This window comes from Fusobacterium ulcerans, assembly GCF_003019675.1.
Lineage (GTDB): Bacteria > Fusobacteriota > Fusobacteriia > Fusobacteriales > Fusobacteriaceae > Fusobacterium_A > Fusobacterium_A ulcerans.
Window position 1 is genome coordinate 1,499,460 of the sequence record NZ_CP028105.1, and the last position, 115,343, is coordinate 1,614,802.

General features: G+C 32.1%; 102 protein-coding genes, 3 tRNA genes, 3 rRNA genes, 1 pseudogene and 1 riboswitch (2 of these 110 cut by a window edge). Of the genes and pseudogenes, 98 read left to right on the forward strand and 11 right to left on the reverse strand.

The window, feature by feature from the left end; genetic code table 11:
• The 33 genes from lepB to C4N20_RS07135 all read left to right on the forward strand — a co-directional run.
• Positions 1-140, forward strand: the 3' portion of a protein-coding gene (gene lepB, locus C4N20_RS06975) for a signal peptidase I (RefSeq protein WP_005982502.1). 787 nt of this gene lie to the left of the window's left edge; only the last 140 of its 927 coding nucleotides appear in the window; its start codon lies beyond the left edge, outside the window; the stop codon is at positions 138-140.
• Between the two features lie 9 nt (positions 141-149).
• Positions 150-572, forward strand: a complete 423-nt coding sequence (gene rimI, locus C4N20_RS06980) for a ribosomal protein S18-alanine N-acetyltransferase (protein ID WP_005982505.1) — start codon at positions 150-152, stop codon at positions 570-572.
• An 82-nt stretch (positions 573-654) separates the two neighbouring features.
• The gene (gene purB, locus C4N20_RS06985) at positions 655-2,088 is read left to right on the forward strand and encodes an adenylosuccinate lyase (RefSeq protein ID WP_005982507.1); all 1,434 of its coding nucleotides are present in this window, start codon (positions 655-657) and stop codon (positions 2,086-2,088) included.
• Between the two features lie 3 nt (positions 2,089-2,091).
• Complete coding sequence (locus C4N20_RS06990; RefSeq protein WP_005982509.1) at positions 2,092-2,607, forward strand: Gx transporter family protein; 516 nt, start codon at positions 2,092-2,094, stop codon at positions 2,605-2,607.
• The gene (gene glmM / locus C4N20_RS06995) at positions 2,604-3,959 is read left to right on the forward strand and encodes a phosphoglucosamine mutase (protein ID WP_005982511.1); all 1,356 of its coding nucleotides are present in this window, start codon (positions 2,604-2,606) and stop codon (positions 3,957-3,959) included. Before C4N20_RS06990 ends, glmM begins: the two co-directional genes overlap by 4 nt.
• Positions 3,960-3,975: 16 nt before the next feature.
• Complete coding sequence (locus C4N20_RS07000; RefSeq protein ID WP_005982513.1) at positions 3,976-4,683, forward strand: class I SAM-dependent DNA methyltransferase; 708 nt, start codon at positions 3,976-3,978, stop codon at positions 4,681-4,683.
• 106 nt (positions 4,684-4,789) lie between these two features.
• Positions 4,790-4,999 (forward strand): AtpZ/AtpI family protein, encoded by a 210-nt coding sequence (locus C4N20_RS16835; RefSeq protein ID WP_039995992.1) that lies wholly within the window; start codon positions 4,790-4,792, stop codon positions 4,997-4,999.
• Between the two features lie 13 nt (positions 5,000-5,012).
• Positions 5,013-5,390, forward strand: a complete 378-nt coding sequence (locus C4N20_RS07010; protein ID WP_005982515.1) for a hypothetical protein — start codon at positions 5,013-5,015, stop codon at positions 5,388-5,390.
• Between the two features lie 25 nt (positions 5,391-5,415).
• Entirely contained in the window at positions 5,416-6,222 is an 807-nt protein-coding gene (gene atpB, locus C4N20_RS07015; RefSeq protein ID WP_005982517.1) for a F0F1 ATP synthase subunit A, read from the forward strand.
• A gap of 36 nt (positions 6,223-6,258) precedes the next feature.
• Positions 6,259-6,531, forward strand: coding sequence for an ATP synthase F0 subunit C (gene atpE, locus C4N20_RS07020; protein ID WP_005952243.1), 273 nt, complete (start codon positions 6,259-6,261; stop codon positions 6,529-6,531).
• A gap of 54 nt (positions 6,532-6,585) precedes the next feature.
• Positions 6,586-7,092, forward strand: a complete 507-nt coding sequence (gene atpF / locus C4N20_RS07025) for a F0F1 ATP synthase subunit B (protein ID WP_005982519.1) — start codon at positions 6,586-6,588, stop codon at positions 7,090-7,092.
• On the forward strand, positions 7,089-7,613 hold the full coding sequence (gene atpH / locus C4N20_RS07030) for an ATP synthase F1 subunit delta (protein WP_005982521.1): 525 nt from the start codon (positions 7,089-7,091) through the stop codon (positions 7,611-7,613). The genes atpF and atpH overlap by 4 nt, the downstream gene beginning before the upstream one ends.
• A 30-nt stretch (positions 7,614-7,643) precedes the next feature.
• Positions 7,644-9,146: a F0F1 ATP synthase subunit alpha gene (atpA, locus tag C4N20_RS07035; protein ID WP_005982523.1), complete on the forward strand. Its 1,503-nt coding sequence runs from the start codon at positions 7,644-7,646 to the stop codon at positions 9,144-9,146.
• Positions 9,147-9,160: 14 nt separating this feature from the next.
• Positions 9,161-10,012, forward strand: coding sequence for an ATP synthase F1 subunit gamma (gene atpG / locus C4N20_RS07040; protein ID WP_005982525.1), 852 nt, complete (start codon positions 9,161-9,163; stop codon positions 10,010-10,012).
• Between the two features lie 18 nt (positions 10,013-10,030).
• Positions 10,031-11,431, forward strand: a complete 1,401-nt coding sequence (atpD, locus tag C4N20_RS07045) for a F0F1 ATP synthase subunit beta (RefSeq protein WP_005982527.1) — start codon at positions 10,031-10,033, stop codon at positions 11,429-11,431.
• Between the two features lie 2 nt (positions 11,432-11,433).
• Positions 11,434-11,838, forward strand: a complete 405-nt coding sequence (gene atpC, locus C4N20_RS07050) for an ATP synthase F1 subunit epsilon (RefSeq protein WP_005982530.1) — start codon at positions 11,434-11,436, stop codon at positions 11,836-11,838.
• A 379-nt stretch (positions 11,839-12,217) separates the two neighbouring features.
• Positions 12,218-12,634 carry a hypothetical protein gene (locus C4N20_RS07055; RefSeq protein ID WP_005982532.1) on the forward strand — a complete coding sequence of 139 codons (417 nt, stop codon included), beginning with the start codon at positions 12,218-12,220 and terminating at the stop codon, positions 12,632-12,634.
• Between the two features lie 13 nt (positions 12,635-12,647).
• Positions 12,648-13,358 carry a fimbrial biogenesis chaperone gene (locus C4N20_RS07060; RefSeq protein WP_005982535.1) on the forward strand — a complete coding sequence of 237 codons (711 nt, stop codon included), beginning with the start codon at positions 12,648-12,650 and terminating at the stop codon, positions 13,356-13,358.
• Positions 13,359-13,377: 19 nt separating this feature from the next.
• Positions 13,378-13,827 carry a hypothetical protein gene (locus C4N20_RS07065; RefSeq protein WP_005982537.1) on the forward strand — a complete coding sequence of 150 codons (450 nt, stop codon included), beginning with the start codon at positions 13,378-13,380 and terminating at the stop codon, positions 13,825-13,827.
• Positions 13,828-13,884: 57 nt separating this feature from the next.
• Positions 13,885-14,283: a hypothetical protein gene (locus C4N20_RS07070; RefSeq protein WP_005982538.1), complete on the forward strand. Its 399-nt coding sequence runs from the start codon at positions 13,885-13,887 to the stop codon at positions 14,281-14,283.
• Complete coding sequence (locus C4N20_RS07075) at positions 14,280-16,862, forward strand: hypothetical protein (RefSeq protein ID WP_005982540.1); 2,583 nt, start codon at positions 14,280-14,282, stop codon at positions 16,860-16,862. The genes C4N20_RS07070 and C4N20_RS07075 overlap by 4 nt, the downstream gene beginning before the upstream one ends.
• Positions 16,849-17,283 (forward strand): hypothetical protein, encoded by a 435-nt coding sequence (locus C4N20_RS07080; protein ID WP_005982542.1) that lies wholly within the window; start codon positions 16,849-16,851, stop codon positions 17,281-17,283. The genes C4N20_RS07075 and C4N20_RS07080 overlap by 14 nt, the downstream gene beginning before the upstream one ends.
• 7 nt (positions 17,284-17,290) lie before the next feature.
• Complete coding sequence (locus C4N20_RS07085; RefSeq protein WP_005982544.1) at positions 17,291-17,686, forward strand: hypothetical protein; 396 nt, start codon at positions 17,291-17,293, stop codon at positions 17,684-17,686.
• Positions 17,687-17,809: 123 nt separating this feature from the next.
• On the forward strand, positions 17,810-18,289 hold the full coding sequence (locus C4N20_RS07090) for a GNAT family N-acetyltransferase (RefSeq protein ID WP_008699225.1): 480 nt from the start codon (positions 17,810-17,812) through the stop codon (positions 18,287-18,289).
• Positions 18,290-18,298: 9 nt separating this feature from the next.
• The gene (locus C4N20_RS07095) at positions 18,299-20,143 is read left to right on the forward strand and encodes a tetratricopeptide repeat protein (RefSeq protein WP_040490930.1); all 1,845 of its coding nucleotides are present in this window, start codon (positions 18,299-18,301) and stop codon (positions 20,141-20,143) included.
• Between the two features lie 11 nt (positions 20,144-20,154).
• Positions 20,155-20,397 (forward strand): hypothetical protein, encoded by a 243-nt coding sequence (locus C4N20_RS16840; protein WP_227372325.1) that lies wholly within the window; start codon positions 20,155-20,157, stop codon positions 20,395-20,397.
• A gap of 164 nt (positions 20,398-20,561) precedes the next feature.
• Positions 20,562-21,620, forward strand: coding sequence for an FUSC family protein (locus C4N20_RS07105; protein WP_005982546.1), 1,059 nt, complete (start codon positions 20,562-20,564; stop codon positions 21,618-21,620).
• A complete protein-coding gene (locus C4N20_RS07110) occupies positions 21,617-22,072 on the forward strand; it encodes a NanQ anomerase/TabA/YiaL family protein (protein ID WP_005982548.1) in 456 nt (151 codons plus the stop codon). The genes C4N20_RS07105 and C4N20_RS07110 overlap by 4 nt, the downstream gene beginning before the upstream one ends.
• Positions 22,073-22,300: 228 nt before the next feature.
• Positions 22,301-23,563 carry an MFS transporter gene (locus C4N20_RS07115; RefSeq protein WP_005982550.1) on the forward strand — a complete coding sequence of 421 codons (1,263 nt, stop codon included), beginning with the start codon at positions 22,301-22,303 and terminating at the stop codon, positions 23,561-23,563.
• A 25-nt stretch (positions 23,564-23,588) separates the two neighbouring features.
• The gene (locus tag C4N20_RS07120; protein WP_005982552.1) at positions 23,589-24,629 is read left to right on the forward strand and encodes a sugar phosphate isomerase/epimerase family protein; all 1,041 of its coding nucleotides are present in this window, start codon (positions 23,589-23,591) and stop codon (positions 24,627-24,629) included.
• 27 nt (positions 24,630-24,656) lie between these two features.
• Positions 24,657-25,523, forward strand: a complete 867-nt coding sequence (locus tag C4N20_RS07125; protein ID WP_005982554.1) for a YitT family protein — start codon at positions 24,657-24,659, stop codon at positions 25,521-25,523.
• 180 nt (positions 25,524-25,703) lie between these two features.
• The gene (locus C4N20_RS07130) at positions 25,704-27,074 is read left to right on the forward strand and encodes an alanine/glycine:cation symporter family protein (protein ID WP_005982556.1); all 1,371 of its coding nucleotides are present in this window, start codon (positions 25,704-25,706) and stop codon (positions 27,072-27,074) included.
• Positions 27,061-27,825: a DeoR/GlpR family DNA-binding transcription regulator gene (locus C4N20_RS07135; protein WP_005982558.1), complete on the forward strand. Its 765-nt coding sequence runs from the start codon at positions 27,061-27,063 to the stop codon at positions 27,823-27,825. The genes C4N20_RS07130 and C4N20_RS07135 overlap by 14 nt, the downstream gene beginning before the upstream one ends.
• 42 nt (positions 27,826-27,867) lie before the next feature.
• Here the strand turns inward: C4N20_RS07135 and C4N20_RS07140 are convergent, their stop codons facing one another.
• Positions 27,868-28,476 carry a copper homeostasis protein CutC gene (locus C4N20_RS07140; RefSeq protein ID WP_005982559.1) on the reverse strand — a complete coding sequence of 203 codons (609 nt, stop codon included), beginning with the start codon at positions 28,474-28,476 and terminating at the stop codon, positions 27,868-27,870.
• A gap of 185 nt (positions 28,477-28,661) precedes the next feature.
• Here C4N20_RS07140 and C4N20_RS07145 point away from each other — a divergent pair, with 185 nt between their 5' ends.
• Positions 28,662-29,564, forward strand: a complete 903-nt coding sequence (locus C4N20_RS07145; protein WP_005982561.1) for an acetamidase/formamidase family protein — start codon at positions 28,662-28,664, stop codon at positions 29,562-29,564.
• A 129-nt stretch (positions 29,565-29,693) separates the two neighbouring features.
• Positions 29,694-30,119 (forward strand): VOC family protein, encoded by a 426-nt coding sequence (locus C4N20_RS07150; RefSeq protein ID WP_005982564.1) that lies wholly within the window; start codon positions 29,694-29,696, stop codon positions 30,117-30,119.
• 93 nt (positions 30,120-30,212) lie between these two features.
• On the opposite strand, the gene C4N20_RS07155 is transcribed toward C4N20_RS07150, so the two are convergent.
• The gene (locus tag C4N20_RS07155; protein ID WP_005982566.1) at positions 30,213-30,647 is read right to left on the reverse strand and encodes a CGGC domain-containing protein; all 435 of its coding nucleotides are present in this window, start codon (positions 30,645-30,647) and stop codon (positions 30,213-30,215) included.
• 148 nt (positions 30,648-30,795) lie between these two features.
• Positions 30,796-30,897, forward strand: a riboswitch (TPP riboswitch).
• Between the two features lie 50 nt (positions 30,898-30,947).
• Here C4N20_RS07155 and C4N20_RS07160 point away from each other — a divergent pair.
• The 7 genes from C4N20_RS07160 to C4N20_RS07190 all read left to right on the forward strand — a co-directional run bounded on the left by C4N20_RS07160 (position 30,948) and on the right by C4N20_RS07190 (position 35,922).
• On the forward strand, positions 30,948-31,556 hold the full coding sequence (locus C4N20_RS07160) for a YkoF family thiamine/hydroxymethylpyrimidine-binding protein (protein WP_005982568.1): 609 nt from the start codon (positions 30,948-30,950) through the stop codon (positions 31,554-31,556).
• 16 nt (positions 31,557-31,572) lie between these two features.
• Entirely contained in the window at positions 31,573-32,166 is a 594-nt protein-coding gene (locus C4N20_RS07165; RefSeq protein WP_005982570.1) for an ECF transporter S component, read from the forward strand.
• A gap of 3 nt (positions 32,167-32,169) precedes the next feature.
• Complete coding sequence (locus C4N20_RS07170; RefSeq protein WP_005982572.1) at positions 32,170-33,612, forward strand: ABC transporter ATP-binding protein; 1,443 nt, start codon at positions 32,170-32,172, stop codon at positions 33,610-33,612.
• Entirely contained in the window at positions 33,609-34,304 is a 696-nt protein-coding gene (locus C4N20_RS07175; RefSeq protein WP_005982574.1) for an energy-coupling factor transporter transmembrane component T family protein, read from the forward strand. The genes C4N20_RS07170 and C4N20_RS07175 overlap by 4 nt, the downstream gene beginning before the upstream one ends.
• Before the next feature lie 62 nt (positions 34,305-34,366).
• Positions 34,367-35,044, forward strand: coding sequence for a DUF554 domain-containing protein (locus C4N20_RS07180; protein ID WP_005982575.1), 678 nt, complete (start codon positions 34,367-34,369; stop codon positions 35,042-35,044).
• Positions 35,045-35,160: 116 nt separating this feature from the next.
• Positions 35,161-35,319 (forward strand): hypothetical protein, encoded by a 159-nt coding sequence (locus C4N20_RS07185; RefSeq protein WP_227372303.1) that lies wholly within the window; start codon positions 35,161-35,163, stop codon positions 35,317-35,319.
• A 12-nt stretch (positions 35,320-35,331) separates the two neighbouring features.
• On the forward strand, positions 35,332-35,922 hold the full coding sequence (locus C4N20_RS07190; protein WP_005982580.1) for a Fic/DOC family protein: 591 nt from the start codon (positions 35,332-35,334) through the stop codon (positions 35,920-35,922).
• Positions 35,923-35,970: 48 nt separating this feature from the next.
• Here C4N20_RS07190 and C4N20_RS07195 read toward each other — a convergent pair whose 3' ends face one another.
• The 3 genes from C4N20_RS07195 to C4N20_RS07205 are packed head-to-tail and all read right to left on the reverse strand — an operon-like array spanning position 35,971 to position 38,935.
• Positions 35,971-37,122 carry an aminotransferase class I/II-fold pyridoxal phosphate-dependent enzyme gene (locus C4N20_RS07195; RefSeq protein ID WP_005982582.1) on the reverse strand — a complete coding sequence of 384 codons (1,152 nt, stop codon included), beginning with the start codon at positions 37,120-37,122 and terminating at the stop codon, positions 35,971-35,973.
• Between the two features lie 12 nt (positions 37,123-37,134).
• Complete coding sequence (locus C4N20_RS07200) at positions 37,135-38,196, reverse strand: iron-containing alcohol dehydrogenase family protein (protein WP_005982584.1); 1,062 nt, start codon at positions 38,194-38,196, stop codon at positions 37,135-37,137.
• A gap of 13 nt (positions 38,197-38,209) precedes the next feature.
• Entirely contained in the window at positions 38,210-38,935 is a 726-nt protein-coding gene (locus C4N20_RS07205) for a basic amino acid ABC transporter substrate-binding protein (protein ID WP_005982586.1), read from the reverse strand.
• Between the two features lie 605 nt (positions 38,936-39,540).
• On the opposite strand from C4N20_RS07205, the gene C4N20_RS07210 reads away from it, so the two are divergent.
• Genes C4N20_RS07210 through C4N20_RS07230 form a run of 5 tightly spaced genes read left to right on the forward strand, consistent with a single transcriptional unit; the run spans position 39,541 to position 44,186 of the window.
• Positions 39,541-41,034: an ABC transporter substrate-binding protein gene (locus C4N20_RS07210; protein WP_005982589.1), complete on the forward strand. Its 1,494-nt coding sequence runs from the start codon at positions 39,541-39,543 to the stop codon at positions 41,032-41,034.
• A gap of 1 nt (position 41,035) precedes the next feature.
• A complete protein-coding gene (locus C4N20_RS07215; protein ID WP_005982590.1) occupies positions 41,036-41,950 on the forward strand; it encodes an ABC transporter permease in 915 nt (304 codons plus the stop codon).
• Between the two features lies 1 nt (position 41,951).
• Positions 41,952-42,710, forward strand: a complete 759-nt coding sequence (locus tag C4N20_RS07220) for an ABC transporter permease (protein WP_005982592.1) — start codon at positions 41,952-41,954, stop codon at positions 42,708-42,710.
• Positions 42,710-43,438, forward strand: coding sequence for an ATP-binding cassette domain-containing protein (locus C4N20_RS07225; RefSeq protein WP_005982594.1), 729 nt, complete (start codon positions 42,710-42,712; stop codon positions 43,436-43,438). Before C4N20_RS07220 ends, C4N20_RS07225 begins: the two co-directional genes overlap by 1 nt.
• A gap of 1 nt (position 43,439) precedes the next feature.
• Complete coding sequence (locus C4N20_RS07230; protein WP_005982596.1) at positions 43,440-44,186, forward strand: ABC transporter ATP-binding protein; 747 nt, start codon at positions 43,440-43,442, stop codon at positions 44,184-44,186.
• Positions 44,187-44,292: 106 nt separating this feature from the next.
• Here the strand turns inward: C4N20_RS07230 and C4N20_RS07235 are convergent, their stop codons facing one another.
• A complete protein-coding gene (locus C4N20_RS07235; RefSeq protein WP_005982597.1) occupies positions 44,293-45,189 on the reverse strand; it encodes an SPL family radical SAM protein in 897 nt (298 codons plus the stop codon).
• 262 nt (positions 45,190-45,451) lie between these two features.
• Here C4N20_RS07235 and C4N20_RS07240 point away from each other — a divergent pair, with 262 nt between their 5' ends.
• The 6 genes from C4N20_RS07240 (at position 45,452) to ctlX (ending at position 50,768) form a co-directional block, all read left to right on the forward strand.
• Positions 45,452-46,144 (forward strand): aspartate/glutamate racemase family protein, encoded by a 693-nt coding sequence (locus C4N20_RS07240; protein WP_005982599.1) that lies wholly within the window; start codon positions 45,452-45,454, stop codon positions 46,142-46,144.
• 48 nt (positions 46,145-46,192) lie between these two features.
• On the forward strand, positions 46,193-47,185 hold the full coding sequence (locus tag C4N20_RS07245) for a toxin-antitoxin system YwqK family antitoxin (RefSeq protein WP_005982601.1): 993 nt from the start codon (positions 46,193-46,195) through the stop codon (positions 47,183-47,185).
• Positions 47,186-47,281: 96 nt separating this feature from the next.
• Positions 47,282-47,821 (forward strand): glutathione peroxidase, encoded by a 540-nt coding sequence (locus tag C4N20_RS07250; RefSeq protein WP_005982603.1) that lies wholly within the window; start codon positions 47,282-47,284, stop codon positions 47,819-47,821.
• Between the two features lie 204 nt (positions 47,822-48,025).
• Entirely contained in the window at positions 48,026-48,496 is a 471-nt protein-coding gene (locus tag C4N20_RS07255) for a DUF2628 domain-containing protein (RefSeq protein ID WP_005982605.1), read from the forward strand.
• Between the two features lie 37 nt (positions 48,497-48,533).
• Positions 48,534-49,664 carry a vWA domain-containing protein gene (locus C4N20_RS07260; protein WP_005982607.1) on the forward strand — a complete coding sequence of 377 codons (1,131 nt, stop codon included), beginning with the start codon at positions 48,534-48,536 and terminating at the stop codon, positions 49,662-49,664.
• A 183-nt stretch (positions 49,665-49,847) separates the two neighbouring features.
• Positions 49,848-50,768 (forward strand): citrulline utilization hydrolase CtlX, encoded by a 921-nt coding sequence (ctlX, locus tag C4N20_RS07265; RefSeq protein ID WP_005982609.1) that lies wholly within the window; start codon positions 49,848-49,850, stop codon positions 50,766-50,768.
• Between the two features lie 86 nt (positions 50,769-50,854).
• Here ctlX and C4N20_RS07270 read toward each other — a convergent pair whose 3' ends face one another.
• The gene (locus C4N20_RS07270; RefSeq protein ID WP_005982611.1) at positions 50,855-51,283 is read right to left on the reverse strand and encodes a hypothetical protein; all 429 of its coding nucleotides are present in this window, start codon (positions 51,281-51,283) and stop codon (positions 50,855-50,857) included.
• 276 nt (positions 51,284-51,559) lie between these two features.
• On the opposite strand from C4N20_RS07270, the gene hrcA reads away from it, so the two are divergent.
• From hrcA to pfkB, 17 genes are all read left to right on the forward strand, one after another.
• Entirely contained in the window at positions 51,560-52,579 is a 1,020-nt protein-coding gene (hrcA, locus tag C4N20_RS07275; RefSeq protein WP_005982613.1) for a heat-inducible transcriptional repressor HrcA, read from the forward strand.
• Complete coding sequence (gene grpE, locus C4N20_RS07280; RefSeq protein WP_005982615.1) at positions 52,569-53,204, forward strand: nucleotide exchange factor GrpE; 636 nt, start codon at positions 52,569-52,571, stop codon at positions 53,202-53,204. The genes hrcA and grpE overlap by 11 nt, the downstream gene beginning before the upstream one ends.
• A 71-nt stretch (positions 53,205-53,275) precedes the next feature.
• A complete protein-coding gene (gene dnaK / locus C4N20_RS07285; protein ID WP_005982617.1) occupies positions 53,276-55,099 on the forward strand; it encodes a molecular chaperone DnaK in 1,824 nt (607 codons plus the stop codon).
• Between the two features lie 114 nt (positions 55,100-55,213).
• The gene (locus C4N20_RS07290; protein ID WP_005982619.1) at positions 55,214-55,681 is read left to right on the forward strand and encodes a methylated-DNA--[protein]-cysteine S-methyltransferase; all 468 of its coding nucleotides are present in this window, start codon (positions 55,214-55,216) and stop codon (positions 55,679-55,681) included.
• Positions 55,682-55,683: 2 nt separating this feature from the next.
• Positions 55,684-56,556 carry an aldose 1-epimerase family protein gene (locus C4N20_RS07295; protein WP_005982621.1) on the forward strand — a complete coding sequence of 291 codons (873 nt, stop codon included), beginning with the start codon at positions 55,684-55,686 and terminating at the stop codon, positions 56,554-56,556.
• A gap of 78 nt (positions 56,557-56,634) precedes the next feature.
• Positions 56,635-57,807 carry a molecular chaperone DnaJ gene (gene dnaJ, locus C4N20_RS07300; protein ID WP_005982623.1) on the forward strand — a complete coding sequence of 391 codons (1,173 nt, stop codon included), beginning with the start codon at positions 56,635-56,637 and terminating at the stop codon, positions 57,805-57,807.
• 99 nt (positions 57,808-57,906) lie between these two features.
• Entirely contained in the window at positions 57,907-58,176 is a 270-nt protein-coding gene (gene yajC / locus C4N20_RS07305) for a preprotein translocase subunit YajC (protein ID WP_005982624.1), read from the forward strand.
• Between the two features lie 61 nt (positions 58,177-58,237).
• Complete coding sequence (locus C4N20_RS07310; RefSeq protein ID WP_005982626.1) at positions 58,238-59,257, forward strand: N-acetylmuramoyl-L-alanine amidase family protein; 1,020 nt, start codon at positions 58,238-58,240, stop codon at positions 59,255-59,257.
• A gap of 16 nt (positions 59,258-59,273) precedes the next feature.
• Complete coding sequence (locus C4N20_RS07315) at positions 59,274-59,801, forward strand: GerMN domain-containing protein (RefSeq protein ID WP_005982628.1); 528 nt, start codon at positions 59,274-59,276, stop codon at positions 59,799-59,801.
• A 303-nt stretch (positions 59,802-60,104) separates the two neighbouring features.
• On the forward strand, positions 60,105-60,827 hold the full coding sequence (locus C4N20_RS07320; protein ID WP_005982630.1) for a GntR family transcriptional regulator: 723 nt from the start codon (positions 60,105-60,107) through the stop codon (positions 60,825-60,827).
• 32 nt (positions 60,828-60,859) lie between these two features.
• Positions 60,860-62,557, forward strand: a complete 1,698-nt coding sequence (locus tag C4N20_RS07325) for a solute:sodium symporter family transporter (RefSeq protein WP_005982631.1) — start codon at positions 60,860-60,862, stop codon at positions 62,555-62,557.
• Positions 62,558-62,603: 46 nt separating this feature from the next.
• Complete coding sequence (locus C4N20_RS07330) at positions 62,604-64,058, forward strand: sulfatase family protein (RefSeq protein WP_005982633.1); 1,455 nt, start codon at positions 62,604-62,606, stop codon at positions 64,056-64,058.
• Positions 64,059-64,153: 95 nt separating this feature from the next.
• Complete coding sequence (locus tag C4N20_RS07335) at positions 64,154-64,879, forward strand: GntR family transcriptional regulator (RefSeq protein WP_005982635.1); 726 nt, start codon at positions 64,154-64,156, stop codon at positions 64,877-64,879.
• A 107-nt stretch (positions 64,880-64,986) separates the two neighbouring features.
• On the forward strand, positions 64,987-65,940 hold the full coding sequence (locus C4N20_RS07340; RefSeq protein ID WP_005982638.1) for an ROK family protein: 954 nt from the start codon (positions 64,987-64,989) through the stop codon (positions 65,938-65,940).
• A 20-nt stretch (positions 65,941-65,960) separates the two neighbouring features.
• Positions 65,961-67,103, forward strand: a complete 1,143-nt coding sequence (locus C4N20_RS07345) for an SIS domain-containing protein (protein ID WP_005982640.1) — start codon at positions 65,961-65,963, stop codon at positions 67,101-67,103.
• A gap of 20 nt (positions 67,104-67,123) precedes the next feature.
• Complete coding sequence (locus C4N20_RS07350; RefSeq protein WP_005982642.1) at positions 67,124-67,975, forward strand: tagatose-bisphosphate aldolase subunit GatY; 852 nt, start codon at positions 67,124-67,126, stop codon at positions 67,973-67,975.
• Positions 67,976-67,977: 2 nt separating this feature from the next.
• Complete coding sequence (pfkB, locus tag C4N20_RS07355; RefSeq protein WP_005982643.1) at positions 67,978-68,922, forward strand: 1-phosphofructokinase; 945 nt, start codon at positions 67,978-67,980, stop codon at positions 68,920-68,922.
• A 196-nt stretch (positions 68,923-69,118) separates the two neighbouring features.
• Here the strand turns inward: pfkB and C4N20_RS07365 are convergent, their stop codons facing one another.
• A complete protein-coding gene (locus C4N20_RS07365) occupies positions 69,119-72,814 on the reverse strand; it encodes an EAL domain-containing protein (protein ID WP_005982645.1) in 3,696 nt (1,231 codons plus the stop codon).
• Positions 72,815-73,038: 224 nt separating this feature from the next.
• On the opposite strand from C4N20_RS07365, the gene yqeK reads away from it, so the two are divergent.
• From yqeK to tnpA, 6 genes are all read left to right on the forward strand, one after another.
• Positions 73,039-73,617 carry a bis(5'-nucleosyl)-tetraphosphatase (symmetrical) YqeK gene (gene yqeK / locus C4N20_RS07370; RefSeq protein ID WP_005982647.1) on the forward strand — a complete coding sequence of 193 codons (579 nt, stop codon included), beginning with the start codon at positions 73,039-73,041 and terminating at the stop codon, positions 73,615-73,617.
• A complete protein-coding gene (rnr, locus tag C4N20_RS07375) occupies positions 73,614-75,731 on the forward strand; it encodes a ribonuclease R (RefSeq protein ID WP_005982649.1) in 2,118 nt (705 codons plus the stop codon). The genes yqeK and rnr overlap by 4 nt, the downstream gene beginning before the upstream one ends.
• Positions 75,732-75,743: 12 nt before the next feature.
• Positions 75,744-76,736, forward strand: coding sequence for an L-glyceraldehyde 3-phosphate reductase (gene mgrA, locus C4N20_RS07380; RefSeq protein WP_005982651.1), 993 nt, complete (start codon positions 75,744-75,746; stop codon positions 76,734-76,736).
• A 332-nt stretch (positions 76,737-77,068) separates the two neighbouring features.
• On the forward strand, positions 77,069-78,421 hold the full coding sequence (locus C4N20_RS07385; RefSeq protein ID WP_005982653.1) for a Na+/H+ antiporter NhaC family protein: 1,353 nt from the start codon (positions 77,069-77,071) through the stop codon (positions 78,419-78,421).
• Between the two features lie 26 nt (positions 78,422-78,447).
• A complete protein-coding gene (locus C4N20_RS07390) occupies positions 78,448-79,638 on the forward strand; it encodes a M20 metallopeptidase family protein (protein WP_005982655.1) in 1,191 nt (396 codons plus the stop codon).
• Between the two features lie 171 nt (positions 79,639-79,809).
• Positions 79,810-80,271: an IS200/IS605 family transposase gene (gene tnpA, locus C4N20_RS07395; protein WP_005981031.1), complete on the forward strand. Its 462-nt coding sequence runs from the start codon at positions 79,810-79,812 to the stop codon at positions 80,269-80,271.
• A 176-nt stretch (positions 80,272-80,447) separates the two neighbouring features.
• On the opposite strand, the gene pdxR is transcribed toward tnpA, so the two are convergent.
• Positions 80,448-81,896: a MocR-like pyridoxine biosynthesis transcription factor PdxR gene (pdxR, locus tag C4N20_RS07400; RefSeq protein ID WP_005982661.1), complete on the reverse strand. Its 1,449-nt coding sequence runs from the start codon at positions 81,894-81,896 to the stop codon at positions 80,448-80,450.
• 301 nt (positions 81,897-82,197) lie between these two features.
• Here pdxR and C4N20_RS07405 point away from each other — a divergent pair, with 301 nt between their 5' ends.
• From C4N20_RS07405 to C4N20_RS07490, 19 genes and pseudogenes are all read left to right on the forward strand, one after another.
• Positions 82,198-83,388 (forward strand): MalY/PatB family protein, encoded by a 1,191-nt coding sequence (locus C4N20_RS07405; protein WP_005982663.1) that lies wholly within the window; start codon positions 82,198-82,200, stop codon positions 83,386-83,388.
• Between the two features lie 20 nt (positions 83,389-83,408).
• Positions 83,409-84,761: a Na+/H+ antiporter NhaC family protein gene (locus C4N20_RS07410; RefSeq protein ID WP_005982664.1), complete on the forward strand. Its 1,353-nt coding sequence runs from the start codon at positions 83,409-83,411 to the stop codon at positions 84,759-84,761.
• Positions 84,762-84,814: 53 nt separating this feature from the next.
• On the forward strand, positions 84,815-86,008 hold the full coding sequence (gene megL, locus C4N20_RS07415; RefSeq protein WP_005982666.1) for a methionine gamma-lyase: 1,194 nt from the start codon (positions 84,815-84,817) through the stop codon (positions 86,006-86,008).
• Positions 86,009-86,533: 525 nt separating this feature from the next.
• On the forward strand, positions 86,534-87,754 hold the full coding sequence (gene tyrS, locus C4N20_RS07420) for a tyrosine--tRNA ligase (RefSeq protein WP_005982668.1): 1,221 nt from the start codon (positions 86,534-86,536) through the stop codon (positions 87,752-87,754).
• Positions 87,755-87,796: 42 nt separating this feature from the next.
• Positions 87,797-88,138 (forward strand): annotated as a pseudogene (locus C4N20_RS16720) (GNAT family N-acetyltransferase); the annotation flags it as partial.
• Between the two features lie 120 nt (positions 88,139-88,258).
• A complete protein-coding gene (gene nth / locus C4N20_RS16725; protein WP_035960540.1) occupies positions 88,259-88,900 on the forward strand; it encodes an endonuclease III in 642 nt (213 codons plus the stop codon).
• Between the two features lie 80 nt (positions 88,901-88,980).
• Complete coding sequence (nifS, locus tag C4N20_RS07430) at positions 88,981-90,150, forward strand: cysteine desulfurase NifS (protein WP_005982672.1); 1,170 nt, start codon at positions 88,981-88,983, stop codon at positions 90,148-90,150.
• A 22-nt stretch (positions 90,151-90,172) separates the two neighbouring features.
• On the forward strand, positions 90,173-90,559 hold the full coding sequence (gene nifU, locus C4N20_RS07435) for a Fe-S cluster assembly scaffold protein NifU (RefSeq protein WP_005982674.1): 387 nt from the start codon (positions 90,173-90,175) through the stop codon (positions 90,557-90,559).
• A gap of 97 nt (positions 90,560-90,656) precedes the next feature.
• On the forward strand, positions 90,657-91,787 hold the full coding sequence (locus tag C4N20_RS07440) for a D-alanyl-D-alanine carboxypeptidase family protein (protein WP_005982676.1): 1,131 nt from the start codon (positions 90,657-90,659) through the stop codon (positions 91,785-91,787).
• 285 nt (positions 91,788-92,072) lie between these two features.
• Positions 92,073-93,580, forward strand: a 16S ribosomal RNA gene (locus C4N20_RS07445).
• Between the two features lie 93 nt (positions 93,581-93,673).
• A tRNA-Ile gene (locus tag C4N20_RS07450) sits at positions 93,674-93,750 on the forward strand.
• An 8-nt stretch (positions 93,751-93,758) separates the two neighbouring features.
• Positions 93,759-93,834: transfer RNA gene (locus C4N20_RS07455), tRNA-Ala, on the forward strand.
• Between the two features lie 117 nt (positions 93,835-93,951).
• Positions 93,952-96,862, forward strand: a 23S ribosomal RNA gene (locus C4N20_RS07460).
• Positions 96,863-96,932: 70 nt separating this feature from the next.
• Positions 96,933-97,049: ribosomal RNA gene (gene rrf / locus C4N20_RS07465) — 5S ribosomal RNA — on the forward strand.
• Together the 16S, 23S and 5S rRNA genes with 3 tRNA genes alongside form the textbook arrangement of a ribosomal RNA operon.
• A gap of 10 nt (positions 97,050-97,059) precedes the next feature.
• Positions 97,060-97,135, forward strand: a tRNA-Asn gene (locus tag C4N20_RS07470).
• A 38-nt stretch (positions 97,136-97,173) separates the two neighbouring features.
• Positions 97,174-97,644: a Cys-tRNA(Pro) deacylase gene (ybaK, locus tag C4N20_RS07475; RefSeq protein ID WP_005978644.1), complete on the forward strand. Its 471-nt coding sequence runs from the start codon at positions 97,174-97,176 to the stop codon at positions 97,642-97,644.
• Positions 97,645-97,698: 54 nt separating this feature from the next.
• Positions 97,699-98,196, forward strand: a complete 498-nt coding sequence (locus C4N20_RS07480; RefSeq protein WP_005978646.1) for a GNAT family N-acetyltransferase — start codon at positions 97,699-97,701, stop codon at positions 98,194-98,196.
• A 62-nt stretch (positions 98,197-98,258) separates the two neighbouring features.
• The gene (locus C4N20_RS07485; RefSeq protein WP_005978648.1) at positions 98,259-99,641 is read left to right on the forward strand and encodes an MATE family efflux transporter; all 1,383 of its coding nucleotides are present in this window, start codon (positions 98,259-98,261) and stop codon (positions 99,639-99,641) included.
• Between the two features lie 774 nt (positions 99,642-100,415).
• Positions 100,416-101,939: a flotillin family protein gene (locus C4N20_RS07490; protein WP_005978650.1), complete on the forward strand. Its 1,524-nt coding sequence runs from the start codon at positions 100,416-100,418 to the stop codon at positions 101,937-101,939.
• Between the two features lie 54 nt (positions 101,940-101,993).
• Here C4N20_RS07490 and C4N20_RS07495 read toward each other — a convergent pair whose 3' ends face one another.
• Positions 101,994-102,716 carry a LytR/AlgR family response regulator transcription factor gene (locus C4N20_RS07495; protein ID WP_005978652.1) on the reverse strand — a complete coding sequence of 241 codons (723 nt, stop codon included), beginning with the start codon at positions 102,714-102,716 and terminating at the stop codon, positions 101,994-101,996.
• A 9-nt stretch (positions 102,717-102,725) separates the two neighbouring features.
• Positions 102,726-104,408: a sensor histidine kinase gene (locus C4N20_RS07500; protein WP_051006455.1), complete on the reverse strand. Its 1,683-nt coding sequence runs from the start codon at positions 104,406-104,408 to the stop codon at positions 102,726-102,728.
• Between the two features lie 185 nt (positions 104,409-104,593).
• Here C4N20_RS07500 and C4N20_RS07505 point away from each other — a divergent pair, with 185 nt between their 5' ends.
• The 3 genes from C4N20_RS07505 to C4N20_RS07515 form a co-directional block, all read left to right on the forward strand.
• Positions 104,594-106,033: a carbon starvation CstA family protein gene (locus C4N20_RS07505; protein ID WP_005978655.1), complete on the forward strand. Its 1,440-nt coding sequence runs from the start codon at positions 104,594-104,596 to the stop codon at positions 106,031-106,033.
• A gap of 496 nt (positions 106,034-106,529) precedes the next feature.
• Entirely contained in the window at positions 106,530-107,111 is a 582-nt protein-coding gene (locus C4N20_RS07510) for a hypothetical protein (RefSeq protein ID WP_005979560.1), read from the forward strand.
• 16 nt (positions 107,112-107,127) lie between these two features.
• Positions 107,128-115,343 carry the 5' portion of an autotransporter-associated N-terminal domain-containing protein gene (locus C4N20_RS07515; protein WP_106878562.1) on the forward strand. 1,441 nt of this gene lie beyond the right edge of the window, so 8,216 of the gene's 9,657 nt are visible here — the first part of the coding sequence; its start codon is at positions 107,128-107,130; its stop codon lies off the right edge, out of view.

Genomic DNA, 115,343 nt, shown 5'->3' on the forward strand with positions numbered 1-115,343 from the left:
AAGATTATTACCTTGCTCTTGGAGATAATACTAATGGAAGTTATGATTCAAGAATGTGGGGATTTGTAAGTGAAGACAGGATAAAAGGAGAAGCTTTTGTAAGATTCTGGCCGTTGAACAGAATAAAGCTTTTGAAATAGGAGTAAAAATTGATAGAAAAATTAATTGATAGAAAAAATCTTTCAGAAATAGCTGAAATGGAAAAAGAGATATTTTGTAATACAGCATTTTCAGAAAAACAACTGGAAGAGATGGAAGAAATAGATAGATATAGATTTCTTATTGTAAAAAAAGAAGAAAAAATAGCAGGTTATGTGATACTTTATGATAGTGTTGATGTGTGGGAAATAATGAAAATTGCAGTAAAAAAAGAGCATAGAAGAGAAGGTGTTGGGGAAGAACTTTTAAATTATATTTCATCTCTTGGACAGATACCTATAATGCTTGAAGTTAGAGAAAATAATACAGGAGCTATAGAATTTTACAAGAAAAATGGTTTTGAACAGATAGCTACCAGAAAAAACTATTATACTGATACAGGGGAAGCAGCTTACATAATGGTCAAAAATTGATTAATTGATGAAATAGTTTTGTATTATCAAAAATTATGAAAACAAAAACCTATAAATATATAAAAAGGATGGTAAATAAAAAATGAATATGAACATTTATTCAAACCCTTTAGCAGAAAGATATAGTTCAAAGGAGATGCTTGAGAATTTTTCACCTGACAAAAAATTCTCTACTTGGAGAAAGCTTTGGATAGCTTTAGCTGAATCTGAAAAGGAACTAGGATTGCACATAACTGATGAACAGATAGAAGAAATGAAAGCTAATATCTATAATATTGATTATGAACTTGCAGCAAAAAAAGAGTCTGAATTTAGACATGATGTAATGGCACATGTACATACATTTGGGACACAAGCTCCAAAAGCTATGCCTATAATCCACCTTGGTGCTACAAGTGCATTTGTAGGAGATAATACAGATCTTATCCAAATAAAAGATGGACTTGATATAGTTAAAACTAAACTTGTAAATGTAATATCTGAAATGTCAAAATTTGCTGTGGAGTACAAAGATCTTCCAACATTAGGATTTACTCATTTTCAAGCAGCACAATTAACTACAGTAGGAAAAAGAGCCACTCTATGGCTTCAAAGTCTTCTTCTTGACTTGGAAGAACTTGAATTCAGAGAAAAAACTTTAAGATTCAGAGGTGTTAAAGGAACTACTGGAACTCAAGCAAGTTTTAAAGAATTATTTAATGATGACTTTTCTAAAGTAAAAGCTTTAGATGAAAAGATAACAGAAAAAATGGGATTTGATAAAAGATTCCTTGTTACAGGGCAAACTTATGACAGAAAAGTTGATTCAGAAGTAATGAATCTTCTTGGAAATATAGCTCAGTCAGCTCATAAATTTACAAATGATTTAAGACTTTTACAACATTTAAAAGAAGTAGAAGAACCATTTGAAAAAAGTCAGATTGGATCATCAGCTATGGCTTATAAGAGAAATCCAATGAGAAGTGAGAGAATATCTTCTCTTGCAAAATTTGTTATAGCCCTTCAGCAAAGTACAGCTATGACAGCAGCTACTCAATGGTTCGAAAGAACTCTTGACGATTCAGCTAATAAAAGATTGTCACTTCCACAGGCCTTCTTAGCAATAGACGCTATATTGATAATCTGGAAAAATGTTTTAGATGGATTAGTAGTTTATCCAAAAATGATAGAAAAACGTATAATGTCTGAACTTCCATTTATGTCTACAGAGTACATTATAATGGAATGTGTAAAAAATGGTGGAGACAGACAGGAACTTCATGAAAGAATAAGAGTTCACTCTATGGAAGCTGGAAAAATGGTGAAAATAGAAGGAAAGGAAAATGACCTTATTGAGAGAATATTAAATGATAAATACTTTAACTTAGATAAAGATAGATTGCTGGAAATTTTATCACCTAAGAATTTTATAGGTTTTGCACCTGAGCAAACAGAAGAGTTTGTAAATGTAGAAGTAAAACCAATCTTAGAAAGATATAGTGATAAACTAGGAATGGAAGCAGCGTTAAGGGTATAAAGAATGAAAGAAAATAGACGAGAGATATATTTGACAGCATTAGTTCTACTTGCACTGTATCTTTCTCTGGCAGAAAATTTTATTCCAAAACCTTTTCCTTGGATGAAAATAGGATTATCTAATATAGCTGTTTTAATAGCTCTTGAAAAATTTGATTCTAAGCTTGCGATTGAGGTTGTACTGCTTAGAATCTTTATTCAAGCTCTTATGTTAGGAACTCTTTTCACCCCCGGTTTTATAATAAGTTTATCAGCTGGAGGAATAACTACTTTATTTATGGTTGGGCTTTATAAGTTCAGGAAATACCTTTCTCTTTTAGCAATCAGTTCTCTTTCTGCCTTTCTTCACAATATGATTCAGCTTATAGTCGTATATTTTCTGATTTTTAGAAATATCACCCTGTATTCAAAATCTATAATGATGTTTGTATGGGGCTTTTTAGCTATAGGTGTAGTGGCAGGAATAATAACAGGTTTTATTGGAGAAAAATTAAATTTAAGAAGAGGTAATGAATTATGAGAAAATATTTTGGAACAGACGGTATCAGAGGAGAAGCAAACAGAGACCTTACAGTAGATATAGCACTCAGATTAGGTTATGCACTGGGATATTATCTTAAACAGAAAAAAAATAATGGTAAAATAAAAGTCATAATGGGAAGCGACACAAGAAGATCTGGATATATGTTGAGATCAGCTCTTACAGCAGGATTAAACTCTATGGGAGTGGATATAGATTTCGTAGGAGTTATATCTACACCAGCAGTGGCACATATCACTAGAACTAAGGGAGCAGATGCAGGAATAATGATTTCAGCTTCTCACAATCCAGCTAAAGATAATGGAATTAAAGTATTTGGGTCAAATGGATATAAACTTCCAGATGAAACAGAAGCAGAAATCGAAAGATTGATGGATGATTATGCTGAAATAACTAAAGATGCCATAGCTGGAGATGAAGTAGGAAGATTTAAATATGCTGAAGATGAATATTTTCTATATAGAGATCATCTTTTGTCATGTGTAAAAGGTGATTTTACTGGAATGAAAATAATAGTTGATACAGCTAATGGATCAGCTTACAGAATAGCCAGAGATGTATTTTTAGCATTGGGAGCAGAGGTTGTAGTAATAAATGATGCACCTAATGGAAGAAATATTAACGTAAAATGTGGTTCTACACATCCAGAAATACTTGCAAAAGTAGTAGTAGGTTATGAGGCTGATTTGGGATTGGCATATGATGGAGATGCTGACAGACTTATGGCTGTTGACAGAAACGGAAATATAATAGATGGAGATAAAATAATAGCTGTTCTGGCTCTTCTTATGAAGAAAAAAGGACATTTAAAAGGAAACAAAGTAGTTACAACTGTAATGAGCAACATGGGTCTTGAAAATTATCTTAAAGAAAATGGAATAGAACTGTTAAGAGCAAATGTAGGAGATAGATATGTTCTTGAAAAAATGATAGCAAGTGAAGCTGCTATTGGAGGAGAACAATCAGGTCACATTATACTTTTGGAACATGCAACTACTGGAGATGGAATACTTACATCGCTTAAATTGGTTGAAGCATTGAGAGATGAGAAAAAATATATTGATGAAATGATAAAAGATATAAAGGACTGGCCTCAAAAACTTATTAATGTAACAGTGGACAACAAGAAGAAGAATATCTGGAATCAAAATAAAAATATAACTGACTTTATAGCTTTGAAAGAAAAAGAGATGGAAGGTCTAGGAAGAGTATTGGTAAGAACATCTGGAACTGAACCGTTGGTAAGAGTAATGGTAGAAGGAAAAGATATGTCTATGGTGGAAAAAGTAGTTAATGAAATTGCTGAAATTGTAAAAAAAGAATTAGCATAAACAGGGTGAATATAATATGTATAAATATTTTTCTAAAATCTATGATAAATTTATGGAATATTCAGATTATGGAGCATGGGAAAAGGTAGTAGAAGGTCTTATTGCAGAAGGAAAGCCTCAGGGAAAAGCGTTGCTGGACATTGGGTGCGGAACAGGAGAATTGCTTTTAAGAATGGCTAAAAATTATAAATGCCATGGTTTAGATTTATCTGAAGGAATGCTTAAAATAGCAGACAGAAAATTAAAACATAGAGAAGTTAGATTATTTCTTGGGGATATGGTAGATTTTAATACAGGATTTCAATATGATATAATGGTGGCTCTTTTTGATACAGTGAATCATATTCTTTCTACAGAGGAGCTTACAAGTCATTTTATAAGTGTAAAAAATTCTTTAAAAGATGAAGGAGTATATATTTTTGATGTAGTGGACAGAGAATTTATGGAAATGATGTTTCCAAATGATCTCTTTGTTGACAATAGAAAAGATTTAACTTGTATCTGGGAACATGAAATAGAAGAAGGAATAGACTACATAGATGCTACATATTTTGTAAAAAATTCTAAGGGAACATTTGATAAAATTACAGAAAGTTATAGCAAAATGATATTTACAGAGAAAGAAATTGAGGATTCTGTAAAAGAATCTGGACTTAAACTGATAAGAATTATAGAAAATAATGAAATTGCAGGCAAACGAAATGTTTATTTGTTAAAAAAATAATACCAAAACGGTAAGTAAATGACAATTTATTTCCAGAATAGAAATAAAACATTGACTAAAAGTGAGAAACATTATAAAATTATACAGTATAGATGGTGAATTATTCATGAAATGGATAACTAAAGAATTAATTAAGAATTTCTCATTACTAGGGTATCTTGGCTTTTTGATAGCTGGAAATATCCTTCTTTATGTATTTATTTATAAAATGATTGAGAAATATTTTTTTAAAAGCACGATATTATTTATTCTACTGCTTTTAATAGGTATAGTAAGCGGCTTTTACAGTGCATATAAGCTGATAATGAAAAAGTAGAAAAGGTGATGGAATGAATGATATAAAAAGAATTTTTAAAAGAGCAGCAGTGACAACAGTCATTATTCTTATATATGGAGTGTTAGTGAAAAGTGAATATGTCTATCTGGGAATGTTTTCAGGTAGTGTGATGTCTATTTTTGTATTCTATTTACTTTGCCTTGATATAAAATCCATAGCTGCTTCTGAAAATATTTCGAGAAAAAGGGGTTTTATAGGTTATGCAAAAAGATATGCCATTTATGGTATATATCTTGGTATAATGGCTCATTTTTTTGGGCTGCCCATGTTATTAGGTTCAGCAATAGGATTATTGAATGTAAAGGCAAATATACTTTTAATAATTCTTTCTGAAAATATATTGAAGCTTAGAGACAAATATCTAAGATGACGCAATGAAAGGAGGGTTTTAACAGATGAGATTAGGAGCAATAGAGTTCGTAACACCCCCTTTGGTGGAAGGACCAAGAATTGTATTTTTTCTCCCTCTTCCTGAATTTCTTCATAAGATGCCATTTGCAATGGAAATGGCTAATGGGGGATATGGGTTACCAGTAACTATAACAGTTGTGACCACTTGGTTTATCATTTTGGTACTGTTTATTTTATTTAAACTGGGAACTAAAAAATTGGAAATGATACCAGGAAAGGCTCAAATAATGCTTGAAAGTGTATATGACTTTTTAGATGCTATAATTGAGCAGATGCTGGGATCATGGAAGAAAAAGTATTTTTCCTACATATCAACACTTTTTTTATTTATATTCACATCTAACATAGTAACATTCTTTCCTATACCATGGTATTCAGTAGAGAATGGAGTGTTTCAGTTAGCACCGGCTTTTAGATCACCAACAGCCGATTTGAATACTACAGTAGGATTGGCACTACTTACAACGTTTGCTTTCCTAAAAGCAAATATATCAACAAATGGTTTTGGAGGATATCTGAAAGGATTTATCGAACCAATACCTGTTATGCTTCCTCTGAACATAGTTGGAGAGTTTGCTAAACCAGTTAATATTTCTGTCAGACTTTTCGGGAACATGTTCGCAGGTGGAGTTATCATGGGGCTTCTTTATATGGCAGCACCAGCAATAGTTCCAGCACCTTTGCACTTGTACTTTGATCTGTTTATGGGATTGGTACAAAGTTTTGTATTCATTATGTTGAGTATGGTATATATCCAAGGCTCTTTGGGAGATGCGGAGTATACAGACTAGATAAAAAAACAATAGAACTTTAGGAGGTAATAAAATATGAACGAAATGTTATTAGCAAAAACTATAGTATTAGCAGCATCAGCAATTGGAGCAGGTTGTGCAATGATCGCTGGATTAGGACCAGGAATTGGAGAAGGTTATGCAGCAGGTAAAGCAGTAGAAGCAGTAGCTAGACAGCCAGAAGCAAAAGGTAATATTATCTCTACAATGATACTTGGACAAGCAGTTGCAGAGTCAACTGGTATTTACTCTCTAGTTATCGCTTTGATATTATTATATGCTAACCCTTTCGTAGGAATGTTAGGATAATTTCTTTGAAATAAAAAGAGAAATTTATCATCATCTGGAAAGGAGGTAGAGAATTTGGCGACAACAATTATGCCAGCAGTATCGATAGATGTCAATATGTTCTGGCAGATAATCAACTTTTTTATACTTGTCTTTGTATTTAACAAATATTTTAAGAAACCTTTAGGAAAAATGCTTGAGACAAGAAAAGCAAAAATAACAAGCGATTTAAATGATGCTAATGTAAATAAAGAAGCAGCAATGAAACTTCAGAAAGAAGCTGAAGAACTACTGAAGAAAGCTAAATTTCAAGCAAATGAAATTCTGAAAACAGCTGAACATAAAGCTGATGAAAGAAGAGAATACATTTTGAGCGAAGCTAAAGATCAAAGAGATAAGATCATAAAAAATGCTGAACTTGAAGCTGTTAAAATGAAATCAGATGTAAGAAAAGAACTTCAGGATGAGGTAAAAGATTTGGCTGTAAGATTAGCTGAAAAGCTGATTGAAGAAAAAATAAACCCTAAACTTGAGTCTACCTTAATAGATGAGTTTATAGAAGAGGTAGGGGAAGAAAGATGATTGATAATCAAGTAGGAAGAAGATATGCAGAAGCAATCTACGAAATCGCTGAATCTACTGACAAAGTAAAACCCATTTATGAAAAGCTAAATGCTCTCATGGAATTATATAAAAATGATAATGAATTTAAAACTTTTATCACACATCCTCTTATTGAAGAAGATGAAAAGAAAAAAGTTTTAAGCTCTATCTTTAAAGATTCTGATGAGGGTACTTTAAATATAATGTTTTATATTCTTGATAAAAAAAGAATGGAAAACATAAGAAATATTGTGGCAGAATATCTGAAAATATACTATGAAAAAAATCAGATACTTGATGTTGAGGCAACCTTTGCTGTTGAACCAAGTGAGCTACAAAAACAAAAATTAATAGAAAAATTAATGAAAAAAACAGGGAAAAAAATCAATCTTGAAGTTAAAATTGATAAAGCCATCATAGGTGGAGGTATCATTAAAATAGGAGATCAGGTAACTGATGGATCTATACGTAAAGAGTTGAATTCCCTAAGAAAAAAATAGAAAGGCTTGGAAAGCAGGAGGTGTAATCAGTTGAAAATTAGGCCAGAAGAAGTAAGCAGCATAATCAAAAATGAGATTGAGAACTATAAAAAAAGTCTTGATATAAAAACTTCAGGTTCTGTTTTAGAAGTAGGAGACGGTATAGCCAGAGTCTATGGATTGAGCAGTGCAATGTCAGGAGAGCTATTGGAATTTCCACATGGTGTTATGGGAATGGCATTGAACCTTGAAGAGGATAATGTAGGAGCAGTTATACTTGGAGACTTCTCTCTGATAAAAGAGGGAGATGAAGTAAGAGCAACTGGAAGAGTTGTGTCTGTTCCAGCTGGAGAATCTTTACTAGGAAGAGTTGTAAATGCTCTTGGAGAACCAATTGATGGAAAAGGTGAAATTAAAGCTGAAAAATATATGGAGATAGAGAGAAAAGCATCAGGAATCATCTCTAGAAAACCAGTATTTGAACCATTACAAACAGGAATCAAATCTATTGATGGGATGGTACCTATTGGTAGAGGACAAAGAGAGCTTATAATTGGAGACAGACAAACAGGAAAAACGGCTATTGCTATTGATGCTATCCTTAACCAAAAGGGAACAGGAGTAAAATGTATCTATGTTGCAATTGGACAAAAAAGATCTACTGTTGCTCAAATATATAAAAAATTGGAAGATGCAGGAGCTATGGAATATACAACTATAGTTGCAGCTACAGCATCTGAGGCAGCTCCATTACAATATATGGCTCCATATTCAGGAGTATCTATGGGAGAATATTTCCTAGATAAAGGGGAACATGTACTTATAGTATATGATGACCTATCAAAACATGCAGTAGCATATAGAGAAATGTCACTATTGCTTAAAAGACCACCTGGAAGAGAAGCTTACCCAGGAGACGTATTCTATCTGCACTCAAGATTACTTGAAAGAGCAGCTAAATTATCTGATAAATTAGGTGGAGGATCTATAACGGCTCTTCCAATAATAGAAACACAAGCAGGAGACGTATCAGCATACATTCCTACAAACGTTATTTCTATAACTGATGGACAGATATTCCTAGACTCTCAATTGTTCAACTCTGGATTCAGACCTGCTATAAATGCTGGTATATCTGTATCAAGGGTTGGAGGTTCTGCACAAATAAAAGCTATGAAACAGGTTGCTTCTAAAGTTAAACTTGAACTAGCTCAATATACAGAACTATTGACATTTGCACAATTCGGATCAGACCTTGATAAATCTACAAAGGCTCAATTGGAAAGAGGTAACAGAATTATGGAAGTTTTAAAACAGCCACAATACAGACCTTTCCCAGTTGAAGAACAAGTAGTTGCATTCTTTGCTGTTATCAATGGATATCTTGATTCTGTAGATGTGGATAAAGTAAGAAGATTTGAAGATGAACTTCTAACAGAACTTAGAAATACTACAGATATCTTAGCTGAAATAAAAGATAAAAAAGCTTTAAGTAAAGAGATGGAAACAAAATTGGGAGAAGCTATCAACGCTTTCAAAAAGAATTTTAACTAGAAAGAGGTGGGATAATGGCTGGAGCTAAAGAGATAAAAAGCAGAATTAAAAGTGTTCAGTCTACTCACCAAATCACTAAAGCCATGGAAATTGTTTCTACTACAAAATTCAAAAGATTTTCAGCATTAGTAGCTAAATCAAGACCTTATGCTGAAAGCATCCATAACATCCTGTCTAACATAGCAGCAGGAGTTAAGAGTGAAAAACATCCTCTTTTTGATGGGAGAGAAGAAGTCAAGAAGATAGGTGTAATAGTTATGACATCTGACAGAGGACTCTGTGGAGGATTCAATAACAATGCTCTTAGAGAAATGGAAAAAATCATGAGAAATAATAGTGGAAAAGAGGTTTCAGTGATTGCTATAGGAAGAAAAGGAAGAGAATACTGCTCTAAGAGAAAGTATGATCTGAAAGCAAGCTATATCCAACTTATTCCCGAGACAATGGGAGATAAGGCAAAAGAGATAAGTGAAAATATAGTTGAATATTACTATAATGGAATCTTTGATGAAGTGTATATGATCTATAATAAGTTTGTATCAGCTTTGAGAAGCGACCTTTTAGTAAGAAAACTTATTCCTATAGAAAGAGTAGAAGCTACAGAAAACACAGCATATATTTTTGAACCAGATGCAGAGACTATATTGTCTGCACTTCTTCCTAAATATTTAAATGTTGAGATATATCAGGCTCTTTTGAATAATACTGCCAGTGAACATTCAGCAAGAAAAAATTCAATGAAGAGTGCCACAGATAATGCAGAAGAGATGATAAAAGAGCTTAATCTGAAATATAATAGAGAGAGACAATCAGCTATTACTCAAGAAATAACTGAAATAGTTGGTGGAGCAGCAGCTCTAAATTAAAGATAAGGAGGCAATAGCGTGGAGAACAAAGGAACTATAACACAGATTATCAGTGCCGTTGTAGACGTGTCTTTTAAAGACCAGCTGCCTAGTATATATAATGCATTGAAAGTAAAAGTAGGAGATAAGGAACTTGTACTTGAAGTTCAACAGCATCTAGGTAACAATGTAATAAGAGCAGTAGCAATGGATTCTACTGATGGTCTGCAAAGAGGTATGGAAGTAATAGATACTGGTTCCCCTATAAAAGTACCAGTAGGGAAAGCAGTTCTTGGAAGAATATTAAACGTTCTAGGACAGCCAGTTGATGATGGTGGACCTATTGAAACTGAAGAATATCTTCCTATACATAGAGATGCCCCAAGTTTTGAAGAGCAGGAAACAGAAACTGAAATCTTTGAAACAGGAATAAAAGTAATCGACTTATTAGCACCATATATAAAAGGTGGAAAAATTGGACTATTCGGAGGAGCTGGAGTTGGAAAAACAGTTCTTATCATGGAACTTATCAATAACATTGCTAAGGGACATGGAGGACTTTCAGTTTTTGCGGGAGTTGGAGAAAGAACAAGAGAAGGTAGAGACCTTTATGATGAAATGACTGAATCAGGAGTTTTATCTAAGACATCTCTAGTTTATGGACAGATGAATGAACCACCTGGAGCAAGACTTAGAGTAGGACTTACAGGGCTTACTGTAGCAGAAAATTTTAGAGATAAAGAGGGACAAGACGTTCTTCTATTCATAGACAATATATTCAGATTTACTCAAGCAGGTTCTGAAGTATCAGCATTATTAGGAAGAATGCCATCAGCAGTTGGATATCAGCCTAACCTTGCTACAGAAATGGGAACTTTGCAGGAGAGAATCACTTCAACTAAATCAGGATCAATAACATCTGTACAAGCAGTATATGTACCAGCAGATGACCTTACTGACCCTGCACCAGCAACTACATTCTCACACTTGGATGCAACTACAGTTTTATCAAGAAATATAGCTTCTCTAGGTATCTACCCAGCAGTTGACCCTCTTGATTCTACATCAAAAGCTCTATCAGCTGAAGTAGTAGGAAAAGAGCACTATGAGGTAGCCAGGGAAGTACAAGAAGTTCTTCAAAGATATAAAGAGCTTCAAGATATTATTGCAATTCTAGGTATGGATGAATTATCTGATGAAGATAAACTTACAGTATCAAGAGCTAGAAAAATTCAAAGATTCTTCTCTCAACCATTCTCTGTTGCTGAACAGTTTACAGGTATGGAAGGAAAATATGTTACTGTAAAAGATACTATCAGAGGATTCAAAGAAATCCTTGAAGGTAAACATGATGATATCCCTGAACAAGCTTTCCTATTTGTAGGAACTATAGAGGAGGCAGTAGCTAAAGGAAGAGACCTTATGAAAGGGGATGAATAATTATGGCAACTTTTAAGGTTAAGGTTGTAAATTATCAAGAAAAAGTTTTGGAACAAGACGCAGAGTTTCTTTTAGTAAGAACTACTGAAGGAGAAATGGGAATTCTTCCTAATCACTCACCTTTTGTTGCAGGACTTGCTATTGGTGAAATGAAAATCAGACTCAATGGTGAAGAAAAATGTTACTTTGTTTCAGGAGGGTTTCTAGAGATATCTAATAATAATGTAACTGTGCTAGCTGATGAAGCTATGCCATGTGAAATGATAGACTTGGAAAGAGCTAGAAAAGAAGCTGAAGAGGCTAAGGCCAAATTAGATAAATTGAAAGAGGATAAAGATATTCTTCTGACTGAAAAAAATCTAAATGAAGCTTTAGTAAAAGTACGTTTAGCAGAAAGATTATTATAAATATTTAAAATAAGAAAACAGGCATATTTTAAGCCTGTTTTTTGTTTTTGAGGGACTAATTGTGATTTCATAACATTCTATAAATCTATTTTATTTATATATAAAATAGATTTTTTTTATGTTGTTTATTTCAATTAAAATTTAGTTTGTTTACACTTTAACTTTGGAAATTCAAATAAAAGAAGTTTATTAATTGAAATTTAGAACCTTAACGAAAAAAGCATATTAGTATATATAATTAGTTATTTTATCTTAAAATGAGGAATAAAGATATTTATTGAACTTCTGTATTTTATATGCTATAATCCGATTAAAGACATAATTATTCAAAAAAATACCAAATAGAGGAAAAAATAAACAAAACAGGGATGATCAGCTTATGATAAAAAAAATTTTTTGTTTTTTGTTAATAAGTTTAAACTTGTATTCAGGGGAGTTTCAACAAGTTTCTGCTGTAATAAAAATAACAGGGAAAGTTGTTGCCAATGCTTCATTAGTTGTAAAAGTAGATGGAGTGGAAACAAATGAAATAGTTATGGAAAACTATATCAAAGGATCTAACAATAAAAATACAAAAACATTAACATTTGGCCTAAAAGAAGAATATACAAATGGAGCTATAAATCTTAAAGATGTAGATTATAGCGGTAATGAAAAAAATCTCTATAAGATAGAAAAAGTATCTGAAGGAGAAGAGAAAAAATTTAAGATATCATATAATACAGAAACATTAAATAAAATGAATCATGGGGATGAAGCAGAGGATACAATAGTTTTTACTGCTACCTATGATTAAGTGAGGAGCGTATATGAAAAAAATAATAAGTATTGCATTCATGTTTTTAATGGTAACAGTGAGCAGTTTTGCATTTTTTAGAACTTCAGTAGCCCCAGGGATATTTGAAATGAATCTGGATAGATCAGCTACAGAGGAGATAATACTTGTAAATAATTCAAATGAACCTATCAGAGTAAAAATATATCCGGGAAAAGATGAAAATATAAAAGATGAAGAATATCTTGGAGAATGGCTGAGAATATATCCAAGAACTATGACATTAGAAGGAAATTCAGAAAGAAGAATAAAATTTTCTATAAGAGCTCCTAAAGATAAACCTGATGGAGAATATAGAGGACTGATATATATAGAGGAACTTCCAGAGGTGGTAGAGGGACAAAGTACATTGACTTTAGCTGGAAGACATGGGCTTACAGTGTATGGAACTAAAGGAAAAGTAGAATATGATATAGCTGTTTCAAATATAAAAGTTGTAAATAATGAACTTACAATGAATATCAAAAATAATGGAAAATATAGTTTAAGACCTGAAATAAAAGTAAATTATCTCTCTGCTAAGGGTAAAAAGCTGGGAGAAATGGAGGAAAAAACTGGAAGAATCTTAAAAGACAGAACAGCAGTAGTAAAGGTAGAGCTTAAAGATTTGAAAGGTGAAGCAGTAGAAGTAAATGTATCTGGAAAAAGCAAAATACTTTATAGCGAAACTGTAAAGTTAAAATAAAATAAGGAGATGACGTATCATGAAAAAAACATTTTTTATGGTAGGACTATTAGCAGCATTATCTATGACAGCATTTGGGGCAGAGGTTGGAAAGGTAGAAAAAGCAATTGGTATTACTGGAACAGCAGTAAAAGGAATTACAATAACATCAACAGAAGAGACAATAGAATTTGGAAGAGTATTAGTTAATAGTGAAGCAGTTTCACAAGAAATAGGATTGACTTTAACAGGAGAATCAGGACAAAATGTTGTTTTGAATTCAACTATGGTAGGAGATGGGAGAGCTGATTTAAGTTTTGATGACGCAGCTAAAATAGTAGATGGAGAAAAACTGCTATTAACAACTGGAACTGCAACCAAAAAATTTAAATTGAAATATAAACCAACTACTGCTGGAGCTTTAAATGTAACTTTAACAGTAACAGCTTCATATGATGACACAGATGCTGCATGGGTAGCAACAAATTAATAAATATAAACAATTAAATCAGGAGGAGGAATCCTCCTTTTTTATAAAGGAGAAAATATGAACTTCAAATTATTATGTATTTTCTTAATATTAACAGTAATAAGTCTTTCCCAGGACTTAAAACCATTGATAATAACTGAAAAACAAGGGTTTAATTTTGGTACTATCATAAAAAATTCCTCTTCTAAAAAAGTTCCTCCACTTAGAAACCTTATACTTAATATAAAAGGAACGCCTTTTGAAGAGATAAAAGTAGAAATGGATACCCATTTTGAATTGGAAGATGGAGTATATATAACTGATCCTGTTATTTTAAATGATGATGCTCTTATACTTGATAAAAATGGAGAGTTGGATTTAGAAATAAAAGGAAACATATATATCAATCATAAAGTAAAGCCTAAATCTTCCAGAGAAAAAATTGGAAATCCAATATATGTGGAGTATAAAAATTGAGAAAATTAATTGTATTATATACTTTTTTTCTGATAGCTGTATTTAGTTATTCAATAGATATGGAAAATATTACTGATGGAAATATGGATTTACAGGTAAATAGAATAAAAGAAGAATTTTTTCCTCTCTATATAGATGAGTTGAAGGGGATTGGATATCTTCCTATGAAAGAGTTTCTTTATACTATAGAATTGAATGAGATAGAAGTGGATTTTCAAAATAAGATGATAAAGGGAATACTTCCAGATAAAAGGAAAATTCAGTGGAAATTTGATTCAGACATATCGTTTATAGATAACGAAGAACTATATTTAGAGATTGAGCAGCTGAATAAAATTTTTCCAGTAAAAAATGTAAAATTCGATCTGGCTATGTTGAATATAAATATACAGTTTGATCTTAAAATTCCAGCTGACATACGATATGAGCAGGAACAAAAAAGAAGAGGTATGTCAAAAGGAGATAAAACAGGAAAAAAACATGAATATATAGATAATAAGAGTTTTTTTTCTCCAGGAGTTATTCAAGTAGAATATGAAAAAAATGATTTGGAGAAGAGCAGAGGAAGTTCATTGTCAGTGAATTACTCTACTCAGTTATTGTATGGTGAATTAGATGGGGAATTTAGTATTTTTGATGACAGCAGAAAAAATAGAAAAAAATTTGAAGTAGAATCTTTATCATTAAATTATGAAGATGTAATGGATAAAAAAGATGTGATATTGGGAAGTTTTTATATGAGAGTCCCATCTTTTTATGATGTGGAAACAGATATTAATGGAATAAGCATCTTAGATTCATCTTCAAGATATGATGTAACAGAAAAAAATGGAAATACATTTGAAGGATATGCTCCTTCAGGTTCAGTTGTAGAATTATATAGAAATGGAATATTGATAGATTATCAAAATGCAGATAATCAAAGATATATTTTCAGAGATATAAATACTCAATCTCTTACTGATAAATATTATATAAGAATATATAAAGATGATGGAACATACATACAGCAGGATATCTCCCTATGGCTTAATAACAAGACTCTTAATAAAAACCAATGGAGTTACAACATACAGAGCGGGAAGGTAGATAAAAAAGGCGATAATAACTTCTGGGGAACATTGAGATATGGAGTTAATGATTTTGTTACAGTGGAAGCAGGATATTATGATTTAAAAGGAAAATCAGAAGAAAGATATAGATATAAAGAAAGAGCCTATGGAATATATCTCAGCTCTCCACCTATAAAATTTCCATTTTGGACAAATATCAACTGGTATGAAGATACAGAAAAGAATGATGGAACTCTTATCTGGGAATACAAGCAGAATTTTTATGATTTCATTTTAGAGGGAAAAGGAGAAAAGTACAGCAAAAGAATAAGTCTGGAAGAAAATAAAGAGGAAAAATACAGAGCCAATATCAGAAAAAGTTTTGGAAGATTGAATGTTGGTGCTGGTTATGAAGTAGAGGTATCTAAAGGCAAATATTACAGAGACTACATAGCAAGTGTTGGATATAATAGGAGATATGTAAGTAATAATATAGAATATCGTTTTCAGGAATATGAAGAGGATGAAAATAGAAACAAGCATTCTACAAGATTTCAGACAGGGATATCATATTTTGACAACTGGAATATAACAGCAGAGATAGATATAAAGTACAATAATAAATGGGAAATGGATACTGATAAATATTCAGTGAAATTTATAAGACGTAATAATAATTACTACAGTAAAAAATATTTTGATCTCTCTTTAGGATTTACATATTCAGAAAAAGATGAAGATCATTTTAGAACAGAGGTATATGCAACAATTTATCTGGAAGATTTTGGACTGCCATTTTTTAATACTGAAGTTTCTTTTGAAGCTAATGACAGAAGAAGTGAGGATAGAAAAGTAGGAACAAAAATTAAAAAGATAATTGTGCTTGAAGATCTACAACGCAACAGTAAACTAAAAAATATTTCTAACTCATGGATAAGTGGAAAAGTTTATATAGATAATAATTCTAACTCAATATATGATGAGGGAGATGAACCTTTATCAGAGATAAAAGTAACTGTTTTAGGTAAGAGTGTAGAAACTGATGAAGATGGAAATTATCTGGTTGAAGATATTTCATCTAATAGTGAATTCAATGTCAAAGTAGATAGAACATATATTGATCCTCTTTTATATTATAATGAGGAGAAATACTATAAAATGATGCCATCTACAGGAATGCATATAGATATTCCTTTCCAGAATACTATATCTTTAAGTGGAAATATAAAATTAGAAGGGGCAGATATTCCAGAGGATAAACTTCCATACATATATAATAAAATGAGAATAACTATAAAAAAAGATGGAAAAGAGATAAAAACTTTAAAACCTGAATTTGATGGTTTTTTCATATTAGATGGTTTGATAGAGGGAGAATATGTTATGGAACTTTCTTCTAAAGATGAGCAATATAAACCTTTAAAAGATAAGATGGAACTGTCAATAAAACCAGAAGAAGCAGCAAATGGTGTTTTTGAAGTCGGTGATTTGATCTTTATTAAGGAGGATCAAAATGAAAATATTTAAATATTTTTTCTTGTTCTGTTTATTATTTAAATTTTCATACGGGGTATATCAAAATACTAATTCAGAGAAAATGAAGGCGGAATCAGAAGTTGCATTAAAAGGTCTGATAATAGAGATGAAAGGAATAGAAGAAGAGGTTCCTACCAAGATTGAATTGACTTTTTCACAGGAAGGTACAGATGTCGAACTTGTATTTAATCATGACAATGTAGAACTGTCAAGTGATGGTAATAGTTTAGTAAATATAGGTATTTCAAAAGGTGGAGGAGAAAATTCTAAATCAGTATTCAATATCACTTTTAAAAGCAAAAAATTGAAAGATAGTGAAATTGAACTTTTAAAAAGCGGAAAATCTATATTAGAAGATACTCCAAATAATGAGGAAATGAAAATAATAAGACTGACAGCAATATACAGATAGGAGGAAAATGAAAAAAATAATTTTGCCATTTATTATATTTCTTACAATTACAATTTATTCAAGTGAAAGAGCAAGTTTCAGAGCAACAGCTGTATATGAAGTAAAATCTCCTATCACAATAATTTCTAACAGAAGTGATATTAATTTTGGAATCCTTCTGGATGGACAGAAAGGAATAGTATCAGGACATACATTAACGCTTGAAGGGACAGGAGATATGAATTTGAAATACACTCTGAATGTTTCTCAAAGTGATATAGGGCTTGAAATTGTAGAAAAAAACAAAACAACTAAAAGTGAGGGCATAGTCTATGAGTATGAATATACATGGGATACTCAAAAGAGTAAGATAAAAAATTTAAAAGGAACAGTAATAACATTTACAGCCTCATATACAGAATAAAATATTTTTTAATATAACTCACTCTAGCGGAAAAACTATTATAATGTTAAAATAAAGAGGAAGGCTCAAAGGCTGACCTCTTTTTATTTTTTGAAAGAGAAGTACTTAATATAAGGGGGAAAAATGGATATAATAATAAGAACAGTAAAATTGGAAGATATAGAAAGCATAAATGCTTTGTACAAAGAAGTTGATGAACTTCATTTGAAAAAATATCCAGAACTTTTTAAGAAAGCAGAAGAGGAAGGAAGACCTGTTGAGTATATAAAGAGTATTATTGCAACTCCATATAGGGAAATATTTGTAGCTGAACGTGGGGGAGAGATAGCAGGGATAGCAGAAGTAATGGTAACTAAAAACCAGCCTTTTCCAGTAAAAGTGGATATGCAATGGGTAGCATTGGATAATCTTGTAGTAAGTGAAAAATTTAAAGGAAGAGGAATAGGAAGTATGTTGGTAGATTGTGTAATAGACTGGGCAAGAGATTGGAATATAAATAGAGTAGAGCTTAAAGTTTATGAGCAAAATTTTGAAGCTTTATCTTTTTATGAGGCCAAAGGATTTGAAACACTTAATAGAACAATGTTTTTAAATATAGAATAAGGAGGAAAAATGGAAGATTTAAAAAGCAGAGTAGATGAACTTTTAGAAAATCAGGAATATGATAAGGCTCTTGAGCTCCTTACAGAAAATGAAATAAATGGGGAAGCAGATATATGGACTAATTCAACAACAGGGTGGATACTTGGAAAATTAGGAAGAAGAGAGGAAGCTCTTGAATACTTGAGAAAAGTAGAGGGAGAAGAGGAAGAGAATCCATGGTTGTGTTGTGAAATAGGTTGGAATCTAGGAGCTTTAGGAAAGAGCAAAGAAGCATTATATTATCTAAATAGAGCTAAAGAATTGGGAAGAGATGATGTATGGATCAATAGTGAATTAGGTTGGAATATGGGGAGATTAGATAGAAATGAAGAGGCAGTGTATTATCTAAACAGAGCCAAAGAACTGGGAAGAGATGATAACTGGATATTTGAAGAGTTAGGTTGGAATCTAGGTATACTGAAAAAATATGAAGAGGCTCTTGAGAATCTTATTATATCAGAGAAAATGAGAGAACCCGATGCATGGACTAATTCACAAATAGGTTGGAATTTAGGAAAAATGGGAAGAGATGAAGAAGCTGTTGCTTATTTACAAAAAGCAGTTGATCAAGGAAGAGATGATGCATGGGTTTACTCTACTCTTGCATGGAATCTAGGTAAGTTGGAAAAAAATAAAGAAGCTCTTGAATATCTTTTAAAAGCTAAAGACTTAGGAAGAGATGATGAATGGCTTAATAGTGAAATAGGATGGAATTATGACAGAATAGATCAGTATGAAAAAGCTTATGAATATTTGAAAAAAGTAGAAGATATGGGTAGGAGTGATGCCTGGTTCTTTAGAGAATATGGATGGTGTATAGGTAGGCTGGAAGGAGACAGGGAGGAAGAAGCTCTGAAATATCTAATGAAGGCTGAAGAACTTGAGGAAGCTGACTCGTGGCTGAATACAGAAATAGGTTGGAATCTAGGAAAATTAGGTAAAAATGAAGAAGCTATTGAGAGATTGAAAAAAGCAGAGAAACAAGGAGATACAAGCAGATGGTTGTATAGAGAGATTGCATGGAACCTTGGAAGAGCTAAAAAACCAAAAGAAGCTTTGGAGTACCTAAGAAAAGCAGAAGATAAAGATAATTTAACTCCTTGGATTTGTACAGAATTTGCATGGAACTTAGGAAAATTAGGGGAAGTGGAAGAGGCTATATTCTATTTGAGAAAGGCTAAAGAATTAGGAAGAGACGATGCTTGGGTTAATAGAGAATTAGGATGGAATTTAGGAAAACAAGATAAATACAAAGAAGCTCTAGAGTGTTTGAGAAAGGCTGAAAAAATAGAGGAAGATCCAGACGCATGGCTGTATAGAGAAATAGGCTGGAATCTTGGTATGCTTGATGAGTTTAAAGAAGCTTTGGAATATTTGAGAAAAGCAGAAGAAATGGAAGAAGCAGATGATTGGTTAAATTCACAAATAGGTTGGAATCTTGGAGAACAGGATAAATATGTGGAAGCTATGGTGTATATAGAAAGAGCTATGAAACAAGGAAGAGATGATGCTTGGATAAATGGAGAGTATGGATGGCTTTTATCTAAACTGAATAAATATGAGGAAGCTTTGGAGTACTTTAAGAAAGCAGAAGCGGAAAAAGAACCATCTGACTGGCTTTTAGGACAACTTGGAGATGTACATAAAGAGCTTGGAAAATATGAATTAGCTTTAGAATACTACAAAAAACTTGAAGAGGCAGACCCAGAAGATTCAAATAATCTTTCAAATATAGCTGATGTACTTACAAAACTTGAAAGAAGTGAAGAGGCTGTGGAATACTATAAAAAGAGTGAAAAAAAAACGGCAGAATAGAAAATTACAGTCTGGCTGCCAATTATGAAAAAACAGGCGATTATGAAAATGCAGCAAAGTACTATCATAAGGTAATTACAGAAGAAAATAGAAGAGATACATGGATATATAAAAAAGCAGGAGCAGCTTTTAAAAAAACAAGAAGATATGCAGAAGCTTTAGATTGCTATAAAAAAGCTAAAGAATTTAATGGAAAGAGCAGCTCTAAAGAAATAGATGCTGAAATAGCATGGCTTGAAAGAAAAATAAAATAAAAATGATTTTATATGTATAAAAATATTGTAAAAATGCTCCAAAAAAGATAAAATAGTTTAGAATATATTTAAGATATATTTATTATTAAAAAAAGAAAAGGCAAAACAAATTCATGTCTTGGGGAGAGCTGACATGATTTTGGCTGAGTAATCTGAGGAGAACTATGGTAGAAAAAAATGTCAGGATACTGAAAAGAGCATTTTTAGTATCTATAGCAGTTGCGATATCCATATGGGTATGCAATTATTTTAACCTTTCTCACTTCTATGCTGGGATAGGAGCTTTAAATGTATCAGATCTGAATGATTCGAAAACTAGAAGACAGGCTTATGAAAGAGTTATGACTACTTTATTTGGAGGAGCTATAGCAGTTGCTATATGTTATATGGGATTTCAAGAAAATCTTGTTATGTATATTCTTGGATTATGTATAGTGTGCTGTTTCAATGAAATAGTGATGAGAGTTCCGTCATCTGTAGGATGTATAGCTTTTACATATATCATGCTCAATGTAGATCCAGAACGAACTCCAATTGGATATCTTATGGAGAGAGTAATTGGAACTTTTGCTGGGGTAGCAGCTATATCAATTGTTATTACACTCTATAATGTATTTTTTAATAAGGAAGAACTTAAAAACAAGGTGCCTCCAATGCCTAAGGCAGATTTGAAAAAACAAATAATGAGAGGATTGGAACCTGGGATGGCTGTTATTTTAGGACTGGCATCTATAAAATTTATCAATCACTTTTTTGATCCAATATACATAACTAACTATACTCTTTATTATTGTGCTCTTGCTATTGTAGTTCCTTTCAGGCTTGAATGGGATGAATTACTTTTAAGGACGAAAGAAAGATTTTTGAGTACTGTGTTTGGAGGATTTGTTGCTTTTGCATTTTATTTCTCTGGCTTCCGAGGAACCTTTTGGTGTTCTATAGGGATAATAGTGGTGGTGGTAATAACAGAAATAATAGTGAAAGTACCAGCTTCTCTAGGTGGAATAGTATTTATGTTTATCATGGTAAATATGAAAAAACCTGGGATGACTCCTATGCTTTATTATACTAATAGAGTGTATGGAACAGCTGTTGGAGTAATAACTATCATTTTATTCTCATATATTTTTAATAAGGTTGTGGAAAAATATAAAAAACCTAAAAAGAATAATGAAAAAATGAATGATGGAAACAATGAAGTGTTTAAAGGAGATGTAGAATGATATTTGATACTTTAAAAAATCTAAAAGACTATAAAGGAATGTCTGCTAATTTTGACAGAGCTGTAGAAAGTATTTTAGCTGGAGATTATCTGGAAGCTTCAGAAGGAAGACATGATATAGATGGAGATAATGTATATTTCAATGTACAAGAAAATTTACTAACTAGAGAAGTAAATGAAACTTGTTTTGAGAGTCACCAAAAATATATAGATATTCAATTAATAGTTGATGGAGAAGAAAATTTTGGTTATTCGGCAAGAGAAACATTGAAAGAGAGAAATAACTATGATTCAGAAAAAGATTATGATCATTTAGATGGAGAAATAGAAGTGATGTGTAAAATGTCAAAAGATAGATTTATTCTTTTTCTTCCACTGGAACCTCATATGCCATGTTTAAAAGTTGGAGAGAAGAAAAAAATAAAAAAAGCTGTGTATAAAATAAAAGTTTAATTGATAAAAAACCGAAACTGCTTGAATAAAATCAGGCAGTTTTTTTTATTGCCTCAAATTCCTTTCTTTTTTCTTTAAATGAATTATTTTCATATTATTTGTTTTTAAATATTATCAAAAAACAACAAAAAACAACAAAAATACAAAAAATAACTTGAAAAAACATTTTTCTTGTGATATATTTACAAATATAAAGAAAATAAAATTATTTAAGGAGAAAGATGAAAAATGACAAAAAGTGCAAATTTTAAAAAATGGTTTACATTTGTAGTCTTGGTAATTGGAGGAGGAACAATATTTAAACTTTCTTCATTGAAAGACGCTTTCTATGTACCTATGCAGGAATTTATGGGATTGACACATACACAGATCGGAGCTGCTCTTTCAGTATATGGGCTGGTTCAAACAATAGGAAACTTTGCATCTATTTATATCTCAGATAGATTTTCAAAGAGAATAATGATATCTGTTTCTCTTGTAGGTGTTGGATTAATCGGGATATATATATCAACTTTCCCTGGATATGGCGGAATTTTACTAGCATGGGGACTTCTTTCATTCTTTGGAGAGGTTGTATACTGGCCAGTTCTTTTAAAAGCTATAAGACTTCTTGGAGATGAAACAGAACAAGGAAGACTATTTGGATTCTTAGAGGCAGGAAGAGGAGTTGTAGATACAATCGTTGCATTCTCAGCATTGGGAGTATTTGCTTTATTAGGAAAAGGATCAATAGCCTTAAGAGGATCAATACTTTTCTACTCAGGAGCAGTAATATTAACTGGAATAATATCTTATTTTCTTGTAGAAGATGATAAAATAGGAGCAGGAAAAAATGTAAATAAAAATAAATTAGCTTGGGACGGAGTTATACAGGCAGTAAAAACTCCTGAAATATGGGTAGTATCACTAACAATAGCTTCTATATATTCAGTTTACTGTGGGCTTACATACTTTATTCCTTTCTTAAAAGATATTTATGGAATACCAGTGACACTGATTGGAGCTTATGGAATAATAAATCAATATGGACTAAAAATGGTTGGAGGTCCTGTTGGAGGGCTGCTTGTTGATAAAAAATTCAAATCAGCAACTAAGTTTTTAAGAGTAGCGTTAATAGTAGCAGCAATAGCTATGTTTGGATTTATACTTTTACCACATGAAACAATGAATGTATATGTAGGTATGGCTTGTACTTTAGGATTTGGAGCTATCATTTTCTCTATGAGAGCAGTATTCTTTGCTCCTATTGATGAAATAAAAGTTCCTAGACATATAAGTGGAGCAGCAATGTCAATAGCTTGTATTTTTGGATATGCTCCACAAATGTTTGCTTTTGCTCTTTATGGAAATATGCTTGATAGAAATCCGGGAATGGCAGGTTATAGAATGGTATTTATGACAATGATAGGATTTGCAATATTGGGAGTAGTCATTACAACAATCTTATTAGGGATGATAAAAAAGAAAAAAGATCAGGAAATAGCAGATTAATAAAAAGATATTCAGGAGGAAAGAAATGTTGAAGTTAGGATTGGAAACAGAAAGTCTTCATTTGTGGTTACAGCATAAGAGAATGGATATATTCGGATTTATAGAAAAAGCTCATGAGTTTGGATTAGACGGAGTTCAGATAAATGTTATAAAAGATTATAACCTTGATGAAAACTGGGGAGCTTTAGAAAGCAACTCTGATGAACATTTAAGAAAAATAAAAGAGTTGTTGAATAAATATGGAATGTATGTGGAATTAGATATGAGAAATCTCGATTATGATCGTCTTGTAGAAGTTTTGGAAGTGGCTAATAAACTTGGGGCAGAAGTAATCAGATCATATATTCCAATCAAACCTCTTGAAAAGAAAGAAAATGCTTCTGGAGCAGAGGGAGCCTATGACTTTGCTAAAGTGCGTTATGATTTTGATATGAAATCATATGATGAAGGAATTGAGAAAGTAAGAAAAATCATTCCATTATTGGAAAAATATAGAGTGAAACTTGCATTGGAAAATCATGAGTATGAAACTTCAGAAGAATTAGTAAATGTGATAAAAAAGATTGATTCTAAATGGGTAGGATTCCTGTTTGATTTTGGAAACTCTATGATGGCTTGGGAAGAGCCAGTGAAAGCAGCAGAAAATATGGCACCATATACTTATACAACTCATTTTAAAGATCATATAATAATAGAAGAACCAGAAGATAAATATGGATATGTAGTTTGTGGAGTTCCAGCTGGAAGAGGAAATATTGATTTAGAAAAATGTTTTAATATTTTGATGGAAAAATCACCTCTTACTAGAATAAATGTAGAAAGCTGTCATCCATATTGTGCTCAGTTTAAAAGAACACCAGGAACTGGGGGAGTAGAAAAAGTAGGAGAAGGAACTTTTAAAGTTGAAAAACATCCTTATGACTATAATATTATAAAGCCAGCACAATATTATTATCCTCATGAAGTATCAGAAGAAATGCTGGAAAAGTTATTAGAGGATCAGTTAAATGGATTGGTTGAAACTGTAAATTATTTAAAAAAATTAAGAGACAACTATTCTAAATAATGCCACAGGATGTAGGAGATGTATTCAATGAATAAAAAAATAACTGATTATATTATTGTGTATATAGGCTGCATAATACAGGCGTTTTCAATTGTTTGCATTTTAAAACCTAATAATCTAGTCACTGGAGGAATAACAGGGTTATCTCTTACTATTGGAAAAGTAATAAATATGAATTATACATATATTTATTATGGAATATGTATTTTAATATTGATAAGTGCAAAAATAATATTAGGAATCAAAGAAGTAAAAAAAATAATATTATTATCTACAACATATCCATTGATACTTATATTGATGAATAATATAAAATTTAATTTTTTACAGGATACCTCTGACAAGATATTGATATGCATCTATTATGGTATATTTATGGGAATAGGAACAGGACTGGTTCTGAAAAAAGGATTTTCTCAAGGAAGTTCTGATACTGTAGCAAAAATCCTCCACAAAAAACTGCTTTCCTTTATGGGGATCAGTCAGGTCCTACTCTGTATAGATATAACTATTCTTATAATATCAGGATTTGTATTTGGAAAAAAAGCAGTTCTTTATGCAATTATAATGCAGATGGTGTACAGCAAAACTATCAGTGTAGTACTATTTGGTTTTGGTTCATCTCTGGTTAAGGTAGTAGTAATAAGCGACCAGCTGGAAAAAATATCTGATTTTATGAAGAATACAATAAATAGAGGATATAGTATAGGTTATGTTTATGGTGGATATAATCATATTAAAAGAGAAAAAATAATATCTGTATGTTCATTGAGAGAGGCTATGCTGATAAAAGATTTTATAACAAAAATTGATGAAAATGCTTTTATAAATATTGTGCCAACAATATCAGCATGGGGAAAAGAAGATGGATTGCAGAATCTTAAAGAAAATTAGAAAGTAAAATAAATTACCCATAAAATTGCAGGACAAAACCTTTAGTTTTATGGGTTTTATTTTAATCAGGAATGAAAACAACAAAAAACAATAAAAAAACATAAAAATATTTATAAAATCACAAAAATATGATAAGATTTATTTAAACAACTAGGAGTTTTGGCTAGGAGGAAATGGCATATGAAAGAAATTGAAATAATATTAGAAGAACTATCAGGAATAATATGGGGGAACTATCTTATAATAACCCTTATAGGCGTAGGGCTTTTCTTTACTATTATAACTGGAGGAATACAGATAAAAGGATTTCCTCTGGCAATCAAAGAACTTGTAAATTCACTGAGAGGAAAGAATGAAATAAAGGGTGAAGGAACTTTATCAGCATTTCAAGCTCTTTGTACAGCATTGAGCAGCTGTGTTGGAAATGGAAATATTGTAGGAGTAGCAACAGCTATTGCCAGTGGAGGGCCAGGAGCAGTATTCTGGATGTGGTTTGCTGGAATAGTGGGAATGGCAACAAAATATGCAGAGATAGTTTTGGGGATAATATACAGAGAAAAATCTGATGATGGAACATATGTGGGAGGACCAATGTACTATCTTTCAAAAGGATTGGGATGGAAAAAAATAGCAACACTTTTTTCTATATTAATGTTTTTGCAGATAAGTGGAGGAGCTCTTATTCAGTCTAATGCTGTTGCAATTGTTATAAAAGATATGTTTAAAATAAAGCCGATTTTTTCTGGAATAATGATGGCAGGAGTAATTACAGCAGTTGTTATTGGAGGAGTAAGAAGATTAGGAAAAGTAGCAGAAAGAATAATTCCTGTTATGACTATTACATATTTTATTGGTGGTTTGATAATAATAATTTCTAACTTTAATCATATAAGTTATGCTATAATAAATATAATAACTTGTGCCTTTAATACAGAGGCAGTAGGTGGCGGAGTTTTAGGTTATACAATTAAAGAAGCAATGAGATTTGGAGTAGCAAGAGGATTGTATTCCAATGAAGCAGGAGAGGGAAGTGCTCCAGTGCTTCATTCAGCTGCAATTACAGATCACCCAGCAAGACAGGGACTGTATGGTATACTTGAAGTATTTATTGATACAGTAGTTATCTGTTCCCTGACAGCTTTTATAGTTTTAACTTCAGGAGTAATGGAAATGAATGTATCTCCAGCAGTTTATGTGATTACAGCTTTTGGAACTATACATCCTATGTTTAGATATGTGGTAGGAATAAGTATGGTATTATTTGCATTTTCTACTATATTGTCTCAATGGTATTTTGGAAATGTAACTCTTACTTATATTTTTAATTCTAAGGTAGCTTCATATTTTAAATATGTGTTTGTATGTCTTGCAATAATGGGTTCTCTGAGCAGTTTAAAAATAGTGTGGCTGATACAGGACATTGTATTGGGATTGATGATAATACCAAATCTTATAGGGCTCCTTCTTTTAAATGGAAAAGTCAAAGATGCAACAAAGGATTTTTGGAATATGATAAACAGAGGGGAGATAAAAAAATATGTTAGCAAGTGATAGACAAGATAGAATATTAGAGCTGTTAGAAAGAGATGGAAGTGTAAAAACTTCTAATCTTGTTACCATTATGGATGTTTCACTTGAAACTATTCGTAGAGATCTGGATTTTTTAGAAAAACAAGGGTATCTTCAAAAAGTGTATGGAGGAGCTATTCTTAAGAATAAAGAGGGAAAAAATCTTACTTACTCTTTGAGAGAATCAAAGAATATAGAGGAAAAGAGAGAGGTAGCACTTTTAGCTTTAAAATATATAAATGAGGGAGATACAATAGCTCTCAATGGAAGTACAACAAATATTGAGATAGCAAGATTGATAAAGGATAAATATTCTTCTTTGACAGTTGTTACAAATTCTCTGCTTATAGCAAATGAATTAGCAGATGTAAAAGGAATAAATCTTATTCTGGCAGCGGGGATATATAACAAGACTGAGTTTGCTTTTTTAGGAGAGATAACTGAGCATTTCCTGCATAATTTTTCAGTTGATAAATCATTTATCTGTGTAGGGGGAATATCTCTAAAAAGAGGAGTAACTGATTTCCTTATTGAAGAGGTACTGGTAGAGAGAAAAATGGCTGAAATAGCTGAAGAAGTATTTATTCTGGCAGATTCAACAAAGATAGAGAATAATTCTCTTATAAAAATATGCGATATAGAAAATTTAGATTTGATTATAACAGACTCAAGATTAGATGAGGATATTTTAAAAAAATATCTTGAAAATGGAGTGAAAATTATAAATAAATAAACTAAGAAAAGAGGACAACTGGTTGGTTGTCCTCTTTTTAAGTTATATTATTTTTTTCCCATGATATTCAGGAGAAGGAATAGCAGCGACTACTTCATCAAGATTATCATTTGTAACTTTTCCAGCTATAAGGATAGTTATTCTTCCAGCAGCTTTCTTTATCATTGCATTAAGGATATCTTTTCCTTCCAGAGCAGTTTCTTTTGTACCAGAAGAAAGAATTCTCTTTACTCCAATCTCTACAAACTTATCTATCACTTCAACAGGATCTTTCAATTCATCTACAGCTTTGTGAAAAGTTACTTCCATAGGAGAGGCAAGATCAACAAGTTCTTTTAAAGTTTCAAAATCAACTTTATTATCAGCAGTGAGAACTCCAAGAACAACACCTTTTGCTCCTAATGATTTACATATTTTTATATCTTCTTTCATGATTTCTATCTCTTCTTTTGAGTAATAGAAATCCCCTCCTCTAGGTCTGATTATAGGGAAAGCTGGAATAGAAAGTTTTTCCATAGCCATTTTGATAGTACCATAAGATGGAGTAGTTCCACCAAGATACAGATTATCACATAATTCTATTCTGTCAGCTCCTCTTTTTTCAGCTGCAAGAGCTTCAGAAAATGATTCTACACATACTTCTTTTATCATAAGATTCTCCTTATTTTATAAATTTTTAATTTGTATTTTCAACTTGTTATATATTTTTTATTTCATTTTTTATATTATATCCTATATTTTGTCTTTATGCCAGAGGGAGAGATTTAAAATTTTAATATATAGTCATTTTTTCAGTGAAATGTTAAAATAGAGAAAAGGTAATAAAGGGGGAGAAAATGATATATATAAGCAAAGATTATGTGAATGACACACTTAAATGGGATAATAAAGCAGCAGCTCACTGCAAAGATGGAGAGATAGTAGTATTTGAAACAAGAGATTGTTATGACAATTCTATAACTAGTTCAGAAAGACCTCTAGGAGATAGAAGTGATGCTTTATCTAATCCTGTAACTGGAGCACTATATGTAGATGGAGCTGAAAAGGGAGATATATTAAAAGTTGAGATAAGAGATATAAAGCTTCGTCCATGGGGAGTAATGCGTTCTTCAAATATTGGAGGAGTTTTTCATGAGAAATATGATAAAAGAGAAGCTGTAATTTATTCTATCAGAAATAATAAAATATTATTTGATGATGTATTGGAATTAGATGTAAATCCTATGATAGGAGTTATTGGGACAGCTCCAGAAGGAGAAGAGGGAATTCCAACAATCACACCAGGAAAACATGGTGGAAATATGGACTGTAAAAAAATAACAACAGGTTCTACAATTTATCTTCCTGTAAATGTAGATGGAGGACTTCTCTCTATGGGAGATATCCATGCTTTAATGGGAGATGGAGAAGTTTTTATCTGTGGTTTGGAAACAGCTGGTGAGATAACTGTAAAGGTAAGTGTATTAAAAAATATAAAGCTTCCAGTACCATTTTTATACTCTGGAGAAAAGGTTATGACTATACAGTCTGCTGAAACTTTAGATAAAGCAGGAGATATGGCAGCAAAAGAGATGTTTGAGTTTGTAAAAAATGCTTCTGGGCAGAGCGATTTGAGAACAGGAATGCTTATGTCTTTAATTTCTGATATGGCAGTATGTCAAGTAGTGGATCCACTTCTTACAATGAGAGTTGAATTTCCTTTGGAAGTTCTTGAAAAGTATGGATATAAGCTTCCATAGGATAAATTAAAAACAGATAAATAATATAAGAATATTTATAGATATGGACAGATTATTTTTATAAAAATAAAGCTTTATTTATGGACGAAACATAATAAATCTAAAAAATATTTTAGGAGGTTTTGCATAATGAATGATGAATTGAAAATCAAGATGTACTCATTTACAATAGACTGTCTAGAGCCTTACAAATTAGCAAAATTTTATGCTGATTTGCTCAAATGGGAAATAGCTTTTTATGATAAAGATTATGCCTGTATTTGTCCTCCAGGAACATATCAAGGGGCATATCCTGGGATAACATTTCAGCGTAATCCTGATTATGTACCTCCTGTGTGGCCAGAAAAATCTGAAACTCAACAGCAAATGGCACATTTAGACTTTGCTGTTAATAATTTAGAGGAAGCAGTTCAGTATGCAATTCAATGTGGAGCAACAATGGCAGAGAAACAATTTTCTGATAGTTGGAGAGTTATGATAGACCCTGCTGGACACCCTTTTTGCTTGTGCTATATGAAGCCTGTTTTCAAGAGTCCTCATTTTGCATTGCTATGAAATACTGTAAATAATTTTATAATAAAAAAATAATTAAAAAAAATCCCAGTAATCTAGGTTGATTAAATCATTCTAATTACTGGGGTGTTATTCTTATTTATTTAAGGCAATATAATCCTTGTATACTCCCTCTTCTCTTCTTCTTGTAGCAGTTTTAGAAAGATAGCTTCCTTCAACAATATTTTCATATCCCATTTTGTTTATTATTTTTTTCATAGCATTGATAAATGGACATCTGTCAGAATGATGATTATCAAAAGCTACACATGAAGCAAAATGTATAGCAACTTCATCTTTAGTGATAAGATTTTCTTTAGCAATTAGTTTGTTGACATTTCCTAAAAGACTGTTGATACCTTTTCCATGACATCCCCCACATTGAAAGGTAAGAAATCTAAGTTCTTCACTTTTAGGGTAATCTTTAAATATTCCTGTTCTAGTAAAAAATGAATTCATACAATGAAAACCACTGCATCTTCTTTTGGCAATTTCACATTGAATAGTGATGATAAGTTTTATATTTTCCATTTCTCCCTCCTATGTTTCCTGTATAAAAATATAATAACATAAAACAAAGATTGAAGATATGATTTATATAAATAAAATTCATATTTTAAAATCCAGATTTTTTTAAGAAATGCTAGACATTCATAAGGAATAGTGATATTATAATTTAGTTGAATTACTGGGGTGCCCAAAAGGCTGAGATAGGAAAGTTCCTGAACCCACATAACTTGATTCGGATAATACCGGCGAAAGGAGTAATGTGTGAATTATTTATTTAAGTAATCAAACCTCCTTTTGCAGAGATAAAAGGAGGTTTTTTTAATGGGATTAAAAGATTGTTTATGGTGTATAGGTGGAGCAAGTAAGGGAGTATCTGGTTGTAGATTTTCTCTTTATCCAATGGCTGATAATTTTGTAGATATTATTCTTGGGGGACTTGAAAAAACAGACACATCAAAAGTGTGGAAGCAAACTGATAAATTAAGCACTTGTGTGAGAGGAAAAAGCACTCATGTATTTGATGTGGTTAAGGGTCTTTTTGTAAATGCTTATAAAGAAAATGTACATATGGCTCTTGAAGCTACTTTTTCTAAAGGGTGTCCAGGGGATACTGATGCAGATTCATTTATGGAAGTGGATGATGAAAAAGTAAATGAAAAGAATATTAAAGATAAAAAATTTAATGTTGTAAGTAAAATATCTTTCTACCCAATGGGAGAAGAGGACTATATGGAACATATAGCTAAAGCAGTAATGACAGCAAAAGACAAGGGAGTTTTTGCTAAAAGTTCTCACTATATATCTATTCTAGAGGGAGATGTTCATGATGTATTTGGTGTATTGGAAGAGATATTCCAATATGGAGAGGCAAATCTGTCACACTATATTTTACAGGTTACTATTTCAGTAAATAGTCCAACAAAAGACTAGGATATCAGGAGGAAAAATGTTTAACTGGAAACTAAAAGATGTAATAATGGTATCAATTTTTTCTGTAATATTTTCATTTATATATTTAGGAGCTGTATATTTTGCTAATTTTCTTGCAACAATACTTGCTCCTTTTGGATTGGCACCTTTTGCCTATGAGATACTTTTTGGGGTGTGGTTTATGGCTTCTACTTTTGTACCATATATCGTACAGAGATCAGGAGTAGCAGTAGTATCAGAAGTACTTTCTGCTCTGATAGAGGTTATCATGGGAAATATGTTTGGACCAATAGTTATTCTTTCTGGAATAATTCAAGGAATGGGGCCGGAGCTTGTATTTGCTAAGAATAAATATAGAAACTTTTCTATGATGAATATGTGCCTTGCAGCAGCAGCAGCTTGTGTAGCAAGTTTTATATGGGGATTTATTAGAGGGGGATTTGTAAAATATTCTCCAATGATGCTTTTATGGATGTTTATAGTAAGGCTTATCAGTTCAGTGGTATTTTCAGGAATCATCTGTAAAATTGCTGCTGATAAATTAGCTGGAACAGGGGCATTGAGTGGATATGTTCTTGGACAGAATAATGATCCTGAAATGGAAGATTAATCTATGGAAGAAGTTTTAAAATGTCAGGATATCATTTTCAAATATAGAGAGACATCAAAAGAAAATATAGTAGATGGATTTACATATTCTTTTAATAAAGGAAAAATATATCTGATAACAGGGTTTTCTGGCTGTGGGAAAAGTACTCTTGCCAATGTGGCAGCAGGACTTTATCCAAGCAGCAAAGGAATACTTTCCAAAGGAGAAGTAGTGCTCTTTGGAAAAGATATAAATGAGTATACTCCAGAAAAAAGAGCAGAATATATTATGATGATGTTTCAAAATGCTGATACTCAATTTTGTATGGATATAGTAAAAGATGAGATAATATTCTGTCTGGAGAACATTGCTTTTCCTGTGGAAAAAATGGATGAAGTAGTAGACAGAGTTTTAAATGAAACTGGGATAGAATATCTGAGAGCCAGAAAAATATCATCACTTTCAGGTGGAGAAAAGCAAAAACTTTCACTGGCATGTGTATTGGCAGTAGAGCCCAAAATTATAGTGTTAGATGAACCTTTTGCCAATGTTGATTATGAAAGCAGTCAGGAAATTGTAAATATACTGAAAAATATAAATCGAGATAAAGAAGTGACTATAATAGCTGTAGACCACAGAATATCTCTTTGGAAAGATATAGATTACACTCTTCTCCATTTAGGAAAAGGGTGTAGTTTTGTTGATAAAAATATTGATAAATATCTTGTTGATATAATAGATGAAGAGGAATATAAAAAAAATTATCTGAAAAAATGTGAAAAATTTAAAGATAGAGCAGATTCCATAGAGATAGAAAAATTAAAAATAGCATATGAAAAGGAATCGTTATTGGAAGATATTAATATTAAGATAAAAGAGGGAAGTATTACTTCAATAATTGGAAAAAGTGGAGCTGGGAAAACCTCTCTTCTTAAAGCAATAGCAGGAATCTCTAAAATATTGTCTGGAAATATAAAAATATTTGGAACAGATATCAAAAAAATCAAAGAGAAGATATTTATAAATACTATAGGAATAGTTTTTCAAAATCCCCAAAATCAATTTATTACATATAAAGTGATAGAAGAGATAATGTTTACTCTGAAAAAAAGATATCCTAAAGAGAATGAAAAAATTCTTTTAGAGAAAGCAGAAAATTTATTAAAAGAATTTGAACTTTACAGATACAGAAATTTTTCTCCGTTTTCACTTAGTCAAGGGCAGCAGAGAAAACTTGCTGTTTTATCTATGTTGGGAGCTGGACAGAAAATAATCCTTTGTGATGAGCCTACTTATGGGCAGGATAATAAGACAAGCATAGAGATAATGGAGTTTCTTAAAAGAAAAGCTGAAGAAGATGGAATCACTGTGGTAATGGTATCTCATGACAGAAATCTTGTATTCAAATATTCAGACTTTATCTATGAAACAACAGATGATAAAAATATAAGGAGAGTGGAAGTATGATAAAACTCAATCCAGGCTATAAAGGACTGACTATATTTCTAGTTTCTCTACTCCTTTCTTTTGAATATAATTATTGTTTAAACTTTTCAGTATTCTGTATATGTATTATGCTTATGGTCATTAATAAAGTTCCAGTGAAAAAGATTCTTCTTGCATTTCTCCCAGTACTCCTTCTGGCAGGGGGAGTATTTTTTACAGGAATGCTCTACAGCAATTCAGGAACAGCTGAAGATGTAACCAGCCTTACCAAGACAGTTGTAATTATTGGAAATGTAGAAAATGGATTGCAGCTTTCAGTAAGAATACTTGCCTATGCAGGTCTTGGACTTCTTTTTGTATTTACTACTGATCCGAGACTTTTTATAATCAGCCTTATGCAGCAGTTTCATCTTCCAGGAAATTTTGCATATGGAATACTTGCAGCTTATGGATTTATTCCAGTGATAAGACAAGAATATGAGAACATGAGATATGCCTATAGAGCCAGAGGAGTAAAAAGAAATATATTTATGCTCCCAATGCTTGTAACAGCTGTACGATCTTCTGAGAGTATTGCAATGGCTATGGAATCAAAAGGATTCAATGCTAAAAGTAAAAGAACAGAATATATAAAACTAAAGGTTACAAAATGGGATTATATAGTTTTGATAGGAAGTACAGGGATAACACTTCTTGCAATGTTTCTATTTTAACTTTCTATTTTTTTCATGCTGCTGTATAATATGATAAAATATTTGAGCAGGGGGAAATTATCATGATAGGAACAATTGTCAATACAATCACTATTATACTGGGAAGTTTGCTAGGAAGTTTATTTAAAAAAGGAATAAAACAGGAATATCAGGGAGCTATGCTTACAGCTATGGGGCTTGCAGCGACAGCACTTGGAGCCAATGCAGTAGTAAGCAATATGCCTAAAAGTGCCTTTCCAGTGTTATTTATTGTCAGTCTGGCTATAGGAAGTCTTGTAGGAACAGTTATAAATATAGATAAAAGATTTCAAAACTTAATGGGAAAATATTCAAAATCAGGTTTGGGGCAGGGACTTTCTACAGCTATACTTTTTTTCTGCATAGGAACTCTTTCTATATTAGGGCCAATAGAAGCAGCTTTGAATAAAAACTATACTTATCTTTTTACAAATGCAACTCTTGATTTTGTAACTTCTATGGTACTTGCATCAACTTATGGGGTAGGAATAGCTATTGCAGCAGCAGTTCTTTTCTGCTGGCAGGGGGCTATATATTTGTTTGCTGGATTTCTTTCAGCATTTTTATCACCAGCCCTTCTTACAGAGATATCTATTATTGGAGGAATACTTATAGCAAGTTCAGGAATATCTATATTGGGAATAAAAGACTGCAAAACTATGAACATGCTTCCTTCACTTCTTGTTCCCATAATATGGTTTTTGATAAGATCTTTTTTCTAGGAGAAAATCTTTGTAAAACCTTTATTTATAAGGGATAAAGAGAGTTCTTTTTAATGGTAATGAATAGAAAAATATGGTATAATATATCATCAGATAAATTATATTCAGGAGGATCCATGACTAGAGATGAAGCTGTAAAAGCTGTTGATTATATAGTAAAAACAAATGAGCTAGAGGGAGCAGTTTATACAGAGGCAGAGAAAGCTGATTTTATGGCAGCGGCAGAGGGAAGAATTTCAGTGGAGGAACTTATAGAAAAAATCATAAATGACTAAAGAGGTGTTTCTATGGGAGATAAATATGTTTATCCAGGAACAAAGATTTTAGTAAATAAGTTGGGAATAAAAGACAGAAAACTTCTTGAGAAAAAGGAGAAAAATTTGTCTGGAGCCAGACTTCTAGAGCTCAGGCTTAGAAATGATATAAAGAAAACTTTTGATTTTAATTACCTGAAAAGACTTCACAAACATATTTTTCAGGATGTATACTCATGGGCTGGAACTGTAAGAGATGTGAATATAGCTAAAGGGAAGTCTCTATTCTGCCTTGTAGAACATATAGAAGCTTATGGAGAAACAGTCTTTAAAAAAATAAAAAATGCCAATTACTTTAAAGATATAACTGATAAATCAGAGCTGGCTTTAAGGCTGGCAGAAACAATGCTTGATATAAATGCTCTTCATCCTTTCAGAGATGGAAACGGAAGAACTCAAAGGGAATTTATAAGACAGCTGGCAGAGGAAAGAGGATATGAACTTGTATTTGATCATATTACTCAAAGAGGGATAGTTGAATTATCTGATTTAACTCGTGATCCAGATATTCTGGCATTAAAATTTGAAAAGGGAATGACATTAATAAATAAAGAGGAAGGCTAAAAGTTGAACTATATTTCAACTTAAAGGTCTTCCTCTTCTTTGATTTTTTTATAGAGATATCATATTTTCCATTCTGTCAAAAGCCTCTCCCAATTTTGATATTTCAAGAGTACAAGCTATTCTTACAAAACCTTTTACTCCAAAAGGAGTACCATTAACAACTATTATATTACATTTTTCTAAAAGAAAATCTGTAAACTCTTCAGAAGTCATTCCAGTTTTTTCAATATTCAGGAATAAATATATTCCCCCCTGTGCTTTGAAACAATCTAGGAAAGGTATTTTTTTAACTCTGTCATAGCAGTAGTCGACTCTTTCTTTAAATACAGGAACAAGTTTTTCTTTCTGTTTCTCAAATTCTTTAAGAGCGTAAAGAGCACATCTTTGAGATACAGCAGGTGCACTGTAAATGATAGCTTCATTTATATAGTTGATACAACTTATAAGTTCAGGAACCTGAGATATAACATACCCAATTCTCCAACCAGTCATAGCAAAATTTTTAGAAAAACTGCATACAGATATAGTTCTTTCCTTCATTCCATCTAAAGTAATGATAGGAGTAAAAGATTCCTCATATGAATAGAAATCGTAGACATCATCTGCTATTACTAAAAGATCGTATTTTTCAGCAATCTCCTTGATAATATTCATACTTTTCATATTGTAGCATACTCCAGTTGGATTAGATGGTGAATTTATCACTATACATTTTGTTTTTGATGTTACAGCTTTTTCTAAATCTTCTTTTATTATCTGGAAATTATTTTCGAGTTTTGTTTCTACAATTACAGGAACTCCATCAGATAATTTTATCTGGTCAGCATATACTGGGAAAAAAGGTGCAAGAAGTATTGCCTCTTCTCCTTTGTTGAGAATGCTTTTAAATACAAGATAAAGAGCATGGCAGGCTCCAGTAGTTATCATGACATCTTTAGGAGTGAACTCATAATTTTTAAAATTCTCCTTGTGGTATTTGCAAATCTCTTCTCTCAATTCAAGATAACCATATGAGTCAGTATAATGAGTATGTCCTTTTTTAGCATCAGCCATAGCCAGTTCAATCAGATGCTCATCAGTATGAATATCCAGATCTCCTATTCCTAGATTGATAAGAGGAAGAGAACAAGTTTCTGATCCTTTTTTATTTCCCATAGAGTAATTTCTTTTCTTAAATTTATCTGCAATAAAGTTTCTCATTTATATTTCCCCCTACAACGCAAAAAGTGTTTCTTTTAAATTTTCTTTGTTTATATTAAATTCCATATCTATTATATCAGGCCCTGCAAGAATAGCCCAAAGTATTTTATCTTCCATCTCTTCAAATTCCTCTTTTTTTACTACCTCTGATAACTTTGTTGGAAAAGCCAGCTTTTTATAAAAAGGAAGAAGCTGTATATATTCTTCTTTTTTACCTTCAAGAATCAACTGTACAAGGATACCAAAGGCTACTACTTCCCCATGGAGATGTTCTTTTTCCAGAGAAGGAAGAAGAGTCAGCCCATAGAATACAGAATGTGCAATAGCTCCATTGAGAAAATCATCTACCAGATTGGAAACCATTCCAGTATTTACTACAATGGAAAGAACAACTTTCTTGAATTCATCATTGATATCTTTAGAGAAATAAGCAGAAACTCCATTTTCAAGTATTACAGAACCGCAGAGGTGGCTTATCTCTTTTCCAAGAGAATTTGGATAACTCATAGTTCCATTATTTTTTTCAGAAACATATTCATATTTCATTCTCACTTCATAAAATTTAGCAAGGGTATCTCCCATACCTGCCCAGATATATTTAGCAGGAGCAGATTTAATAGTTTCTAAATCTATGAAAGTTTTTTTAGGTGGAGCAGGAAAATTAAAAAATTCCTTAAAGCTGCCATCATTATTATATACAACAGATAAAGCAGATGCAGCTGAACAGGTAGAAGCAATAGTAGGGATAGAAAAAATTTCTATCCCCAATTTAAATGCTGCAATTTTAGCTGTATCTATGGCTTTTCCGCCTCCAATTCCAAGGACGAGATCAAATTTTTTATTCAATGTATTATTTAATATTTCTTCAATATTTTCATATGAACACTCTCCATGATACTTTTCAAGAGAATATTCTTTATCTGAAAGTATAGGAAGAATTTTATCTTTTATACTGTCAAAAGATTTTTCTCCTACAATAATAAGTATATTATTGTAGGGGATAATCTCCTTTTTCAGATATTCCCATATGTTTTTGTCTATAAAGTAAGAAGTGAATGAAAAATTTTCAAACATAGATATGCCTCCATTATACACCATATTTTTCTCTTAATTTTTGAATAGTACCATCATCTATGAGTTCTTGAAGAGCTTTATTGAATTTTTCCATAAGCTCTGTATCATCCTTATTGAATGCAATAGCTTTAGGTTCTCCTTCAAGGGCTCCTACAAGCATAAGCTCAGGATTGTTTTCTACAAATTTTACAGCAACACTTTCATCAAGTACAATACCATCTATTTTACCGCTTTTTAAAGCAACGAGAGCACCTGTATTAGATGAAAAAGGAGTTACAGTTGCACCTTTTATTTTTCTCGCAGCAGCTTCTTTTGTAGTTCCAAGTTCTGCTCCATAGTTTTTATTTTCCAAATCTTCTATCCCATTAATAGGTTTGCTTTTATTAGCTATAAAAGCTACATTAGAAGAAAGATAAGGAATTGAAAAATTAACAGCTTTTGCTCTCTCTGGAGTTATACTCATTCCAGCTATTACAGCATCCATTTTCTTTGTTTGAAGTGCTGGGATAAGTCCATCAAAGTTTGTATTTGACCATTTATACTGAATATTTAATTTTTGAGCTATGGCAGCTATTATATCAGCATCAAGTCCACAAACTTTACCATCTTCCAGATATTCAAAAGGTGGATATTCAGCATTAGTTCCTATTACATAAACTTTTTCAGTTTTTGAAGCTCCACAAGCAGCAGTCAGTACAATTAATAAAGATAGCATAAATAATTTAAAAAGTTTTTTCATGATTTTCCCTCCATGTTTTATTAATATTTAAAATTAAAAAAAGCACTGATCCTTAAAAAGAATCAGTGCTTTAATAAACGAACCCATAAAATATACTCTGGGAAAACTTCTCCCATCTTTACAAAATATATTATATTATGAATAATGCCATATTAAAGAATCCTTTTATATAGGAATATGTTAAAAATATTTAATTGTGGCATACTCCTTAGATTCTTAAATAACATTTTTTTCTCCTCTTGATAATTTTATTTATTGAAGTGATTATATAACTTGAAAAGAATATTGTCAATATATTTTTTAAAAAATATTTTTCATAAAAAAATAAATAAAAAAAATTTTTGATAATAAGAATAAAATCTCATATGGAGTTTTTATGATCAATTATGTATTATTTTTATTCTTAAATTCGATGGAAGAGATAAAGTTCTTGTAAAAAAATAAAAAATAACGTAGTATAAGTATATCAAACAAATATATGATAGAGAGAAACTTAAAATTAATATATTCATTGAAATAAATGAGAAAATGTGATACGATAAATCAGCTTTAATATTATTATTGATGTATTCTGAAACACATTTTTAATGGACTAGGGAGGAAAAATGCATTTGAAAGGTAGAAATAAAAAGCTGATAGTAATGTCACTATTGGGACTGGCTCTTTTAGGATGTGGAAAGGAGGAAAAAGCTCCTGAAAAAAAAGTGGTAAGAACTATCACTAGTATGGATATAGACAGTTTGAACCCATATAAGCTTGTATCAAGCGGTTCAGAAGAAATAATGATGAATGTTTTTGAAGGACTTGTAATGCCTACAGTTGATGGAGGACTTGCTCCAGCAGTAGCCAAAGAATACAAAATATCAGATGATGGATTGACATATACTTTTGAAATAAGAGAGGGAATTAAATTTCACAATGGAAATCCTTTAGATGTAAAAGATGTAGAATTTTCTTTGAGAAAAATGTCAGGGAGAGAAGGAGATACTCCAGCTCAAGCTATGTTCTCAAATATAGATGATATAAAAATAACTGGAGATAATGAAATAACAATTACTCTTAAAGTTCCAGATTCAGCTTTTATTTATTACATGACTGAAGGGATAGTTCCAGATGAGAATAGAGATTCTTTGGATAAAGAGGCAATAGGAACAGGACCTTTCAAAGTGTCAGGATATGACAGAGAGCAGAAAATAACTCTTACAAAGAATGATGATTATTGGGGAGAAAAGGCTAAGATAGATGAAGTTGATATATTTGTAACTCCAAATGCAGAAACAGCTTTTCTTAAACTTTTATCAGGAGAGATAGATATACTTCCTCGTGTTGATTCAAAGAGATTAAATGAACTTAAAAACTTTAAGACAATATCAGGAGCCCAAAATACAGTACAGCTTTTTGCTCTTAATAATAAATTTGAACCATTCAGCCATAAGGAAGTTAGAGAAGCTATCAATCTGGCAGTGGATAAAGATGCTGTAATAAAAAATGTTATGGGTGGGTACGGAATAAAACTTGAAACAAATATGAGCCCAGTAATGAAAAAATATTGTATAGATAATATTGGTGAAAAAAGAGATGTTGAAAAGGCAAAAGAACTTTTGAAAAAAGCAGGCTATGAAAATCTTAAATTTACTGTAAAAGTTCCAAGCAACTATGCTATGCATGTATCAACGGCTCAGGTAATAGCTGAACAACTTAAAGAAGTTGGGATTACTATGAATATAGAGACTGTAGAATGGGCAACATGGCTGTCAGAAGTTTACAGTGGAAGAAAATATGAAGCAACTATAGTAGGACTTACAGGAAAACTTGATCCAGACTCAATATTAAAGAGATATGTTTCAGATTATCCTAGAAATTTCTTCAACTATGAAAATCCAAAATATGATAAACTTATTGCAGATGCAAAAATAACATCTGATGAAAATAAAAGGATTGAGTATTATAAAGAAGCTCAAAAAATATTAAGAGATGAAAATGTAGCAGTTTTCATAATGGATCCAGAACTTATTACAGCTGTGAATAAAAACATAAATGGATATGTGTTCTATCCACTCTCATTTACGAACTTCGCAAAAATTAGTATTGGAGATTAAAATGTTCTATATAAAAAAACTGGCAAAAATGATTTTTTCTATATTTCTCATAGGAACACTTTCATTTTTGCTCTTAGAAATGATCCCGGGAGATCCAGCATCAGCAATACTTGGTGTTGAGAGCACTCCAGAGGACATTGAATTATTAAGAGAAGCACTTGGTTTGAATAAGAGTTTGATAGTGAGATATCTCACTTGGGGGAAAGGAGTACTTGCAGGGGATTTTGGAAATTCCTTCAAGTATTCTGAACCTGTAGTTGATCTTATTCTTAAAAGACTTCCTCTTACATTAGAAATAGCTCTGATTTCGATAGGGATAGTATTTTTAGTATCTGTACCCCTATCTTTTTTGCTATATAAAATAAAAAATAAACATGTAAAAAAAATTGGAGACTTTATGATAGGAGTCTTTATATCTGTTCCATCATTCTGGCTGGGAATAATTTTCATGTTCGTTTTTGGTGTAATATTGAGATGGTTTTCTGTAGGGTATAACAATACTTTTGCTTCCTTGATTCTCCCATGTGTAGTTATAGCTATTCCAAATATCGGAATAATTACAAGCTATATCAAGAGTAATCTGGAATATGAGATGAGAGAAGAGTATATAAAATACCTCTATGTAAATGGACTTAAAATGAAGTGGCTGAATCTGTATATATTGAAAAACTCTATTCTTCCAGTGGTTCCTTTAATAGGAATTATGATAATAGATCTTATTACAGGAATTGTAATAATAGAACAGATATTTTCTATTCCGGGAATAGGAAGGCTGTTGATAACCTCAGTAGTAACAAGAGATATACCTCTGATACAGGGATTAATTTTTTATACATCTGTAGTCCTTGTACTTATAAATTTCATTATAGATATCCTCTATTCAATTATTGATCCTAGAATAAGAGGAGGGGAGTAAAATGAAAAAGAAATATATTTTATTTGTACTCCTTTTGATTGTGGTAGTATATTTTTATCAAAACCCATATGCTATGAATAATGATATGATACTTGCAAGACCAAGCTTAGAAAATTTATTAGGATGCGACAATTTAGGAAGAGATATTTTCAGCAGACTTGTATTGGGTTCTTTTTATACTCTGCTTATAGCATTTGTTTCTGTAGCACTTTCAGTAATGGCAGGAACAATGATAGGAAGTATAGCAGGTTATTATGGAAAAGCTTTAGATTCTGTGATTACATCTTTTATAGAGGTAATTATAGCTATTCCATCAATATTGATAGCTCTTGGAGTAATAATAATTTTGAAAACAGGATTTATTTCAATGATAGTAGCAATTTTTATCATTTATCTTCCAAGATGTGTAAATATGGTAAGAGGACTTGTGAAAAAAGAGAGAAATATGGAATATGTAGTAGCAGCTAAAACATATGGAGTATCAGATTTAAGAATAATTTTTTACCACATACTGCCAAATATAATGAAACCTGTACTTATCAGTTTTACAACTGGATTTGCTGGGGCAATACTTACAGAAGCAGGGCTGGGATATCTGGGACTGGGAATACAGCCGCCATATCCTACATGGGGAAATATTTTGAATCAGTCACAGTCATACTTTTTATCAGCTCCATGGTTTACTATAGCTCCAGGACTTGCCATAATATTCACAGTTTATCAGATGAATAAACTTGAAAAGAGAGGAAAAAGATTTTAATGATAATAAATATAGAGAAATTAAATTTGGAAATTGATGGACAGGTACTTTTAAAAGATGTAAATTTTCATATGGAAAAAGGAGAGGTAGTTGCTCTTGTAGGAGAGTCTGGAAGTGGAAAGACATTGACTACAAAATTTATACTTGGAATACTTCCAGAGAGAAGTATAATACATTGTGAAAAATTTGAAAAGAACTGTAAAATAGGAGCAGTTTTCCAAAATGCTTTTATATCATTAAATCCAACAATAAAGATAGGAAGTCAGTTGAGAAGACTTTATGAATCACATTATGGAAGCAATGGAAACTGGAAAGAGGAAATAACAGCTCTTTTAGAAAAAGTTGGAATAAAGGAAACTGATAAATTTTTAAAGAAATATCCCCATGAAACAAGTGGAGGAGAGAGACAAAGGGTAGTTATAGCAGGTGCATTAATAGGAAAACCAGAAGTATTAATTGCAGATGAAGTAACTACTGCACTGGATATGAGAACCAAAAAAGAAGTAATAACTTTATTTAAAAATATAAAGAAAGAACTGGGAATATCTATACTTTTTATCTCCCATGATCTGGACTCTATAAAAAACTTTGCAGATAGAGCATGTGTGATGTATAAAGGAAGTATTGTAGAAGAAAACAGTTGTGAGGGAATATTTGAACATCAGGAACACCCTTATGTAAAAAAACTCATAGGTTTTTCAAAAACTCTGTGGACAAGAGGAGAATAAGATGTTTTTAGAAGTAAGAGATCTAAATAAATACTATAATTCAAGAAATCTTTTTTCCAAAGAGAAAAAGCAGATACTGAAAGATGTAACTTTTGATGTGAAAGAGGGAGAAATATTCTCGATTATTGGACAGTCAGGAGCAGGAAAATCTACTATTGGAAAGATACTTTTAGGAATAGAAAAAGAAAGCAGTGGAGATATAATGCTTATGGGACGCCCTCTTAAAGAAATGGTAAAAAGAGAGGTACAAATGGTATTTCAAGACCCATACAGTTCTTTAAATCCTGCTATGAAAATAGGAAAAATATTGGAAGAACCATTGAAAGTAAATGGTGTGAAAGATAAAAAAGAAAGAGAAGAAAGAGTGAAATCTATGCTTAAAGAAATAGGCTTAGAAGAAACTTGTGGAGTAAAATATCCATCAGAATTAAGTGGAGGACAAAGACAGAGAGTAGTTATTGGAGCTGCTATGATATTGAAACCAAAACTTGTAGTGTGTGATGAGCCAGTGGCATCTCTTGATCTTTCTATACAGAATCAGATATTGAATCTTATTAAGAAATTTAATAAAGAGTATAATACTACTTTTATTTTTATTTCTCATGATCTGGGAGTGGTATATAATATTTCTCATAGAGTTCTTCTTTTATATAAAGGAGAAGTTCAAGAGATAAGAGAAACTGTTGAATTTTTTAAAAATCCTGAAAGCGAGTATGGAAAATATTTTCTTGAGGGAATAAAAGTTTAGAAATGAATTTTTGAATATTAAGATAATTAAATTATAAAATATATAGATGAGAGTACCTAAAAAGTTAGATTGGATTTCTAACTGTAAGTACTCTCATCTTTTTTCTTTAAAATAAACTTAATTGAGAAGAAAAATTTTTTTCATCAAAAGTATTGAGATATTCAAAGATTTCGTTATTATTATGTAAAATTCCATTTTGAGAGCATTTTTTATAAAATAATTCCATTAACCTTTTATTATTTGGACTGACTATTTCATATCTATTTCCAAAAGTGCGAATATATCTTTCTTTCATATGAGGAAATAATTTATCTAATTGCTGATAAAAATATTCTCTGCTTCCTTCTCGAAGCGTCATACCAATTCCAAAGCATATAATTCCATGAACTTTAGCTTCAATACAGTAATCTAAAAGTCCATTGATATTTTCAGCAGTATCATTAATGAAAGGAAGAATAGGACAGAGCCATACAACTGTTGGGATTCCTGCATCTCTTAATTTTTTTAACACTTCAAAGCGTTTTTTGGTAGTACACACATTAGGCTCAATTTTTCTGCATAAATTTTCATCATAAGTTGTTAAAGTAATTTGAACTACACATTTTGTTTTTTCATTTATTTTTTTCAATAAATCCAAATCTCTCAATATCATATCTGACTTTGTTATAAGAGTAAATCCAAAACCATATTTATACACTAATTCCAATGTTTTTCTGAGATTTTTGATTTTTAATTCAAGAGGAATATACGGATCAGTCATTGAACCAGTACCGATCATACATTTCTTTCGTCTGCGTTTCAGAGTTTCTTCCAATAGTTCAATGGCATTTTCTTTGACTTCAATATCTTCAAAGTCATGTAGCATTCTATAACAGCTGCTTCTTGAATCACAATAAATACATCCATGAGAGCAACCACGATAGAGGTTCATTCCATTTTTAGGTGATAGGATTCCTTTTACTTTTACATAGTGCATGTTATCTTTTTTAAAAATCGGGTCCACAATTCCTCCTTGATTTATAATGAAATAAAACATAAATATTTATATCTATATTATATCATAGATAGTTTTGAAAAGATAAAAATTTAAAATATCTGAAATCTTTATAAAATATTTTTATAAACAAAAATCAGAATAGGTTATATTTTAAATATTGTTGCAAAATAAAAAATCAAGTTAGTTTTCAAATAGCTTTTTATATACAAATCTTTTTTATAATTATATAATATATAAAGAAAGCATTGAAAAAACAGGGAGGAATGCAATGAAAACAATAGGTTTGATTGGTGGGATGAGCTGGGAAAGTACAGTAACTTATTATGAAATAATCAATAGAATAATAAAAGAAAAACTTGGAGGGCTTCATTCAGGGAAATTGGTTCTTTTCAGTGTAGATTTTCAGGAGATAGAAGAGTGCCAAGCAAAAGGTGAATGGGATAAAAGTGCAAAAATTTTGACAGAAGCAGCACAAAGTCTGGAAAAAGCAGGGGCAGATTTTATAGTTATCTGTACAAATACAATGCATAAAATAGCTCCAGACATTCAAAAAAATATTAATATTCCTATACTTCATATAGCAGAGGCGACAGCTGATGAACTAGATAAAAAAGAAATAAAAAAAGTTGCTTTGTTGGGAACAAAATATACAATGGAGCAGGATTTTTATAAGAATAAATTAATAGATAGAGGAATAGAAGTAGTGATTCCTGATGATGAAGATAGAGCAGAGGTAAATAGAGTAATTTATGAAGAATTATGTCTTGGAAAGATATTGCCAGCATCTAAAAAAAGATTTCTTGATATTATGGATAAATTAGCAAAAAATGGAGCACAGGGAGTTATACTTGGATGTACAGAAATTGGGCTTTTGGTGCAGCAGAAAGATACAGAAATTTCTTTGTTTGATACAGCAGCAATACATGCTGAAAGTGCAGCTTTGAAATCCATAGAGAAATAATTTTAAGGATTTACAGTTGAGGAATACTTATATAAAAAAGGGGAAAGAATGATAAAAAAACTATTGAGTTTATGCAGTATATTGATATTCTTGTTATTCACAGGATGTTTTCAAAAAACAGTAGATAGTTCAAAGTTAGAAAAAAGAAACGGAACTGTCTATCAAGTAGGAGAAAAAAAGCCTTTTACAGGAGTAATGAAAAACTTTTATTCAAATGGGCAGCTAGCAGTGATGGAAAAATTTAAAAAAGGAAAAAACCATGGAAAGGGTGAAAAGTACTATACTAATGGAAAGCTGTGGATAGAGTATTCATATAAAGGTGGAAACCTTCATGGAAAATATATGGAGTATTTTGAAGATGGAAAACCTCAGAAAGAGATAAATTTTAAAGATGGAGAAAAGCATGGAATAGTAAGATGTTATTGTGGAGAAGATGGAAAATTACATCAAGATTCCATATATGATGAAGGAAAACTTACAGGGAAAAGAACTACTTATTATCCAGATGGAAATCTTTTAGAAATAACAGAATGGAAAGATGATGAACTTTCAGGAATATTTGAACAGTACTATATGAATGGACAGTTAAAAGTAAAAGGCAACTTTATAGATGGAAAAGCTGATGGAAAGGCAAATGAATATTATGAAGATGGTTCTCTTATGGGGGAAACATATTATATTGCTGGAAAAGCAGAAGGTTATTCTGTAGAGTATTATTCTGATGGAAAAATAGCGAAAGAACTTAATTACACAGATGGATTTGAAGATGGAGATAGCATAAGTTATCATTCAAATGGGCAGATACAGGAAAAAGGAAAATATATTCAAGGAAAAAAAGAAGGAATATGGGAAACATATCATTCAAGCGGAAAGATTATAAACAGGATAACTTACAAAGAAGATGATTCTAAATATGGAGAAGAGTATAATTATGATAACGAAGGAAGTTTAGAATTGAAAGTTACATGGAATGCTCTAAATGATAAATTTATATATGAGCATTACAAAGATGGAAAAGTCATAAATAAAATAATACAGTAAATAATGAATATTAAAATCATAAAGAAAAAAAGAATTTTACAAATACCACGAATAATATAATATAGAACATAAAAAATTCAAAGGGGTGGTACTAAAATGACTATTTATGATTTTAAAGTTAAAAATGTAGATGGAACAGAAGAAACATTAGAAAAATATAGAGGAAAAGTATTACTTATAGTAAATACAGCTACAAGATGTGGACTTACATCTCAATATGAAGGACTTGAAAAACTTTATGAAAAATATCGTGATAAAGGATTTGAAATATTAGATTTCCCAAGCAATCAATTTTTAAAACAGGCACCAGAAAGCAGTGAGGAAATAGCTGAATTCTGTCAATTGAGATATGGAACTAAATTTAAAACTTTTGCTAAGATAGATGTAAATGGAAAAGATGCAGATCCATTATATATATATTTGAAAGATAAAGCAAGTGAAGAGATAAAAAATAGAGAAACAGACTCATTTAAAGATAAACTTGAAAAATTAGGACAGACATTATTAGGAAAAGAGATAAAATGGAACTTTACTAAATTCCTAATAGGAAAAGATGGAGAGATAATAGGAAGATTTTCTCCTACTGTGACACCTGATGAAATAGATGCAGAAGTTGCAAGAGCAATATTAAAATAATAAAAAGAAAATATTTATCAAAAGCAGATCTTTTATGGTCTGCTTTTTTGTTGGAATATGCAGTTAGAAAAATAGGTTTGATGAAATAAAAAGAACATTAAAGCAACTGTAATTAGCATTTTTCAATGAAAAAGCAACCATTAATATGTAGAGATATTCTCAGGTCTATGTTACAATTTAATTAAAAAAGATGGGGTGAGATCTATGTCATGGAAATTAAAAGAAGAAGAACTTCAATTCATAGATGAAAATGAGGAACAAATAAGAGAATATGTAGGAAAAAAGGGAGAGGACTATATAAATATCTGGAGAGAAGGAAAGAAATTCAATCCAGCAGCTCTTTTTCTAGGAATGATATGGCTTGGCTACAGAGGAATGTATAAAATTATAATGTATCTTATCATAGCTTTTATTCTTACAGATATTTTCATGATTTTTTTAGGGATAGATTTGACAAGAATATCTGGAATAGTTGCTGGAGTAATTTTAGGAACATATGGAAGTTACTGGTATTTCTTACAAGTTAAAAAAGATATACTTGCTGGAAAGGAAAAATGTATAGATGGCGGAGTAGGTGTAGTACTGTCTTTAGTAATGCTTGCAGGATATGTACTCTTCTCAGTTTATGTAGTTGATACATTTCTCTATTATATACTTTATGGATATTATTATTAAACTTTATGTACTAAAATATATTACTGAGGAGGAGTTTATGAAGAGAATTTTATCACTAGCAACAGTTTTTGTTTTTTCTGCTTTAACAGTATTTGCAACAGGACAAAAACCAGAAAACACAGCTGTTGAACAGACAAGAGCAATAGAAAAGGATGTTGAGATTGTTTTTGTTCTGGATACTACTGGATCTATGGGAGGACTTATTCAAGGAGCTAAGACTAAGATATGGAGTATAGTGAATGAAGTAATGCAGAACCATAAGGATTCAAAAGTAAAAATTGGACTGGTAGCTTATCGTGATCGTGGAGATGTTTATGTGACTAAAGTTACACAGCTTAATGAAAATCTAGATGAAATATATAGTGTATTGATGGATTATAAAGCTCAAGGTGGAGGAGATGATCCTGAAGATGTAAGAAAAGCTCTTCATGAAAGTTTAGAAATAATTCAATGGTCAGCACCTAGAGAAAATTTATCACAGATAATATTTTTGGTAGGAGATGCGCCTCCTCATGATGATTATAATGATTCACCAGATACTGTAGTTACTGCTAAAAAAGCTAAAAGTAAAGGAATTATTATAAATACTATTCAATGTGGAAATATGCCAAGTACAGATCGTTACTGGAAAGCAATAGCACAATTTGGTGGAGGAGAATATTTCCATATCTCTAGAGATGGAGGAGTAAAAGTTGTAACAACTCCTTATGATGATAAGCTTTATGAACTAAACAAAAGAATAGATAAAACATATATAACATATGGAAGTACAGAAGTAAGAACTGAAGCAGTGAAGAAATTTGATTCAGAAAAACATTCAGTAGATGCTGCACCAGTAGAGGCAAAAGCATCACGAGCAATAAATAAAGCAATAAACAAATATAGCTATTCTAAGGAAGACTTGGTACAAGCAGTAGAAAATAAGGAAGTTTCTTTGAAAGATATTAAAGATAATGAACTTCCTGAAAATATGCAGAGAATGTCTTTAAAAGCTAGAGAAGGATATATTCAAAGTATTATGGATACTCGTAAAGAAATAAGAGAGGAAATAATAAAAGTATCAAAAGAAAGAGAGGAATATATATTAGAACAAAAGAGAAAAGGAACAGCAGGTAAGAGTGAATTTGATTCTGCTGTATCAGAAGTTCTAAAAAAACAAATAAAATAGTATAAAAATAGAGAAAGATGTAAAAAACTAATAAAATTTTAAAATATCAGAAATTTTAGAACTTTATTTTAGTTTATGAACATCTTTCTTTTTTAATTGAAATAATAAAGTGGAAATAATTAGGTAAACAATGTTAGAATGTATTTGCTTGGTTATAAAATTATTATATAAGGAGGAAAAAAATTGAAAGATTTTTTAACTAATAGAGTTTTAATGATAAGACCAATAGCATTTACTTATAATGCAGAAACAGCTAAAGATAATCTTTATCAAAAAAATGATCACAAAGATGGAAAAGAATTACAGGCTAAAGCAGTAGCAGAATTTGATGCTTTAGTAGAAAAATTGAGAGAGGCAACTATAGAGGTGCTGATTGTACAGGATACCAAAGAACCTCATACACCTGATAGTATTTTTCCAAATAACTGGTTCAGTACACATGAAGATGGGACTTTAGTTTTATACCCTATGTATGCAGAAAACAGAAGATTAGAGAGAACTCCTAAAATTTTAGATTTTGTAAAAGATAGGGAGGATCTAAAAATAATAGATCTTACTAAAAATGAAAAAGAAGGTAAAGTATTAGAAGGAACTGGAAGTATGTGCCTAGATAGAAAAAATAGAATAGCATATGCAAGTTTGTCTAAGAGAACAAATAAGGATCTTTTTGAAGAGTTCTGTAAAATGATGGATTATAAACCTGTAAGTTTTTCTGGAAAGCAGACTATAGATGGAAAACAGTCTCCAATATATCATACAAATGTTTTGATGGCTATTGGGGAAGAATATGTTCTTATATTCTTAGACTCAATAGTGGATGAAAAGGAAAAAGAAATGGTAAGAAAATCTATATTGGATTCAGGAAAAGAACTTATAGAGATAACAGAAGAGCAGACAAATCATTTCTTAGGAAATGCTCTGGAACTTAGAAAAAAAGATGGAAATAAGGTATTGGTAATGTCTAAGTCAGCTAATGATATATTAAGAGAGGATCAAAGAAAAATAATAGAAAAATCAGCAGAGATAATATATTCAGATATTCCTACTATTGAAAGATATGGTGGAGGATCAGTCAGGTGTATGTTGGCAGAATTTTTCTTATAATATAGAGAAAAAAATATGAGGGATCAAAAGCTAGATTAAATTTCTGCTTATGAATCCCTCTTTTTATTTTTAGTTATTTTAATTAATTATTTATTAACCACATAGACCGGTTTTGAACTAAATATAAGAATTATGCTCCCTATAACATAGATAATGAATAAAGGGATTCCTATATATGTCATTAAGATAAGAAGAAAAATATGAATTACAGCTGCCAGTGTTCCAAATATTATATTAGTTTTTCTGTAAGATGAAATAAGTACTCCAATGGTTATTATTCCACCTAATACCAATAATACAATTCCATTTAATGTATCTCCCTTAGATTTTAGAGCTTCCTGATACCAAAGCAATCCCGCAAATAAGCAGATTGCAGCAATAAAAGTAGCACTAGCACTACCTTTTGAAAATAATGGTACCTGAAATTTTTCTATACACTTTTGATTTAAAATATCAACTACAGATATTATTCCAATTATAATAGCAATAACTCCCAAAATTTTTAATACTAACATTAGTCTTCCCTTAGATGTAATCTTTTTGTAATAAAAATTATACTATTTAATTTTACATTTTTCAAATATTAAAATTATTTTAAATATATGTATGGCTAATTTTTAAAAAATCATAATAACTTTAAAGATAGAAATAAAGGAAAAACTAAAAAAACAATAAAATAAATTATTAAAAAAAATTCAAAAAAGTATTGACAAATATATAAAATTGATGTATCTTTTTAATTGAGAATTAGCACTCGACTTTGATGAGTGCTAACAAAAAGGTGATGAAAGATGTCTATTTCAGAAAGAGAAAAGTTAGTATTAAATGCAATAGTAAATTATTATTTAACTTTTGGAGATACTATCGGTTCAAGAACTTTGGTAAAAAAATATGGGATTGATCTTTCATCAGCAACTATTAGAAATGTAATGGCTGATTTGGAAGATATGGGATATATATCAAAAACTCATACATCTTCAGGGAGAATCCCTACTGATAAAGGCTATAAATATTATCTTGATGAACTGCTGAAAGTTGAAAAACTTACAAAAGAGGAAAAGAACAATATAGAACTTGAGTACGAGCACAGAGTTAATGAGCTGGATCTGCTTTTACAAAAGACTTCTTCTCTTCTTTCAAAGATGACTACTTATGCAGGAATAGCAATAGAGCCAAGTACTATAATAGAAAGAATAAAAAAAATAGAACTGGTACATATAGATGAGTTCTTAGTTTTAGCTGTTATAGTTACTGAAAACAGAGCTGTAAAAACTAAAAAGATAATGCTTGATCAGTCTATTTCTAAAGAAGAACTTGAGGTAATATCAAGAGAGTTAAATACAAAAGTAGCAAATCATGAAATAAATTTTGGGAATATAGAGAAATTTATTTTAGGAAAAAAATTATTAACAGATGATATAGAACAATATGAAGATGACAGTAAATTCTTTATAAATAATGTTCCGAGTATCTTTAAAGATAAGAATGTTAATGAGGTTTCAGAAGTCTTAGAACTTTTCCATCATAGAAAAGATATAAAACTTTTATTTGAACAACTTGTAAAAAATAGAGATAGTTCCTATGGAAAAGTAAATGTAGTATTTGGAGAAGAATTAGGAATAAAAGGATTGGAAGACTATAGCTTTGTATATTCATTATATAAAGCAGGATCATCTCAAGGAATACTTGGAGTAATAGGTCCTAAAAGGATGGCGTATTCAAAAACTATGGGACTGATAAAATATGTAACTCAAGAAGTAAATAAAATATTAAATAAAATAGAGAGAAAGGACGAAACAAATGATAAATGATAAAGAAAAAGAATTAGAAAAAGAATTGGATAAGGAAATGAAAAAGGAAGTTGAAACTTTCGAAGAAGATATAATAAAAGAGGAAGAAGAAAAAGAAGAATGTGGATGCGGATGTAAAGGTCATGGAGAAGAAAAAGGATCTTGCTGTTGCGAAAAGGAAGAAAAAGATACAGAAGAAGAAATTGGAAAATTAAAAGCTGAAGTAGAGGATTGGAAACAATCTTATCTTAGAAAACAAGCTGATTTTCAAAATTTTACAAAAAGAAAAGAAAAAGAAGTTGAAGAGTTAAGAAAATTTGCTTCTGAAAAAATAATTACAAAATTATTAGATGGACTGGACAATTTAGAAAGAGCTATCTCAGCATCAGAAGCAACAAAAGACTTTGATGGACTTGTAAAAGGTGTAGATATGATACTTGGACAATTAAAAGGTATCATGGAAACTGAAGGAGTAGAACCAATAAAAGCTGAGGGTAAATATGATCCAATGTATCATCATGCTGTAATGGTAGAAGATAATCCAGAATTTGAAGATGATACTATCATTCTTGAACTTCAAAAAGGTTATACAATGAAAGGTAAAGTAATAAGACCATCAATGGTAAAAGTATGTAAGAGAGGTTAATAAAAAACCTTAATATAAAAAAGTTAAAAATAAAATTTAAATATAGACGACATTTTAGGAGGTAATTAATAATGAGTAAAATAATTGGAATTGACTTAGGAACAACAAACTCTTGTGTAGCAATAATGGAGGGAGGAAGTGTTACAATAATCCCTAACTCAGAAGGAGCAAGAACAACTCCATCAGTTGTAAACATTAAAGAAAATGGAGAAATTATAGTTGGAGAAATTGCAAAAAGACAAGCAATAACTAATCCATTATCAACTGTAAGTTCAATCAAAACTCATATGGGTTCTGACTACAAAGTAGAAATTTTTGGAAAAAAATATACTCCACAAGAAATTTCAGCAATGACACTTAAAAAATTGAAAAAAGATGCTGAAGCTTACTTAGGAGAACCTGTAACTGAAGCAGTTATCACTGTACCAGCTTACTTTACTGACTCACAAAGACAAGCAACAAAAGATGCTGGAGTTATTGCAGGATTAGATGTAAAAAGAATAATCAATGAACCAACAGCAGCAGCACTTGCTTATGGACTTGAAAAGAAAAAAGAAGAAAAAGTTTTAGTATTCGACTTAGGAGGAGGAACATTTGACGTATCTGTATTGGAAATAGCTGATGGAGTTATTGAAGTTATATCTACAGCAGGTAACAACCACCTAGGAGGAGACGACTTTGACGCTGAAGTTATCAATTGGTTAACAACTGAATTCAAAAAAGAAAGTGGAATTGATCTTTCAAATGATAAAATGGCATACCAAAGACTTAAAGATGCAGCTGAAAAAGCTAAAAAAGAACTTTCTACAATGATGGAAACTTCTATATCTTTACCATTCATCACTATGGATGCTACAGGACCTAAACACTTAGAAATGAAATTAACAAGAGCTAAATTTAATGATTTAACTAAACATTTAGTAGAAGCAACTCAAGGGCCTACAAAAACTGCTTTAAAAGATGCTGGATTAAATCCATCAGAAATCAATGAAGTATTACTAGTAGGAGGATCTACAAGAATACCAGCAGTTCAAGAGTGGGTAGAATCATTCTTTGGTAAAAAACCTAATAAAGGAATCAACCCTGATGAAGTTGTTGCAGCAGGAGCAGCTATTCAAGGTGGAGTATTGATGGGAGACGTTAAAGATGTTTTATTGCTAGATGTAACTCCATTATCATTAGGAATTGAAACTTTAGGTGGAGTATTTACTAAAATGATTGAGAAAAATACTACTATCCCAGTTAAAAAATCACAAGTTTACTCAACAGCTGTAGATAATCAGCCAGCAGTAACAATTAATGTATTACAAGGTGAAAGAGCAAAAGCTTCTGATAACCATAAATTAGGAGAATTCAATCTTGAAGGAATCCCAGCAGCTCCAAGAGGTGTACCTCAAATCGAAGTAACTTTTGATATAGATGCTAATGGAATCGTTCACGTATCAGCTAAAGACTTAGGAACTGGAAAAGAAAATACAGTAACTATTTCTGGATCAACTAACTTATCTAAAGAAGATATTGAAAGAATGACTAAAGAAGCTGAAGCTAATGAAGCTGAAGATAAAAAATTCAAAGAATTAGTAGAAACTAGAAACAAAGCAGATATGCTTATTGCTTCTACAGAAAAATCTCTAAAAGATTATGGAGATAAAGCTACTGAGCAAGAGAAAAAAGATATCGAAGCAGCTATTGAAGAACTTAAAAAAGTAAAAGACGGAGAAGATAAAGATGCTATAGAAAAAGCTATGGAAAACTTATCTCAAGTAGCTCATAAATTTGCTGAAGAAATCTACAAAGAAGCTCAAGCTAAAGCACAAGCTGAACAAGGAGCAGGTGCTCAAGGTGGAGACGCTAAAGCTGACGATGATGTAGCAGATGCAGAAGTTGTTGACTAATAATTAATTGAATAATTCCTGAAAAGGAAAACCAATAGAGGGAATAGGGTACTTTACTCTATTCCCTTTCTGGTAATTGAACTTGACTATCTTTGACAGCATGAAGGAGGGGGAATGAAAGGAAGAGGATATTTAGAAATAAAAGATTTAGGAATGATCGAGGTATGTGAAGAAAAAGATGGAATCAGTGGTGTAAATTTCAGAGATATCAAATTAGAAGAAATTTATTCAAAAGAAGTAGAGAAATGTATAAAAGAACTTCAAGAATATTTTGCAGGAAAAAGAAAAACATTTGATGTAAAACTTGATATAAGTCAAGGAACTGAATTTCAACAGGAAGCATGGAAAGCCCTATTGGCAATACCATATGGGGAAACAAGATCATATCAGGGTCAGGCAATAGCTATGAAAAATCCTAAAGCTGTGAGAGCTGTTGGGGGAGCTAATCATAATAATCCTATTTCAATCATAATTCCTTGTCATAGAGTCATAGGTAAAAATGGAAAATTAACAGGATATGGAGGAGGTCTTTTCAGAAAAGAATATCTGTTGGACCTAGAAAAAGCTGAATATAGGAGATAGAAATGGAATATAGTTTAAAAATTAGTTTAATGGAAATAAGAGTGGAGAGTCTAGGAGCAGAGCTCACAGGGATGAAAGATCTGAAGACAGGGAAAGAATATATCTGGCAGAAAGATCCTAAATTTTGGGCAAAGAGCTCTCCAATACTATTTCCTTTTGTTGGAGCTTTAAAAGATAACAGATATTTTTATGAGGGAAAAGAATACAATCTTACTTCAAAACATGGATTTGCAAGAGATTATGAATTTCAGATGAGTGATCAGGGAGATGACTATCTGGAATTTCTTTTTGCTTCAAGTGATGAAACAAAAAAAGTCTATCCTTTTGATTTTAAACTTTATATAAAATATGTAATAAAAGATAAAAAATTAAGAATAGAATATAAAATAGAAAATCTGGGAGAGAAAGAGATGTATTTCTCATTAGGAGCACATCCAGCATTTAATACTCCTGTAGAAAATGGAATAGGAATTTCAGATTATTATCTGGAGTTTGAAAAAGAGGAAACAGGAGAAGTAAAAACTTTTAATGGAACATTGATATCTTCTCAAAAGAAAATAAAAGCTTTTGAAGGAAAAATAATTAATTTAGATATAAATACTTTTGAAAATGATGCCCTCATCATAGAAAATCCTAATTCTGATACTGTTTATTTAAAAAATAGAAAAAATAGCAGAGGAATAAAATTTGTATATAAAGGTTTCAAATATATAGCTTTCTGGAATAAGCCAGGAGCAGAGTATGTGTGTCTGGAGCCTTGGAATGGAATATCAGATTTTGATAATGCTTCAGGAAACCTTAAAGAAAAAGCAGGAATAGAAAAACTTGAAAAAGCTGAAGTATATTATAGGGCATTAGATATAACTATTTTATAGTTTATATAAAAATGTATCATGTTATATTGAAAATTGTGATATAATACTTTAGATATTAGAAATGGAGGAAAATATTAAATGGCAAAAAGAGATTATTATGAAGTATTAGGAGTAGCAAAAGATGCTTCTGAAGCTGATATTAAGAAAGCATACAGAAAAGCTGCCATGAAATATCATCCTGATAAATTCAGTAACGCCAGCGAAAAAGAGAAAAAAGAAGCTGAAGAAAAATTTAAAGAGGTAAATGAAGCATATCAGGTGATATCGGACAAAGAAAAAAGAGCTCAATATGATAGATTCGGTCATGCAGCCTTTGAACAAGGTGGTCCAGGAGCAGGTGGATTCGGAGGAGGATTCAGCAGTGAAGGATTCGAAGATATATTCAGTTCATTCTTCGGAGGAGGATCTGGTGGATTTGGAGGATTCAGTGGTTTTGGTGGAGGAAGTTCTAGAAGAAACTACGTGGAACCAGGATCTGACTTGAGATATCAAGTAGAAATTACTCTTGAAGAAGCAGCAAAAGGTGTAGAAAAGACAATAAAATATAAGAGAAATGGAAAATGCGGTACTTGTAATGGAAATGGAGCTGAACCAGGAAGTACAATGAAAAAATGTACTAAATGTAGTGGTTCTGGAAGAGTTAAAACAGTTCAAAGAACTATACTTGGAAACTTTGAAAGCTTTGTTGAATGTGATGAGTGTCATGGTAAAGGAGAAATTCCTGAGAAAAAATGTAAAACTTGTCATGGAACAGGTATTGTAAAAGAAACAGTAGAAAAGAAAATAAAAATACCAGCAGGAATAGATGATGGTCAAAAATTAAGACTTGATGGAATGGGAGAGGCTAGCGAAAGCGGTGGACCTAATGGAGATCTTTATGTAATAATAAGGGTAAAGGAACATGAGTTATTCCAAAGAAGAGGAGACGATATACTTTGTGAAGTACCTATTACATTCACAGCTGCTGCTCTTGGAGGAGAAGTCGAAATTCCTACTTTAAATGGTAAAAAGAATATAAAAATACCAGCTGGAACACAAACAGGAAAACTTTTCAAATTAAGAGGAGAGGGAATTAAGTCTTTGAGAAGTTCTATGATAGGAGATCAATTAGTACAGGTAGTAGTAGAAACACCTACTGATCTTAATGATAAACAGAAAGAATTACTGAAAGCCTTTGATGACAGTTTGAAAGATAAAAACTATAAAAAACATAAAACTTTAAAAGATAAAATAAAAGCTTTTTTTAAATAAAATACTCAAAAAAAGCTATATAAATCATAGAAAAAATTGAAAAAAAACTTGCAATATGTTATACTTGTAACAAAGCTTTTCTGATGAGGGGGATTAACAATGGAACAATTATTAGGTAAATATGGTGGAATGGGACTAACTTTTGTAGTATGGATAGCTGTATTCTACTTCTTATTAATATTACCAAACAAGAAAAAACAAAAGAAACAAAAAGAAATGATGGATTCATTAAAAGAAGGATCTGAAGTGGTTACAGTTGGTGGAGTAAAAGGTACTATAGTTTCTGTAAGTGAAGATTATGTAGAAGTAAGAGTTGACAAAGGTGTAAAAATAACTTTCACTAAAGGAGCTATTTCTAGAGTATTATAGTAATTGAAATAAAACGACAATGAACATTGTCGTTTTTTCTTTAATAAAGCGGGGACATAAGATGAAGAGGATACTTACAATTTTTTTATTTTTGTTTTTGACAGTGATTTCGTTTGCTGGAACTATTAGATCAGTAAAACTGAATGGAGCTGTTCTTACTATGGATTTTGCAGGATCGGAAAAACCAAAGTATACAATGAATTATGACGAGTACAACAAATTGATTTTTTTAGAATTCCCAGGGAGCACTCTCATTGGAAAAATAAATAGTAAAAACTTCGCAGGAAAATATATAGAAAGCCTTGAAGTTGTAGATTACAGTGGATCAGTTGGATTTTTTATCAAACTGAGAAAAAATATCAGTTATACTGGAAGAATCGCTCCTAAAGGAAATGATTTTCTCCTTACGTTCAATGATAAATCTCAAAAGAAACAATTTACTATAGCTATAGATGCTGGACATGGTGGAAAAGATCCAGGAGCAATAGGATTTAAAAAATACTATGAAAAAACAATAACTCTAGCAGTGAGTAAATATTTGAGAGATGAATTGAAAAAAGATTTTAATGTTGTCATGACAAGAGAGACAGATGTTTTTGTGTCTTTATCACAACGTCCTAAAATAGCTAATAAAGCAAAAGCGAATATGTTTATCAGTATACATGCCAATGCAGCAGTATCAAGTAAAATGAATGGAGTAGAAGTTTTCTATTTCTCTAAAAAATCTTCGCCATATGCTGAAAGAATAGCTTCTTTTGAAAATAGTTTTGGAGACAAGTATGGTGAAAATAGTAGTGATATAGCTCAAATAATGGGGGAACTGGCATATAAAAAGAATCAGGAAAGTTCAATTGGATTTGCAAGAAAGACAAATAATTCTTTAGCTGATGCTATAGGATTAAATAATAGAGGAATACATGGAGCTAACTTTGCTGTACTAAGAGGATTTAATGGGCCAAGTGTGTTAGTAGAGGTAGGATTCATAAGCAACAAGAGCGATCTTCAAAAAATAACAAATCCAGTATATCAAAAAAAGATGGCAAAAGAGATAGCTGAGATGGTAAGAGGATATTTTTATTAATCAGTGAGGTGAAGCAGTGAGTAAAAAATGGATAGGAGTATTGGTAGGAATATGGATAATTGCTGCAATATGTGGAACGACATATTTTAATCTTGTAAAAAAAGATAAAGGCATAAGGACTATTGCTGCTAATGGACTGACTAAAGAAGAAAAGCCTAAAGAAAAAGTAGTAGTATATATCCCTGGAGCTGATGGAAAATCACTTATTAAAAAAGATGGGGAGATAGAACAGAGTCAAAGCAGAAAAGATAAATCTGTTAAAGTAGTTGCTAAGACTATCGAAATTCTTCAAAATGAAGGGTTTATTGAAAGTAAGGATATTACTGTATTGAATTTATATTTTTCTGGAGATACAGCATACATTGATTTAAGTTCTCAAGCAAAGGAAATGGATGACAACAGTCGTAAGAATCTTTTGAATATTTACTCAATAGTAAATAGTTTAACAGAACTTGGAAATATAAGCAGAGTAAAAATACTGGTGAACGGAAAAGATGGAAGCAAGAATTTAGATAAATTTTATAATAGGAATACAAGTATATAACTGAATAAAAAGTTGAGAGAGTGCCTTGAAAGAAAATAAGGTACTCTCTTTTTTTATTTATTAATAAAATAAGACTAAAAAAGATTGATATGAAAAAATAAAATACATATTGTTTTAATAAAGTGTAAGAAAAAAATAAAAAAAATTTTTAGATACAAGTTGATATGAAGTGATTAATATAGTGGTTTAGGTGTATGATACAAGTTAAAACCTAGTAAAAATCAGTATTGACAACAGTTAAAGGTTGAATTATACTTATCGTAACAGAAAAGATAATATTATTAAAACCCATGGGAGAAAATTATGTTTGAGATTAATAAGAAAAGCGAGGTTCCTTTATATCAGCAATTAGTACATAGTATAAAAAAACATATTGAAGAAGGTACATTAAAAGAAAATGACAAAATACCTGCTGAATCAGAATTTTGTACTGTATATGATCTTAGCAGAACAACTGTAAGACAGGCTTTAAGAGCTTTGGAAAAAGAAGGATATATTTATAAGCTTCAAGGAAAGGGGAGTTATGTATCATCTCCTAAAATTTATCAAGATCGGTCAGGTTTTAGTAAATTTTATGATGATATGATGAGTCTGGGAAAAATTCCTATTTCTAAAATATTATCACTGAAAATTAAAAAGCCAAATACTCTTGTTAAAGAGAGAATGAATCTTTCTGATGATGAACTTATATGTAAACTTGTATGGATAAGATATGGAAATGATGAAGCTTTAATCTATGAAACTATTTATCTGAACTACTCTTTAGTAGAAGGAATTGAAAATATCGATCTCAAATCAAAAAAATTATATGATGTTTTAGCAAATGAATTTGGAATAAAAATGACTCATGGAAAAGAGTTGTTTTATCCATGTAAATTGGATGCTTCTGAGGCTAAATTTCTGGGACTAAATGAAGGAGATTTAGGAATGAAAGTAGAAAGAACAGTTTTCCAAGGAAGTAAGGTTTTAGAATACACGAAATCTACAGTGAGAGGAGATAGGTTTGTTTATACAACGAATTTTTAAAAATCTCCATTGAAATAAATTAGGAGGGAAAAATGACTTTTTTTACATTTGTTTTAATAACAGCATTAATTGCTTTTGTTTCATGGTTAAAAACTAAAGGTGAAGACAACAGTGCACAGGGATATTTTCTGGCAGGGAGAGGTTTAAGTGCCACTGTTATTGGATTTTCAATGGTGTTGACAAGTCTTTCAACAGAACAATTAGTAGGGGTAAATGCCTCTTCATATATAAGCAACTTTTCAATAATAGCATGGACTGTACAATCTGTAGTTCCTTTATGTGTACTTGCATTATTTCTTTTACCGAGATATTTAAAAGGTGGATTTACAACTATACCTGAATTTTTCGAGGAAAGATATGACAAACAGACAAGACAGATAATGTCATTGCTTTTCCTAGTTGCATATACTTTTGTAATGATACCAGGGGCGCTTTATTCAGGAGCTATTGCTTTTACACAAATATTTGATATAACAGGAATGTTTGGAGTAAGTTTTAATACAGCTCTTTGGGGAGTGGTATGGCTGATTGGAATTATTGGAGGAATCTATGCAATATTCGGTGGACTGAAAGCAGTTGCAGTATCAGATACACTAAATGGATTTGCTTTGATAATAGGTGGAACAATGATACCTTTCTTTGCTCTGAAATTTTTAGGAGATGGAAGCTTATCAAAGGGAGTGGATATAGTTACATCATCTCATATAGAAAAATTGACAGCTTGGGGAGCAGCAGGGGATCCAGTACCTTGGACAACAATATTTACTGGTATATTAATAGTAAACTTTTTCTACTGGACAACAAATCAGGCAATAATCCAAAGATCTCTTGCAGCTAAAAGTTTAGCAGAAGGGCAAAAAGGAATTTTATATGCAGGAATATTTCTATTATTCCTTCCTGTATTATTAAATGTTCCTGGACTTATTTCTTTTCATATCTTTGGAAATTCATTGGGAAATATAGATTTAGCCTATCCAACACTTGTATCAAAAGTTTTGCCAAAACCTTTATTGGGATTTTTCACAGCATGTTTGTTTGGAGCAATATTGAGTACATTCAATTCATTTATAAACAGTGCTGCAACATTATTCTGCTATGATATTTATAAGCCGATATTTAATAAAAATATATCAGATGAAGATTTAATAAAAGTGGCTAAGATAGCTGGAACTATAATAGCAATAGTATCTATGATAATAGCACCATTACTTCAGTATGGAACAGGGGGATTATTTCTGCTTTTAAAAAGATTTGCAGGATTCTTCAATATACCTATAGTTGCTCTTGTAGCAGTAGGATTCTTGAATAAGACAGTATCTGGAAAAGCAGCAAGAATAACAGTACTTCTCCATGTAATATTATATTTTTCATTAGTATGGATATTTAAAGTAAAACTAAACTTTGTTCATGTAATGGGAGGGCTGTTTGTATTTGACATAATAGCAATGTTTACTCTAGGAAGTGTTTTCAAAAGAGAAAAACCATATGTTCCATCAGTTAAAAATAAATCAGATGTAGATTTAACAAATTGGAAATATGCAAAGGAAACATCAACTCTGCTTGTATTGGGATTATGTTATCTATATTGTGTTCTTTCTCCAATAGGACTGGCAGGAGGAAATAGTCTGACAAAGATAACAATGGTATTTGCAGTAATTGCTCTGGTATTGATGGGAGCTTTAAATATAAAAAAGAAAAAAGTAACTAAATCACTATGTGAAGAATATTAAAGAAAATTGGAAACAAGGTAGCTGGAAGTTTAAGGAGGAAAAATAGATGAATAATAATATAGCTTTTATATTATTAGATCAAGTAAGAGTTGATATGTTGGGAACATATGGACATAAAATAGTAAAAACACCAAATATGGATGCAATAGCAGCAGATGGAGTCAAATTTAATAATGCATTTACTCCAGCTTCTGTATGCAGTCCAGCAAGAACTTCATTATTTACAGGACAGATGCCAAGCAATCATGGGCTTATGAGAAATAGTGAAAAGGGAGGATTGGGAGATCCTTCATTATCAAATCCTAATATAATAACAGAGATGCAGGATTATATGAATTATTTAATTGGGAAATGGCATGTTGGGAAAACAGTTCTTCCTAGAGATTTTGGATTTAAGGGTCATAACTTTGATGGATATGGATATCCAGGAAGCGGAGTATATAAAAATCTTGTATTTGCACAAGGGCCAGAGCAGGAAACTAGGTATAAAGACTGGCTGGAGGAAAAAGGTTTTGAAATACCAGAAGTTTCTAAAAGCTACTTTGGAGAAAATGCTCATCTTAGAGTTCAAGAGCTTTGTGGACTTTTAAGTGGAACAAGAGAGGCTACTCTTCCTTTCTTTGTAATAGATGAAGCAAAAAAAGCTGTACTTGAAGCAAAAAAAGAAAATAAGCCATTCTTTATATGGATGAATTTCTGGGGACCACATACTCCTTGTGTGATTCCAGAGCCTTATTATTCAATGTATAAATCTGAAGATGTAATCTTAGATGAAAGCTTCTATAACCCAATGGCAGGAAAACCAAATCACTATAGAGATATAGCTAAAATGTGGGGAGTATGGGATGCTTCTGAAGAAAGATGGAAAGAAGTTATTGCTAAATTCTGGGGCTATATAACTTTAATAGATGATGCAATAGGAGAATTTGTAAAGTTTTTAAAAGAAGAAGGTCTTTATGAAAGTTTATTTATGGCAATAACAGCTGACCATGGAGATGCAATGGGAGCTCACAGACTTATAGAAAAAGGGGAATTTATGTTTGATACAACATACAGAATTCCTATGATAATCAAAGATCCTGGGTCAAATAGAAAAAATGAAGAAGACAATAATTTTGTATATCTTCATGATTTAACACCAACTTGTAATGATGTTGCAGGAAAAAATATTTCTGATTTCTTTGATGGAGAATCTCTTCTTCCTATTTTAAGAGATGGAAAAAGTAATGGAAGAAAAGGTGTTCTTGGACAGCTGGCTGGACACTTTGTGTATTTTGAACAGAGAATGTGGAGAAGAGAAGACTATAAGATAATTTTTAATGCTTCAGATGTTGGAGAGCTTTATGATATGAAAAATGATAAAGAAGAAATGAATAATCTATTCTATGATGAAAGATATAAAGATGTAAAAAAAGAGATGTTGGAAGAGTTATATAGTGAAATGGTAAAATTAAAAGATCCATTGGCAGGATGGCTTTACAGAATAATATATGAAATCTAAAGAATGATTGTGAAGTTGAAAGTAGTAAATCTCTTGTAAAATAATTGGACAGATGATATTATTTAATCAATAATAAAATATTTATGGAGGACAGGATGCTGTTAAATAAATCTAAAAGTCCACTTTACTACCAATTAGCAGAGATCATCATAGAAGAAATAAAAACTAAAAATTTAAAAGAAGATGATAAAATTCTTACTGAAAGAGAATATTGTGAAAAATATAATTTAAGCAGAGCTACAGTGAGACAGGGAATAGCCTATTTAGAAAAAAAAGGATATCTATATAAAATTCAAGGATGCGGAACTTTTGTTTCATCAAGAGTATTAAAGCAGAAACTTTTAAAATTCTATAGCTTTACAGAGGAAATGAAAAAGCAGGGAAAAACTCCAGAATCAAAAATACTTTCATTTAAAGAAAAAATAGCTGGAGAAAAAATAGCTCAGGAATTAAATCTGGATAAAGAGGAAAAGATATTTGAGCTTGTAAGATTAAGACTGGCTGATGAAGAGATATATATGTATGAAAAAACTTACCTTCCAGTTAAAAAACTTTTGAATTTTTCTAAAAAGGATATTTTAAATACACCTTTGTATGATGTTTTGCAGAAGAAATATAATATAATTTTCAGCAAAGCAACTGAAAGATTTTCAGTTCTCAGTGCAGATAAAAAAATTTCTGAAGCGTTGGAAATAGATGAGAAGAGTCCTATTATAAAACTTCAGAGATGGACATATACAGGAATAGAAAAAATAGAGTATACAGTAAGTTTTCTTCGTGGAGATAAATTTGAATTTGAAGTAGATTTGGAAGATAACTAAAAATCAGACTCATGGGAGTCTGATTTTTAAAAGCTAAAAATTGGTACGGACAACATGACAAATAATAAAAATATTTCAAAGGTATAAAATAAGAGAAAGGGGATAAAATGGCTTATTTTGCTGGAATAGATATAGGCGGGACAAATGTTGAAATTGGAATTTTAGATGAAAAAGCTGAAATATTAAAGAAGACAAGTATAAAGACAAATTCTCAAAATGGCAGTGAAGAAACCTTTATAAAAATATGGAATACAGTGAAACAATTAGCAGAAGAATTAAAAATTTCAGAGAGGGAAATTGAAGCTGTTGGGATGGGAATTCCTGGACCAGTAGTAAATAATTCAGTTGTAAAAATAGCGGCAAATTTTTCATGGGGAAATGATTTTCCTGCAAAGGAACTTATGGAAAGGATTTCAGGAAAATCTGTGAAAGTAGGAAATGATGTAAAAGTTATTGCTTTAGGGGAAGCACTTTTTGGAGCAGCAAAAGAATATAAAAACAGCATAACTATTCCTATTGGAACTGGAATTGCAGCAGGAATAATAATAAACGGACAGATAGTAGAGGGTTCTGGAGGAGCAGCTGGAGAGCTGGGACATATAGTGGTAAATAAAAATGGGTATAAATGCGGGTGCGGTCTTACAGGATGCCTTGAAACATATTGCTCTGCCACTGGAATCGTAAGAGAAGGAATAAAAAGATTAGAGAAAGATAAAAATAATGAACTATATAAAAAAATAAATGGAGATTTGAGCAGATTAGAAGCAAAGGATATATTTGATCTGGCTAAATCTGGAGATAAGTTTTCAATAGGGATAGTAGATTTTTTTTGTGAGTATATGGCAGAAGGTCTTGGGATGCTTTTGAATATAGTGAACCCTGAAATAATTATTTTCACTGGAGGAGTTGCAAGAGCAGGAGATGTTCTATTAGATGGAATAAAAAAGTATTTGTCAAAATATGCTCTTGGAATGACTATGGAAAATCTTAAAATTTCTTTTGGAGAATTAAATGAAGAAGCTGGAATAAAAGGGGCAGCAGCATTAGTAATAAAAAAATAAATTATATAAAGGAGAGAAAAATGGAATTTAAAAATTGTGTAACATGGAAAGAAATAATTCAGCAGCCATCTATTTGGAGAGAAGAAGTGGAAATAATAAAGGAAAAACTTCCAGAAATAAGCAGATTTTTAGATGGAATAAAAGAAAATAAAATCAAAGTAATATTTACAGGTGCAGGGTCATCAGAATTTGTAGGAAATACAATAAGCTCATATATAAACAGTAAAGTGGATATAGAAGTAGTTTCTATTCCTACTACAGATATAGTATCTATGCCAGAACAATACTTGAACAAAGATACAGCAACAATACTGATATCTTGTGCAAGATCAGGAAATTCTCCTGAGAGTGTAGCAACAGTAGCGTTAGCAGATAAATTAGTAGGAAATATATATCACATATTTGTAACTTGCAATCCAGAAGGAAAGCTGGCAAAAATATCAGAAAATCAAGACAATAAATTTTTACTGTTAATGCCTGAGAAAACAAATGATAAAGGATTTGCCATGACAGGAAGTTTTTCATCTATGTTAGTTGCTGGAGTACTTGTTTTATTGAGAGAGAAATTTGAATATTATGCAGAAAAGATACTTTATATATCAAAAATTGTAGAGAAAAATTTAGAAAATATTTTAGCAGATGCAGATGTTATTTCAGATCTGGATATAGAAAGAATAGTATATTTAGGAGATGGAACTTTAAAAGGACTAGCAGAGGAAGTATCTTTAAAGGTTTTAGAACTTACTGGGGGGAAAATAGCTTCTTTCTATAATACTTTTTTAGGATTCAGACATGGGCCTAAATCAATAGTAAATGATAAAACAACTATTGTATGTATGATGTCAAATAATAAGCATACAAGAGTTTATGAACTTGACCTGCTAAAAGAATTTAAAAGTGAAAAGGGAGAAAAGAAAATAGTGGTGTTGGATACTATTTTTGATAAAGAGGTAAAAGAAAACTCTGATTTTTATTTTTCTTTTGGAGATGAAAAAATGGGAGAGATGGAAGAGGTAGTTGCTGGACTTGGATATCTTGTATATGGACAATTGATTTCTCTTTTAAAATCATCAAAGCTTGGAATAAATCCAGATAACCCTTGTCCTACAGGGGAAGTAAACAGAGTGGTTAAAGGTGTAATTATCCATAACTATGAGAAATAAAATTCTAGGAGGAATGTAAAATGTTAGTTTCAACAAGACAATTATTGTTAGATGCTCAAAAGAGAAAATATGCTGTTCCAGCTTTTAATGTTCACAATATGGAGACAATTCAAACTGTAATAGAAGCAGCTTCTGAATTAAAATCACCAATTATTGTAGCTGCAACCCCAGGAACAATGAAATATGCAGGAGCAGAATTTTTTATAAAGTTAGTGGAAATATGTTCAGAAAAATATGATATCCCTATAGCAATGCACTTAGATCATCATGAAGATTATAACGAAATAGTGAATGCCATTGACATAGGAACAAAGTCAGTAATGATTGATGCTTCTCATTTAGATTTTGAAGAGAATATAAAAAAAGTACAAATGGTGGTAGACTATGTTCATAAATTTGATGTTACAGTTGAAGGGGAGTTAGGAATACTTGGAGGGCAGGAAGATGATCTGGTAAGAGATGATAAAGACAGCAAATATACAAATCCTGCTCAGGCAAAAGAATATGTAGAAAGAACGGGAATAGATTCTCTTGCAGTAGCAATAGGAACAGCCCATGGAGTGTATAAAGAAGAACCAAAACTGGATTTTGAAAGACTTGCAGAAATAAGAGCAGTGGTAGATATTCCTTTGGTTTTACATGGGGCTTCAGGAGTTCCAGCGGATCAGGTAAAAAGAGCAATAGATTTAGGTATAACAAAAGTAAATATTGCAACAGAATTAAAAATGCCTTTTGCTGAAACTTTAAGAGAAGTATTGGTGAATAACCCTAATGAAAGCGATCCAAGAAAATATTTTGGACCTGCTAAAGAATCAATGAAAAAAGTGGCCATTGAAAAAATATTAATGTGTGGAAGTAATGGAAAGGCATAGTTATGAATAAGATTTTAACAGTTACACTTAATCCTGCAATAGATGTAAGGTACAATATTGAAAAAATTGAGATGGGAAATATAAACAGAACTACAGCTGTTGAAAAAAATGCTGGAGGAAAGGGAATAAATGTAAGCAGAGTAATAAAGCAACTGGGAGGAGATATTCTTGCTACTGGAATTGTAGGAGGATATACAGGGAAACTATTTTTATCAAAATTAGATAAAGACAGCATAGAGAATAGTTTTTTGGAAACTGATTTTGAAACGAGAACCTGTATAGCTGCAATTGATAAGAACACAGGAAAAATAACTGAATTTCTTGAATCAGCTGAGGGAAAGGAAAAAGATTTTGAGAAATTTTTAGAAAAATATATCTCGATTTTAGAAAAAGGAATAAAGTTAGTATGTGGTTCTGGAAGTCTTTTAAAAGGAATAAAAAAAGATTCCTACAATATTCTTATAAATGAGGCTTCTAAAAGAGGGATAAAATTTATTCTTGATACAAGTGGAGACACTCTTGCAAAAGGGATTGAAGCTGCTCCTTTTCTTATAAAACCTAATCAAGATGAGCTGGAAGATATGTTTAAGAAAAAATTTGCTACTTTAAATGAAATAGTTGAAGGAGCAAGGGAGATTATAAAAAAAGGCGTGGAAAATGTGATGGTAACTCTTGGGGGAAATGGAGCAGTGCTCATAACTAAAAATGAAGTCTACAGAGCAACTTTTCCAAAAGTTCAAATAAAAAATACTGTAGGGTCAGGAGATTCAACAATTGGAGGATTTGCCTATGGAATTGCTGAAGGAAAAAGTTTAGAAGAAAGTTTTAAACTGGGAGTGGCCTGTGGAACTACAAATGCAATGCTTGATACAACAGGGAGTATTGATTTAGAAATTCTGGATACTGTATTGAAAAGTATAAAAATAGAAAAAATATTAAATAACTAAAATAAAAAAATATAAAAATAGGGTGATCCAAAAGCTGAAATTTAATCTAGCTTCTGACCACCCTTTTTAAATAAATTAAAAATTTTATTAAAAGTATTTTTTTCAAACTCAGGGATAGGAATAGGTCTGCTGTACAGATACCCTTGAGCATGATCACAATTTAGAGAAGCAAGGAGAGAATTGACTTCTTCTGTTTCTATTCCTTCCCTACAGTTCTTACATTCATTTCTTTACACATATTAATAACACTTCTGACAATTATTTTTTTCTCTGAGCTTACCTGTAATTTTTCAACAAGGCTCCTATCCAATTTTAAAGTGTCAAACTCCAATGTTGTAAATAAGCTGATATTACTGTATTTACTTCCAAAATCATCAAGAGCAATAGTAAAACCAGCATTTTTTATCTCTTTGCTTATATTTGAAATTATTTTTGTATCTATCTCGCCAATTGTTTCAGTGATTTCTATTTCTATAAGACTTCTTAAAACATTGTATTTTGCTGCTATTATTTTTAAAGTCTTTACAAAATCAGATTCAAGAAGTGTATTTCTTGAAAAATTAAGAGATATTGGAACTAATTTTTTCCCTTCTGATTTCCATCTATGAAGAGTTTTACAAACTTCTTCAAATACAAAGAAATCTATATAACGAATAAGACGTTCTTTTTCAAGCAGAGGAATAAATTTGATAGGAGGAGTGATCACTCCATCTGAATTAATATGTCTTATTAAAGCTTCTGTTCCAGATAATTTTTTTGTTTTAAGATCTATCATAGGCTGTAAAAATACATGATATTCATTATTTTTAATTTCAGCCAATAACTTTTGAAGTAATGCTGGACGATAATGTTTGCTTGTAAAATTTGTGTTTTGGTAATATTTCTGTTTATCAATATACATCAATTCTTCAGCATTTTTATGAAGAACATCAAAATCAATTTCATCATCAGCCCATGAATACCCAATTGACAGTCCTCTATTTTCAAAATTTGAAAATTCTAATTTTATATTATCTATATTTCTTATGAAAGTTTCATTGTCTATATTTTCACAAACAACTAGAAATTCATCACCACTAAGTCTAAAAAGTTTTTCCTCAGGAAAATATTTTTTAAAAATATGTGCAGTTTTGATAATCATTTCATCTCCAAAAAGAGGGCCATATTTATCATTGAGCTGTTTCAAACCATTGATGTCAGAAGTTATCAGGCCAAGAGAAGCATAATTATGAAAACTTCTATTCCATTTATATTCTACAAAACTTTTATGATTAGACAATCCAGTGAGCATATCATGGTAATCTAAAAAAGAGAATTTATTTTTTAAGATTTCATCTTTTATTTTACTTTCAATAACATAACTTACTAATTCAAAAAATCCTATATTCACAGAAGGGCTTTCCAGATTATCTAATATTAAATAGAGAGAATCTTGATGAAAAGCTTCAATAGTAACTGAAAAATATGATTGAATATCAAGTTTAACAAAATTGAGATAATTAACGATATCATTATTCTTTAATACTTCAATGTCATTAATTTTTATAATTTTTTTATCTTTGTGAAGAATTTCCCAATCTGATCCTTTTCTTATTTTTAAATCATTCCAGTGTTTTTTATTAGATGATTTTCCAGGCTGACAATATTCAAAAGCACATATATATTGATGAAGAGATTCATCATATTTCATAATAGAAACATGAGCTGCTTTATAATATTTTCCAAGAATGTTAGTCAGGTATTGAAATAAATCATCATTTACAGGTGAATTTTCAGTTGTTCTTTTAAAATCAATTAAAATGTTTTCAAGATTATTAAATTTTGCTTCGCTTCTTAAAGTTTCCATGTCTATAATATAATCATTTTTAAGATTTGTTTGAGCAATAGAAGGAACATAAGAACATTTTAAGCTTTTATAAATATCTATATTTTTAGTATAAACAATAGCTTCTCTATTGCCACTTATAGGGTTATTAATAATTTTCATATTAATAAGGCACCATATTATTTCTTTATTTTCTTTGATAGCACGAAATTCTACTGATTCTTCAAGTTTTCCCATTGCTATATTTTTTATTACATTTTCTTTTGAAAAAGCATGTTTTATTTTTTCTTTATCTTCAGGATGCACAAGAGTAAGCATTTTTTTGAAAAAATATGTATATGTATATTCCAAATCTTTATCAAGATATTTTTGCCAAGTACCAGAAATATTACTTACTTTATCCTCAGAAAGATCTATGTAGGCATATCCCATAGAATCTTCCAATAGGGCTTTCTTTAAAGTTGAGTTGAAAAGATTTAAAAATTGAAATTCTTGATGTTCAGTGATATCCTCAACTATTCCGATTACTTTTCTAGTTGGAATACCATTAATGATAATATTGTTTAGTTTTATTTTTGTCCATTTATATTTTGTATTTTTTAATCTGGTCTTTATTGTACCACAGCTTCTTGGATTTCCATCAAGAACAGAATTATAAAGCTCACGATAAGTTTCTATATGATCTGGATGAATTTCATTATTTTTTATACGGCTTTCAGGAACATTGTATATAATTCCTGGAATTTCATTTCCAGGTGGGATTCTTAAATGAGTTAAAGTTTTTGAATCTAAATCATATTCAAAAATAATGCACTTAGTAGAGTTCATTGCAAGTTTAAGTTTTGCCTGATTGAATTTAAGTTTATCTTCAATTGCTTTACGATCACTGATGTCAATAACAATGGAGTTGATAATATACTCATCTCCTTCTTTGACAAAAACTCCCTTTGTTAAAAGAGATCTGACTTCACCGTTTTTAGTAGTTATTCTTTTTTCAAATTCAAAATTTTTAAGTTTATTTTCAAAGGCATTTTTTAAAATTGCTTTTACCTTTGAAATATCTTCTGGGAATGTAACAGCAATAAGCTTATTTCCAAGAAGTATCTTCATTTCTTCAGGAGTGTATCCATAGAGTTTATAAAAGCCGTCATTACCATAGATCACAGTAAAGTCTTCATCAAATTTCAGCTTATATACTCCTCCAGGAATATTATCAGTAATAGTTTTTATATTTTGCTGTAATTGTACTTTCTCAGTAATATCAAAACAAATACTTACAATAACAGGGCCATTTTCTGTTTGTACAAGACGTCCTCTATCTAATACCCATATATATGAGCCATTACTTTTTTTCATTCTGTATTCTACTTCATATTCTTCTTTTAATTTTAATGAAGCTTCAACTACTTTACAAACATGATCTCTGTCTTCAGGATGAATACCGTTTATTACAAGACCACCTGTATCTTCTATAAATTCTTCCTGTGATTTATATCCTAATTTTTTTAATAGCTGGTCATTAACAAAATATAGAGGGAAGTTTTCTTTGTAATATCCTCCAATCATTCCACCAGGGACAGAGGAATTTAAAAGATCAAGTGCAGTGTGCTGAGCATTGAGATGAATATTTCCAATCTTCTTATTAAGATCAAGAAAAATGTTTGAAGCATGAATAGGAACTGAAACATGGATTGCAGAAAACTTATATCCTTTTTCAGTTTCTTTTATAATTATACTCGCTCTAAAATTTGCAGGGGGTTCATTAGAGTCAGGACACTCTTTTTTTATATTACTGATACAGATAAGTAAAAAAAGATTTTTTGCTATTGTAAAGATTTTTAAATACTCAAAATCATAAGAATAAGAAGAAGGATTATTTTCGATTTCTTTAGTAATCATAGTTTTCATTTCTTCAAAATTATGAACAATATCCGTCTCAGTTATTCCGAAAGCAAAAATATCCTTGTCTAAAAAAGACAAAGTTTTTTGGATATCTCTTTCTTTAAAATAAACAGTATTGAATTGTGTAAAAAAATCTTTGATTTCTTCATGTTTATCAGTATTCATAATTCCCCCTGAACTACTTTAATTTGAGTTATAAATTCACTTATCCAATATAATTTTACTATATATTCTCATTAAAAACAACCAAAGATTTCTTTGAATGTAAAAAATTTGTTTGAGCTTTAAAAAAATTTTGAAAAGAGAGAATAAAATGATACACTTAAATTGACGGGAAATAAAAAATATGAAAATTTGTGAAATATATTTGTTTTGGCGGAGGCAATATTATGCTGGAAGAATTAAGAGACAGAGTCAGAAAAAGAATGAGAGAGAAAAGATATATACATACCTTAGGTGTGGAGGAAAAAGCAGTTGAATTAGCAGAAAAATATGGAGCTGATATAGAGAAATGCAGAATAGCGGCGATACTGCATGATGTAGCTAAAGAGATGCAAATAGATAAAATGAAAGATATATGTCAAAAAAATTTTTCTGAAGAACTTTCAAAAGAAGACATGGAGATAAATGAAATACTTCATGGTTTTGCTGGATGTATAATAGCGAGAGATGAATTTGGGATAACAGATGAAGATATTTTAAATGGAATAAAGTATCATACTGTTGGAAAAAGAGGACTCAGCCTTTTAGGCAGAATAATATATATTGCAGATGGTATTGAAAAAAACAGAGATTATCCTGCTGTTGATGAAATAAGAAGAGAAGTTGAAAAAGACTTGGACAAAGGGATAATATTAGAAATTGATAGGAAAGTAGAATATCTCACAGAAAGAAAAGGAAAAATACATAAAAATACTGTAGAGATGAGAGAGTGGCTGAAGAAGAAACAGCCTAAGGAGGAAAAATGAATTTAGATAAAGAATTAGAAAGATTGAAACAGCTTATGGATAAAGGAAAAGGATTGAAGCTGGATGAAATAACAAAACTTTTAGGATGGTCTCTTAAAAATAAAAAAGAAAATAGAGAGATCCTTGATAAATGGATAGAAGATGGAGACCTCATGAGAAATAACAGAGGCAAATATAATATTCCTGAAAATCTTGGATTTGTAAAAGGAACTTTCAGCATAATAAAAGACAGATTTGCTTTTGTAGATACTGCTGATGAAGGGATATTTATTCCTAAACCTCATTTTAATTCTGCATTAGATGGAGATACTGTATTGGTAAAAATAACAGCAGGGCTCAATGGAGATAAGAAAAAAGAGGGAGAAGTAGTAAAAGTAATAAGCAGAGAAAGGGATACAATAGTTGGAATACTCCAAAGAAATGAAAATTTTGGATTTGTAACACCAACTCATTCATTTGGAAAGGATATATATATCCCATACAGAATGATGAAAGATGCTAAAAATCAGCAGCTTGTTGTAGTAAAAATAACTTCATGGGGAACTAATGAGAAAAAACCTGAGGGAGAAATAATAGAAGTAATTGGAGATCCGTATAATACTAATAATATGATTGAGGCTCTTATTGTAAGAGAAGGAATGTCAGAAACTTTTTCTAAACCTGTATTGATAGAGGCAAGAAATATACCAGTGACTATATCTAAAGAGGAAATTGCAAAGAGAAAAGACTTGAGAGATCTTCCTATAATAACAATAGATGGAGATGATGCAAAAGACTTAGATGATGCTGTATATGTAAAAAAACTTCCAAATGGAAACTATAAATTAATAGTAAGTATAGCAGACGTTTCTCACTATATACCAGAGGGATCTATGCTAGATCAGGAAGCTTTCAAAAGAGGAAACTCAGTGTATCTAGTAGACAGAGTACTTCCTATGTTTCCTAAAGAAATATCTAATGGAATATGTTCGCTGAACCCTGATGAAGACAAACTTACATTTACATGTGAGATGGAGATAGATCAGAATGGTAAGGTAGTAGATTCTGAGACATATAAATCTGTAATAAAAAGTGTAAGAAGAATGACATATACAAATGTCAATAGGATGATAGCTGGAGAAGAGGAAGCTTTAAAAGAGTATTCAGATATCAAAGATATGGTAATGGAAATGCTTGAGCTTTCTAAAATAATAAGACAGGTAAAATATAACAGAGGAAGCATAGACTTTGACCTTCCAGAGATAAAACTGATACTTGATGAAGATGGAAAAGTAAAATATATCAAGAATAGAGAAAGAGGAGAATCTGAAAGAATAATAGAAGATTTTATGATAGCTGCTAATGAAACTGTAGCTGAAAAGCTTTTCTGGATGGAGATTCCATCAGTGTATAGAACACATGAGAAACCAGATCCTGAAAGAATAAAAAATCTGAATGAAACATTGAGTAAATTTAAATATAGAATACATTCTTTAGATGAAATACACCCTAAAAAATTCCAAAAAATAATAGAAGATTCAAAGGAAAGAGGAATAAATCTTCTTGTGCATAAGCTTATTCTTATGGCATTGAAACAAGCAAGATATACAGTGGATAATTTAGGGCACTTTGGACTGGCTTCTGGATATTATACACATTTTACTTCACCAATCAGAAGATATGCAGATTTAACTGTTCATAGAATATTGAATTCTGTACTTCATGGATATCCAAGCAAAAAAGTAATAGCTAAAAATGCTGAAGAGCTTCCACAAATATGTACTCATATATCTAAAACTGAAAGATCAGCTATGAAGATAGAAGATGAAAGTATAAAAATTAAACTTGTAGAATATATGATAGATAAAGTTGGAGAAGAGTATGATGCTACAATTGTAGGATTCAGCAATAAAAGAGTATTCTTTGAAACTGAAGAGCATGTGGAGTGTTTCTGGGATGTAGTAGCAGCTAAGCATTACTATGAATTTGATGATAGAGAATATGTAATGAAAGATATGGATGGTGGAAAAGTATACAGCATCGGAGATAAATATAAGGTTATTCTGGTGAGAGCAAGTCTTGCAGAACTTGAGATAGAAGTAGTGCCTCAAGTGGCAATGGAAGAGGGACTATAAGGAGAAAAGTATATGAGATATACAGCTGATGAAAAACGATATAATGATATGAAATATAGAAAATGCGGAAACAGTGGACTTTATCTTCCAGTTGTATCTTTAGGACTATGGCAGAATTTTGGTGAAGAAACACCTTTAGATATTCAAAAGAAAAAATTGTTCAAAGCTTTTGATCTGGGCATAACTCATTTTGACTTGGCCAATAATTATGGAAGACCAGCAGATGGTTCAGCAGAAGAAAATCTTGGAAGAATATTGAAATCTGATTTGAACAGTTATAGAGATGAACTGATAATATCTACAAAAGCTGGGTATGATATGTGGCCAGGACCTTATGGAAATGGAGGATCAAGAAAATATATTATGGCGAGCTTAGACCAAAGTCTGAAAAGAATGGGATTAGAGTATGTAGATATATTCTACCATCATAGACCTGATCCAGATACTCCTTTAGAGGAGTCTATGACAGCCCTTGCTGATATAGTAAAACAGGGAAAAGCCTTATATGTGGGAATATCTAATTACAAAGCAGAGGAAGCAGAAAAGGCTGTAAAAATACTTAATGATTTAAAAGTTCCCTGTCTTATAAATCAAATCAGATATAATATGTTTGAAAGATGGGCAGAGGAAAAACTATTTGAAATATTGGAAAATTCTGGAACTGGGTGTATGTGCTATAGTCCTTTGGCACAGGGAGCTTTGACTAACAGATATATCAATGATGTACCTTCTGATTCGAGAGCAGCAAGAACTGGAACTACTATAGCAGAACGTTATCTTGATGAAGAAAAGCTATTAAGAGTAAGAGAGCTGAATAAAATAGCAGAAGAAAGAAATCAAAGCATGGCACAAATGGCTCTTGCATGGGTATTGAGAAGAAAAGAAATAACAAGTGTATTAATAGGAGCAAGCAGACCAGAGCAGATAGAGGACAATGTAAAAACTATTCAAAATTTAGAGTTTTCAGAAGATGAAATAGTAAGAATAGAAAATATATTGAAATAGAATGGAGAAGAGAATCAGAAATGATTCTCTTCTTTTGTCTTGGAGGGCAAAAAATATTTGGATTATTAAAGAAGAAAAAAGTGTTGTATAACAGTAGTTTTTTTATTATATTTTATTTCAAAATTAATCTCAAAGTGTGACAAAAAGATAAAATAATATGGAAATTAAACTGTTGTATATCACTTTAAATAATTAAGCCTCTTGACGAATAGCAGATGACAGATTATATTCTATATTAGAATAAATGATGGAAAAGAAAATATGTATATATTTAAAATATAATTGAAGGAAAGGATGCAAGTAAGTATTTTTTATAATAAGGGGGAAAAGTTATGAATGAAAAAACAGGAACAGAAAAGAAAAATTATGGAGGCTGGGCATTTATTCCACTGGTTGTATTTTTGGTAATATATCTAGGCGGGGGAATGTTTTTTTCAGCTAGAGGAGTGGCCAGTCCATTTAATCAGCTTCCAAGACATGCAGCATTGCTGATAGGGGTTATCATAGCATTTGCGATGAACAGAAAAATGAAGCTGGATGATAAAATCAATATATTTACAACAACTTCAGGAGAAAGCGGAGTTATGATGATGGCTCTTATCTTTCTTTTAGCAGGAGCTTTTGCAGGGGTGGCAAAAGGAATGGGTGGAGTAGATTCTGTTGTAAACCTTGGCCTTACTTTTGTACCAAAACAGTTTTTAGTTCCAGGTCTATTTGTAATATCAGCATTTATATCTACTGCAATGGGAACTTCAACAGGAACATTAGTAGCAGTTGCTCCGATAGCATTGGGAATATCGGAAAAAGTGGGATTAAATCCAGCAATAACATTGGCAGCAGTTCTGGGAGGAGCTATGTTTGGAGATAATCTGTCAGTTATATCAGATACAACAATTGCAGCTACTAGAGGAGTAGGATGCGAAATGAAAGATAAATTCAGAATGAACTTTTTAATTGCTATACCAGCAGCCATTGCAACAATCATAGCCTTTACAATATTAGGGGGAGCTGGGCAGATCGAGGGAGAATTAAGTTACAATTTAATAAAAGTGATTCCATATTTAGCAGTACTTATAGCAGCAGTTGCAGGAGTAAATGTATTTACAGTTCTTATTGGAGGAATCCTATTTGCAGGATTAGTAGGATTTGTAACTGGAAGTATGACATTTGTAACATTCTTCCAATCAGTAGCAAAAGGTATGGATGGAATGATGAATGTAACTATTATGGCTATTCTTATTAGAGGACTTATTGGATTGATAAAAGAATATGGTGGAATAGAATGGCTTGTACAAAAACTTACTGGGAATATCAAAACTCGTAAAGGAGCTGAATACAGTATAGCAGTTTTGGTATCTGTATTGGTTTTCTGTCTTGTAAATAATACTATTGCTATAATAATTGCTTCTCCAATAGCTAAACAGGTAGGAGAAAAATTTAAGATAGCTCCAAAAAGAACAGCAAGTTTATTAGATATATTCAGTTGTGTAATTTTATGTTTAGCTCCACATGCAGGAGGAATGCTTCTTATAACATCTATGGCATCAGTTTCTCCAATAGAAATAATAAGTTTCTCTTTCTATCAGGTATTTTTAGGAATCTGTACTATAATAACTATTCAATTTGGACTTATGAAAACTAAAGAAGAAAAAGAAGCAGACTTACTGGAAAAACAAACTGCTTAGTTGAGAAAAATGAGACAGGAGGAAAAATGGACAGAATAATAGAATTAGCAGAGAAATATTCTAATGAAATGATTGCAAATCGTAGAAAAATACATAGAAATCCAGAATTAGGAGGGCAGGAAGTAGATACTTCAAACTTCATAGTTGAAGAACTGGAGAAGTTAGGAATAGAAGTAAAAAGAGGATTTGCCAAAACGGGGATACAAGGAATGATTTATGGTAAAAATCCTAATGGAAAAACAATAATGATAAGAGCGGATATAGATGCTCTTCCCATGAGTGAAGAAAATGATCTTGAATATAAATCTCAGGTAGATGGAAAAATGCACGCTTGTGGGCATGATGTACATACGGCTGCTTTATTAGGAGTAGCAAAGATATTGTCTCAATTAAAAGATGAACTTGATGGAAATGTTAAATTATGCTTTCAACCAGCAGAAGAAACAGTAGGAGGAGCTGATTTAATGGTAGAGGATGGAATATTGGAAAACCCCAAAGTGGATTATGTAATCGGGATGCATGTAGAGCCTAATGAAAAAATAGGAACAGCATCTATAGAACCTGGACCAGTGAGTTCATATCCTGATTTCTTTGAGATAAAGTTTATTGGAAGAGGGGGACATGGCTCATTTCCTTCTAAAAGTATAGACCCTATACTTCCAGCAGTAGAGACATATAATCTCTTAAATCTCATATCTAAAAAAGTGTCACCATTAGAGCCGTGTGTGGTACAGATATGCAGATTCAATGCTGGAACATATGATGCTATTATTCCAAATGAAGCAGTAATTGCAGGAACAGTAAGGACTTTGCATAAACACAATCGTGAATTTGTAAAAGAACAAATGGACAAAATAATAAAAAATATAAGCGAAATATATGGAGTGGAATATAAATTTTCTTATAGAGGAAAAACATTCCCTGTATATAATACACCAGAGATAATAGGAGCAGTAAGAGAAAGCGTAAAGGATGTTTTTAACAAAGGCTTTGTTGTAAATCAAAGTTTTAAAATAGGAGGAGATGATTTCTGCTTCTTTAGTGAAAATACTCCAGCTACATATTTAATAGTAGGAAGTGCAAATGAAGATAAGGCTACACAATATCCTCTTCATAACCCTAAATTTAATGTAGATGAAGAGGTAATAAAAACTGGAGCAGCGGCATTCTCTAAAATAGCATACGATTATTTAAATGGAAAATATAAAGGAATATAGGCAAAATAAAAAACTGACCTGGTTACAGGTCAGTTTTTTCATTGTATAAAAAAACCACTTGCTAAGCGAGTGGTACAAAAAAGCCGGAAGGCTATGCTTAGAAAATAAAAGCTCCTTTGATATAATTAATTAGGTTTGCCGGCCGATTAACTAATCAAAGGAGGTCATAAAATGTATGACAATAATAGTCTATCACATACAACATGGAATTGTAAATATCATATCATATTCGCACCAAAATATAGAAGGCAGGTAATATATGGAAAAATCAAAGGAGATATAGGGCAGATATTAAGAAAACTCTGCGAATTTAAAGGAGTAGAAATAATAGAGGCTAATGCCTGTAAAGACCATATACATATGTTGGTAAGTATACCTCCGAAAATAAGCATATCAAGTTTTATGGGATATTTGAAAGGGAAAAGTTCATTGATGATATTTGATAAACATGCAAATTTAAAATATAAATATGGGAATAGACATTTTTGGTGTAGAGGATATTATGTTGATACAGTAGGAAGAAATAAAGAAAGGATCGCAAAATATATAAGAGAACAGTTGCAAGAAGATATAGCGAATGATCAATTGACATTGAAAGAGTATATAGATCCTTTCGGAGAAAAAACAAACTAAAGCACACCAGCTACTTAAGTAGCTGAATGAAGAATTACGCGGTTGGCAAACCATTCAGTAAGGCTTAAGCCTAAGCTAGTACCATACCCTTATAGGGTGGAGCAAACCACCACTTGAAGTGGTGGTTTGTGATTAATAATAAAATTTATTTGATTTATACTAATCACTATAAAATTTTATCTTAGAAGAAGAGAAATAAAATCTTCTTTGAATAAGAAATCTTTTTTTTGTGAAAATTCCTCCAAAGATTTTTTTATTATTTGAATACCTCTAATTATTTCATCTTTTGATACAGCAGCAAAACTTAAACGGATATGATCATTTTCCTGTTCATCATTTATATGAAATACAGAGTCAGGAAGAATAGAGACATGTCTTTCTTTCAATACATTATAAAATACATTGGAATTTAACCCTTTGGGTAGTTTAATCCATATGTAAAACCCTCCATTAGGAATATATGGAAGTTCTATTTCTTTTATTTCTCCCAAAAGAGAAAGTGTAAGTTCATATTTCTCCTTAAATGCTGCCCTTAATTTTTCGATATGAGGTTCAAAGTATCCTCTTTTGAGAAAAAGGTGAAGAGCCAGTTGAATAAGACCAGCTGATGATATATCAGCAGAAAATTTTGCAGCAATAATATCAGAAATCAAATTACTAGGAACAATCATATACCCAAGTCTCAAACCAGGCATTATAAGTTTTGAAAAAGAATTTATGTATATAACTTTATTTTTTCTGTCCATAGCCTTTAATGGTGTAGCAACATTATTATAATAGTAAAGATGAGAATGACAGTCATCTTCTATAATTGTAAAATTATATTTTTCTGAAAGTTCCAATATTTTCTTCTTTTTTTCTGTTGACCATGAAATTCCAGTAGGGCTTTCAAAATTTATCATAGTATAGATAAAATCTACTTTATTTTTTTGTAAAATTTTCTCTAATTCCTCTATATTTATTCCATCTTCTTCCAAAGAGACACTTATCATTTTTGCTATTTCAGAAAAGGTATTGATAGCTCCATAATATGTAGGGTTAGCCGCTACCATTGTGGTAGTTTTTCTTTTTAGAATAATTTTTTTTATAAGATCCAATGCTTGTTGAGATCCAGAAACTATTTGAATATTATTAGGCGAAGTATAAATATTATTATTTTTAAGTTTTTCTGCAATTGTTTCTCTGAGCTCTAAAAGCCCCTGAGTATTGAAATAGTTGAAAGCTTTTTCTCCATAATTATTAAATATATCATTTATCAATTCCTGAAATATACCAACAGGATAAAGATCAGCAGCAGGGGTAGCACTTGCAAAATTTATATCTTTATTTATTATTGCAAAATTATTTATAACAGGTTTTTGAGTATTGGAAATAAGTTTATTCTTTTCTTTTACAAAGCATCCCTTTCCAGAGAGCTTATAGATATAATTGTTTTTTTCAAGAAGATCATATGCCTTCAAAACAGTGAGAGTATTTATATCGAATTTGATGGCAACCTGTCTTATAGAAGGAAGCTTTTCATTAGGAAGAGCTTCACCAGTTTCTATCATATTTTTTATAGAATCATATAGCTGCAAGTAAATTTTATGAGGTGAATCTTTGTAGATTAAGAAATTAAGTTTCATAAAAATCTTCTCCTTTTTGCTACAACTGTTTTATATTGTTGAAAATTGTTTGATATAGTTAAAATATAAAAAGCGTTATACAACAGATATTAAAACAGTTTTTATTATTTTAAAACAGAGCTTAAATTACGAAAAATAGACAACTGTATCAAAATTACAAACTGTTATACATCGGTTTCCACAGTTATATATCTTGACTAAAAGACTATAACGGTTTATAGTTGTATTATAATATATGAATCAGAAAATTGCTATGTATTTAAAAAATTTATGAGTATTGTTTCTGCAAAAGGAGGAAAAAATGAAGTATTCTTTTAATGAAAAAATTGACAGAACAGGAAATCATGCGGCTAAGTGGGAGGAAATGGGGAAAAAATTTATATCAGATGATTTATGGCCAATGTGGATAGCAGATATGGATCTTAAAACAGCTCCTGAAATAATAGAGGCTATGAGAGAAAAAGTAGAACAAGGAATATTTGGTTATGTATATAGACCAGATTCTTATTATCAAGCAGCAGCAGATTGGTTAGAAAGAAGATTTGGATACAAAATTGATCCAGCTACTCTTATAAATAGTCCTGGAGTTGTGCCTACACTCTCTTTATTGGTAAGAAGTATGACAAAACCAGGAGAAAAAATACTTATTCAAAGTCCAGTATATTATCCTTTTGCTGCTACTATAAGAGATAATGGAAGAGAAGTAGTAGAAAATAAACTTGTAAAAGATGATGAAGGATATTATACAATAGATTTTGAAGATTTTGAGAAAAAAGTTTCAGATGAAAGTATCAGTTTATTTATTATGTGCAGTCCTCACAACCCTGTGGGAAGAGTGTGGAAAAGAGAAGAACTTCAAAAGATGTCTGATCTTTGTTTAAAATATAAAGTAAGAGTTATATCAGATGAAATTTGGAGAGATATAGTAATGCCAGGGCATAAACATATCCCAACAGCTTCTCTTGGAAAAGAGATCGAAAATAATACTATCACTTGTTTCTCACCAACTAAAACATTTAATATAGCGGGACTTCAAGCTTCATTTGTAACATTTCCAAGAAGAGAAGAATGGGAAAAATTTGATAATGAATTAGGAATACTGGATATTAAGAGAAACAGTCCGTTTAGTCTGGTAGCTTTTGAAACTGGATATACAAAATGTGATGAATGGGTAAATCAATTAGTTGAACATTTAAATGGAAATATGGATTATGTAATTAATTTTATAAGAGAAAAAATTCCAGAAATAAAAGTTAAAAAACCTGAGGGAACTTATTTGATGTGGCTGGATTTTTCAGCATTAGGTTTATGTAAAGAAGATACATCTAAATTTATGCAGGAAAAATGTAAAATAGCATTAGATGATGGATTTTGGTTTGGGGAAAATGGAATAGGGTTTGAAAGAATGAATATAGCTTGTCCTAGATATATGGTAGAAGAAGGAATGAATAGAATAGAAAAAGCTGTGAAAGAATGGAGAGAAGGCAAATAAAATCTTAGGGAGGTTTAATAATGAATGAAAAAACTGGAGAAAGAAAATATGGCGCGATGGCGTTTTTACCTTTATTAGTATTTTTGGCATTATACATAGGAAGTGGGCTTCTATTTACATTTATGGGAGTTGACGGAGCATTTAAAAAGTTCCCAAGACATGTAGCTCTTCTTATAGGTATAGCAGTAGCCATGATTATGAATAAATCAATGAAACTTGATAAAAAAATTGATATATTTACTGAAAATGCAGGAAATTCAGGAGTTATGCTGATAGGTTTAATTTACTTATTAGCTGGAGGATTTCAAGGTGCAGCAAAATCAATGGGTGGAGTTGAGTCGGTAGTTAATTTAGGACTTACATTTATTCCAGGTGCAGCTCTTGTTCCAGGAGTGTTCCTTATATCATGTTTTATTTCAACAGCAATAGGAACATCAATGGGAACAGTTGCAGCTATGGCTCCAATAGCAATAGGTGTGGCTCAGGCAGCAGGGCTTAATCTTCCTCTAACATGTGCAGCAGTTATAGGGGGAGCGTATTTTGGAGATAACCTTTCAATGATATCAGATACTACTATATCAGCAGCCAAAGGTGTAGGATCAGAGATGAAGGATAAATTTAAAATGAACTTCTTTATTGCTTTGCCAGCAGCTATAATTGCAATCATAGGATACTGGGCATTTGGAGGGGCTGGAGAAATATCTGGAGATCACCCATATCATTTGCTTCGTGTAATTCCATATATAGTAGTATTGATAGCAGCTTTAAAAGGATTTAATGTAGCAGGAGTTCTGTTGGTTGGAATAGGAATGACAGGAGTCATAGGACTTGCTGAAGGAACTGTAAGTTTCTTAGACTGGGTAGGTGCAATAGGTGGAGGAATGGAAGATATGTTCAGTATCACTATTGTAGCTATATTGATTTCAGGGCTTATAGGATTAATTAAATATTATGGTGGAGTAGACTGGCTTGTAAATGGTATTGTTTCTAGAATTAAGGAACGTAAGGGTGCAGAGTATGGAATTGGACTTCTTTCAGGACTTTTATCAGCAGCTCTTGTAAATAATACAATAGCTATTATCATATCAGCTCCTATAGCTAAAGAAATAGGAAAAAATTATGGAATAGCACCAAAACGTCTTGCCAGCCTTATAGATATATTTGCCTGTGCGTTTATATCATTGACACCTTATGATGGAGGTATGCTGATAGTTACTGGGCTTTCAGATGTATCACCTATGGCAGTATTGAAATATATGTTCTATATGTTTGCTTTGATAATAACAACTTGTATCACTATCCAATTTGGACTGCTACGTACAAAAGAAGAGATCGAATTTATTGAAAAAAATCCTAATGGAATAAGAGAATAATATTTAAATAAAAAAGTATAGAGATAATAATATAAAATCACGGAGGAAGAGCAATGAACGATTTAAAAAATAAGGGAATGGGAACAATAGCAATTCATGCAGGACAAGGAAAAAATCCATTTGGAGCTTTATCAACTCCAATATATCAAACATCAACATTTGTGTTTGATTCTACAGAACAGGGAGGAGCAAGATTTGCTGGAAAAGAAGAAGGGTATATTTACTCAAGATTAGGAAATCCTACAACAACAGTAGCAGAAGAAAAAATAGCAGCATTAGAGTGTGGAGAGGCAGCAGCAGCTACATCTTCTGGAATGGGAGCTATATCATCTGCACTTTGGACACTTTTAAGAGCAGGAGACCATGTGATAGCAGATAAAATATTGTATGGGTGTACATTTGCATTGTTATGTCATGGAATGACAAGATATGGGGTAGAAGTAGAATTCTTAGATACTTCTGACTTAGAAGCAGTAAAAAAAGCAATGAAGAAAAATACAAGAGTAGTATATCTTGAAACACCAGCAAACCCAAATCTAAAAATATCAGATATAGAAGAAATAGCAAAGATAGCTCATACAAATGAATATACAAAAGTAGTAGTAGATAATACATTTGCTTCTCCATATTTACAAAAACCTTTGCTGTTAGGTGCGGATTTAGTAGTTCACTCAGCAACTAAATATCTCAATGGACATGGAGATGTAATCGCAGGTTTTGTAGTTGGAAACAAAAAACTTATAACAGAAGTAAAATTATTTGGAATAAAAGATATGACAGGATCAGTATTAGGACCAACAGAAGCCCACCTTATAATCAGAGGATTAAAAACTTTTGAAATAAGAATGCAAAGACATTGTGAAAATGCAATGAAAGTTGCTGAATATTTAAATGCTCATCCTAAAGTATCGAAAGTATATTATCCGGGACTTAAAGATCATGAGGGATATGAGATAGCTAAAAAACAAATGACAGGATTTGGAGGAATGATGTCATTTGAACTTGAAGGTGGATTTGAAGCAGGAAAAACATTATTAAATAATTTAGAAATGTGTGCTCTTGCAGTAAGTTTGGGGGACACAGAAACATTGGTACAGCATCCAGCATCAATGACACACTCAGCTTATACAAAAGAAGAATTAAAAGAAGCAGGAATCCCTGAAGGATTAGTAAGATTATCAGTGGGATTAGAAAATATAGAAGACATAATAGCTGATTTAGATAAAGCATTCGAAAAAATAAAATAGGATAAAAAATAATTAAGGAGCAGGGAGAAATTTCTGTTCCTTTTTTAATTGAGAATAAAAACTACCCCTTGAAAAAGACGAATCTACTAATAATACTAATTAAATAAGACCAATAAATTACTACTAATAAAATTATTATTGGTCTAAAAAATAGTAGTAGACTTTTTTGAAAATAGTATAAAAAATTTACAATATTTTTTTAAAAATTGAATGGTTAACAGAAAGAAAGGATGTATTAACAATTAAGAATTGAAAAAATAAGAAAAACATGATAGAATTTAAAGAAATAAAAATACACAGAGGTCTAAAATGTTTAGTAAAAATAATGTATTTATAACATCTTCATACTATTACTGCTATTAGGATTTAGGAAACTAAATCCCTTTTGTTATGCAGTTTGATAGTAAAGGGAGATGTATTGATAGATAGATAAGCCTATTGATACAAATCAATAGGCTTTTATTTTTTCTTTAAAAATAAAGGGCTTTGTGTTAAAATAATATAGAAAAAATAAGGGAGGACGAGATGGAAAACGTATTTGATGTGTTAGTAGGACGTGGATACTTAAAACAATTCACTCACGAAGAAGAAATGAGAGAAATATTAGGGAAAGAGAAAGTTACTTTCTATATAGGGTTTGATCCAACAGCAGATAGCTTACATGTTGGGCACTTTATTGCTATGATGTTTATGTCTCATATGCAAAAACATGGTCACAGACCAATAGCTCTTCTTGGTGGAGGAACTGCCATGATAGGAGACCCAAGCGGAAGAACTGATATGAGAACAATGATGTCAAAAGAAACTATTGCTCATAATGTGGCATCTATAAAAAAACAAATGGAAAAATTTATAGACTTTTCTGATGGAAAAGCTATACTTGAAAATAATGCAGATTGGTTATTAGGACTTAATTATGTAGATTTTATAAGAGATATAGGGGCACATTTTTCTGTAAATAGAATGCTTGCAGCAGAATGTTTTAAATCAAGAATGGAAGCAGGACTTTCTTTCCTTGAATTTAACTACATGCTTATGCAAGGATATGACTTCCTTGTATTAAATCAAAAACATGGATGTACTATGCAGTTAGGTGGAGACGACCAATGGTCTAATATGATAGCTGGAGTAGAGCTAATTAGAAAAAAAGAACAAAAACAAGCTTTTGCAATGACTTGTACTCTTCTTACTAACAGTGAAGGTAAGAAAATGGGTAAAACTGCTAAAGGAGCTTTATGGCTAGACCCAGAAAAAACATCTCCATATGAGTTCTACCAATACTGGAGAAATGTTGATGATGCAGATGTTGAAAAATGTCTTTCATTATTGACATTTATTCCTATGGATGAAGTAAAAAGATTAAGTGCATTGGAAGGTGCAGAAATAAACGAAGCTAAAAAGATACTTGCTTTTGAAATTACAAAAATGATCCATGGAGAAGAGGAAGCTCTTAAAGCTAAAACGGCAGCAGAAGCTCTATTTGGCGGAGGACAGGATATGAGTAATGTTCCTTCGGTAGAAATAGAAGAGTCAGCTTTAGGAACTGGACTTGTAGACTTCTTAGTGGAAAAAGGGATATTAAAAACTAAAAGTGAAGGAAGAAGATTAGTTCAGCAAAATGGACTAAATGTAGGGGACAGCAAAGTTACAGATTTTGCTATGCCTATAACAAAAGAACTTTTCACTGATGGAGAATTTCTTGTTAAAATAGGAAAGAAAAAATATCATAAAGTAGTTTTAAAATAGTCAAAGGTGAGTTTATTGATTGAGATAATATTGAGAAAAATGATGGACAAGGATATACCTGATATTTACAGGTATATCCATCTGAATTATGTGAAAAAATACTATCCTGATAATGAAAAAGAGCAGTGGGAAGCTCATAGAAGATGGTACAGTTTTGTTGTCAATTCTCCCTCATATCTTTTCTATACTATAGAAAGTTTGAGCAGGGAGTTTTTAGGAACTGTAAAATTTGAATTAGATGAGGAGGAAGCTGCCATAAGTGTGTATCTTGTAGAAGATATACGAGGAAAGGGATATTCAGAAACAGTTATTCTCAACAGCATCAATGAACTTTGCTTTGAAAAGCCACATATAAAAAAAATATCAGCGTATATATTGGAAGAAAATGAGATCTCACAAAAAGTATTTTGTAAGATTGGATTTAAGAGAAAAAAAATAGAAGAGTATAATGGAACTGAACATATTTTATTTGAGAAGAGAATGAAATCTTCAGAGGGAAAAACTATGACTAAGAAAGAAAAAGTAAAAAAAATACTTGAAAAACTTCATGAAAAATTTGGAGATCCTAAGTGCGCCTTGGATTATAAAACACCTTTTGAACTTCTTGTAGCTGTTATTCTTTCAGCTCAATGTACAGATGTGAGAGTAAATATTGTTACAAAAGAGATGTATAAGAAGGTAAATACTCCAGAAGGTTTTGCAGCTCTTCCAGTAGAAAAAATAGAAGAAATGATAAAAAGTACAGGGTTCTTTAGAAATAAAGCGAAAAATATAAAATTATGCAGTCAACAGCTTCTTTCAAAATATAATGGAGAAATACCAAAAGATATGGATAAATTAATAGAGTTGGCAGGGGTAGGAAGAAAAACAGCCAATGTAGTAAGAGGAGAAGTTTGGGGGCTTGCAGATGGAATAACTGTAGATACTCATGTGAAAAGATTAACTAACTTAATTGGGTTGGTTAAAAATGATGACCCTGTAAAAATAGAACAGGAGCTTATGAAAATAGTTCCTAAAAAAGACTGGATAGATTTTTCACACTACCTTATCTTACAAGGAAGAGACAAGTGTATAGCTAGAAGACCAAAGTGCAGTGAATGTGAAATAAGAGAGTTTTGCAACCATGGAAAAAATCTGGATAAATAATCATTTTAATTCTTGACAAAATAAATAAGGAATGGTATAACATAATAGTAATTAGAATGTATTTCAAGGAGACGGTAAATATGAGAGTTTATCTAGACAATAATGCAACAACAAAGATGGATAATGAAGTATTTGAAGCAATGGTGCCTTATTTAACAGAATATTATGGAAACGCTTCAAGCTTGCATCTTTTTGGTAAAGAAACAAATAAAGCTATGAATGAATCAAGAGAAACTATCGCAAAATATCTTGGTGCAGATCCTAGTGAAATTATATTCACAGCATCAGGAAGTGAATCTGACAACCTTGCAATCAGAGGAATAGCTAGAGCATATAAAAATAGAGGAAAACATATAATAGCAAGTCCAATAGAACATCCAGCAATTAAAAATACATTAAAAGATCTAGAAGATGAAGGATATGAAATAACAATTCTTCATGTTGATAAAAATGGAATGTTAGATGTAGAGGAACTTAAAAATGCAATAAAAGATGAAACTATCTTAATAACTGTAATGCATGCTAATAATGAAGTTGGAACTTTCCAACCAATAGAAGAAATAGGAAAAATAGCAAAAGAAAATAAAATTATATTCCATGTGGACGCAGTTCAGACAATGGGAAAAGTAGATATAAAGCCAAAAGAAATGGGAATAGATCTTCTTTCTTTCTCTGCACATAAATTTTATGGACCTAAAGGAGTAGCGGCTCTTTATTGGAGAAATGGAGTAAGATTTGGTAAAGTTCTTACTGGTGGAGGTCAAGAAGGAAAAAGAAGACCAGGAACTTCAAATGTTCCAGGAATGGTCGGAATGGCAAAAGCTTTAGAATTAGCTTATAGAGATATGGCAGAAGAATTTAAAAAAGAAGAAGAATTAAGAGATTACTTTGAGAGTGAAGTATTAAAAAGAATACCTGAAGTTGTAATAAATGCTAAAGAAGCAAAAAGACTTCCAGGAACTTCAAGCATCACATTTAAATATCTTGAAGGAGAATCAATTCTTTTAAGTTTAAGTTATAAGGGAATAGCTGTAAGTTCTGGATCTGCTTGTTCATCTGATGATTTACAAGCTTCACATGTATTGCTGGCAATGGGAATTGCACCTGAATTTGCACATGGAACTATTAGATTTGGTCTAGGAAAATATAATACAAAAGAAGAAATAGATTATACATTGGATGTTCTGGTAGAAGTGATTGAAAAGTTAAGATCAATCTCTCCTCTTTGGAATGAATTTAAAAATAAATAATAGTAAATAAGGAGTATGAAAAATGCAATATACAGAAAAAGTAATGGAACATTTTATGAATCCGCATAATGTTGGAGTTATAGAAAATCCATCTGGATATGGAAAAGTAGGAAACCCTTCATGTGGAGATATCATGGAAATATTTATTAAAGTAGAAGATAATATAATAACTGATGTTAAGTTCAGAACTTTTGGATGTGCTTCTGCAATAGCTAGTTCTTCAGTATCTACAGAACTTATCATGGGAAAAACTGTTGATGAGGCTTTAGCTCTTACAAATAAAAAAGTAGTAGAAGCATTAGGTGGACTTCCACCAGTAAAAATGCACTGTTCTGTTCTTGCAGAAGAGGCTATAAAATTAGCTATAGAAGATTATCTTTCTAAAAAAGATAAAAAAGAAGAAAAATAGAAAATAACTCATTAAAAAATTAATTTTTAATATAAGCTTCTGTAAATTTGTGATATAATTTTACAGAAGCTTATTTTTATACAACAGGAGATGCGTAATGAAGAAAACTATAAATGTATTATTATTGGCTATTGTACTTATAAGTTCCACAGTTTTTGCCAAAGACTCTGAAACTCTCATGAAAGAGGAAACTCCTTCATATAAAGCAATACTTTTAGGGGATGATAAAGGTAAAATATATTATTCTGAAAATATTGATGAGAAGTATCCCTTAGCTTCTCTTACAAAGATGATGACTTTGATGGTGACTTTTGATCAGTTGGAAAAAGGGAATATAAAGATGAAAGATAAGATCAAGGTCAGTAAGAAATCAGCTCAAACTGGTGGAAGCAGAATTTTCATGAAAGAGGGAGATGTGTTTACTCTTGAAGATTTGATTAAAGCAACAGCTATATATTCAGCTAATAATGCAGCTTATGCAATAGCAGAATATATAGGGAAGGGTGATGTGGATAAGTTTGTAAAAATGATGAATAAAAAATCTGCTGATCTGGGATTAGAAAAAGAATTGGAATTTTATACACCAGCTGGACTGCCAAGTGACATGACTAAAAAAGGAATGGATGCAGGAACAACAAGAGGAATATACAAATTATCTCTGGCAGCTGCGAAATATAATAAATATATGGAAATTGCCTCTATTAAAGAAACTACTATCCATAATGGAAAATTAAAAATAAAAAATAGAAATCTTCTGTTGGGAGAAGAGGGAATATATGGAATTAAAACAGGACATCATTCTAAAGTGGGTTATAATATTTCTGTATTAAGTGATAAAGATAATATGAAAATATTTACAGTAGTTGTAGGGGGGCCTACATATCAAAAAAGAGATGAAAGTGTTTTAAATCAAATGGAAGAATTTTATGAGGAATACCAATTTAGAAAACTTACTGATAAAAATGTTTCTATAGCTAAGGTTCCAGTTTTTAGTGGAGATAAAGAGTATGCAGATTTGTATCCAGATAAAAACTTTACAGATATTTTAAAGAAAAACAGTGATATAAAAATATCTATTAAAAGAAATAAAGGAGTAATTGCTCCAGTAGAAGCAGGGAAAGCTTTAGGAGAATATAAAGTAGTAGTAGACGGAAATGTTGTTGAAACTGGAAAACTTATAACAAAAGAAGATGTGAAATTAAGTATATCTTTAAAAAATATATTCTAAAAAATGAGAGAAATCTTGGGGAAAAGATTTAGTATTAAAAAAAGAAAAGTTAGTAATATAAAAGAAAAATCAAAGGCTTTAATAAATAAATAAAAAATTTTTAAAAAAAGTAAAAAAGATATTGACGGAATCTAAAAACTATGATATTATAATCAATGTACCGCAGGAAAGCGGGACAAGAAAAGGTAATAAAAAAGGACATTAGCAACAGAATAGAGAGAGATGAAAAAATCAACAAACAATAAATAGGTGTAAACAATCAGTTATATAACTGAGTAAATAGATTGAACGAAGAGTTTGATCCTGGCTCAGGATGAACGCTGACAGAATGCTTAACACATGCAAGTCTACTTGATCCTTCGGGTGAAGGTGGCGGACGGGTGAGTAACGCGTAAAGAACTTGCCTTACAGACTGGGACAACATTTGGAAACGAATGCTAATACCGGATATTATGATTGGGTCGCATGATCTGGTTATGAAAGCTATATGCGCTGTGAGAGAGCTTTGCGTCCCATTAGTTAGTTGGTGAGGTAACGGCTCACCAAGACGATGATGGGTAGCCGGCCTGAGAGGGTGAACGGCCACAAGGGGACTGAGACACGGCCCTTACTCCTACGGGAGGCAGCAGTGGGGAATATTGGACAATGGACCAAAAGTCTGATCCAGCAATTCTGTGTGCACGATGAAGTTTTTCGGAATGTAAAGTGCTTTCAGTTGGGAAGAAGTCAGTGACGGTACCAACAGAAGAAGCGACGGCTAAATACGTGCCAGCAGCCGCGGTAATACGTATGTCGCAAGCGTTATCCGGATTTATTGGGCGTAAAGCGCGTCTAGGCGGCTTAGTAAGTCTGATGTGAAAATGCGGGGCTCAACCCCGTATTGCGTTGGAAACTGCTAAACTAGAGTACTGGAGAGGTAGGCGGAACTACAAGTGTAGAGGTGAAATTCGTAGATATTTGTAGGAATGCCGATGGGGAAGCCAGCCTACTGGACAGATACTGACGCTAAAGCGCGAAAGCGTGGGTAGCAAACAGGATTAGATACCCTGGTAGTCCACGCCGTAAACGATGATTACTAGGTGTTGGGGGTCGAACCTCAGCGCCCAAGCTAACGCGATAAGTAATCCGCCTGGGGAGTACGTACGCAAGTATGAAACTCAAAGGAATTGACGGGGACCCGCACAAGCGGTGGAGCATGTGGTTTAATTCGACGCAACGCGAGGAACCTTACCAGCGTTTGACATCCCAAGAAGTTAACAGAGATGTTTTCGTGCCTCTTCGGAGGAACTTGGTGACAGGTGGTGCATGGCTGTCGTCAGCTCGTGTCGTGAGATGTTGGGTTAAGTCCCGCAACGAGCGCAACCCCTTTCGTATGTTACCATCATTAAGTTGGGGACTCATGCGAGACTGCCTGCGATGAGCAGGAGGAAGGTGGGGATGACGTCAAGTCATCATGCCCCTTATACGCTGGGCTACACACGTGCTACAATGGGTAGTACAGAGAGCTGCAAACCTGCGAGGGTAAGCTAATCTCATAAAACTATTCTTAGTTCGGATTGTACTCTGCAACTCGAGTACATGAAGTTGGAATCGCTAGTAATCGCAAATCAGCTATGTTGCGGTGAATACGTTCTCGGGTCTTGTACACACCGCCCGTCACACCACGAGAGTTGGTTGCACCTGAAGTAACAGGCCTAACCGTAAGGAGGGATGTTCCGAGGGTGTGATTAGCGATTGGGGTGAAGTCGTAACAAGGTATCCGTACGGGAACGTGCGGATGGATCACCTCCTTTCTAAGGAGATCATTTCTCTTTCTCTATTCTATTGATGGTGTTCTTGTGATAACGGCAGTTATCATCTTAAAATAGAACAGTATCTTTATGAATGCGTTTGTAGCTCAGCTGGTTAGAGCACACGCCTGATAAGCGTGAGGTCGGTGGTTCGAGTCCACTCAAACGCACCATATGGTATGGGGATATAGCTCAGTTGGGAGAGCGACGCACTTGCACTGCGTAGGTCAGCGGTTCGATCCCGCTTATCTCCACCAAATTTTTTTTCGATTTTTTTATGGACATTGGAAACTATATAGTAGATTAAATACAATTTTAACTCTTGTTTATATAAACAGAGTTAGCTGTCAATCAAATTAAACAAAAACAAAATAGGTTAAAATAATTAAGGGCACACAGGGAATGCCTAGGTAGTAAGAGCCGATGAAGGACGTGGTAAGCTGCGATAAGCTTGGGTTAGCTGCAAACGAGCGCCAACCCCAAGATTTCCGAATGGAGCAATCTGCTAAGATGGAGTCTTAGCACGAAAGAGGGTACCGAGTGAACTGAAACATCTAAGTAACTCGAGGAAAAGAAAGTAAAAACGATTCCCCAAGTAGCGGCGAGCGAACGGGGATGAGCCTAAACCATATAAGTGTCAAGGATACAGCCGTTGCTTATATGGGGTTGTGGGAAGAACGTTTGAAGAACTGTAAGATATTCAACATATCTAATGACCGAACTGGAACTAGTTGGAAAGCTAGATCGTAGAAGGTGATAATCCTGTACAGGTAAACTCATTAGAATGTATGTTCTCTCCCAAGTAACATGGAACACGAGGAATTCTGTGTGAATCTGCGAGGACCATATCTCGTAAGGCTAAATACTCTTACTAACCGATAGCGTATAGTACCGTGAGGGAAAGGTGAAAAGAACCCCGGGAGGGGAGTGAAATAGAACCTGAAACTGTGTGCTTACAAGCGGTCAGAGCTCTTCGGAGTGATGGCGTGCCTTTTGGAGAATGATCCTGCGAGTTACGTTCAGTGGCGAGGTTAAGTATAACGGAGCCGAAGGGAAACCGAGTCTGAACAGGGCGACATAGTCGCTGGGCGTAGACGCGAAACCTGGTGATCTAAGCCTGTCCAGGGTGAAGCTGTGGTAAGACACAGTGGAGGCCCGAACTCACCGCCGTTGAAAAGTTGGGAGATGAGGTAGGTTTAGGGGTGAAAAGCCAATCGAACTAGGAGATAGCTCGTTCTCTCCGAAATGCATTTAGGTGCAGCCTTGAGTGTTTAATTATGGGGGTAGAGCACTGAATGAACTAGGGGGCATATTGCTTACTGAATTCAATCAAACTCCGAATACCATAATTCAAAGCTCAGGAGTGAGACTATGGGAATTAACTTCCATTGTCAAAAGGGAAACAACCCAGACCACCAGCTAAGGTCCCTAATTATAACTAAGTGGGAAAGGAGGTGGAGATTCACAAACAACCAGGAGGTTGGCTTAGAAGCAGCCATACCTTTAAAGAGTGCGTAATAGCTCACTGGTCGAGAGTCTCTGCGCCGACAATGTAACGGGGCTAAGTTATAAACCGAAGCTGTGGAATTGCGTAAGCAATTGGTAGGAGAGCGTTCTGTAGGCCGTTGAAGGAGAAGCGTAAGCAACTCTGGAGGTATCAGAAGTGAGAATGCAGGAATAAGTAGCGAGAAAGGGGGCGAGAATCCCCCTCGCCGGAAGACCAAGGTTTTCAGGGTAAAGCTTGTCTTCCCTGAGTAAGCCGGGACCTAAGCCGAGGCTAAAATGCGTAGGCGAATGGAAAACAGATTAATATTTCTGTGCCAGTTATATTTTGTGATGGAGGGACGCAGAAGGGTATGTGCGCGGGAGAACGGAAGTTCCCGTAAAAGCATGTAGAGTGGTCTAGTAGGAAAATCCGCTAGATTAGACTTGAGGTGTGATATATAGTCGTAAGATGAATGCACAAATCCCACGCTGCCGAGAAAAGCTTCTAACGTTAAGGTATAACTGCCCGTACCCGAAACCGACACAGGTGGTCAGGATGAGAAATCTAAGGCGGACAGGCTAACTCTCGTTAAGGAACTCTGCAAAATTGCCCCGTAACTTTGGGAGAAGGGGTGCCCCTGGATGTTAACAGCTACGCGCTGTAAAGCATTTGGGGGTCGCAGTGAAGAGGCTCAAGCAACTGTTTAACAAAAACACAGGTCTATGCTAAGCTGTAAGGCGATGTATATGGGCTGACACCTGCCCAGTGCCGGAAGGTTAAGAGGAGGAGTGAGAGCTCCGAATTGAAGCCCCGGTGAACGGCGGCCGTAACTATAACGGTCCTAAGGTAGCGAAATTCCTTGTCGGGTAAGTTCCGACCTGCACGAATGGTGTAATGATTTGAGCGCTGTCTTGACGGGAGGCCTGGTGAAATTGTACTACCGGTGAAGATACCGGTTACCTACAGTAGGACGGAAAGACCCCATGGAGCTTTACTGTAGCTTGGTATTGGGTTTTGGCATTGCATGTATAGGATAGTTGGGAAACTATGAAGATATGGCGCTAGCTGTATTGGAGTTGTCGGTGGAATACCAACCATTCAATGTCGAAATTCTAATCTGTGGTTTGTAGCCACGGAAACAGTGCTAGGTGGGCAGTTTGACTGGGGCGGTCGCCTCCGAAAGAGTAACGGAGGCGTTCAAAGGTTCTCTCAGGTTGGATGGAAATCAACCGCAGAGTGCAATGGCATAAGAGAGCTTAACTGCGAGACTGACGGGTCGAGCAGGTGCGAAAGCAGGACATAGTGATCCGGCGATTCCGAATGGAAGGGTCGTCGCTCAACGGATAAAAGCTACCCTGGGGATAACAGGCTGATTTTGCCCGAGAGTCCATATCGACGGCAAAGTTTGGCACCTCGATGTCGGCTCATCGCATCCTGGGGCTGGAGAAGGTCCCAAGGGTTGGGCTGTTCGCCCATTAAAGCGGTACGTGAGCTGGGTTCAGAACGTCGTGAGACAGTTCGGTCCCTATCCACTGTAGGCGTTAGAATATTGAGAAGATCTGTCCTTAGTACGAGAGGACCGGGATGGACAAACCTCTGATGTACCAGTTGTCACGCCAGTGGCACAGCTGGGTAGTCACGTTTGGAACGGATAACCGCTGAAAGCATCTAAGCGGGAAACCAGCTTCAAGATAAGTATTCTTTAAGACTCCTTCGAGACTAGAAGGTTGATAGGTTGGGGGTGTAAGAGCTGCGAGGCTTTTAGCTGACCAATACTAATAAGTCAAAGTTTTAACCTAAAGATTGAAAGCGCGAAAGCGTATGCTACTATATAGTTTCAAGTGTCTATTAGAAATAATACACACACAGCTTGGTAAGAATAGCTGCGGGGGTACACCTGGTCCCATTCCGAACCCAGAAGTTAAGCCCGTAAACGCTGAAAGTACTTGGAGGGAAGCCTCCTGGGAGGATAGGAACTTGCCAAGCACAAATGTGTGCTTCCTTAGCTCAGTCGGTAGAGCATGCGGCTGTTAACCGCAGTGTCAATGGTTCAAGTCCATTAGGAAGCGCCATTTTTTTATTTTTTGGAAAATTTTTTCAGGAGGTCATTATGAAGAAAACTAATGCAATGAGAGAGCTGGATAAAAATAAAATAAAATATGATTTTGTAGAATATGAAGTAGATGAAAATGATCTAAGTGCAATATCAGTATCAATAAAAACAGGACAAGATATAACAAAAATATTTAAAACTTTGATACTTTTAAATGAAAAAAGAGAGATGTTAGTAGCTTGTATTCCTGGAAGTGATAATATAGATCTAAAAAAATTGGCAAAACTTTCTGGAGATAAAAAAGTAGAAATGCTTGAAATGAAAGAACTTTTTAATATGACTGGATATATTAGGGGAGGATGTTCTCCTGTTGGTATAAAAAAGAGGCATAAGGCATTTATGCACCAATCAGCTTTAACTAAAGATACAATATTTGTAAGCGGAGGAATGAGAGGCATTCAGATTATAATATCTCCAACAGACTTAATAAAATATTTAAATATGACAGTAGGAGACATAATAGTTTAGAAATTTTTTCTTTTATATGGTAAAATTCTATTATAAAGCTCAAGGGGTGGTTATATGGAATATTTTATCAGAGATATGAAAGATGGAGATTGGAAAGATGTAGCAAGAATATATGAACAGGGAATAGAATCAGGAATAGCTACTTTCAGAAAAGATTTGCCTGATCAAGAGTCATGGAAAAAAGCACATTTAGAAATATGCAGATTTACATTATGTAATAAAGATGGTAAAATAGTTGGATGGACAGCACTAAGTCCAACATCAAGCAGGATAGATTATTGTGGGGTAACCGAAGTAAGTATATATATTGATAAAGCTCATCAAGGAAAAAAACTTGGTGAATTTCTTTTAAATAAGGTAAAAGAAGAAGCTGAAAAAAATGGAGTATGGACTTTACAGTCTTCCATATTTCAAGTGAATAAAGCAAGTGTGAAACTTCATAAAAAATGTGGATTTCGTGAAGTAGGCTACAGAGAGAAGATAGCAAAAGATAGAAATAATGTTTGGCAGAATACAGTTTTGATGGAATATAGAAGTCGAACTATATATTAAACTATATGTATATGGATAAAAATAAAATATAGTAATAAAATTTTGTAATAGTGGGGGACATTATGGCACAAAATGATTTATATATAAAGATGACAGAAACAAAAATATCAAAACTGATACCAAAACTAGCAATACCTACAATAATAAGCATATTGGTAACTTCTGTTTATAATATGGCAGATACATTCTTTGTAAGCCAGATAGGAACATCTGCATCAGCAGCAGTTGGAATAAATTTTTCCGTAATGGCAATGATACAGGCTATTGGATTTACTTTGGGAATGGGAAGTGGAAATTATATATCAAGAAGTCTAGGAAGGCATGACAGAGAAGGTGCTCACGAAGCAGCAGCTACAGCATTTTTTACAGCATTGATATTAGGAGCCCTTTTAGCGATTCTAGGTCTGATGTTTTTAGATAAGTTTGTAAGAATGCTTGGAGCTACAGAAACAATTGCTCCCTATGCAAAAGATTATGCTAAATATATTCTTATAGCTACACCATATATGTGCTGTTCTTTTGTTTTGAATAATATAATTCGTTCTCAAGGAAATGCTTTTTATTCAATGATAGGAATAGGAACTGGTGGAATACTTAACATGGTTCTTGATCCACTATTTATATTTAAATTTAATTTAGGGATATCAGGAGCAGCTTTGGCAACTATAGTGAGCCAGTTTATAAGTTTCTTAATATTAATGTATATGTGTAATAGAAATAAGGAACATGTAACAATAAAATTAAGTAGTTTTAAATTCAGACTTACCATGTATAAAGAAATACTACGTGCAGGACTTCCTACACTTTCAAGGCAGGGGCTTGCCAGTATGGCAGCTGTTGCATTAAATGTATGTGCTTCTCCTTTTGGAGATGCAGCTATTGCAGCAATGTCAATAGTATCAAGAATAATGATGTTTATAAACTCAAGTCTGATGGGATTTGGGCAAGGATTTCAACCAGTATGTGGTTTTAATTATGGAGCTAAAAGATATGATAGAGTATTGGAAGCTTACCATTTTTGCTTAAAAGTGGCAGTAATTCTTTTAACAACTTTGGGAATTATATGCTTCATATTTGCTCCAGATATTTTAGCTTTGTTTAGGAAAACAGATCTTGAAGTTATAGAGATAGGAGCTCTTGCGTTGAGATTTCAGTGTATGACTCTTCCAATACAGGCGTGTATAATAATGGCAAATATGCTTACTCAATCTATTGGCTATGGATTTATGGCTACTCTTGTGGCAATGGGAAGACAGGGAATATTTCTTATTCCAGTACTGTTCATATTTCCAAAAGTTGGAGGAATAAAAGGATTACAGCTATGCCAGCCTTTTGCTGATGTATGTACTTTTATACTTGGAACTATAATAGCATTTAAAGTAGTGAAAGATTTAAAACTTCGTATGCTTAAACAGGAAGAAAAGAGTGAAGAGAAATATCAATAAATAATAATGAAAAAAGAATAATAGCAAATAATGAATGGAAATTCACATGCTGGCTTTATAGTAGAGAGACAATGATCTATTATGAAGGCAGCATTTTTTTATGGAAATTTATATTTCTTTTTTCTATTTTTATATATTTAAGAATATAGATTTTAATATAAAAGTAAAAAGTTCTTTAATTATATAAAAATTATAATATATTGTTTGCTGTTTTTTTAAAAGAAGAGACTTGTTAGTGGAATTATATTAAATATTTTTATATAAAAAAAGAGGAAGTATTTATACTTCCTCTTAATAATCGCAGTAAAATTATATTTGTATGCCATTGATTATAAAATAATTATACACTATAAAACAAAATATATCAACTATTTTTTTAAATATTTTATAAATATTTTTGTATGTAAAATTAAATTTAATTAAAATGTGAAATTAAGATATAAATTAAAATTTAATAAATATGAAAAAATATTAAATTATACTAAAAAAAATATAAAAATTAAAATATAAACTTTTTTTTAAAAATATTTTTATTTTTGATGTTTTTGTGTTTTTATTGTGAATAAAAAATATTTTTTTATTTTAATTTGAATATTATCTTTTGAACTGCTGTTAATAGTATTTATAAAAGAAAAAAAGTATAAATTTATATATAAAATTAATAAAAAATATAAAATATAGACTTTAATAACTAAATAGTGTATATTAAAATAGAAATATATTTTATTTTTATTTAAAGTAAAATAGAAAAATATAAACTATGGGGAGGAATTTATGTTTTTAGGCTTAGGAGTTTCTTTAATTATTTTTTTAGGAGTTATATTGATAGGTGGAGCAGTTCTTATATATCGGAAATGTCCCAATGATGTTATTCTTGTAAAGTATGGACTTGGTGGAAATAAGATAATAACATCCAATGGTACATTTATACTGCCAATAGTTCAGGGATGTAAAAAACTAAATTTAAAACCTATGAATATAGATATAGATTTGAGAGAAGACTCAAATGTAGTATCTAATGATAAAATTAGAGTGGTAGTAGAAGCAGATGCAACTTTTGCTATATCAAGTTCACCAGAAGAAAGAATTATAGCTTCACATAGACTATTAAGTTTCAACGATAATGAAATATGTGCATTAGCTAAAGAAATACTTACTGGACAGACAAGAACAATTATATCAGAAATGGAATTTGAAGATTTGCTACAGGATAGAGTTCTATTGATGACAAAAGTTAGTGAAAATGCTGAAAAAGAGTTGAGTAAATTAGGACTTGATTTGATTAACTATAATATTAAGATGATAAAAGATATGGATGGAATTACAGAAATGCTTGGTAAAAAAGCATCAGCTCTTGCAACTTCAGATGCACAAATAGCTGTGGCAGAACAACAGAGAAAATCTGATGTAGGGGTAGCAGAAGCTAATGCTCAAAGAGATATAGCTGTAACTGAACAGGATAAAATAAGACAGATACAGGTATCGAAAACTAAAGCAGTGATAACAGAAGAAACAATCAAAGCTGAACTTATCCAAACAAATGCTACTCAAAATAAAATGGCTGAAGAAAAAAGAATGGAGTCTGAATCTCAAAAAGCTCAAAATCTTTATAGAATAGAAACTGAAAAATCGATTAATTTAAAAGAATTGGATAAAGAAAAAGAGATTAAGCTTCAAGAGGAAAGTTTAAAGCAGGAGATAGCAGATAAATCTAAAGAAACTGTTAAGAAACAGGCAGAAGTTGCACTAGAAACTCAGAGAGCAAAAGAAATAGTTGAAACAAAAGTATATAATGAAAAACTTGAAATAGAAAAAATTACAGAACTTAAATTAAAAAAACTTGAAGCAGATAATCAATTGGAAATAGCTAAAATAAAAGCAGATGCAATATTAATAGAAGCAAGGGCGGAAGCAGACAAATTAAAAGCATTAGCAGAAGCAGATGCAATCAAAGTAGCATTACCTATTGAGAAAAAAGCTGAAGCGGAGAAAAAACTTTTAGAAGTATATGGACAATCTGGAATTATGGGGCTTAAACTTATTGAAATACTTCCACAACTGGCTAAAGCACAGGCAGATGCAGTGGCTAATATAGATATCAACAGCTTGAATATAATAGCTGGTGATGGGGGATCAGGGTCAACAGATGGAAGTAATGGAGCAGGAAATCAAATAGCAGGAATAGTAACAGATATAACAAGAGCTATACCAGCTTTCAAAATGGCAAATGATATAGCGAAATCTATAAATATGCCAGAACTTTCAATAACTGGAGATAATTCAAAAAAAGAAAAATAATAAAATTGGAGGATGAGGATTCATTCTCCAATTTTATTATTTTTTATAAAACTTTTATTTTATAACTAATATTTCTTTAAATTCTTTTATGTTATTTCTGCTGACAGGAACTTTAAATTTTAAATCCTGTATTTTTAAGACATAAGTTCCATTAAACCAAGGTTCAACCTCTGTTATTTTATCAAGATTTATCATATATGATCTGTGGGTTCTATAAAATTTGTTTTTAGGTAACATTTCTTCCCATTTTGAAATTTTTATTTTTGAAGAATAAGAATTATCTTTGGTATAAATCATACTTTCTTTTTCTCCTGCTTCAATGTAATAAATGTCATCAATAGAAATAACATACATTTTTTCATCAGAAGTAACTGTTACTTTATTGATTTTATTAGTATCTTTTATATGCTCTATTTCTTTTTCTTTTGTAAGATTATCTAAAAGCTCATTTATTCTTTTTTCAGAATAAGGTTTTAGAAGATAGTCAAAAGCTTTAATTTCAAAGGCTTCAGCAGCATATTCTTTATAGGCTGTAATAAATACTATTTTTAAATTTTCATTTAGCTTAGAAAGAATTTTTCCAAGACTCATACCATCAAGCTCAGGCATATTTATATCAAGAAAAACTATATCTGTCTTGTTTCCTTGAAGGTATTTAAGAGCATCTAAAGGGCTGTCAAATTCTTTTTCAAGTTCTATTCCACCATGTTTTTCTATAAAGAATTTCAACTCTTCTCTAGCTGGAAACTCATCTTCTATAATTACACATTTAAACATTATTTCCCCCTATTCTATATAAAAGGATATTCTAGTTCCTTTTTCTAAACTTTCAATAACTAGTCCTTTTCCATACATTAATTTTATTCTGTTGTGAACATTTTTAAGTCCAATACTTTTTTCCATTCTTCCATCTAATTCTTCTATTATTTTTGGATCAATTCCTATTCCATCATCTTCAATAGTCACAATACATCCCTTATCTTTTTTCTTGGCAGTGATATATACATGTCCTCCACCTCTTTGTCTCAGGAGACCATGTTTGATACTGTTTTCAACTAGAGGCTGAATAGTAAGACTAGGTATTTTTATATTTTCCAATCCTTCTTCTACATCGTATTCTACTGAAATTTTATCCCCAAAACGAGCTTTTTCTATGTTAACATAAGCTTTTACCTGAGTGAGCTCCATATCAAGTGATACTACTTTTGAAGCATTTTCCAAATTGTAACGAAGATATGTAGATAAGTCGATTATTACTTCTTTTGCTTTTGCTGGGTCCATTCTTACAAAAAATGCAGTAGTATGAAGTGCATTAAAGAGAAAATGAGGATTAATCTGTGTTTGTAAAGCTTTTAGTTCCGCATCCCTTGCCATAGCTTTGAAGTTTTCGACAGTACTTATTTCTAATTGAGTAGATATGAGCAGCGAAAGTCCTTCAGCAAGGTATTGATTTCGGGCAGTTACATTTTCAGCTTTATCAAAATATATTTTAAGAGTCCCAGATACTATTCTTTCTCCCTGAAAAAGAGGTGATATTATACATGACTTTATTTTGCCTGTGATACAATGAAAATCTTTGATACCATTTTCTTCTCCTAAAACTAAAATTTTTCCAGTTTTCAATACCTGCTTTGTTGCTTCACTTCTTATATCAGTATGATCAATTTTAAACTCATCAGATATAGCATAGCTAGCAATTATATATTTATCATTGGTAATGACGACTGCCTTAGCATCCAGAGAATTTAAAATTATTTTACAAACTTCATTTAAAGACTCCCCTTTTCTAAAATAAGGAAGAGTTTTATTTGCTATTTCAAGAGCTAGTTTCGCCTGTTTTCCAGCTATAATCTCTTTTTCAGAAATTATATCTTGAATAATGAGAATGACTATTGAAACTCCAATAGCATTAGCCAGTATCATTGGAAAATAAATTTTGGAAACTATATCTTTTGCAAGTTCAAAATCTGATCCCAATAGAAGTATCAGCACCATACTGAGATTTTCTACAATGAATCCTCCAAGAAACCCATATAGGTAGCAGTTTTTTTCATTAGTTTTTTTGTAGAGATGAGCAGTGATAAAACCACCTGCCATAGTAGCAATAGCACATGGAACAGTAGTTATAGAACTTGCATCCACAAAAAGTCTATGAATACCAGCGATAAGTCCCACTAAAATTCCAACTTCTGGACCAGCAAGGATACCTCCTACTACAACCCCGATATTTCTTACATTTACTATTGCACCACGATAATCTACCCCTGTATATGTACCAATTATAGCAAGACCTGAAAAGAATGCTGAAAGGAGAAGAATGTCCTTTTGACTGTATTTATTTCTTGTAAATATATTTTTAGCACTTTTAAACTTTGTGAAAAAGAAAGCTATAGCAATAATATATCCTAAATTGTTTAACAAATGACTGGTTAATTTTAACAATTTATATCCCCTCCCAATAATAGACATAAAAATTATACCATAAAGAATAGAATATAAAAAGTGATATTAAAGGATTTATTTTTGCATTTTAAGTATCAATTTTAACCTTTTAAAGAACAAAGCATTCTTTTTATAGGCTTTAGGTGTATTATCTAAGATGTAGAAAATTATATTATTATATCTAAATAAAATATAAATGGGAGGCAGGTTGTATGTATAGTTTTATTATTTCAATAATTGCTCTAATAGTTGGTTATATTGTTTATGGTAAGATAGTTGAAAAAATATTTGGTATTGAACCAAGCAGACTTACACCATCAAAAAAATTAAGTGACGGTGTAGACTATGTAGAGATGGGATGGAAAAAAGCATTCCTTATTCAGTTCTTGAATATAGCAGGAACAGGACCTATATTTGGAGCAGTAGCAGGAGCAATGTGGGGTCCAGCAGCATTCTTATGGATCGTATTTGGATGTATATTCGCAGGAGCTGTTCATGACTTCTTAATTGGAATGATGTCTTTAAGAAAAGATGGAGCAAGTGTTGCAGAACTAGTTGGGGAAAACCTTGGTAATGGAGCAAGAAAACTTATGGTAGTTTTCTCAATAATTCTTCTAGTATTGGTTGGAGTTGTATTTATAACAAGTCCAGCAGCTATTTTGAATGACCTTACAGGTATAGATAAAATGGTGCTTATTGCTATTATCATAGTATATTACTTAGCAGCAACTGTATTACCAATAGATAAAATAATTGGAAGAATTTATCCTATATTTGGTATTGCATTATTAGTTATGGCAATTGGAATTGGAATCGGAATTGTTGTTGAAGGATATCATATTCCAGAGATAGCTTTTGAAAATTATCATCCAGCACATCAATCAGTATTCCCTTATTTGTTTATCACAATAGCTTGTGGAGCAATCAGTGGATTCCATGCTACTCAATCTCCAATGATGGCTAGATGTCTTCAAAATGAAGTTGAAGGAAGAAAAGTGTTCTATGGTGCAATGATTTCTGAAGGAGTTGTAGCTCTAGTATGGGCAGCAGCAGCAATGAGTTTCTTTGGTGGAACTCCAGGGCTTGGAGAAGCATTGAGTCATGGTGGAGCAGCAGTTGTAGTAAATAGAATTTCTACTTCAGTATTAGGAAAAGTTGGAGGAGCTTTGGCTCTATTAGGAGTAGTTGCTTGTCCAATAACATCAGGAGATACAGCTTTTAGAAGTGCAAGACTTACAATAGCAGATGCAATTGGATATAAACAAGGTCCAATAGCAAATAGATTTTTAATTGCTATACCTTTATTTGTAGTTGGTATTGCATTATGCTTCATAGATTTCAATATTTTATGGAGATATTTCAGCTGGTCAAATCAAACATTAGCTACAATAGCTCTTTGGGCAGCAGCTAAGTACTTGAACAACCATGGTAAAAATTATTTTATTGCTCTTCTTCCAGCAATGTTTATGACTGTAGTTGTTACTGACTATATAGTTATAGCACCAGAAGGATTTGTAAGATTCTTCCATGGAACTCCAGTAGCTACGATAGAAATGGTTGGATTAGTTTGTGGATTGATATTATCAGCAGTATGTACTTTAGGATTCTTTAAAACTTTGAAAAAAGAAAAAATTTCTGAAGCACATGCATAATTTGTAAGAAAATAATTTAAAGATAAATTAAATAAAAAAAATTTTTATGACTGAATTTAGAGTTATTCTAGATTCAGTCTTTTTTTGTCATATTTTTTCTTTTTCCTTAACTTAAAAATCTTTTCTAAACAGCCATTCATATTTTTAGAAGTTATTATTTCTATTTTTTGTTTATTATATATTCAAAAATTATGTACATTCTTTTATAAAAAAATAAGTGACAGTTGTTGCCTATAAAAGCAAAGAGTATAAAAAACATGTAAAAATAAAAGATTTATAATATGCTTTTATTTGTACGCGAAATAATAATATGTTATAATTTAGTTAATAAGATTGTTATGTAAACGTTTTTAATTTATAAAAATGATAAAAAATGTTCTAAAAAATTAAAATTCAGAATATTTGTTTGGCATAAAAAAGAGGGGGGATTTATTTTATTGTTTTTAATTAAACTACAACATCTTGAAAGCAATTTAATTTTAAGGAGGAAAGAGATATGAAAAAAGTAGTTACTATGTTTCTTTTTCTATCTTGTTTGACAACAGCACTTTATTCACAGGAAGTAAGTGAAAAAGAGGGGAGAAAAGTTCTTGAACAGATAAGAAGAGAAATTCAGGCTGAAGAAAAAGCAAAACTGAAAGCTATTGAAGATGCTGAAAAAGCAAAAGCTGAAGAGGAAAAAGCCAGAATAGCAGCTGAAAAGGCAGAGGAAAAAAAGGGAAAAAAAATACTTGAGGATATTAGAAGAGATATGAATGAATCTCTTGAAGAAAAAGTATTTAGAAGTGACAATAACCCTGAAGCTAGAATAGCAGCAGCTGGAGCAGCTTTTGAAATTGGAAAGGAAAGAATGGCATTTCTGAAAATGGAAGAAGAAGAGATTGTGAAACTTGAAGAAGTTTTGGGGATGGAACCTAATGAAAACAGAGTATTTTTAAGTCAGAAATTTGATGAAGTATATGATCAGTTTAATTCAAATAATAATGAAATTGAATTACTTTTATTAGAAAATGAGAAACTTAATGAATACTTGAGTAGATTAGATAGAATGGAACAGAAAGTAAGAGCAGGAAATTAAATAGGGGGAAGATTTTATGAGAAAAGGTGACATTGAAAAATCTCTAAAGAGATTTTTAAAAAGAAAAGTCAGTTATTCTCTTTCGCTTTTGATAGCCTTCATGATAACAGGAGGAATATCTTTAGGTGCAGGAATAACAGCAGAGGAAATACAGGAAACTAAAAGCGATCTTTTAACTAGGATTCAAACAGAACGAGAAGAAATAAAAAGGAAAATAGCAGAAAATGAAAGGCTGATAAAAGAATATAATGCAGACTTTGTTGAACTTGTAAGAAAGGGAGATTTTTATTCAAAGCCTTTATTCAATAGTACACAAATATTTTTTACTTATCAGTATTTAGATAACGGAAAAATGAAGGACAGAACAGATAAGGAATTTTCTGAAACTATAGATGCAATCAACAAGCATTATGGAACAAAGAGCGGAAGAAGTCTTCTTAGATCAACTGGAAATATTGGAAAAGACAAAATAATGTCTGGAAATGGAGTAGCTGTTGATAACGAGGTATTTAGGGAAACAATAGAAGTGGGAGCAAATATTGTTCCTGTTGAACCAATGCTTCCTGAAATAAATAAAACAATCAACATAACAGTGGGAGTTCCAACGATTGGTGGGATACCAAGTCTGACAGCACCAACAATAACAGCACCAACAGCACCAGCAACAATTACTCTTCCAACAATTAGTGTAATAACACCAGGAGCAATAGCTTCAATAAATGTAACAGCTCCAAGTGTACCTACACCAACAGTACCAGGAGATAAGACAATTCTTAAGCCAACTGTAGCAATTCCAAATGCAGTAGATCCAACAATGGTAAGTGCTCCTGAAAAGCCAACAGCACCTGAGATTATTATTCCTGAGATACCTAATGTTGCTTTTAGCTCACGTTCAATAGGGAATGGAAATAAATATTATGTTGATAATGTTACAGGGGAAAATGGATTTATTGCTAATATAGCAGTATTAAATGGAGATTTCCTTGTTGATAGAGAAACTGGAAAGCCAAATGCTACAACTACATATGGTGGATTTGCTTATACATATAAAGATTATGTAGCTTATACATATTTAGGAGCAACATCAGGAGGATTAACAGTTGCAAATAATACAATAAACACAATGGCTGATGTTACAACAGATAAAAACTTTAAAAACAGTAATGGCGGAAGTTATTATAGTCAAGGAACAGGGGTACAGGCAGTAACTACAACATATGTAGGGTTATATAATAATGGAAACTTTATATATACTGGAAAAAATGAGGAGAGTACACTAAACTTAAGAGAATTTGTTCATATGGATAATCATGGAGCAGCCAATACTTTTCTTGCTATAAAAAATGCTTTACTAAAAGCAACAGATCAAAGTAATGCAACAATAGCACAATATGTAAGTGCAGCTAAAGCTGCTAATGTAATTAATGCATGGGATGATGCAGAAGCTGTATCAACTTCTGTTGGAGCGGGATATGCTGCTGGTCATGGAACTTCATATGTTGCAAAAGGGATGATGTGGCTCAATAGTGGAAAAATAGTATTAGAAGGTGGAAACTTATCTCTGACAAATCAATATAAACATGTAGCAACAGTAAGTACAACTTTTGCAATTAATACTGATGAGATAATAATTAGACCATATAATGATGGTGGTACAATATATGGTGCATATAATTCAGGATTTTTAGTTTCTAACGATAGTGCTAGTGTCAATCAACAAGTATTATATAATTCTGGAAGTATGAAAATATATACTAGAGATAGTGGAGCTTATACTATAAATAATGGACTTACAAGTACTTCAAATTATGGAAAAGTATTGAATACAGTGATTGTAAATAGAGGAATTATAGAAATGTCTGGAAAAGGATCATTAGGAGTGTATGCAAAAAATGCATATGCAGCAGATGGGACTCTATACATGGACTTTACAGATGGGGCAGGAATTAGAAAGCCTGTTGTTCTATATGGTGATGAAAGTATTGGTCTATATGTGACTAATTCTTTTGCTCCTTCTGGAAATAATATTTATGGAAATTTTCATGCAGATATAGGAGATACATCAGGAACTGCTAATAAAGTTCTAAATGTTGCAGCAGCAGATACAAATGGTGGTCAAGCTATTAGTAATTATTATGGAGATAATAGTAACACTGGTAAAATAGAAGGAACAGTAGGAATATTATCATATAAGAGTATAAATCTTGATTCACATGGAATTAAAATTTATTCTAATACAGAGAATTCTATTGGAGTTGTGCCTATAACAACTACAACAGGAACTTCTCCAACATTGACTTTAGGAACAGGTTCTGTAGAAGTGTTAGGTGGAGAAAGCAACATAGGTATGATAGCTATGGATATTTATAATAGCAGCAATGTTCTGCAAAATAAAGGTGGAAACATAGCTTCATCAAGTGCAGTAGTTTTAGATGGAGGAAAAAATAATGTTGGTGCTGTAGCTAAAAATGGATACAGTATTTCAATAAAAGATATAAAAGGAAATGGAAATACTTCTGTAAATGGAATAGGACTCTATGCTGATGGAACAGGAACTTCTATAACAACAACTGGAGGTATATCAAACCTTAAATTATCTGTAGATTCTCCAACAAGTTCTGACAGTATAAATGCACTAGGAGCCTTTGCTGCTAATGGTGCTACCATAACAGTTAATAAAGCTACTCTTAGTTCTACACCTGATATAAAAATTCAAGGAGCCGAAGTATCTGGTAGTGCTGGGTCATACAGAGGAATTGGATTGATGGTTGACGGCGGAACTATTAATGCTCAGTATACTAATATAAAAGTTACAGATGGTGCTGCTGGAGTAGCTTCTATAGGAACAAATGGAAATATTGACTTAAGTAATGGAAAAATAGAAGTAAACAATGGATATGCAGCATATACTGATGGAATTGGAAAAATTAATTTGACAAATACTGAAATAATTCTTGGAGGAACAGCTACAGCTTTTGATATTGATAAAGGAGGAGTATCTCCACTTACTCTTACAGGAACAAAAGTTCATGTAAAATCAAATGATGTAATAGTATTTAATATAAAGAATATGCCTGCAACTACTATAAGCACGCTGCAAGGGGATGTAACTTCTGGAGTCGCAGTTACAAGTGATGCAGGAATAACAGAATATTTAGAAGCTGCTTTAGAAAGAACTACAATAACTGTAGATCAGACAATGGAAAAATCATCTAAATCTGGAGCAGATTTCTACTATTTCAATAGAGTTGTTGCTCAAAATAGTATTTTGAATGTAAATAATTCTGTTACTGCAAACTTAGCTTCTGTATCAACAGGAAGTGCATTAGGGGCAGATGCATATAAAGGACAGGTTATTGGACTAGAAATGAACTCTAGTAAAAATGCAACTTCTAATGCAACTTCAAAAATTAATATAGCTTCATCAGCAACAGTAAAAGCAGGAAGAACAGATGCAGGAGCTGGAGCAGTAGGGGCATTTATTAACTATGGAGAAATTAACAATGATGGAACTATTGAAGTACAAAAAGTAAATATTTCTGTAAAAGGTGGAACAGGTATATTTGCAACAAATGGATCAAAAGTTGATAATAAGGCAACAGGAAAAATTGATGTTTATGGAGATGAAGCATTGGGTATCTATGCAACAGCATGGAGAAAAACTTCACTGGGAACTTTAGCAGGAGAGGAATTTGGATCAAGTGCTTTAAATCAAGGAGAAACTTCAGTAATAAATAGTGGAAATATAGTAACTAATGGGGAGAAATCAGTAGGTATATATCTTGAAAATAATAGTAGAGATGCTAGTTTAGCCATTGGAATGAATAGAGAAATATCAGCTGTCAATGCAGGAAATATAACTGTTGGAAAAGACTCAATAGGAATATATGCCAGTGGAACTGGAACAGGATATGAATCTGAAACAAAAATAGGAAATACAGGAACATTGAAAGTAGGAGAAAATTCTACAGGAATGTATGGAGAAAACGCAGTTACAATAACAAATATTGGAAACCTTGAATTAGGAAAAGGCGCTACTGGTATTGCTTTAAGTCCAGATTCAAAATTGGATTCATCAGCAGTTTTGGGAACAATAACAACAACAGGAGGAGTTAGTGACAGAGTTTTACTAGCAATTCATGGGGATACAAGTTCTCCAGCAGCAACTTCAATAGCAACTCCTGGAGGAATAATAGATACAGGTTCAATAAGCAATATGACTTCATTATATGTTCAGGGAGCAACAGGAGCTTCTACTGGTTCTAGTACTACATTGAAAATTGGAGCAAGTGGAGTAGGAGTATATGTAAACAGTGGAAGTGCAACTAATGCTGGAAAAATAGAGATGGCTTCTGGAAAAACAAATGCAGTAGGAATGTATACTAAAAAAGGAACAGTTACTAATACAGGAACTATTGAAGTGGGAGATTCTACTCAATTAGGAATGGTAGGAGTAAGTTCTGATGCCAATTTAGTAAATACAGGAATTATTGATTTAAAAGGAACAGGAGCAGCAGGAATAGTTGTTCAAAATGGCGCAACAATTACAGACAGTGGAGCTTCAAATTTAACTTTCAGTTCAACAAAATCTTTTGGTATAGCAGCAGATAATGCAAAGGTTGTACTAAATGGAGGAACTGTATCAATTGCCAACTCAGGAGAAAATATATATGTTTATGCTAAAAACAATTCAAATGTAACAATAAGTAATGCAACAACAATAAATGGAGCTGTTGTTGATCCTATAAAAAAATCTGTTGGAATTTATTTAGATGGAACTAATGTTTTAACTAATAATTCAACTTTAACAGCAACAAATGGAGCAATAGGAGTATATGCAAATGGAGCTAATTCTCTGACAAATGGAATATATATTTCTACTGGAGACAGTACAGTAGGTATTTATTTTACTAATGGAGGAACTTTAGCTAATACAGTTGTAAATTCTGGTTCATCAAGTGGAAATTCAGTTGGAGTATATGCTTCTGGAGGGCAGGTAAATGTAACTGGCGGACTTGCTTTAAATATAGGAACTGGTGGTAGTACAGGTACAGGAATGTATCTTGCTGATGGAGCTGGAGTAACTGGAGGAACAATCACTGTTACAAACAACTCATCAACTGCAAATATAGGGGTATACTACACAGGAGCAAATACAAAAACAGCAGCTCATGGAGCAGAAATTATTCTTGCTGGAACTAATCAGGAAGTAGGTATTTATGCTAATGGGGGAATAAAAGTAACTAACAGCAAAAATATAACTGATAATACAGCGACTGGTTCAGTAGGAGCTTTAGTAAGCGGTGGTTCAACATATACTGCAACAGGAAACTTTAACAGAACAACAGCTGGAGCAGCAGTTGGATATTATGCAGATAATGGAACAGCAGATAATAAAGGAACAATAAGTCTGACAGGAGCTGGTTCAACAGCAGCAGGAATGGTAGCAGAAGGAACAGCTTCAGCAACAGCTGTTGTAAAAAACAGCTTAACAATAACAGCTGATAATTCAGTTGGTATGGCTGTACTGAGCGGAACAGGAACAAGTACAGGAATAAATGCTGGAACTATAAATGCAACAACAGGAACTGGAGTATATGTAAAAGGTGCAAATACAGGATTTAATGGAGCTGGTGGAACAATAAATCTGACAGGTGCAGGAACTGGTATTGTACTTGATAATACAGGAGCTGGAAAAATAACAAATGCAGGAACTATAACTCTTGCAGCTAATTCAGTAGGGGTATATGGAGATAATGCTAAAATAGATTTCCCTGTTACTATTAATGGAACATCAGGAACTGGTATATATGCAGAAAATGGTTCAGTAGTATCTGGAACTGTAAATGCTGGAAATTCAAAAGATACAGTTGCAGTTTACCTTGCAGATAATACAGCAAGTGTAAATGGAGCAGTAATAACAGCAGGAGGAGTTACAAGTACATCATCTATCGGACTATATCTTGGTGGAACAGGACTTACTCACACAGTAGGAAATTCTACAATAAATGCTCCTACTTTAGGAACTATTGGTATCCTTACAGATAATGGAAATACAATAAACTATTCAGCAACTACAAATGTAGGAAATGGCGCAATAGGAATGTATTTAAAAGGAACAGGAACTCTTCTTAATGCCAATGCGGGAACTATAAATATAACAGGAACTGGAATAGGAGTATTGGTAGATACAGGAGCTACAGCTAATCTAGGAACATCAGGAACACTTACAGTAAACTTTAATGGCGGAGGAGGAATACTTTCATTTAACAATGGAGGTACAGTAAATCTTGGAGCTAATATAGTTATTGGAAGTGGAACAGGAACACTAGCAGCTACAAAAGATGGAAATCTTTCTAACTCAGGAACTATCACAATAGGAGATGGTTCAGCTGGACTTCTTGGAGTATACAGCGCTGGAGGACCATTTACTGTATCAAATACTGCAACAGGTGTTATAAATGTACAGGCAGGAGGACTTGGACTGGTAGCTACAGGAACAGGGGCTCTGGTAACTGTTAAAAATGATAATCTGATAAATGTAACAGGAAAAGATGCAGTAGGTATGTATGCTGATGTTGGAAATATTGATAATGCGCTGGGAACAATAAATGTAACTAATAATGGTATAGGAATGTATCTGGTAGGAGCAGGAAGTATTTTAGACTTTGGAACATTAAATGTAACAAAGGGTGTAGGATATGTAGTAAATGGAGCAACATTGGGAGCAGCAACTGGAACAGTGACTCTTCATGCAGGAGATAAAGATAATTACTCTATTGGAGGATATTATTTGAATACTTCAGGAACTATAAATCTTCCAGCAATAGCAGATGCAGACTATTCAATCAAGGCAGCTATCAGTGGTGGAGTAAATACAGTAACTGGAGCAATAACAACAACTGGCGGACAAAACAAAATAGGGATATTTGCTTCAGGTTCTGATACAGGACTGGGAACAGTAACTGTAGGAGGAAAAGGAAACATAGGAGTATATGGAAAAGACAGCAAATTAACTGTAAGCGGAATAACTGTAGCTGATTCAACTCTAACTAATACAGAGGATATACCTGTTGGAGTAGTGTTGAATGGTGGAAGCTATATTGGAAGTGGAAATGTTTCTGTAGGAAATAACGGAATAGGATTATATGCAACAGGTATTCAAAATAATATACAGCATAATGGAGGAACTCTTGGTGTAGGAAATTCATCACTTGGATTCTATGGTGAAGGAACAGGAACTAACAGCTTAACTGTAAATACTACAGGAATAACACTTGGAGATAACAATTCTATAGGAGTGTATGCTAAAAATATAAACTCATCTGTAACAGGTGATATGTATGTTGGAACAAATACAAGTATAGGAATAGTAAGTGAAGGAAATGGAAATGTAACATATTCAGGGGATCTGACAATAGAAGATAAAGGAACTGGAGTAAATGATACTGGTTCAGTAGGTATCTATAAACTAGATGGAACAGGAACTGTAAATGTATTAGCAGGTAACTGGAATGTAGGAAATAATGGATATGGAATTTTCTTGAAACAGGCAGCAGAACAATCAGCAACAATTAACAATAATGCTGATATGACTTTAGAAACAGCAGCTGTAGGAATATTCTCAAGTGGAAAAAATATAGTAAATAACATTGGAGATATAACTGTAGGAAAAACAGATGTAAATGGAGAGCATGATAAAACTGATAAGCATTTAAATTCTATAGGAATGTATCTAACAGGAGGAACTGTAGCAACAAGTTCTGGAACGATAACTGTAAACCATGATCATTCAGTAGGAGTATATGGAGAAGGAACAGAAACAAGATTCACAAATACAGGAACTATCAATGTAGATAATGGTGGAGTAGGAATTCTTGTAAGAAATGGTGCAGTAGCTGTAAATGCTGTAGGAGGTGACATTAATTTAGGAGGAACACTAGCATCATGCGGAGCTGTAACAATAGGTATGGCATCATATGGAGCAGGAGCTACTATCATTAATAATGGAACTATTACAGTAAATCAAGGGGCAGGAATGCTTGTTGGTACAGGAACAATATTTGAGAATAATGGAACTATTGTAGTAAACAATGGGGTGGGAATAGAAGGTATTGGAAGTACAATAAACGCTGGACATATAGTAGTAAATGGCGGATCAGCTATAGGAAATGGTGGATTAGCAACTGCTGAAATAGGATCTGTTACAATCACACCAGATGGAACTATTAA

What these genes read in the sequence shown, in the direction of transcription:
- purB (WP_005982507.1), top strand. Translation starts at nt 655, where the DNA reads ATGAATATGAACATTTATTCAAACCCTTTAGCAGAAAGATATAGTTCA.
- C4N20_RS06990 (WP_005982509.1), top strand. Translation starts at nt 2,092, where the DNA reads ATGAAAGAAAATAGACGAGAGATATATTTGACAGCATTAGTTCTACTT.
- glmM (WP_005982511.1), top strand. Translation starts at nt 2,604, where the DNA reads ATGAGAAAATATTTTGGAACAGACGGTATCAGAGGAGAAGCAAACAGA.
- C4N20_RS07000 (WP_005982513.1), top strand. Translation starts at nt 3,976, where the DNA reads ATGTATAAATATTTTTCTAAAATCTATGATAAATTTATGGAATATTCA.
- C4N20_RS16835 (WP_039995992.1), top strand. Translation starts at nt 4,790, where the DNA reads ATGAAATGGATAACTAAAGAATTAATTAAGAATTTCTCATTACTAGGG.
- C4N20_RS07010 (WP_005982515.1), top strand. Translation starts at nt 5,013, where the DNA reads ATGAATGATATAAAAAGAATTTTTAAAAGAGCAGCAGTGACAACAGTC.
- atpB (WP_005982517.1), top strand. Translation starts at nt 5,416, where the DNA reads ATGAGATTAGGAGCAATAGAGTTCGTAACACCCCCTTTGGTGGAAGGA.
- atpE (WP_005952243.1), top strand. Translation starts at nt 6,259, where the DNA reads ATGAACGAAATGTTATTAGCAAAAACTATAGTATTAGCAGCATCAGCA.
- atpH (WP_005982521.1), top strand. Translation starts at nt 7,089, where the DNA reads ATGATTGATAATCAAGTAGGAAGAAGATATGCAGAAGCAATCTACGAA.
- atpG (WP_005982525.1), top strand. Translation starts at nt 9,161, where the DNA reads ATGGCTGGAGCTAAAGAGATAAAAAGCAGAATTAAAAGTGTTCAGTCT.
- atpC (WP_005982530.1), top strand. Translation starts at nt 11,434, where the DNA reads ATGGCAACTTTTAAGGTTAAGGTTGTAAATTATCAAGAAAAAGTTTTG.
- C4N20_RS07055 (WP_005982532.1), top strand. Translation starts at nt 12,218, where the DNA reads ATGATAAAAAAAATTTTTTGTTTTTTGTTAATAAGTTTAAACTTGTAT.
- C4N20_RS07060 (WP_005982535.1), top strand. Translation starts at nt 12,648, where the DNA reads ATGAAAAAAATAATAAGTATTGCATTCATGTTTTTAATGGTAACAGTG.
- C4N20_RS07065 (WP_005982537.1), top strand. Translation starts at nt 13,378, where the DNA reads ATGAAAAAAACATTTTTTATGGTAGGACTATTAGCAGCATTATCTATG.
- C4N20_RS07070 (WP_005982538.1), top strand. Translation starts at nt 13,885, where the DNA reads ATGAACTTCAAATTATTATGTATTTTCTTAATATTAACAGTAATAAGT.
- C4N20_RS07080 (WP_005982542.1), top strand. Translation starts at nt 16,849, where the DNA reads ATGAAAATATTTAAATATTTTTTCTTGTTCTGTTTATTATTTAAATTT.
- C4N20_RS07085 (WP_005982544.1), top strand. Translation starts at nt 17,291, where the DNA reads ATGAAAAAAATAATTTTGCCATTTATTATATTTCTTACAATTACAATT.
- C4N20_RS07090 (WP_008699225.1), top strand. Translation starts at nt 17,810, where the DNA reads ATGGATATAATAATAAGAACAGTAAAATTGGAAGATATAGAAAGCATA.
- C4N20_RS07095 (WP_040490930.1), top strand. Translation starts at nt 18,299, where the DNA reads ATGGAAGATTTAAAAAGCAGAGTAGATGAACTTTTAGAAAATCAGGAA.
- C4N20_RS07105 (WP_005982546.1), top strand. Translation starts at nt 20,562, where the DNA reads ATGGTAGAAAAAAATGTCAGGATACTGAAAAGAGCATTTTTAGTATCT.
- C4N20_RS07110 (WP_005982548.1), top strand. Translation starts at nt 21,617, where the DNA reads ATGATATTTGATACTTTAAAAAATCTAAAAGACTATAAAGGAATGTCT.
- C4N20_RS07115 (WP_005982550.1), top strand. Translation starts at nt 22,301, where the DNA reads ATGACAAAAAGTGCAAATTTTAAAAAATGGTTTACATTTGTAGTCTTG.
- C4N20_RS07120 (WP_005982552.1), top strand. Translation starts at nt 23,589, where the DNA reads ATGTTGAAGTTAGGATTGGAAACAGAAAGTCTTCATTTGTGGTTACAG.
- C4N20_RS07125 (WP_005982554.1), top strand. Translation starts at nt 24,657, where the DNA reads ATGAATAAAAAAATAACTGATTATATTATTGTGTATATAGGCTGCATA.
- C4N20_RS07130 (WP_005982556.1), top strand. Translation starts at nt 25,704, where the DNA reads ATGAAAGAAATTGAAATAATATTAGAAGAACTATCAGGAATAATATGG.
- C4N20_RS07135 (WP_005982558.1), top strand. Translation starts at nt 27,061, where the DNA reads ATGTTAGCAAGTGATAGACAAGATAGAATATTAGAGCTGTTAGAAAGA.
- C4N20_RS07140 (WP_005982559.1), bottom strand. Translation starts at nt 28,476, where the DNA reads ATGATAAAAGAAGTATGTGTAGAATCATTTTCTGAAGCTCTTGCAGCT.
- C4N20_RS07145 (WP_005982561.1), top strand. Translation starts at nt 28,662, where the DNA reads ATGATATATATAAGCAAAGATTATGTGAATGACACACTTAAATGGGAT.
- C4N20_RS07150 (WP_005982564.1), top strand. Translation starts at nt 29,694, where the DNA reads ATGAATGATGAATTGAAAATCAAGATGTACTCATTTACAATAGACTGT.
- C4N20_RS07155 (WP_005982566.1), bottom strand. Translation starts at nt 30,647, where the DNA reads ATGGAAAATATAAAACTTATCATCACTATTCAATGTGAAATTGCCAAA.
- C4N20_RS07160 (WP_005982568.1), top strand. Translation starts at nt 30,948, where the DNA reads ATGGGATTAAAAGATTGTTTATGGTGTATAGGTGGAGCAAGTAAGGGA.
- C4N20_RS07165 (WP_005982570.1), top strand. Translation starts at nt 31,573, where the DNA reads ATGTTTAACTGGAAACTAAAAGATGTAATAATGGTATCAATTTTTTCT.
- C4N20_RS07170 (WP_005982572.1), top strand. Translation starts at nt 32,170, where the DNA reads ATGGAAGAAGTTTTAAAATGTCAGGATATCATTTTCAAATATAGAGAG.
- C4N20_RS07175 (WP_005982574.1), top strand. Translation starts at nt 33,609, where the DNA reads ATGATAAAACTCAATCCAGGCTATAAAGGACTGACTATATTTCTAGTT.
- C4N20_RS07180 (WP_005982575.1), top strand. Translation starts at nt 34,367, where the DNA reads ATGATAGGAACAATTGTCAATACAATCACTATTATACTGGGAAGTTTG.
- C4N20_RS07185 (WP_227372303.1), top strand. Translation starts at nt 35,161, where the DNA reads ATGACTAGAGATGAAGCTGTAAAAGCTGTTGATTATATAGTAAAAACA.
- C4N20_RS07190 (WP_005982580.1), top strand. Translation starts at nt 35,332, where the DNA reads ATGGGAGATAAATATGTTTATCCAGGAACAAAGATTTTAGTAAATAAG.
- C4N20_RS07195 (WP_005982582.1), bottom strand. Translation starts at nt 37,122, where the DNA reads ATGAGAAACTTTATTGCAGATAAATTTAAGAAAAGAAATTACTCTATG.
- C4N20_RS07200 (WP_005982584.1), bottom strand. Translation starts at nt 38,196, where the DNA reads ATGTTTGAAAATTTTTCATTCACTTCTTACTTTATAGACAAAAACATA.
- C4N20_RS07205 (WP_005982586.1), bottom strand. Translation starts at nt 38,935, where the DNA reads ATGAAAAAACTTTTTAAATTATTTATGCTATCTTTATTAATTGTACTG.
- C4N20_RS07210 (WP_005982589.1), top strand. Translation starts at nt 39,541, where the DNA reads ATGCATTTGAAAGGTAGAAATAAAAAGCTGATAGTAATGTCACTATTG.
- C4N20_RS07215 (WP_005982590.1), top strand. Translation starts at nt 41,036, where the DNA reads ATGTTCTATATAAAAAAACTGGCAAAAATGATTTTTTCTATATTTCTC.
- C4N20_RS07220 (WP_005982592.1), top strand. Translation starts at nt 41,952, where the DNA reads ATGAAAAAGAAATATATTTTATTTGTACTCCTTTTGATTGTGGTAGTA.
- C4N20_RS07225 (WP_005982594.1), top strand. Translation starts at nt 42,710, where the DNA reads ATGATAATAAATATAGAGAAATTAAATTTGGAAATTGATGGACAGGTA.
- C4N20_RS07230 (WP_005982596.1), top strand. Translation starts at nt 43,440, where the DNA reads ATGTTTTTAGAAGTAAGAGATCTAAATAAATACTATAATTCAAGAAAT.
- C4N20_RS07240 (WP_005982599.1), top strand. Translation starts at nt 45,452, where the DNA reads ATGAAAACAATAGGTTTGATTGGTGGGATGAGCTGGGAAAGTACAGTA.
- C4N20_RS07245 (WP_005982601.1), top strand. Translation starts at nt 46,193, where the DNA reads ATGATAAAAAAACTATTGAGTTTATGCAGTATATTGATATTCTTGTTA.
- C4N20_RS07250 (WP_005982603.1), top strand. Translation starts at nt 47,282, where the DNA reads ATGACTATTTATGATTTTAAAGTTAAAAATGTAGATGGAACAGAAGAA.
- C4N20_RS07255 (WP_005982605.1), top strand. Translation starts at nt 48,026, where the DNA reads ATGTCATGGAAATTAAAAGAAGAAGAACTTCAATTCATAGATGAAAAT.
- C4N20_RS07260 (WP_005982607.1), top strand. Translation starts at nt 48,534, where the DNA reads ATGAAGAGAATTTTATCACTAGCAACAGTTTTTGTTTTTTCTGCTTTA.
- C4N20_RS07270 (WP_005982611.1), bottom strand. Translation starts at nt 51,283, where the DNA reads ATGTTAGTATTAAAAATTTTGGGAGTTATTGCTATTATAATTGGAATA.
- hrcA (WP_005982613.1), top strand. Translation starts at nt 51,560, where the DNA reads ATGTCTATTTCAGAAAGAGAAAAGTTAGTATTAAATGCAATAGTAAAT.
- grpE (WP_005982615.1), top strand. Translation starts at nt 52,569, where the DNA reads ATGATAAATGATAAAGAAAAAGAATTAGAAAAAGAATTGGATAAGGAA.
- dnaK (WP_005982617.1), top strand. Translation starts at nt 53,276, where the DNA reads ATGAGTAAAATAATTGGAATTGACTTAGGAACAACAAACTCTTGTGTA.
- C4N20_RS07290 (WP_005982619.1), top strand. Translation starts at nt 55,214, where the DNA reads ATGAAAGGAAGAGGATATTTAGAAATAAAAGATTTAGGAATGATCGAG.
- C4N20_RS07295 (WP_005982621.1), top strand. Translation starts at nt 55,684, where the DNA reads ATGGAATATAGTTTAAAAATTAGTTTAATGGAAATAAGAGTGGAGAGT.
- dnaJ (WP_005982623.1), top strand. Translation starts at nt 56,635, where the DNA reads ATGGCAAAAAGAGATTATTATGAAGTATTAGGAGTAGCAAAAGATGCT.
- yajC (WP_005982624.1), top strand. Translation starts at nt 57,907, where the DNA reads ATGGAACAATTATTAGGTAAATATGGTGGAATGGGACTAACTTTTGTA.
- C4N20_RS07310 (WP_005982626.1), top strand. Translation starts at nt 58,238, where the DNA reads ATGAAGAGGATACTTACAATTTTTTTATTTTTGTTTTTGACAGTGATT.
- C4N20_RS07320 (WP_005982630.1), top strand. Translation starts at nt 60,105, where the DNA reads ATGTTTGAGATTAATAAGAAAAGCGAGGTTCCTTTATATCAGCAATTA.
- C4N20_RS07325 (WP_005982631.1), top strand. Translation starts at nt 60,860, where the DNA reads ATGACTTTTTTTACATTTGTTTTAATAACAGCATTAATTGCTTTTGTT.
- C4N20_RS07330 (WP_005982633.1), top strand. Translation starts at nt 62,604, where the DNA reads ATGAATAATAATATAGCTTTTATATTATTAGATCAAGTAAGAGTTGAT.
- C4N20_RS07335 (WP_005982635.1), top strand. Translation starts at nt 64,154, where the DNA reads ATGCTGTTAAATAAATCTAAAAGTCCACTTTACTACCAATTAGCAGAG.
- C4N20_RS07340 (WP_005982638.1), top strand. Translation starts at nt 64,987, where the DNA reads ATGGCTTATTTTGCTGGAATAGATATAGGCGGGACAAATGTTGAAATT.
- C4N20_RS07345 (WP_005982640.1), top strand. Translation starts at nt 65,961, where the DNA reads ATGGAATTTAAAAATTGTGTAACATGGAAAGAAATAATTCAGCAGCCA.
- C4N20_RS07350 (WP_005982642.1), top strand. Translation starts at nt 67,124, where the DNA reads ATGTTAGTTTCAACAAGACAATTATTGTTAGATGCTCAAAAGAGAAAA.
- pfkB (WP_005982643.1), top strand. Translation starts at nt 67,978, where the DNA reads ATGAATAAGATTTTAACAGTTACACTTAATCCTGCAATAGATGTAAGG.
- C4N20_RS07365 (WP_005982645.1), bottom strand. Translation starts at nt 72,814, where the DNA reads ATGAATACTGATAAACATGAAGAAATCAAAGATTTTTTTACACAATTC.
- yqeK (WP_005982647.1), top strand. Translation starts at nt 73,039, where the DNA reads ATGCTGGAAGAATTAAGAGACAGAGTCAGAAAAAGAATGAGAGAGAAA.
- rnr (WP_005982649.1), top strand. Translation starts at nt 73,614, where the DNA reads ATGAATTTAGATAAAGAATTAGAAAGATTGAAACAGCTTATGGATAAA.
- mgrA (WP_005982651.1), top strand. Translation starts at nt 75,744, where the DNA reads ATGAGATATACAGCTGATGAAAAACGATATAATGATATGAAATATAGA.
- C4N20_RS07385 (WP_005982653.1), top strand. Translation starts at nt 77,069, where the DNA reads ATGAATGAAAAAACAGGAACAGAAAAGAAAAATTATGGAGGCTGGGCA.
- C4N20_RS07390 (WP_005982655.1), top strand. Translation starts at nt 78,448, where the DNA reads ATGGACAGAATAATAGAATTAGCAGAGAAATATTCTAATGAAATGATT.
- tnpA (WP_005981031.1), top strand. Translation starts at nt 79,810, where the DNA reads ATGTATGACAATAATAGTCTATCACATACAACATGGAATTGTAAATAT.
- pdxR (WP_005982661.1), bottom strand. Translation starts at nt 81,896, where the DNA reads ATGAAACTTAATTTCTTAATCTACAAAGATTCACCTCATAAAATTTAC.
- C4N20_RS07405 (WP_005982663.1), top strand. Translation starts at nt 82,198, where the DNA reads ATGAAGTATTCTTTTAATGAAAAAATTGACAGAACAGGAAATCATGCG.
- C4N20_RS07410 (WP_005982664.1), top strand. Translation starts at nt 83,409, where the DNA reads ATGAATGAAAAAACTGGAGAAAGAAAATATGGCGCGATGGCGTTTTTA.
- megL (WP_005982666.1), top strand. Translation starts at nt 84,815, where the DNA reads ATGAACGATTTAAAAAATAAGGGAATGGGAACAATAGCAATTCATGCA.
- tyrS (WP_005982668.1), top strand. Translation starts at nt 86,534, where the DNA reads ATGGAAAACGTATTTGATGTGTTAGTAGGACGTGGATACTTAAAACAA.
- nth (WP_035960540.1), top strand. Translation starts at nt 88,259, where the DNA reads ATGACTAAGAAAGAAAAAGTAAAAAAAATACTTGAAAAACTTCATGAA.
- nifS (WP_005982672.1), top strand. Translation starts at nt 88,981, where the DNA reads ATGAGAGTTTATCTAGACAATAATGCAACAACAAAGATGGATAATGAA.
- nifU (WP_005982674.1), top strand. Translation starts at nt 90,173, where the DNA reads ATGCAATATACAGAAAAAGTAATGGAACATTTTATGAATCCGCATAAT.
- C4N20_RS07440 (WP_005982676.1), top strand. Translation starts at nt 90,657, where the DNA reads ATGAAGAAAACTATAAATGTATTATTATTGGCTATTGTACTTATAAGT.
- ybaK (WP_005978644.1), top strand. Translation starts at nt 97,174, where the DNA reads ATGAAGAAAACTAATGCAATGAGAGAGCTGGATAAAAATAAAATAAAA.
- C4N20_RS07480 (WP_005978646.1), top strand. Translation starts at nt 97,699, where the DNA reads ATGGAATATTTTATCAGAGATATGAAAGATGGAGATTGGAAAGATGTA.
- C4N20_RS07485 (WP_005978648.1), top strand. Translation starts at nt 98,259, where the DNA reads ATGGCACAAAATGATTTATATATAAAGATGACAGAAACAAAAATATCA.
- C4N20_RS07490 (WP_005978650.1), top strand. Translation starts at nt 100,416, where the DNA reads ATGTTTTTAGGCTTAGGAGTTTCTTTAATTATTTTTTTAGGAGTTATA.
- C4N20_RS07495 (WP_005978652.1), bottom strand. Translation starts at nt 102,716, where the DNA reads ATGTTTAAATGTGTAATTATAGAAGATGAGTTTCCAGCTAGAGAAGAG.
- C4N20_RS07500 (WP_051006455.1), bottom strand. Translation starts at nt 104,408, where the DNA reads ATGTCTATTATTGGGAGGGGATATAAATTGTTAAAATTAACCAGTCAT.
- C4N20_RS07505 (WP_005978655.1), top strand. Translation starts at nt 104,594, where the DNA reads ATGTATAGTTTTATTATTTCAATAATTGCTCTAATAGTTGGTTATATT.
- C4N20_RS07510 (WP_005979560.1), top strand. Translation starts at nt 106,530, where the DNA reads ATGAAAAAAGTAGTTACTATGTTTCTTTTTCTATCTTGTTTGACAACA.